This is a genomic window from Marmoricola sp. URHB0036 (assembly GCF_000426045.1).
In the GTDB taxonomy this organism is placed as follows: Bacteria; Actinomycetota; Actinomycetes; order Propionibacteriales; family Nocardioidaceae; genus Marmoricola.
In genome coordinates, this window is the sequence record NZ_AUEP01000016.1 from 1 (window position 1) to 112,864 (window position 112,864).

Here is a 112,864-nt window from a genome sequence, read left to right on the forward strand (position 1 = left end):
GCTGTTCTGTCCTTTGTCATTGCGGACAGTTCTGTCTTGGGTTGGTCCGGACACTCGAGCGGTTGTGAGCGCATGGTGCGTTCATGGCAGACAGGGTGGTTCCGGTGGACGTTCGGGCTGTCGTGGTGGCCTGGCCTGAAGATGCTCCTCGGGGGGCGGTGACGAGGTTCTGTCGGGAGGTGGGGATCTCCCGGTCACGCTTCTATGAGATCAAGGCGCTGGCGAGGCGGGCCGGTGCCGAGGAGGCGATGGTTCAACGTCAGCGTTCGGTGGCTCGTTCGCCGTTGGCGATTCCCATCGAGGTCGAGGAGCTCGCGGTCCGGCTCCGCAAGGAGCTGGCGGACGCGGGTTGGGACCACGGGCCGATTAGCGTGCGGTATCGGCTCCAGCAGATGGGTATCGCAGCGCCCGCGGCCTCGACGCTGGCGCGGGTTTTTGCCCGCCGGGGAATGGTGGTTCCTCAGCCGCAGAAGCGGCCCCGGTCCAGCTATCGAAGGTTCGAGGCCCCGCTGGCGCATGTGTGCTGGCAGCTGGACACCTTCCAGTGGCCACTGGCCGATGCGGTGGGGTCGATCGCCAACGTCTACCAGCTCCTCGACGACAAGTCGCGGTTCATCGTCGCCAGCCATGTCGAGATCGGCGAGACCACCAGTGGCGCACTCACCGTTCTGGGCAAAGGCATCGCAGCGTTCCAGGTGCCACACCGGCTGCTCAGCGACAACGGCACCGCGTTCAACCAGACCCGGATGGGTCGACGCTCCCAGTTGGTCGAACACCTCCAAGCGCTGGGATGCAGAGCGATCACGGGCAAGCCTGGACACCCCCAGACCCAGGGCAAGGACGAACGGGTCCATGCCACCACCCAACGCTGGCTGCGAGCCCAGCCAGGAGCGCAAAGCATCAGCGAGCTGCGCGCCCAGATCGACTACTTCGACCATGCCTACAACCACGAACGGCCCCATCAGGCACTCGCAATGCGCACCCCTGCCCAGGCACTCAGCGACGGGCCTACAGCGTTGGAGCCGATCCCACCATTGCCGCCCGCGACACCCAGATCGATGCCGGTCAGCGCGAAGACCTACAAGACCGACTTCGCCGGCCGCGTCCACTTCCACCGCATCTCAGTCAACCTCAGCCGCAAGCACGCCCGGACCAAGGTCACCGTCGTCCGAAACGGCGACACCGTCAGCATCTTCGACCCCCACGGCACCCTGATCCGAAGCCAGCACCTCACCCCCGGAAAGCACTACTACGGAGTCCTGGGGGACCAAGCCCCTCGACCCAACCCGAGCGAAGTGTCCACACTGACCTGAGACACCAACACTGTCCGGACGAACCCGAGACATCACACGGGCACCTTGAGCGCTCTGGCGTGACACGGGCACGACGCGCAACCAGAACGTGTGTCGTCCTGCCCCGATCACCACGCACGAGCACCCACCCTGCGTCGGATGCCCGAGAAGGACACGGGTCAGGGCCGGACCTGCGTCCCGGACGTGCCGGCGCAGATGGCCAGCGCCTCCTCGAGGGAACCGATGGCGGCCCGTGAGCCGCTCCTCCTCACGAACTCGCACACGGCCTCCACCTTGGGCCCCATCGAACCGGCCGGGAAGTCGAGCGACTCCAGGTCCGAGACCGAGACCTCTCCGAGTGCCCGTTGGTCCGCCGTCCCGAAGTCCGTCATCACGGCGGGGACGTCGGTGAGGACCAGGAACAGGTCGGCACCTAGTTCCTTGGCTGCCAGTGCGGCCGCGAGATCCTTGTCCACGACCGCCTCGACACCCTCCAGCCCGTCGCGAGTCTCGACGACGGGGATGCCGCCGCCGCCGGCGAGCACGACCGTGATGCCGCTGCGCAGCAGGTGGTCCGCGGTGCCGACCTCGACGATCCGGCGGGGAGCGGGTGACGCGACGACGCGTCGCCAGCTGTCGCCGTCACGCCCGAACGTCCAGTCGTGCACCCTGGCGAGCTCCTTCGCCTCCAGCTCGTCGTACACCGAGCCGACGAACTTTGTCGGATCGGCGAACGCGGGGTCGGCGGCGTCGACGACGGTCTGGGTCACCACGGTGATGACGGGCGTCCTCAGGTGGCGGCCCAGGGCCTGCTGCAACCAGTAGCCGATCAGCCCTTGCGTCTCCGCGACGAGCTCGTCGAGCGGATAGGGGTGCGTCAGGGACGGGTCCGCAGCGCTCTCGAGTGCCAGCAGCCCCACCTGCGGTCCGTTGCCGTGGACCAGGACGACCTCGTGGGCCGCGGCCAGCTCCGCCAGTGCGCCCGCCACCCGCGCGACCTGGTCGACCTGGGGTTGCCAGTCGGGGCGTTGCCCACGTGGGAGCAGGGCGTTGCCGCCGAGGGCGATGACGACGCGCACCTCAGGCTCCGAGCGTGGCGACCATGACCGCCTTGATGGTGTGCATCCGGTTCTCCGCCTGGTCGAAGACGATCGAGCTCTCCGACTCGAAGACCTCGTCGGTGACCTCGAGCTCGGCCAGCCCGGTCTTGGCGTACATCTCCTCGCCGACCACGGTCTCCCGGTTGTGGAACGCGGGCAGGCAGTGCATGAACCGCACGTCGGGATTCCCGGTCTTGTCGAGCAGGGCGCGGTTGACCTGGAAGGGCAGCAGCTGCTCGATCCGCGTGCTCCACACGGAGGCCTCCTCGCCCATGGAGACCCACACGTCGGTGTAGATGAAGTCGACCCCGTCGACACCGGAGGCGGGGTCGTCGGTCTGCGTGATCCGCGCACCCGTGGTGCGGGCAATGGTGCGTGCGGCGTCCATGGCAACCGGGGAGTTCTGCAGGCTCACCGGCCCGACCATCCGGACGTCCATGCCCATCATCGCTCCCGCGATGAGCAACGAGCTGCCGACGTTGTTTCCCGCGTCGCCGCAGTAGGCGAAGGCGATCTCACGGTCCGGCTTGTCGGTGTGTTCGCGCATCGTCAGCATGTCGCACAGCGACTGGGTGGGGTGCCACTCGTTGGTGAGGCCGTTCCAGACGGGGACGCCGGCGTATGCCGCGAGCAGCTCCACCGAGTCCTGGGAGAACCCGCGGTACTCGATGGCGTCGTACATGCGGCCCAGGACCCGAGCGGTGTCCTTGACCGACTCCTTGTGGCCCATGTGCGAACCGGAGGGGTCGAGGTAGGTGACGTGAGCGCCCTGGTGGTGGGCGGCCACCTCGAACGCGCAGCGCGTCCGGGTCGAGGCCTTCTCGAAGATGACCGCGATGTTCCGCTCGGCCAGCTGTTGCCGACGCGGCCCGGTCTGCCACTCGAGCTTCAGGTGCTGGGCGAGGGTGAGTAGCGAGCGCCACTCGTCGGGTGTGAAGTCGAGCTCCTTGAGGAAGCTCCTGCCCTTCAGGTCGGTCATGGTCATCTCAGCTCACTGCCTCTCGTTCGATCGGACATGTCATGCACCGCGGGCCTCCGCGGCCGCGCCCGAGCTCGGAACCGACCACGGGGATGATCTCGATGCCCTGGTCGGCGAGATAGCGGTTGGTGGTGGTGTTGCGTTCGTAACCGAGGATCACTCCTGGCGACACGGCCAGGAAGTTGTTGCCGTCGTCCCACTGCTCTCGTTGGGCACCCATCCTGTCGATCGGCGTGCGCAGCACGCGCACCTTCGCGAGACCGAGGGAGTCCGCCACCACCGCGAAGACGTCGTCGTTCTCCTCGATGGTGAAGTCCCCACCAGCGCCCTTGGAGTCGAGCGTGAAGGACCGGAGCTCCTCGGGGAGGTAGGGGAAGACGCTGAAGGCGTCGCGGTCGACCATCGTCATCGCCGTGTCCAGGTGCATGAAGGCGCGTTCGCGTGGGAGCTCGACGGCGATGACCCGGTCGACCGAACCGTGGGCGAACAAGGCCCGGGCGAGTGTCTCGACGCCCTGAGGAGTGGAGCGCTCGCCCATGCCGATCATCACGGTCCGGTTGCCGATGACGGTGACGTCGCCACCCTCGATCGTGGCGGGCTCGTGGGGCAGGGAGTCGTTGCCGTACAGGTAGGGGATCCGGGCGGCAGCGAACATGGGGTGGAAGCGGTAGACCACGCGTGAGTTGATCGTCTCCCGCCTGCGCGCCGACTTCGCCATCGGGTTGATCGACAGGCCGTCGTACACCCAGGCCGCGTTGTCCCGCTGGAACAGGTGGTTCGGGAGGGGACGCAGCAGGAAGTCGTCGTCGCGGAGGTAGTCCATCAACAAGCTGGGCTCGCGCAGCCGGTCGGCCACGTCCGACTTCAGCACGCCGCCGATCAGCAGGTCCGCCAACGTCCGTGCCGGTGTGGAGGCCACCAGGTCGTCCAGCGGCTTGTCCAGGGCCGGACCGAACCGGGTCGCGGTCGTCAGATGGTCCTGGACGAACTCGCGGGCGCCCGGCTGGTCGAGGGCGACGGTCAGGAGGTCCGCGAACCGGTGCACCGTCACACCCTGCTGCTGGAGCTGGTGGACGAAGGTGTCGTGCTCCTGCCGGGCTCTGGCCGCCCACATGACGTCGTCGAAGAGCAGGTCGTCGACGTTGCTCGGGGTCAGGCGGTCGAGCTCGAGCCCGGGCCGGTGCACGACCACCTGCTTGAGCTGGCCGACTTCGGAGTCCACGTGGAAGGTCATCTCGCGGCCCTCGTCACTTGTACTCGGGCACGGGGGCCGGCTCGGTCATCGAGTCGCGTTGGGCCAGGTAGACCGGGATGCCGAGCACGGCGGCTCCTCCGGCCATCAGGAACGGTCCCCAGACGACGTACCAGTTGTCGCCGCTGTTGCGGGAGTACCAGATGAAGGCGAGCGACATCACCAGCGCGACGATGGCGACCCCCATGTCGAGCGCGAAGTGCGGCGTGTGGCCGCGCTCGCGGTCCATGACCCGCCACTTGATCTGGGCGAGCGCCGAGGCGGCGTACGGGATGGCGGCGGTGATGCCCGTCATCAGGACCAGGGTGGTGAACACGGTGGCGCCGTGGGTGCCGAGGTAGCTGATCACGACGGCGACGGAGGCGAGGAAGGTCGAGGAGACGATGCCGAAGGCCGGGACTCCGCGGCCGGAGAGCTTGCCGAACCGGTGCGGGAAGAGCCCGTCCTTCGAGGCGGCGAGTGGCATCTCGGCACAGATCATGGTCCAGCCGTTGAGGGCGCCGATGCCGGACACGATCACTGCAGCCGCGACGACGTAGCCCAGCCAGCTGCCACCGGCGATGGAGTCCGCGGCAGCGGAGTACGACGCCTGGTTGCTGTCCTGCGCCAGTGCAGAGGACGGGAGGATCCCGAAGACTGCGATGAGGGAGAGCATGTAGACGACGGCGCTGCCGAGCGTGCCGTAGATCGTGGACTTGGGAACGTTGCGCTCGGGGTTGCGCACCTTTCCGGCGGCGACGGCAGCGCATTCCACTCCGAGGTAGCTGAACAGGCAGATCGCCATGGCGCCCCCGATGGCGGACAGGTTGGTGTCGCCACTGGTGTTCCACGGGGTGAAGTTGCCGGCCTTGATGAAGAGGAGTCCCACGGTCGCCATCAACGCCAACGGGACGAACTTCAGGACGGTCGTCCAGAGCTGGAAGACCCCGGTGTTCCGGACGCCGGAGAGGTTCACCGCCGCGGGGATCCACAGGCCCACGAGTGCGATCACGATCGCGCCGAAGGTGCTCCCGCCCTTGTTGACGAACTTCTCGACGTAGAAGACCCAGCCCACGGCGATGGCGGCATTGCCCGCCCACGCGGTGATCCAGTACAGCCAGGCCTGGCTGAAGCCGAAGCCGTTGCCGAACGCGGCACGGGCGTAGGCGTACGGCCCACCCTCTGCCGGGATGCGGCGGGACAGCACGGCGAACATGAAGGCCAGCGCCACGGCGCCGACGGTGGCCAGTGCCATGGCGACCAGGCTGATCGGGCCGTACGACGCGATCGCGTACGGAAGGCTGAAGATGCCGACGCCGATGATGCTGCCCATGACGAGACTGGTCGACTGGGGCAGGTTCAGGCGCGATGTCTCGGCAGGGGTGTCGGTCGTCGGGGGACCGGTGAGCTCGGTGGTCATGACTCCTCCTCGGTGTCGCACCCATCGGACCGGAGGGGGGTGGCTGCCGGACAGGGACTGCGGTCCCACAAGGGAGTGACGCAGGGCCCTGACTCGTGGGTCGTCCGCGGCGGATCGTGAGGGGCGACGGCGCGACCAGGAGGCGACATGAAGGAATCGTGGGTTCGACGAGCTGCGTGGTCACCAGGTCGCGGACTGAGCACGGCCTATCGCTGGACGTGGGCTGCACTGGCCCTGTGCACTGCCATGGCCAGCGCGGTCGCGAGCCTGCAGGCTCTCACCCCCCTCGTGACCCTGCTGACGCTGGCGACCTTCCTCGGCGTCCTGGTCAGCGGGGGTGTCCTCGTGGCGTGGTCATGTGAGCAGTCGGCGTGGGCTGCCGTCGTACCGACAGCCGTTGCCTCGGTTCTCCTGACCGCGTGGGTCGCCCTCCTGGTGAGCAGCGTTGGCTGGGCCTGCCTCCTGCTGGTGCTGGTCGGGGCTTCACCTCTGGTCCTCTCGACCGCCCTTGCCCAGGTCAGTCGCCATGACGCAACCTCGGAGTACCCGACGGTCGAGCAGCTGGTGCGCGACCACGCCTGGCAGGATGCGGTCCCCGAGGACGCCAGCCGGCCAGGGACAGCGCCGGACCCGCGCGAGGGATAGGGCATGCAACATCCACTGTCGTGGCGGCGCTGGCTCGTGGTGGTGGCCGTCGGTGAGCTCGTGGGCTTCGCCGTGCCGGCTGCTGCGGGAATGCTGGCGAGCGAGCTCGTCGCGAGCGCGCAGCTGGTGGTGATGCCTGTCGCAGGGCTCTTCGAGGGTGCGGCGCTCGGGTACGCCCAAGTGGTCGTGCTCCGGCGTTCGTGGCCCACTCTCCGCGGAGACGCCTGGGTGCGGGCCACAAGTCTGGCGGCCGCCGTGGCCTGGTTCCTCGGCATGCTGCCGTCGACCACGCACGACTGGTGGGCTACGTGGCCGGCTGCGTGGGTCGCCGTGACGGCCACGATCCTGGGCACCGCCCTCCTCGCGACGATCGGGACCGCGCAGGCGCTCGCCATGCCACCGGGGACGCCGGGCCGGCTTGCGTGGGTGGGCTGGACGGCTCTGGGCTGGTGTGCGGGCCTCACAGCGTTCAGCCTCGTCGCACCACCGCTGTGGCAGCCCGGCCAGGCAGCGTGGCTGCTGGTTCTCATCGGCGTGGCCGGTGGTCTCGTGATGGCACTGGCGATGGCCGCCGTCACCGGCGTCGGCGCCGTTCGTCTGGTCGAGCGCGCCAGCCGCACAGACGCGGGCCGGTCCTTCATGCCGGGGCCACACCTGCTCTCGGCGATGCTCGGCACCCCCGTGTACGACGCGTCCGATGACGAGCTCGGACGTGTCCGCGACCTGGTGGCGGACCTGGCCACTGACACCGACCACCCGGCCATCACGCATGTGGTGATCGGTACCGGCGACGGGCGCCGAGCCGTGCTCCCGTACGGAGAGCTGAAGCCGAGGAGCGGGGGAGGGCTCGGCCTCGAACGCGGCCCCGGGAAGGCCCCGGTGTCGACCCCTGGACGTCCGGCGTTGTTCCTGCGTCGTGACGTGCTCGACGCACCCGTCGTCCTCGCCGCACCGCCGGGCCGAACACGCGTGAGCGACGTCATCGTCGAGATCGGCACCGCGGGCGCCCGTGTCATCGGAGTGGACCTCACCCCGTCGGGAATCGCGCGACGCTTCACCGGGCGCACCCCGACGGCACCACCCCGCGCGCTGCCGCTCTCGCAGGTGCACCTGGTCTCAGCGCACGGCCACGCCGCCCAGCTGGCCGCACCCGACCCGGCTGTGCTCGAGCTGCCGGCCGACGGGATGGCCGAGGTGCTGACCCGACTTCCGGTTGCGCACGCCCGTGAGATCCTCCGAGCCGCAGACGGGCGGGTGCGCGAGGACGCCGTACGGCTGCTGCACCCGCGCGTGCGCGCCCGAGTGACGGGCACGGCCGGGCCGCCCCGCCGGATGCGTCGCCTCAGCGGCTGGCGCCTCCACCGACCTGGCACGCATCCTCCCGTCGGTGGCAGGAGATGACCGAGGTCGTCGCCCCGCGACGGTCGGGGTCGAGATCTACTCGGCGCTACCTGCCGCTCCTGGCCGTGCTCGGCCCCGGGTTGCTGGCCGGCCTCTCCGACGATGATCCTGCCGGCATCACGACGTACTCGGTGCTGGGTGCGGACCACGGCTACGGGTTGTTGTGGGTGTTGTTGCTCTCGACCGTCGCGCTGATCGTCTTCCACGACCTCGGAGCGCGTCTGGGTGTGGTCACCGGTCAGGGCCTGATCGGTCTCATCCGGCACCGCTACGGCCTGGGTGTGGCATCGGGTGCCCTGCTCGCCCTGGTGATTGCGAACCTGGGGACAGCGACGGCCGAGTTCGCCGGCATCGCGGCCGGGGGCGAGCTCCTGGGGATCAGCCGCTACCTCGCGGTGCCAGTGGCGGCCGCGGCCGTCTCGACGCTGGTCCTCGCCGGCAGCTTCCATCGCGTCGAGCACGTGCTGATGGCACTGGCGTCGGTGTTCCTGGCGTACGTCGCCGCGGCCGTGCTCGCACATCCGGATTGGTCCGCGGCTTTCAACGGACTGGTCACGCCCCGGATGTCCTTCGGGCACGAGGAGACGTTGATCGTGGCCGCCACCGTCGGCACCACCTTGGCGCCCTGGGGCCTGAGCTTCATCCAGTCCTACGCCGTGGACAAGAAGCTCACGGTGAAGGACCTGGGCTACGAGCGCACCGACGTCGTCATGGGGGCCCTCCTCACCGGGATCATCGGGTTCTTCGTCGTGGTCGCCTGTGCGGCAACGCTGCACGAGACGCACACGAGCATCGTCAGTGCCGGTGATGCTGCGGCAGCGCTGGCACCCGTGGCCGGGGACCTCGCCGGCCTCTGCTTCGCCGTCGGCCTGATCGGCGCCGCTCTTCTCGCGGCAGCGATCCTGCCGCTCTCCACGGCGTACTCGATCTGCGACTTCACCGGTTCGGAGGCGGCGCTCGACTGCACGTTCTCCGAGGCCCGGCTGTTCTACCTGAGCAACGTCGTGATCACGACGGTGGCTGCGAGCGTCGTGCTGATCCCTGCCGTGCCCCTGGTGCCACTCCTCGTCTCCACACAGATGCTCAACGCGGTGCTGCTGATCCCGTTGCTGGTGCTCATGACGCGCCTCTCGCGTGACACCAGCATCGTGGGTGATCACGCGGTCTCGCGGCCGCTGGCCGCCGTACAGGCGCTCGTCGTCGTGGCCGTGGTGGCCTGCGTGGTCCTGCTGCTGGTCTGACGGCGTTGTCCCGGACAGGCACAAGGTCCCTCGCGCGGGTGACGGCCGACCCTGCGGAGGTGTGCTGTCTGCGCGGCAGCATGAGGTCAGGTTCCGCGACGCCACCGCGAGAACCCCCAAGACGAGGCAGGAGGTCACCGATGCTGCGTCTCGAACCGGCCAAGGTCCTCATGTGCGTCAGCCCCGGGGAGGACTTCGAGGCGGCGCTCGACCTCACCGTCGCGGAGGCCACGCGTCGTGGTTGCGGCATCCACGTTGCCCTCGCCGTTCGGCCTGTGTTGTTGGGCCCGACCGGCGTCGCGGACCTCAGCCTGGTCGAGGGGGAGTGGCGCAGGTACGGCACCGACTTCCTCGTCGACTGCGAACGTAGGGTCAGCAAGGAGATCGGGGTCGACACACCCGTGAGCAGCGAGATCATCCACGGTTCGGTCGTGCCGGCGCTGGTCGAGGTGAGCCAGAACGCCGCGATCGTCGTGATGCAGCACCACCGGATGGACCGTGCCCGACACGTACCCACGCTGTCGGTCACCAACGGCGTTGCCGCCCGTGCGCATGCGCCGGTCGTGGCGGTGCCCGACTCCTGGCGCGAGGTCGGCCAACGCAGCGACGTGATCGTCGTGGGGGTGGAGGACGCCGTCAGCTCGTCCCACGTGACGCGGTGGGGGTTCGAGGAGGCGCAACGGCTGGGCGGCAGCGTTCGTCTGGTCCGCGCCTGGTTCTTCTCCGCGGCGTTCGACGGCGACGTGTTCGAGGGGCAGGCCGGACTCGTGCACGCGGCCTACGTCCGCGAGGAGGTACGCCGTGAGTTCGCGGATCTGGTGCAGAGCTTTCCCGACGTTCCCTGCGAGGTCGTGGCAGTGCACGGCCCGGCGGCGGACGCGCTCGTGGCGCAGTCCAGGTCTCACGACGTACGCCGCATCGTGGTCGGCCGCCACGAACCGACGCTGCCGCTGGGTTCGCACCTCGGTCCGGTGACGAGGGCTGTGCTGAACCACTCGTCCTGTCCCGTCGTGGTCGTCGACCCGCGAGAAACGCCCGCCACGACCGCCGCCTCGAGGCGGACGCCCGAGTCCGCATCGCCACCCAGGAGCTGATGTTCGTGCTGTCTGACCAAGGCCAGACCCCCCGGGCCGCCGACGTCCTGCTGGCTGACGGCAGCGTGGCCGTCATCCGACCGATCACGGCCCAGGACGCTGACGAGCTCCACGCGCTGCATCGAGACGTCTCCGACGACTCCGTCCGGCTCCGGTTCTTCACCGTGGGGCGGCACGCCGCGCACGAGTACGTCGACCACCTCGTGCGCGACCATCCCCTGGCTCTCGTCGCGGAGAGAGGCGGGAAGATCCTCGCCGTCGCGACGGCCGAGGGAGTGGATGCCCGCACCGCCGAGGTGGCCTTCCTCGTGGAGGACGGCAGTCACGGGCTCGGCATCGGCAGCTTGCTGCTGGAGCACCTGGCGGCCGCCGCACGAGCAAGCGGCATCGGCACCTTCGTCGCCGAGGTCCTGATCGAGAACCGCGCCATGCTCGACGTGTTCACCGACGCGGGCTTCACCTTGACCAAGCGCATCGACGACGACGTGGTCGACGTCCGGCTCGAAACGGCCAGCACCGCCCGCGGCCAGGCGGTCGCGGATGCCAAGGACCGCCGGGCCGAAGCACGCTCCTTGAATCCGCTCCTGTATCCCCACAGCGTGGCGCTGGCGGGGGTACGCAGCGACGGGCAGGGGATCGGGCGTGCGGTCCTCGACAACATCCGCGCCGGTGGGTTCACGGGCGAGCTCTTCGTCGTGCACCCGCGCGTCCCGGTGATCGACGGGATCACTGCGGTCGCGACCTTCGCCGATCTCCCCGGCCCGGTCGACCTGGCCATCATCGCGGTTCCGGCACCCCACGTGCTCTCCGCCGTGACCGATGCTGCCGCGATCGGCGTGCCGACGGCCGTGGTGATCAGCTCCGGGTTCCAGGAGCTCGGAGCCGAGGGTGCCCGGCTCCAGGGTGAGCTGGCAGCGTTCGCGCGCGCCCACAGCATCCGGGTGGTGGGACCCAACTGCCTGGGCCTCATGAGCAACCACCCGGAGATCCAGCTCAATGCCACGTTCACCCGCGTGCTTCCGCCGGACGGCGGGGTGGCCGTGGCGACCCAGTCCGGTGGCGTGGGGATCGTGCTGGCCGACCTCGCGCGTGAGCTCGGGCTCGGTATCGGCTCACTGGTCTCGCTCGGCAACAAGGTGGACGTGTCCGGCAACGACCTGCTCGCCGCCTGGACCGACGATCCCCGAGTCACCGCAGCAGCGCTCTACCTGGAGTCCTTCGGGAACGCACCCAAGTTCGCACGCATCGCGCGCCGCTTCTCCGAGCGCAAGCCGCTGCTGGCCGTCGTCGGTGGACGTTCCGACGGGGGACGCCGTGCCGGTGCCTCGCACACCGCGGCCGCGGCCACTCCCGCGATCGGCGTTGCGGCGCTGTTCGCCCAGGCCGGCGTGATCGGTTGTGACGGCGCCGAGGACCTCGCGGAGGCCGCACTCCTGCTGACGCGCGAACCCCTCACGGCCGGTCCTCGTGTGGGCATCGTGAGCAACGCCGGCGGCATGGGTGTGTTGGCCGCGGACGCAGCGACCACCTGCGGCCTCGTCGTTCCCGAGCTGTCAGGGGCGACGCGTGCCCAGCTCGCCGCACACGTCCTGGGCACCTCGGGAACGTCCAACCCTGTGGATGCTGGTGCCACCGTGTCCCCGGACGACCTGGCCACCATGGTGGAGGTCGTCCTCGAGTCCGGGGAGGTCGACGCCGTGCTCGTCGAGATCGTGGCGACCAGCCTGACCGATGTGGATGCTGCCGCGGCGGCGGTGGCACTGGCCCGGGCACGGAACCCGCGCCTGCCGGTGCTCGTCGTCGCCCAAGGACTGGGGGGCAGCCCCCTCGACCCCTGCGGCTTGACCGTCTTCGGCTCGTCCGTCGCCGCGCTGCGTGCGCTCGGTCGGGCGGCCCGGTATGCCGCCTGGCTGGCCGAGCGCGCAACGGACGTCGAGGTCGACGGCGTGGGTGCCCAGCCGGGGGGTCTGGGCGCCCTCCTGCGGCATCGGGCCGATGCCGCGGCGTTGCTGACCGGCGGGGCGGCCGCACACGACGGTTGGATCGGTGCCGAACCCGCCGCGGGGCTGCTGGCGGACTCCGGGTTGCAGCCTGCCGGCGCCCTCGCGTGCGGCCCGGACGCCGCGGCGGCCCTGGCAGAGTCGGTCGGTTTCCCGGTGGTGATCAAGGTGGCCGACGGCGACGTCGTGCACCGCACCGAACGCGGTCTGGTGCGCGTCGGCCTCGCCTCTTCCGACGCGGTGGCCAAGGCGGTCACGTCCTTCGAGCGAGAGCTCGGCCGATCGAACGTGCCGGTTCTCGTGCAGCCCGTCGCCTCCGGTGTGGAGATCGCGGTCGGCATGGTCCGCGACCCCTCAGTCGGACCGTTGGTGATGGTGGGTGCCGGTGGCGTGACTACCGACCTCCTCGGCGATCGGGTCTACCTGGTGCCACCCGTGCTGCCGAGCGACGTCCGGCGTGCCTTGCGGGGACTTCGGTGCTGGCCGTTGCTCGACGGCTTCCGGGGGAGCGATCCGGTCGACGTCGACGCGCTCGTCGAGGTCGTGGTTGCCAGCGCCCGACTGGCCCAGGAGGTCCCCCTCGTGGCGGAGCTGGACATCAACCCCTTGATGGTGTCCGGCTCGGGGTGCGCACTCGTCGACGTGAAGCTGCGTCTGGCCAGCCCGACGGCGCCCACGTCGGACGAGCCGCGGCAGCTGCGCCGTACGATCTGATCCCTCGCCCGACGAACGGTTCTCGCTAGAGGCGCGGGAAGAGCCGGGTCGAGTCCTCACCGACCTCGTGTAGTGCCCTGGCCCTGCCCACGATCAGCTTGTCCGGACGCCCCACGATCCGCTTGTTCTTCTCGGGGTAGTCGAACTGGGCGAGCACGAAACGGATCGCTTCGAGTCGTGCGCGCTTCTTGTCGTTGCTCTTGATCACCGTCCACGGGGCATGGCGTGTGTCGGTGTAGAAGAACATCGCTTCCTTGGCCTCGGTGTAGGCGTCCCACTTGTCCACGCTCGCCCGGTCCGTGGGGGAGAGCTTCCACTGCTTGATGGCGTGCATGGAACGCGCAGCGAACCTGGCCGCCTGCTCCGCCTGGCTCACCGAGAACCACAGCTTGATCAGGTGGGTTCCGGAGTCCACGAGCATCCGCTCGAACTCGGGGCAGGAGCGCATGAACTCGAGGTACTGCTCGGGTGTGCAGAAGTCCAGGACGCGTTCGACACCTACGCGGTTGTACCAGGAGCGGTCGAACAGGACGATCTCGCCACCGCTCGGCAGGTGGGCGACGTAGCGCTGGAAGTACCACTGGCTCTTCTCCACCTCGGTCGGCACCGGTAGCGCGACCACGCGGGCGCCGCGCGGGTTGACATGTTCGGTGAAACGCTTGATCGAGCCGCCCTTGCCGGCAGCGTCGCGCCCCTCGAAGAGGATCGCGACCTTCTGGCCGGTGTCCTTGATCCAGACCTGGAGCTTCAGCAGCTCGATCTGGAGCTCGCGCTTGTGGTGCTCATAGGTCCGGCGGCCGATCTTGGTGTCGTAGGGATAGCCCTCGCGCCACGCGGACCGCGCCTCCTCGCTCGCGGGCACGGCCGGGCCGCCGACCTCCTGACGCAGGTCGACCAGCTCGTCGAGCTCGTGCTTGTGCAGCGCTGTGTAGTCGATGGCGGCTTCGGTGCTCTTCCCCATGGTTCCTCTCCCAGGTCCTCGGCGACGATCGGCGGCCGAGGACACCACGGTGGCTGCCGGGGGGGAAGCCCGGACAGGGCCGCAGGTCCTTTGCTGGAGGGACGCTCGTCCCGGCCGGGCTAGAGCTCGGGCGCCGGAGCCCGCGTCGGCTGGGCCTTCGGCTCGAGCACCACCACGTCGTCGACGAGGTCGAGACCGACCCGGTCGTGGGTGATCCAGACGATGGTGTGGCGTCGAGGCCCGGTGAGGAGCTCGGTGGCCAGCTCGGTGGCGGTCGCGTGGTCGAGGTGTGCCGTCGGTTCGTCGAGGACGAGGACCGGTTGCTCCGCGAGCAGCGACCTCGCCAGGGCGAGGCGCGCCCGCTCGCCCCCGGAGATCTGCTGGTGGCCGTCGCCGAGCCAGGTGTGCAGGCCATCGGGCAGGCCGTCGAGCCAGGCGCCCAACCTGGCGTCGCGCAGGGCCGAGTCCACCTCGTCGTCCGTGGCCCGCGGCCGAGCGAGGCGGACGTTCTCGACCAGCGTCGAGGCGAAGACGTGCGGGTCGTCATCGACCAGACCGACGACACGTCGTACCTGTTCCAGAGGCAGGTCACGCAGGTCCGACCCACCGAGCCGGACGTGACCGCACACCGGATCGAGGAAGCGCAGCAGCAACGCGGCGAGGGTGCTCTTGCCGGAGCCCGAGCGACCCACGACAGCTGTCCGCGCGCCCGGCTCCAGGGAGATCGAGACGTCGTCGAGAGCGGTCGCGCCGCCCCAGCCGGCCCGCACGTGCTCGAGCTCGACCTGGTTCGAGACCGGCACGTCGAGACCGGGACCGTCCTGCACCGCGGGGCGCATCTGCCCGAGGGCGTCCAGGCGGCCCGCAGCCCCGGTACGTGAGGACAAGGACCCGGCATCGGCGAGCGGGAGGGCTACGTCGAGGAGGGCCAGCGGCAACAGCACCAGCAGGGCCGCCATGGGTGCACCGATGTCGCCGGCCCGCACCGCCGCACTGGCCACGCCCGCGGTGGCCGCCATCGCACCACCGGTGGCCAGGATCAGCACGGCACGTGCGCTCGCCACCCACCGACCGGTCCGGCGCACCGCAGCTCCGAGTCGTTCACTGGCGGCCTCGACCACGGCCACGGCACGGTCGACGCGTTGCCACATGACGAGCTCGGTCCGGATCTGGAGGAGGTCCACCACGGCGTCCGAGAGCTGTGCGCGCTGCTCGACCGACTCCCGCTCGGCGTGGGCCGACCCGGTCCGGGCGAGGAGGAACGCGGCCACGGCGCAGCTGCCGCTGACGACCGCGATGACCAGCGCAGCAGCGGGCAGTGCCCAGGCCGCGAACAGCGCGGCGGCCAGGCAGACCAGGCCGAAGGACCGGACCGGCAACCGGACACGCAGCTGGTCGTCGACCACACTGTCGACGTCGTCCACCACGGAGGCCAGCACGTCGCCACGATGCTTCCCGAGGGCTCCCGGCACCAGCGGCACGAGCGCGTCGTACGCCGCCACGCGTCTCTGGGCCAACAGGCGCAGCGCGGCGTCGTGGGACGTCAGGCGCTCGACGTAGCGCAGCGCGGGTCGAGCAAGGCCGAAGGCGCGCACGGCGACGATCGCGACCAGCAGCGTGAGTACGGCGGGCTGGGTGGAGGCCTGCACGATGAGCCACCCCGCGGTGGCCGTCAGCGCAACCCCCGAGGCCGAGGCGAGCGATCCGAGGAGGGTGGCGGGCCAGAAGCGTGCTCGCACCTCCTCCGCCCCACCCTCCGCCTCACCGGCGACGTCGGCGTCGTGCGTCGGTGCTCCTGCCGACCCCCGATCGCTGACGACCCAGGTCGTGGCGGGGGTCTCCAGGCGCAAGCGGTGGTCGGCCAGCTCGAGCATCGCAGGATCGTGGGCCACGAGGACCACACCCCGGTGGCGGCCGAGCTCCACGATGGTGTCGGCGATGACCTGTTCGGTGAGCTCGTCGAGGTGGGCCGTCGGTTCGTCCATGAGCACCCAGGGACGGTCGGACAGCACCACCCGAGCCAGGGCGAGTCGAGCCCGCTCCCCGGCCGAGAGCCGGCCGCCGTCCTCGCCGACCATGGCGTCGAGGGCGCCGGGCAGGGTCCGGACTCTCTCCTCGAGGGCCACCTCACGCAGTGCCTGCCACAGCTGGTCGGCGGTGGCGTCGGGACAGGCCAGCCTGAGGTTCTGGGCGACCGAGCCGGCGACGAAGAGTGGTCGCTGCGGCAGCCAGGCCACCTGTCGCTGCCAGGCGGGACCCAGGGCCGCTGCACCGCCGACGGTCACCCGACCCTCACGGACCGTTACCAGGCCGGCGAGGGCGCCGAGCAGGGTCGACTTCCCGCTGCCCGAGGCACCGGTCACGAGGGTGACTCCACGCGATGGAATGCGTGCCGACAGGTGCTCGACCGCGGGCGTGGTCCGGCCGGGGTAGTGGAGACTCAGGTCCTCGATGACCAGGTCCCCACTCGTCGGCGCTCCGGCAACCGGATGGGGGGCCGTCGAGTCGACCAGGCTGGAGACCTGCTCGAAGGCGGCCACCCCCTCTGCGGCGGCGTGGAACTCCGCCCCCACCCGTCGCAGCGGCCAGTACGCCTCCGGCGCGAGGAGGAGTACGACGAGCGCGGTGTGCAGGTCGAGCCCGCCACTCGCCAGCCGTACGCCGACCGTGACGGCCACCAGCGCGACCGACAAGGTGGCCACCAGCTCGAGCACGGCGGACGAGGCGAAGGCGAGGCGGAGGGTGCGCATGCTGGCTCGCCGATAGCGGTCGGTGATGCGAGCGATGGTCGCTGACTGGGCGCCGGCCCGTCGGAACGCGACGAGGGTCGGCAGACCGCGCATGACGTCGAGGAAGTGGCCGGAGAGCGACTCCATCGCTCGCCACTGCTCGTTCGCCCGATCGCGGGTGGCCAGACCGACCAGTGCCCCGAACACGGGCACGAGGGGGAGGGTCGCCAGCACGATCACGGCGCTCGCGACGTCCTGGGTGGCGATCGCGACCACGGTCAGCGGTGGCAGCACGCACGCCAGGGCGAGGGCCGGGAGATAGCGGGTCAGATAGGGCTCGGCAGAGCTGACGCCTCGCGTGAGCAGCGCCGCGACCGCCCCCGACGAGGAGCTGGGTCCTTGCTCGATCACGGCTCTGGTCGTCACGGCCCTGAGGTGGCTGCCCACGCGAGCCGCCGCGCGCGTCGCACAGACGTCGCCGACCCACTGCACTCCAGCCCGGAGCGCCAGCGTCGCCACGACGGCCCAGCCCCAGGACGCGACCTGATCACCCTCGACGACCGCGACCAGGAGTCCGGTCACGACCCAGGCCTGGACGACGATCAGGAGACTGGACAGGAGGCCCGACACCAGCACGCCCGCGACCGGTGCGCGGGCCGGTGCCAGGAACCGACGCACGCGTGGGTCGGACGGTCTCATCGGGTCGAGACCGGGACGATCGGGCTCGGGATGTGGTCGACCGTGATGCGCTTGCTGAAGACCCAGTACGTCCAGGCCTGGTAACCCAGCACCACCGGCGTGAAGATCAGCGCCACGATCGTCATCACCTTCAAGGTGTACGCCGTGGCCGACGCGTTGGTCGTCGTGAGGCTCAGGCCGGTGGCGAGCGACGTCGGCATCACGTCCGGGAACAGTGCGGGGAACAGACCGGCGACACCGAGGGCGATGGCGACGAAGGTGCCCAGGAAGGCCCACCCCTCGGAGGCCCGCGTGAGTGCACCCAGCCCGGCGACCAGCGCGGCCGCCGCCAGCACGAAGGCCACGGCCGAGGCCGGCGTACCCGTGCGCGCCTGGGTCCAGGCCAGGAAGATCACCGTGACGACCGCTCCCGCGAGGCCCAGCTTGAGGCCGAGCGCGCGGGCGGCGTGGCGGATCCGGCCGTCGGTCTTGAGGGAGATGAAGACCGCGCCGTGGGTGAGGAACAGCATCAGCGTCGTGGCTCCGCCGAGCAGCGAATAGGGGTTGAGCAGGTTGAAGAACCCACCGACGTACTCTCCGTGTCGGTCGATGGGCACGCCGCGCAGGATGTTGGCGAAGGCGACGCCCCAGAGCACCGCGGGGACGAAGGACCCGACGATGATCGCCAGGTCCCAGCGGGCCCGCCACCTGTCGTCGTCACGCTTGGCCCGGTACTCGAAGGCCAGGCCGCGGACGATGAGCGCGACCAGGATCAGCAGCAGGGGAAGGTAGAACCCGCTGAACAGGGTGGCGTACCACTCCGGGAACGCTGCGAAGGTCGCGCCGCCGGCGACCAGCACCCACACCTCGTTGCCGTCCCAGACGGGCCCGATCGTGTTGATCAGCACCCGGCGCTCGCGGTCGTCCTCGGCCAGCACGGGCAGCAGCATGCCGACCCCGAAGTCGAACCCCTCCAGGGTGAAGTAGCCGATCCAGAGGACGGCGATCAGGGTGAACCAGATGGTGGTCAGTTCCATGGCGGTGTCCTCGGGTTCAGTAGGCGAAGGCCAGCGGCCGGTCGGGGTCGTCGGTGTCGTCGTGATCGGTCGACGGCAGCTCGTCGGCACCGGCGCGGATGTAGGTCAGCATCAGGCGGACCTCGACGACGGCCAGGCCGGCGTACAGCAGGGTCAGCACGATCAGAGAGATCAGCGCCTCGGTGACGCTGACCGTGGGGGAGACGCCGTGAGCCGTGGTCATCAGGCCGAACACGGCCCACGGTTGGCGACCCATCTCGGTGAAGATCCAGCCGAAGGAGTTGGCGAACAGAGGCAGGAACGGCAACGCCATCGCCAGCCAGAGCAGCAGCCGGCTCGAGGGGGACCGGCCTCGGCGCGTCGCCCACAGGATCCAGGCGGCGATGCCGGCGGCAGCCAGGCCCAGACCGATCATCAGTCGGAAGCTCCAGTAGGTGAGCGCGATGATCGGTGTGTAGTCCCGGGGGGAGTAGTACGCCGCTCCCGGATCCTGGCCGTACTTCTTCTCGTACTGCGCACGCAGCTGGTTTATGCCCTGCACCTTGCCGTCGGTGTGGCCCGTGGCGAGGAAGGACAGCAGCCCGGGGATCTTGATGGCGAAGGTCTCCTTGCTGCCGTCCAGGGTCCCGATGGTGAGCAGGGAGAACCCCGCAGAGCTCTCGGTGTCGTAGAGACCCTCCGCAGCGGCCATCTTCATCGGCTGCACCTCGGTCATCACCTTGCCCTGGAGGTCGCCGGTGAACGCCACCCCCAGACCCGAGACGAGCACCACGACGGCGCCCGTGCGCAGGGCCGTGCGGTACATGCCGTGGTCCTCGGTCGTGCGCGCCCGACGAACCAGCTGCCAGAACGCGACGCCGACCACGAACGCAGCCCCGGTCATGTACGCCGAGAGCACCACGTGCGGGAAGGTGACGAGCTGCACCTTGTTGAGCAGCACCGCGAAGAAGTCGTTGAGCTCCGCACGACCGGTGCGTGGGTTGTAGGAGTACCCGACCGGGTGCTGCATCCAGGAGTTGGCCGCCAGGATGAAGTACGCCGAGAACAGGGTCCCGATGTGCACCAACCAGATGCAGGTCGCGTGCAGCTTCGGGGAGAGGCGGTCCCAGCCGAAGATCCACAGGCCCAGGAACGTCGACTCGAGGAAGAACGCCAGCAGGCCCTCGACGGCCAACGGCGCCCCGAAGATGTCGCCCACGAACCGCGAGTAGTCACTCCAGTTCATCCCGAACTGGAACTCCTGGACGATGCCGGTGACCACGCCGATGGCGAAGTTGATCAGGAACAGCTTGCCGAAGAACTTCGTCAGCCGCAGCCACTGCTGGTTCCCCGTGCGCACCCAGGCCACCTCGTAGGAAGCCACCATGGCCGAGAGCCCGATCGTGATCGGCACTAACAGGAAGTGGTACAGCGTGATGATGGCGAACTGCCAGCGCGCGATGTCGAGAGTGTCCACTGGGGCTCCTGGGGGCAGGTCCGGTCGTTGAGGTGACGCTAGGGAGCAAGGTGCGGGTGTGGTTACGGGCCGGGGTCATCGAACGCCGGGACGAAGGTCCTGTGGCCCGAGGATCGCCAGGCCCGCGTGTCAGGTCAGCAGGACGTCCTCCAGCTGGCGCCGTGGTGTGCGGGGGAGGGTGGTGCGGGCGATCTCCTGCCACCCGACCCGGAGCAGCAGCTGCGGGTGTGCCATGCCGGCGAACACGTCCTCGTGCAAGCCACGGCGGGTCTCGGGGACCTCGATCACCTGGCTGAGCGGCACGATCGACAGGCCGTCGCGGGCGGCGTGCAGCCACAGGTCGCCGAGGGCCTGCCCGGCTCGGAGCCAGGAGCTCTGGTCGTCGTGACCCGTGCAGATCGCCATCAGTCCGTCCGAGCCCTCCAACGCGCGCGAGCCGCGGTTGTCAGTGTTCTCGTGGCTGAACCGGTTGGGACGTTCACCGCCACGCTCGGAGGTGGCCGGTGCTGCGTTGGAGGCGGGGACACCGTCGACCCGGCTGTGGGCGACCCAGCTGGCCTGCTCGGCGGTCAATCCCGGGTCGGCGGCCTGCACGGTCATGGCCCGCTCCAGGAGCAGCTCGGCCCGGAAGCGAGCGGTCACGTCGGTGACGGGGATGGCGTAGGCGCCCCATCCGGAGGCCGCCTCGGCGAGCTTGGTCAAGCGCGCTTCAGGCACCGGCCACGAGGTGAATCGTCGTCGGTCGGTGCAGCGCTGCTCGATGGCCTGGAGTCGCTCTGCGGCGTCGGCCGGGGCGCGAGCGGGACCGAGCTGGATCCGCGCAAGCAGGTCGTGCCCCGGAGCTGACGTCGTGAGGTCGACCCTCGTCGACATGCCGAGTGCCCTGGCCACCTCCTGTGCGTGCTGGAGCGCGGCACCGCAGCTGATCGCGAGGTTGCGTCCTTCGGGATCGGCGATCGGGAGCTGACGAGTGCGGTCGGCGTACAGCTCCACGGTCGCCTCGCCGGCGATGCGCCAGAGCCACGGTTGGCTGTTGTGCACGCTCGGTGCTCGACATGCCAGCTCGACCATCCGGACGAGTCGTTCACGCGTCGGCATGGTCATGACCGCTCCTCTCGTAGGCGTCGATGGGGTCGGAACCCGACCAGCTGGTCGAGGTGTCCCGTCGGGCCAGGTGGACCAGGAGGGCGAGCGCCGGCAGGCACCAGAGCCAGACACCGAACCCGAAGAGCATGAGGAGGAGGTGGAAGGTGATCACCCCGGCCCATCCGACCGTCGCGCAACGCCCACCGAGCAGGAGCAGGATGCCCAGGGCGGTCTCGCCTGCCGCGAGCAGGAGCCCAAAGGTCGTGGGATGGGCCATGAAGACCGCCTGCCATCCGTCACGGACGAACGCGAACAACCCGGCATCGGCGAAGTGTCGATAGGTCTCGGTGTCGGCAGCGACGAGGCCGAGATGGACACCTCCCATCGACAGGTAGAAGCCGCCCACGACGGGACCGCCCCAGTGCGGCCGGGCGGTGGTGCGGGCGGGCATCCGGTCGGTACGGGTCGACGTGGGCGAGACCATGGCTCAGCGCACCCGGACCTTGAGGACCCCGGGGATGGTGCTGGCGATGACCTGGGCCATCGACCGATCGTTGACCGTGGTCGGTCCCTCGATCTCGACATCTCCCTCGGAGACCTCCACGAGCCAGTCCCGGTATCCCATCGACGCGAACCGCGCGCCGACCTCCCGCTCGATCACGTCGTCGGCCCGGGCGCGGACCTTGACCAGGTCGCTGCGGCTGATCACCCCGACGAGACCTTGGTCGTCGTCGATGACAGGCAAGCACTTGACCCCGGTCGTGGTCATCAGCTCGGCGGCATCAGCGATGTCGGTGCCCTCGTGGACGGTGATGGCGTGCGGCGTCATCACGTCCTCGACCGTCTTCGGCGCCGATTGCTCTCCGTGGTCCACCGCGAACATGTGACTTCTCGGGTCGGGGACGAACGCCTCACGGATCAGGTCAGCCTCGCTCACCACCCCGCACAGGCGGCCGTGGTCGTCGAGCACCGGCAGTGAGGAGATGTGCAGCTCCGCGAGGATCTCGGCCGCACGCTTGATGGTCGTCTCGCCGGTTGCCGTGGTGGGCTCTCGAGTCATGACTTCCTGGACCAGCATGGTCGGCCACCGCCTTCGTCGTGAGGAAGGAGTCCAGCCTGACCTGCGCTTGCGGTGCAGATCAGGGGAGAAGGTCCCAACTCTTCGGGCCGATGACCCTTCGACGCTCCCATGTGCACGGACTAGATTCAGGCCATGGCAGACGAGCCCATCGACAGCGCACCAGACCGCATCCGGGTCTTCCTGCTCGACGACCACGAGATCGTCCGCCGCGGCATCAAGGACCTCCTCGAGAGTGCCGGCGACATCGTGGTGGTGGGTGAGGCAGGATCCGCCGCCGAGGCGATCCGTCGAATCCCCCCGCTGCGTCCCGACGTCGCCATCCTCGACGGTCGTCTCCCAGATGGTTCCGGCATCGACGTCTGTCGGGAGGTCCGATCCCGAAATCCCGACATCAAGGCACTCATCCTCACGTCGTACGACGATGACGAGGCGCTGTTCGCGGCGATCATGGCCGGTGCGGCCGGCTACATCCTCAAGCAGGTCGGCGGCAACGACTTCGTCGAGACCGTACGCCGGGTCGCGGCCGGGCAGTCGATGCTGGACCCCGCCGTCACGGCGCAGGTCCTCGAGCGAGTGCGGCAGGGGCCGAAGGCCGATCCCGCTCTCGAGCACCTGACCGACCAGGAGCTGCGCATCCTCGAGCTCATCGGAGAAGGCATGACCAACCGCCAGATGGCTGAGGCGATGTTCCTCGCGGAGAAGACGGTGAAGAACTACGTGTCCTCGATGCTGGCCAAGCTCGGTCTGGACAGTCGGACGCAGGCGGCGATCTTCTCCCTCAAGCACCCGCAGGACTGAATCGATCGCGCTCGGGCCGGCCAAGCCAGTGTGCGGCACGCTCCGACGCACTAGCGTGGCATCATCCGAACGTCTGGACCTCGCGTTCCTGGTGCGGGACGCGACGCCCACGGAGGAGATCGGCGATGCCGGAGCAGGACCGTACGACACTCGCGGAGGCTGACTTCGAGGACCTGCTCCGAGAGGTCCTGGCGCGTGTCAACGGCGCGCTCGACGAACAGGCCCGGTTGCGGCTGCTCCTCGATGCGGTGGTGACGATGGCGGCCGATCTCACGCTGGACGGTGTGCTGGCCCGCATCGTGGAGATCTCGCGACACCTCACCGGGGCGCAGTACGCCGCGCTCGGCGTACTCAACTCCGGCCCGAGGAAGGGTCTGCGGACGTTCGTCCACCACGGCATGACTCCGGTCCAGGTCGAGGAGATCGGTGAACTGCCGACCGGCCACGGCATCCTGGGCCTGCTCATCGACCGGCCCGAGCCGTTGCGCCTGCACGACATCTCGGCCCACCCGGAGTCCTACGGGTTCCCCCCGCACCATCCGCCGATGAGCTCCTTCCTCGGGGTGCCGGTGCGCATCCGTGACCAGGTCTTCGGCAACCTCTACCTGACCGAGAAACCGGGTGGCGACTTCACCCCGGAGGACGAAGAGATCGTGGTGGCGCTCGCTGCTGCGGCCGGCGTCGCGATCGAGAACGCTCGCCTCTACGAGGAGGCCGGCCGCCGTGAGGAGTGGCTGGAGGCCACGGCGGAGATCAGCGGCCTGCTCTCCGGGTCGGGTGTCGTCGAGGATGCCTTGCAGGTGGTGGCGGATCGAGCCCGGCAGGTCTCCGGGGCCGACGTGGCCTGGCTGGCCACTGGGACGCCCGACGATGTCGAGCTCCGGGCGCTCTCGGGCCCGGCGGTCACCTTGGCGGACATGCGCGACCTGTCGATGGACAAGTCCCTGTCGCGCGAGGTGATGGTGACCGGCGAGCCGATCTCGAGCGACGACATGACGCAGGACCGTCGGGCGATGACGATGGACCACATCGCCGGGTGGCCCACGATCGGTCCGGCCATCGTCGTGCCGCTGCGCGCTGCGTCCGAGGTGGTGGGCGCTCTGGCCCTCGGCTGGACGCCCGAGCACTCCTACGAGTACCACCGCGTCGACCCCCGGCTCCCGGCCAGCTTTGCGGAGCAGGCGGCACTCGCGCTCCAGCTCGTGCGATCCAGGGAGAACGAGCGGCGGCTGGCGCTCTTCGAGGACCGCGACCGGATCGGTCGGGACCTCCACGACCTGGTGATCCAGCGGTTGTTCGCGGTCGGGCTCAGCCTGCAGAGCATCAGCAGGGTCAGCGACGTGCCCCAGGTGAACGAGCGGATCGAGGCCGCGGTCGACGATCTGGACGCCACCATCAAGGACATCAGGCGCTCGATCTTCGCGCTCGGGTCCTCCGAGGCGGCCGCGGACATCCAGACCGAGATCACGCACCTCGTCGAGCGGGCCGCCTCCACCCTGAAGTTCCGGCCCACGCTCGAGATCGACGGCCCGGTGCGCTCGACGGTGAGTGAGGAGGTGGCGCCCCACCTGCTCGCCGTGCTCGGCGAGACGCTCTCCAACGCGATCCGGCATTCCGGTGCCACGACCATCGATGTGCGCGTCCGGGCAGGTGATCGACTCGACCTGACTGTCTGTGACAACGGGGGCGGGCTGCCCGGCGACGTCCACGAAAGCGGGCTGAAGAACGTGCGAGACCGAGCCACCAGGCTCGGGGGGACCTGTGAGGTGGTGTCGTCCCCGGACGGCACCACGGTCACCTGGTCGGTGCCGTTCGGCTGAGGATCAGGACGACCAGAACGCCGCCGAGACCGCGACGGTCACGACGTACACCAGGAAGCTGCGGCGGTGACGAGCCGCACGTCAGGGCGCAAGGACCGGGGAACCATGGGACCAAAGACCCTGAGGGAGCACGATGGGGCGTGATGGCCTTTCGTTCTACCGACGGCCGATGGAGGCACCACATGACCAGGCGAGACGACGCGACTCGGAGCACGATCAAGGGACGACCGTTGAGCCCGGCCGACCTTCGGCGGATCGACGCCTGGTGGAGGGCTGCGAACTACCTCTCGGTGGGCCAGATCTACCTGATGGACAACCCGCTGCTGCGCGAACCGCTCCTGCCCGAGCACGTCAAACCACGCTTGCTCGGGCACTGGGGCACCACCCCCGGCCTCAACTTCGTCTACGCCCACCTCAACCGGGCCATCACCGCACGCGACCTGGACATGATGTACGTCATCGGGCCGGGACACGGTGGGCCGGGCCTGGTGGCCTCGGCGTGGCTGGAGGGGACCTACGGCGAGGTCTACCCAGACATGAGCAACGACGCCGAGGGCATGCGCAAGCTGTTCCGCCAGTTCAGCTTCCCCGGCGGCATCCCGAGCCACGTCGCACCGGAGACACCCGGCTCGATCCACGAAGGTGGGGAGCTCGGCTACTCGCTGTCCCACGCGTACGGCGCAGCCTTCGACAACCCCGGTCTCGTGGTGGCCGCGATCGTCGGTGACGGAGAGGCCGAGACGGGTCCGCTCGCGACGAGCTGGCACTCCACCAAGTTCGTCGACCCGCGTCGCGACGGGGCGGTGCTGCCGATCCTGCACCTCAACGGCTACAAGATCGCCAACCCGACCATCCTCGCGCGCATCCCCGCTGAGGAGCTGGAGAGCCTCTTGCGCGGGTACGGCCATGCGCCGTACGTCGTCGAGGGCTCCGATCCCACGGAGATGCACCAGGCGTTCGCGGCGACGCTGGACCACTGCCTCGACCAGATCAGGGAGATCCAGGACGAGGCACGGACCTCGAGGAAGCAACCCGTCGTACGCCGATCGTGGCCGATGATCGTGCTGCGCTCGCCGAAGGGATGGACCGGTCCGAAGGAGGTCGACGGACAGCGCGTCGAGGGCTACTGGCGCTCCCACCAGGTCCCGTTCGCCAACGCACGCGGAGACGCCTCGCACCGTGCGGTGCTGGAGGAGTGGATGCGCAGCTACCGCCCCGACGAGCTCTTCGATGCAGACGGGGGACCCGTGGCGGAGATCGCCGACCTGCATCCCGTCGGGGAGCGTCGGATGAGTGCCAGCCCGCACGCCAACGGCGGCGTACTGCTCCGCGACCTGAAGATGCCCGACTTCCGCGAGTACGCCGTCGAGGTGGCCCACCCCGGCACGGGCGCTGTCGAGGCGACCCGGGTGCTGGGGCGCTTCCTGCGCGACGTGATGGCGCGCAACATGGACAACTTTCGGATGTTCTCGCCGGACGAGAACAACTCCAACCGGCTCCAGGACGTGCTGGAGGTCACCGACCGCGCCTGGAACGCCGAGACCCTGTCGTACGACGACCACCTCGCCGTCGATGGTCGGGTGATGGAGATCCTCTCCGAGCACACCTGTGAGGGCTGGCTCGAGGGCTACCTGCTGACCGGGCGCCACGGGCTGTTCTCCTGCTACGAGGCGTTCATCCACCTCGTCGACTCGATGTTCAACCAGCACGCGAAGTGGCTGAAGGTCACCGACGACATCCCGTGGCGCCGTCCGATCGCGTCGCTGAACTACCTGCTGACCTCTCACGTCTGGCGGCAGGACCACAACGGCTTCTCCCACCAGGACCCCGGCTTCATCGACCACGTCATCAACAAGAAGGCCGAGGTGGTGCGCGTGTACCTGCCGCCGGACGCCAACACCTTGTTGTCGGTGGCCGACCACTGCCTGCGCAGCCGCCAGTACGTCAACGTCGTGGTGGCCGGCAAGCAGCCCGCCATCCAGTACCTCACGATGGACGAGGCGATCGTGCACACCACGAAGGGCATCGGCATCTGGGACTGGGCCAGCACCGACGACGGCGCGGAGCCGGACGTGGTGATGGCCTGTGCCGGCGACGTACCGACCCAGGAGACCCTCGCGGCCGTCGACCTCCTGCGAGGATTCTTTCCGGACCTGAAGATCCGCGTTGTCAACGTCGTTGACCTGATGCGCCTGCAGGACGACCGTGAGCATCCGCACGGCCTGTCCCGGTCCGACTTCGACGCGCTGTTCACCCGCGACAGGCCCGTGATCTTCGCCTACCACGGCTATCCGACGCTGATCCATCGACTGACCTACCGGCGTACCAATCACGAGAACGTGCACGTGCGCGGCTACAAGGAGGAAGGCACCACGACCACACCCTTCGACATGTGCGTGATGAACCAGATCGATCGGTTCAACCTGGCCATGGACGTGATCGACCGGGTGGAGCGGCTCCAGGCCACCTCGGGATCGGCTCGCGAGGCGCTGAAGAACAAGCTGATCGAGCACCGGATCTACGTGCGGGCACACGGAGAGGACCTGCCGGAGATCCGGGACTGGCAGTGGACGCCGGCAGCTGGCCCGACCGTGGTCACCGAGGAGCCGGCTCGCACCACTCCCGAGGCCTAGCCGTGCGCGTCCTCGTGGTCAACGCCGGCTCCAGCAGCCTGAAGCTGGCCGTTGTCGACCACGAACGCACGGTTCTCGCGACCACCGTCGAGGCGTGGGAGGGCGAGGAGCACCTGGAGCCGCTGCGGGAGTTCATCGCGGAGGCCGGGACGGTCGACGCCGTCGGGCACCGCGTGGTCCATGGCGGCCCGCGCCACACCGAGTCGGTGGTCGTGGACGACGAACTCCTTGACTATCTCCTCGCCATCGCCGAGCTGGCTCCGCTGCACAACCCACGCGCGGTGGCCGGGATCCGCGCCGTACGCGCGCTCAGGGCGGACCTGCCCGAGGTCGCCTGCTTCGACACCAGCTTCCACACCGACCTGCCTCCGGCGGCGCACACCTACGCGCTGCCGCGCGAATGGAACGAGCGCTGGCAGCTGCGACGCTACGGCTTCCACGGCCTGAGCCACGCCTACGCCGTACGCCGGGCGGCGGAGATTCTCGACCGGGAGCTGGCCGATCTTCGTGTCGTGTCCTGCCATCTCGGAGCCGGGGCCTCGGTCACCGCTGTCCTGGGTGGGCGCTCGGTCGACACCAGCATGGGCTTCACTCCCGTCGAAGGACTGGTGATGGCGACGAGGTCCGGCTCGGTGGACCCCGGCCTGCTGCTGTGGTTGCTGGCGGAGGGCCGCGTCTCGCGCGAGGAGCTGGGGGAGGTGCTCGAGCACCGGGCCGGGCTGAGGGGCCTCTCGGGCACCGACGACCTGCGCGAGGTGCTGCACGGTCGCGCAGCCGGTGACAAGGACGCTGCCCTGGCCTTCGACGTCTTCGTGCACCGACTCTGTCGCGAGATCGGGGGAATGGCCGCGAGTGCCGGAGGCATCGACGTGCTGGTGATGACGGGCGGGATCGGGGAGAACTCAGCAGAAGTGCGCGCGGCGGCTGCCGACGGGCTCGGGTGGCTCGGCGTGGCCCTCGACGACCAGGCGAACGCAGCAGGCCGCCCCGACACCGACGTCAGCGCGGACGGAGCAAGGGTGCGCACCGTGGTCGTCGCCGCGTCGGAGGAGTCAGAGATCGCGCGCGAGACTCGCCGTCTGCTCACCTGAGTCCGTGGTGCGCGCCGGCTCGGTCTCGGGGACCGTCGACAGAGGCACGGCAGCCACCGGGCAGGATGCGTGCTCCACCAACCAGACCGCTGTTGCGCCGAAGGTGAGCTCGGCCGCGCGTCCGCGACGGTGGATCCCGACCACGAGGAGTCGTACCTCATCGGCGAGGTCGACCAGCAGTCCACCGGGTGTGCCGTGCCGGATGACGCTGCTCACGACGACGTCGGGGTACCGTCGCCGCCGGTCCTGGATGGCTGCCGGCACGTCGAGGTGGTCCCCGTCGGCCCAGCTCGGCTCGGCGTACGGATCATCGGTCGGAGACGTCGGTCGGAAGTGCTGGGCATGCACGACATTCAGCGGCTCGCCGTGCAGCTGTGCCTGGGCGAAGGCGAAGTCGAGCACCTGCCCGGCCTCGTGGCTGTCGTCCACACCGACCGCGATGCCGTGGCGCGGCAACGGGACGGGGTCTGCCCGATGAACGACCACGGGGCAGCGAGCATGCCGGACCAAGGCCACTGCCGTCGATCCGAGGAGGAGAGTGCGTATGGGGCCTCGGCCTCGCGAACCCACGACCACGAGCTCGGCAATGACCGACACCTCAGGCAACACGACACTGGGATCACCGATGCGGACCAGGTGGTGGATGGGCACGCCCGAGTGCGCGACGTTCGACTCCTGGAGGACGTGCTCGAGCAGCTCGGTGCCCTTGCGCAGCAAGGCTCGCCGGTGGGCGGTGCTCGGATCAGGTGCTCCCGGCTCCTGCCACGCCCGTGTGAGCGGGTGGATCGCGTGGAGCAGCGTGAGGGAGCGGCCCTCGATCCCGGCCTGCTCCAACGCCCAGTCCAGCGCGTTCCGCGAGGCGGGCGAGCCGTCGATCCCGACAACGATGGTCGCGGGTTCGACGTGTTGCTCGCCCTGGGGGGTCACGGCCTCGGGGCCGTCTCGCCCGCGGGGTGCACCTCGAGTGGGCAACGCGCCTCGTTGAGGAGGGCGCGCGCGACGTTGCCGAGGTGATGGAGCGCGAGGCCGTGCCGCGGACGGGAGATGAGGAGCCGGTCCGCGTCGGCGGAGGCGTTCACGAGCGCGTGTGCGGCCTGGGCGTGCACGACCTCGGTTCGCACCTTGACGTCCGGGTGCTCGTCGCGACCTGCCTGCACGAGTCCGTCCAGCAGGTCTCGCTGTCTGCGGGCGTACTCGTCGCCTTCCGTGCGGTTGACGATGATGTCGTCGTAGCCCGATGGCGCCTTCCAGGCGTGCAGCACGACGAGTTCCGCGCCCAGCTCGTCCGCCAGGGCCAAACCGGCGCCGACGAGGTCGCCTGCGTGCTCCGGGTCCTTCACCCCCACGACGATGCGGCCGTGCTCGTGCGTCGGCTCCCACTCGGGTGCGACCACGACCACCGGGCACGCTGCTCGGGCCGCGACCCCCGCCACGATGTCACCGGTCCAGACGCGGCCGGCGAAAGATCGCCGCTCGGCGCCGAGAACCAGGAGGCTCGCCTCGTCGGAGCTTCCGGCGAGGGCTTGCACGCTGGTGTTGCCGGTGACCAGGTTCGTCTCGACCTCCAGCTCGGGAACCACGGTCTGGGCATGCTTGCGGGCGTGTTCGAGCAGCTGGAAGCCGTAGGACCGCAGGACATCTTCCGGCACGGCTGGGAGGCCGGCTGCCGGGGTGTAGCCCGGCGTCACGTGCAGGACCGAGAGCCGCGTGCTGATCCTCCGAGCCTCGAGTGCGGCGTACTGCACGCCCTTCTGCGCGGCCGGGGTCTCATCGACCCCCACCGCCACGGGCGCGGTGTGCTGGTTGTTCGTCATGGCGATCTCCTCAGTGAGTTCTGGCAACGGGGACGACGGCGACCGGGACACCGGCGTTCTCGACCACCGCCACCGAGACCGAGCCGTAGAAGGCTTGGGCGAGGCGGCTGTCCTGGTGGGCCCCGACGACGATCAGGTTCATCCGTTCACCGAGCCGGACGAGAGCCTCCTGGGGGATCCCGCGGGCCATCGTGGTGGTGACGTGTACGTCGGGGTACTTCTCGGTCATGCCGGCCACGGCCTCGGAGAGGGCGATGCGCTCGTCCTGGAGGTCGGCGGGGCTGTCGGACACCACGTAGGCACCCATGGTCCCGGCGTGGATGTCCCACACGCAGTCGAGGATGGTGAGCGGCAGGCCGTGCAGCGAGGCCTGGCGGAACGCGAGCTCGAGCACGGGCTGCGACCCGGCGGAGGCGTCCACGCCGACCAGGATCCCGTTGCGGACCTTGCCGGCGTTCGTCGGGCGCACCACCACGACGGGGCAATGCGCGTGCCGCACGAGGAAGACACTCGCCGAGCCCAGGAGCAGGCTGCGCAGCTGTCCGCGACCGCGCGATCCGACGACGAGCATGGCGGCGTGCTCGGAGAGCTGCAGCAGCGCCTCTCGGGGGTCGACGAGGTCGAAGACCTCGTGGACCTCGAGGTCAGGGGCTGTTGCCTCGACCTTGGCGCGAGCCTCGCTGAGCACCTCGTGTCCCGCGGCGTCCAGGATCGAGCGCGAGTCCCGGGAGTCGACGATGGCGGCATCCAGGAACGCCGGGGTGACCGAGTTGACGGTGTGGACCAGCGTCAGGGGGCGGTGCTCGGCCACCGCCTGCCCGATGGCCCAGTGGAGGGCACGCATCGAGTGGGGGGAGCCGTCGACACCGACGACGATGCTTCCGGGTTTGCTGTGCATGACTCCTCCTGGCTTCGAGATCGGGCGCGACTCGGTCGCTGCCTCCACCTTGCTCGGGGACCAGCTGTCCTCGGCAGGGCTCAACGTCCCGGGTCTCGGGACCTCCGACCCTGACCTCTCGGGACGCCTGGAGTCGCCCCGCACATGCAGAAGGCCGGTCACCGCAGCTGCGATGACCGGCCTTCGCCCGGGGGTCCTACCGGAGGGCGGGGAAGCGTTCCACGGCCTCGGTCCTGGTCCACCAGCGGCCCAGGCCCCAGGTGTCGCCGGCGTTGGTCAGCGCCAGGGCGACGACCGTGATGGCGCCGAGGACGTGCTCGTCGATGATCGGGTTGTTGGCCGGCGGCAGGACCACACTCCACATCAGCACGTAGAGCAGTCCACCGGCGACCGCCGCGAACCGCATGCCCACCCCGAAGGTGAGTGCAGTTCCGATACCGAGCAGACCGAGCATGAACGCCCAGTCGGCCCAGGCTGCTCCCGCAATCGAGTGGTAGAAGTCCGTGAACGGACCATCGGCACCGAAGGCCAGGAAGCCCTTGGTGGGGCTGCCGCCATGGATCCAGGCCGCGTCGCCGAAGCGATCGACGGTCCCGTTCGGCGCGCGTCCGGTGGCGAACCCGAGGGCCAGGAGCTTGTCGAAGAACGCCCACAGGAACGTGAATCCGAAGGCGATGCGCAGGACCGCCAGTACGCGGCGTGCCGCAGTGGTCAGGGGGGCGGTGCCCGTGTTCTCGGCATCCGTCGTGGTGTGGGCCGCGTGGTGCGGGTGCGGCACGTCCAGGTGATCCATGGGGCTGTGACCGACGGGCATGACGTCCGCCTCCTTCGGTTGATCAGACAGTTGACCTTGTGACCTCAGGCTTTCGCGCGACGGGGACGGGTGGCAGAGCCGATGGTCACTGATGTCGGGGGACTAGGTCCCGGTCGTGCGGGGGAGGGAACCGACCGGCAGCCCCGGGTCAGGGGAGCAGCACGTCCTCGAGATCTCGGCGAGGCGTGGGGACCTGCGGTGGACGCGAGCTCTCCTGCCATCCGACGTGGACCAGGACCTGCGGATGCCCGAGGTCGTCGAGCAGGCTGTGGCGCAGCTGCTGCCGGGTGCGCGCGACCTCGATCACCTGGGTCTCCGGCGTCAGGGACAGGCCACCCTGCGCAGCGAGGATCCAGATGGCGCTCAGCGCCTGGCCAGTGGCGAGCCAGGCCGACTGGTCGTCAGCCGAGGTGAACAGGAGCAGCAAGGCGTCGCTCGATCCCGTCCGTGCTGAGGAGGCACCGGGGTTGAAACGGTCCGGCGAACGCTCGACACCGCCGCTGGGGCGAGGCGAAGCGTTGCTGACGGGGACGCCGTCCACCGGGCTGTGTGCGATCCAGTCCTCCTGCTCCGTGGCGATGTCGGTGTTCTCGCGCTCTTCGCGCCCGGCCTCCTCGACGAGCGTCCCGACCCGCACCGCGAGTCCTGGGTCGGTGACGGGCAGCGCGTGGGCGCCCCAGCCGGTTGCCGCGTCGGCCAGGTGGTGCAGACGCGTGCCCGGGACCTCCCAGTCGGTGAATCCGCGACGGTCGGTCATCCGGTTCTCCAGTGCGGCCATCGTCTGCACCGATGCGTCGGTGGTCTCACCGGGTTCGAGGTGGATGCGTGCCAGGAAGTCAGCGTTGTCGGGATCGGGTCGCAGGTGCGTCCCGGCCACGAGCCCGAACCCCTCGGCGGCCACGACCAGGTGATGCAGCGCGGCGCCACAGCTGATCGTGAGCGCGCGGCCCTCGGGGTCGATCTGGTCGAGCTGGCGCCCGCGGTCGGCGTACAGCTCGACGGTGTCCGCGGCGGTCAGGCGCCACGCCCACGGTTGGGTGTTGTGGATGCTCGGTGCGCGACAGGCCATCCGGACGAGCTCGCGGGTCACCTTCATGGTCGGGGCAGTCATGGTCTGATGGTGACGTGCACACGGTGGGCGCTGACAGAGACCGCAGACCCGTCACGTGTGGACCCAGGTCCCGGCACAGACATGGGAAAGTCTCCCGGGGCCGTGGCGCCCTGGGAGACCTTCGCACGAATCTCTGCACTCAGACGGGTTGGGGCACCTTCTCCTCGGCCACGGGCATGGGGGAGGACTCCTCAGCGCGGCGAGCGTGCCACAGGCCGAGCCCGGCGAGCAGGAGCAGGACCGCCGCACCGGCGAAGGCGGCGATGGCGGCGAAGCCGGCGATGGTCCCGATGGTGGCGAAGGCGTAGCCGTAGAGGAGCAGGCCTCGCAGGGTGTCGCCCATGAAGAGCGTCTGGCGCAGCTGACCCAGAGCCTGACCATCAGGACTGGCCTTCTGGGCGTCGCTGAGTGCGATGAACTTCCCGCTGACCTGCTCGTAGGTCTGGCCCTGGGACGCCTCGTTCATGTGGGCGAGGATGTAGTGGTCCGCGAACGCCTTGGCCTCGGGGCCGGTGTCCAACGCGCTGCCGCCGTACTGCTTGAGGGCTGCGGCATCGGCCTTCGGAAGGCCGCTGAGCGCCTCGCCCTCGGGCATCGTGATGCCCTGCATCGTGAGCTGGTTGTTCACCTGGTCGCCGATGAAGTTGTGTGCCCACAGGAGCAGGCCGCCGGCGACGAGCAGGACCCCGACGAGGACCAGTCCCGTCGCTGAGATGAGCTTGTCGAATGCTGATCGCATGAGTTCTCCAGGGTCGTGGCGGTGAACTGCTGTCTCCGCGGTGCTGCTGACCCTAGAAAGGGGAGAGCTCGACGAGCAGGGTCGGACGACCCGACTCGGAGGTGCAGAAAGTCCCGTGGAGAGCGGCCCGAGCATCCGTGACCTTCGGCCCTTCGGGTGCAGTTCCTCCACGCGCGAGGCTCGAACCGAGGGTCCCCGGTCCGGGATCCCGGACAGGAGCCCGTGATGGTGTCACCCATGCTGCAAGGTCGGACTGCACCCCCGCGAACCCGTCGTGGCACCAAGCTGCACGGGTGGCGCAAGCTGGCCGGGTCGTTCTGGGACCCGCCCGACGATCCGCAGTTCTACGGCGATCTCGAGCTCGATGCCGGCAACCTGATGGAGTACCTCCACGGGCTGCGTCAGCGAACGGGGACCCACGTCACCGTGACGCACGCCGTCGGGCGTGCTGTCGCGCACGGGCTCGACTGTGTGCCCGACCTGCGGGTGCGCCTTGCTCGGGGCCGTGAGTACGAGCGGGAGAGCACGGACGTCTTCTTCATCGTCGCTGCCGAAGGCGGAGAGCTCACCGGGTGCAAGGTGGAGCGGGCGAACGAGAAGTCCCTCGTCGAGATCGCCGACGAGCTGGGCTCCTCGCGACAGTCGATCTCGAGCGGGACCGACACCTCCTTCGGCAAGGCCAAGAAGATATTGGACCTGCTGCCTCCCCGGCTGCTGCGTTCGGCCATGAACCTCAGCGCCTGGCTCACCTCCGACCTGAATCTCGACCTGCCCGCCCTGGGCGTACGCCGACAGGCGTTCGGCGGCGCGATGATCACCTCGGTCGGGATGTGGGGGATCACGCGGGCGTACTCGCCCCTGGCGGGCTACTACCGGGTGCCCGTACTGGTCCTCGTCGGGGCGGTCACCCAGCGGCCGGTCGCCGCCGCGGGTGAGGTCGTGATCCGGCCGATGCTGACCCTGACCGCGACGTTCGACCATCGGTACGCCGATGGCTTCCAGGCAGCGAAGTTCGCCCAGGCCGTGCAGGCCTACTGCGCCGACCCCTCAGCCTTCGAGCCGTCCGACGGGCCGGTCCGCTAGCTTCCCGTCAGCGCCGGGCGTCGCCGCGCAGCACCGCTCGCGCGGCTTCGAGGCGAGCGACGGGGAGGCGGAAAGGTGAGCACGAGACGTAGTCGAGTCCTGCGCTCTCGAAGAACTGGATCGAGTCGGGGTCTCCTCCGTGCTCGCCGCAGACGCCGAGGGCGAGGTTGGGTCGCACCTGGCGACCCTTGGCCACCGCGGTGGTGATGAGCGAGCCGACGCCCTCGGTGTCGAGCGACTCGAAGGGCGAGACTGCCAGGACTCCCTCGGCGAGGTACGCCGGGAAGAACGCCGCCTCCACGTCGTCGCGGGAGAAGCCCCACGTCATCTGGGTCAGGTCGTTGGTCCCGAACGAGAAGAAGTCGGCTTCGCTCGCGATCTGGTCGGCGGTCAGGGCGGCGCGGGGCACTTCGATCATCGTGCCGACGCGGTGGGGAACGGCGAAGCCGCGCCTGGACTCCACCTCCTCGGCAACACCGGCCAGGACCTGACGCATGCGGGCCAGCTCTCCAACCGTCGAGACCAGGGGCACCATGATCTCCGGCCTCGGATCGCCGCCCACCGCCAGACGATCGGCCGCGGCCTCCAGGATCGCTCGCGCCTGCATGGCGACCAGACCGGGGATGACCAGTCCGAGGCGCACACCGCGTAGACCCAGCATCGGGTTCTGCTCGTGGGCGGCACGCACGGCGGCCAGGAGTCGGTGCCGGGTGGGGTTGCCGCGGCCCTGCTCGTCGTCGAGGGCCACCTCGACCGACAGCTGGGTCAGGTCCGGCAGGAACTCGTGCAGGGGCGGGTCGATCAACCGGATCGTGACCGGCAGGCCATCCATCTCGGCGAGGATCCGGGTGAAGTCCTCGCGCTGAAGCGGAAGCATCTCGGCCAGCGCCGCGTCCCGCTCCGAGTCGTTGGTGGCCAGCACCAGCCTCTCGACCAGCACCCGGCGCGGGCCGAGGAACATATGCTCGGTACGGCACAACCCGATGCCCTGTGCACCGAACCGGCGGGCCCGTGCGGCGTCCTCGGGGGTGTCGGCGTTCGCGTGCACCTCCATCCGGCGTACACCGTCGGCATGGGTCAGCAAGGCCGCCACTGCATCGACCACGGGATCCTCGACCGCCTTGCCGTCGAAGTACCTGACGACGGCCGAGTCGACGACCGGAACCGCGCCGGCGTAGACCTCTCCCGTCGTCCCGTCGAGAGAGACGACGTCCCCCTCGTGGAGGACCGGCCCCCCACGCACCTGGACCTGCCTCTGCACGAGATCGACGAGCAGGGCCTCCGCTCCGCAGACGCACGGTCGTCCCATCCCACGCGCCACCACGGCGGCATGCGAGGTCTTGCCGCCTCGACTGGTCAGGGTGCCGCACGCTGCGACCATGCCTTGGAGGTCGTCCGGGTTCGTCTCCTCGCGGACCAGGATGACGTCTTCGCCCCGCTCGCTCCACGTCACGGCGGTCCCGGCGTCGAGCACGACCCGGCCGACGGCAGCGCCTGGGGACGCGCCGATCCCGACGGTGAGGCTCTGCTTGGCGACTGCATCGTCGAAGCGCGGGAACATGAGGCGCGCCAGCTGCGCTCCGGTCACTCGGAGGACCGCTTCGTCGAGATCCACGAGTCCTTCACCGGCCATGGCGTGCGCGATCCGGAACGCGGCCTCCGGCGTGCGTTTGCCGACCCGGGTCTGGAGCATCCAGAGCTTGCCTGCCTCGATGGTGAACTCGATGTCGCACATGTCCCGGTAGTGGCGCTCGAGAGCGGCCATGTTCCTCAGCAGCTCTTCGTACGACGGCTTGTCCAGCTCGATGAGGTCACTGAGAGGCACCGTGTTGCGGATGCCCGAGACGACGTCCTCGCCCTGTGCGTGCTGCAGGTAGTCGCCGTACACCCCGCTCGCGCCCGTGGCAGGGTCGCGGGTGAACGCCACGCCGGAGCCGGAGGATGCGCCGCGGTTGCCGAAGACCATGGCCTGCACGTTGACTGCCGTGCCCAGGTCCTCGGAGATGTGCTCGCGCTGCCGGTAGAAGGTGGCGCGCGGCGTGTGCCAGGAGTCGAAGACAGCCCGGACGGCGAGGTCGAGCTGCTCCCGGGGATCCTGGGGAAACCCGCGCCCGGCGTGCTGCAGCACCAAACCCTGGTAGGTGCTCACCAGCTCGCGCAGGTCGTCAACGGCGAGGCCGGCATCGTCGACGCTCGATCGGTCGTCCTTGAGCTCGGCGAGCGCGGTGGCGAACACCTTGGGCTCGATCCCGAGCACGGTGCTGCCGAACATCTGGATGAGACGCCGGTAGGAGTCGAGGGCGAAGCGCTCGCCACCGTGGCGCGCCAGTCCGTTCACGGAGTCGTCGTTCAGTCCTACGTCGAGGACGGTCTCCATCATGCCCGGCATCGAGAACTTGGAGCCTGACCGGACCGAGACGAGCAGGGGATCTGAGGGGTCACCGAGTCGGCGGTCCATCTGCCGTTCGAGCCGGGCGAGGTGCTCGCCCACCTCCGTGTCGAGGCCGTCTGGCACCACACCGTCGCGCAGGTACGCGCGGCAGGCCTCGGTGGTGATGGTGAATCCCGGCGGAACCGGTAGCCCGAGCCGGCACATCTCGGCAAGGTTGGCGCCCTTGCCTCCCAGCAGGTCCGCCTGGGATCGGTCGCCTTCTGCGAAGTCACGTACGAAGCCGGTCACGTCAGCGCTCTCAGTGTCGGGGCGAGCGCGTCGTCGGCGTGCCTGCCAGATGACGGCACAGGATCGCGCGGGACCTGGTCAGCGAGGTCGGTCGCGCGGCGAGACGGGGCGAGGTGGATGTGCTCATGGTGGAGTGCCTCCTTGATTGGTCTGAGCCTCGCGGCCAGGCGCGGAGGTCGGCAGGGTCGTAGGTCCCGATCGGACAGGCAGATGAGGCACCCCGCCACGTCGCAGACGGTGGCGAACCCGTAGCGGCACGGGATGATCCGACACAGCTACGCGGCACGGGCGACCAGTCGCGAACTGCGGGTGCTTGAGGGCCGGTGGACGTCACCCGTCAGCACACGTTCCGCGGTTGACTGAAGAATCGGCAGCGGATCTTTCTCACCGCCGGCCACAGCAATGATCAACACCGTGGCTGCGGCCTCGACAGGGGAGACACCCAGCCGGCGCGATGTGCTGGCCGATTGCGTGCTCGTGTACAGCGGCGGATTCACCGAGTCTTCACGTGGACCGGACCGAAGTGCGCGTCAGAGGTGTCCACGGGCCCGACGGACTGACCGGTCGGCGGGTAGCCATCCACTAGGCGCCGCGGCGGGGGAATCCTGGGAAAGAGAGGACCGGCGGGGTGCGCCTGTGCAAACCCGCTGGCACGAGCGGAACCCCAGTTGACGCGGTGTCGGCCTCTCGGGTGCATAGTCTGAGCACGCGGTGGCCCGCTGGGCGGGTTTCGGTGACGGTCCCGCCCGCGCGGGGTGGGGGAGAGGGACGGGCGCCGCGTCGAGGCGCCGATGAGCACTGGAGCGTCATCACGGGAGGACAGATGGACGTCGGGCGCGACGTGACGCTGCTCGAGGCCACGCGCCGGGCGTTGGTCGACGCCATGGAGGCCAGCGAACGAGTGGTCCTCCTGGGGCAGGACGTGGGACGGCTCGGTGGGGTCTTCCGGGCCACCGAGGGCCTGCTCGAGCGCTTCCCCGGCCGCGTCTTCGACACCCCTCTCGCGGAGGGCGGCATCGTCGGCGCCTCGGTCGGGCTCGCCATCGGCGGGTTGGTGCCGGTCGCGGAGATCCAGTTCGCGGGCTTCCTCCACCAGGCCTTCCACCAGATCACGCAGCAGCTGGCGCGCTACCGGTTCCGGTCCCGTGGTCGGTTCCACCTGCCTGTCACCATCCGCGCGCCGTACGGCGGCGGCCTGCGGATGCCTGAGTTCCACCCGGACTCCCTGGAGGCCCAGCTCGCCAACGTCCCGGGGCTCAAGGTGTTCGCACCGGCCTTTCCCGACGATGCCTACGCGCTGCTGCGCGAAGCCGTTCGGGACCCTGACCCGGTGCTGTTCCTGGAACCGCAACGGCTCTACCGTTCCGTGCGCGGCCCCCTGCACCTCGACGACACGGGTTCCTCTGCCGCCCGGCTTCGCCGCGAAGGGGACGACGTCCTGCTCGTGAGCTGGGGGCCGGCCGTGCACACCTGCCTGACCGCAGCCCAGGAGCTCGAGACCGGTCACGGCGTCCAGGCTGCGGTGCTCGACCTGCGACGCCTGAGCCCGATCGACGACCGAGGCCTGTGCGAGGCGGCCGCGGCGCGGAGGCGAGTCGTCGTGGTGCACGAGGGCGTACGGACGGCGGGTCTGGGGGCCGAGGTGGTGGCGCGTCTCCAGGAGGCGTTGGCCGACACGATCTCGCTGCCGATCCTGCGCGTCGCGGCGCCGGACACGCCGTACCCGCCCGGGCGCCTCGAGGACCATTTCCTGCCCTCGACCGGCAAGGTCGTGGCAGCTGCCCTCAGGGCGGTGCACGGACGATGACCGCGACACGAGACTGGGCTCGCGAGTGGGCGGAGGGCGACGGCCAGCCCCTGCAGCTCCTGGGCCACGACGGACGGATCCTTCGCCCGGAGGTCGCACGTCCGCCGGACGACCTGGTGCGCGAGGGGCTGCGACTCATGCTGCTGTCGCGTGCGATCGACGAGCGGTGCACCAACCTCCAACGGCAAGGGCGGCTCGGGCTGTACGCGCCCGTGCTCGGCCAGGAGGCCGCCGTGGTCGGCTCGCACCTGGCGATCGACCCAGCGGTGGACTGGCTGGTGCCGGCCTCGCGGGAGCAACCCGCGATGCTGCGGCACGGCTGGCCCCTCGACCGGATGCTGGCGTTGATGCTCGGCAGGTTCGAGGCCGCCCGGATCCCTGACGACGTCCGGATGCTGCCGCGACAGCAGTCGATCGGCAGCCAGCTGCCGCACGCCGTGGGCATCGCGTGGTCGGCGTCCATCGAAAGACGCGACGACGTCACCCTCGCCTACTGCGGGGACGGCGCCACCTCGGAGGGCGACTTCCATGAGGCCTGCAACCTCGCCGGCGTGATGCAGGTGCCCCTCGTCCTGGTCGTCATCAACAACCAGTACGCGATCTCGACCCCGATCGCGAAGCAGACCCGTGCTGCTCGCCTGGCCGACCGGGCTCGTGGCTACGGGTTCCCCGGGGTGGCCGTCGACGGCAACGACCTCCTGGCGGTGCACGAGGTCACCAGCCAGGCTGTGGAGCGCGCCCGCAGCGGTCAGGGACCGACCATGATCGAGGCGGTGACCTACCGGCTCGGTTTCCACAACACCTCTGACAACCCGTCGCTGTACCGGGAGCCGGCCGAGGTGGCCCGGGCCGAGGAGCTCGATCCAGTGGCCCGCGTCGTGGCGTACGCCGAGACCCAGGGGCTCGTGGACGCGGCCGCCGTCGAGGCGCAGGTGCTCGAGGCGCGGGCCGAGGTCGCGACCGCGCTCGAGCGCGCCCTGACCTACCCGACACCCGGTCCCGATGACGTCTTCCGGCACGTCTCCGCCGAGGAGGACCAGCGCGCGTCAGAGTGAGCGTTCGCGCGCCGTCTGGCGGATCGCGGCCAGCATCGGCTCGGCCAGCGGCAGGTGCTTCACGTTCTGCGCGGTGACGGCGTACAGGAGCCGCGTGGGCTCGCCCGTGATGCGGTAGTGGCGTACGCCGGACAACGTCAGGCGCGCGGTCGCCGGCACGATCGCGACTGCCACGCCCGCCGACACCAGGGCCTGGGCGACCTGGAACGACTCGGTCTCGAACGTGACGCGGGGGACGAAGCCGAAGCCGGCGGCCAGCACATCGAGCTGCACCCGGTGCCGGCGACCCGGAGCTCCACTCACCCAGGCGTCGTCCTCCAGCTCACGGAGGTCGACCGTGGCGCGCGCGTGCGCGGCGAGCGCGTGGTCGTCGGGTACGGCGAGCAGCAGCTCGTCGACCGACAGCTCGTGGAGCGCGAGCCCTTCGTGGGCGGGGACGGTGCCGTAGCCCGCGACCACGGCCAGGTCGAGGCTTCCGTCGGCGACCAGCTCGACGCCGGTGTCGGAGCCGACCTCGACGACGGAGAGCTCGCTGTCCGGGTAGCGCAGCCGGATCGTCGCCAGCGCGTCCGCGAGGATCGGCTGCACGGTCGACGCGACGGCGCCGACTCGGAGGCGTCGGGCGTGCCGGCCGAGCAGCCGGTCGGAGTCCTCGGCGGCGGCCTCCACGTGGTCGGTGATGGCGCGCCCGTGCTCCGCGAGCGCGACCCCCAGCTCGGTCAGGGAGGCGCCGCGCGAGCCGCGGCTGACCACCGCGACGCCGAGCTCGTCCTCGACCCGGGCGACCTGCTGGGAGACGGCCGGCGGGCTGACGCCCAGGGCCCGCGCCGCGCCGGCCAGGCTGCCGGCCCGCTGCACCTCACCGAGAAGCTGGAGGTGGAAGGCGCTGAGGGGCATGAAGCGGACCTTATCGCTCCGCTCGCCAACGGTTCGTTCCCTATCGACCGGGGATTGGGGATCCTGTGACCACCGAGCGACGAGGACGTGGGATGAGCACAGCGGTGGCAGCGACGACGTGGCAGGAGTCCGTCTTCCGGGGTCTGAAGAAGGCGGGGGTCCGGCAGGTCGCCTACGTCCCCGACGCGGGGCACGCGCACGCGATCCAGCAGGCCAAGGACGACCCCGAGATCCGCGACGTCGTGCTGACCACCGAGGAGGAGGGCGTCGCGCTGGTGTGCGGCGCCTGGCTCGGCGGCGACCGGGCCGTGCTCCTGATGCAGAGCAGCGGTGTCGGCAACTGCGTCAACATGTTCTCGCTGCTCGAGTCGTGCCGGTTCCCGTTCCTGACGATCGTGACGATGCGGGGGGAGTACGCCGAGTTCAACCCGTGGCAGGGGCCGATGGGACGGGCCACTCAACGCGCGCTGGAGCTGATGGGCGTCACGGTGATGCGGGTCGAGGACCCCGACGAGGTCGAGGCCACGATCAGCGCCGCCGCCGACTCGGTGTTCCTCGCAGGCGAGCGGGTCGCCGTACTCCTCGGGCAGAAGATGATCGGCCGCAAGAAGTGGGAGCAGGACTGATGACGGACCTGCTCGAACGCCGCAGTGCCGTCTCCACGTTGCTCGACCGGCTGCCCGACGCGCTCGTCGTCACCGGGCTCGGATCGCCGACGTACGACGTGTACGCCGCCGGCCAGCGCGACACGAACTTCTACCTCTGGGGTGCCATGGGTGGTGCCGTGCCGCTGGCGCTCGGCCTCGCCCTCGCACAGTCGGACCGGTCGGTGCTGGCCGTCACCGGCGACGGCGAGCAGCTGATGGGCATCGGTTCGCTGGCCAGCGTGGCCGCGTGCGCCCCGCCCAACCTGACGATCGTCGTGCTCGACAACGGCCACTTCGGCGAGACCGGGATGCAGGCCAGCCACACCAGCCTCGGGACCGACCTGGCGGCGGTGGCCCGCGGCTTCGGGATCGCGCGTGCGCGCACCGTCGAGACCACCGAGCAGCTGGTCGAGCTGACAGACGTGGCTGCTCAACGCTCGGGGACGACGTTCGCCTGCGTGCGGGTCGGGCTGCATGAGAACGCCCGGGCGATGCCGCCTCGTGACGGGGTCGCGAACAAGCACAGCTTCCGGGCCGCGCTCGGGCTCACCACGTTCTAGATCCCATCTTGGAAGGAGCCAGGAGATGCAGAGCTTCCCGATGCACATCGGCGGGGCGGCGCACGAGCCGCTGGGAAAGGACTGGTTCGAGACCGAGGATCCCTTCCTCGGCGAGGCCTGGGCCCAGGTGGCCAGGGGCAATGCGGACGACGTCGACGCCGCCGTGACCGCGGCGCACACCGCGTTCACGAGCGGACCGTGGCCCGAGATGACGGCCACCCAACGCGGTGCGCTGATGCGCACGCTCGGCGACGCCGTTGCCGACCACGCCGCCGAGCTCGCCGAGACCGAGGTGCGCGACAACGGCAAGCTCTGGGTGGAGATGTTCGGGCAGCTGAGCTACCTGCCGCAGTGGTTCCACTACTACGGCGGGCTCGCCGACAAGCTCGACGGGTCGGTGCTGCCCTTGGACAAGAAGGGCTTCTTCGCCTACACCCGCAGGGAGCCGGTCGGCGTCACGGCGATCATCACCCCCTGGAACTCGCCGCTGCTGCTGCTCGCGTGGAAGCTGGCCCCGGCCCTTGCCGCCGGCTGCACCGTGGTCATCAAGCCGTCGGAGTTCACCTCGGTGAGCACGCTGCAGCTGGTCACGGTGCTCGAGGAGGCCGGCCTGCCACCCGGTGTGGTCAACGTGGTCACCGGTTTCGGCGCCGAGGTGGGCAGCGCGCTGGTGACCCACCCGCTCGTGCGCAAGATCAGCTTCACCGGCTCCGACGTCACCGGGCGCCGGATCAACGAGCTCGCGGCACCACTGCTCAAGCACGTGAGTCTCGAGCTCGGCGGCAAGTCGCCCAACATCGTGTTCGAGGACGCCGACCTCGAGTCCGCGGTCAACGGTGTCGTCTCGGGGATCTTCGCCGCGACGGGGCAGACCTGTCTGGCCGGTTCGCGACTGCTCGTCCAGGAGACGGTCCACGACGACGTCGTACGACGGGTGGTCGAGCTCGCGGGCACGGCCAAGATGGGCAACCCGCGCGAGGAGACGACCCAGGTCGGGCCGATCGCGACGCGTCCCCAGCTCGCCAAGGTGCTGGAGTACATCGACATCGCCCAGCATGAGGGCGCGCACCCCGTGCTCGGAGGCGGGCGCGCCGACCGGCCCGAATGTGGCGACGGCTGGTTCGTCGAGCCGACGATCTTCACCGGCGTGGACAACTCGATGCGCATTGCGCAGGAGGAGGTCTTCGGCCCGGTGCTGGCGGTGATCCCGTTCGAGGACGAGGACGACGCGGTCAGGATCGCGAACGACTCCCGGTTCGGCCTCGGCGCCGGCGTGTGGACCAGCGACATCGGTCGTGCGTTCCGGATGTCGGAGCGGATCCAGTCCGGCACCGTGTGGGTGAACACCTACCGGGCGGTGAGCTTCATGGCTCCGTTCGGCGGGGTGAAGGACTCAGGGCTCGGACGCGAGAACGGCGCCGAGGCGATCGAGGCCTACCTCGAGACGAAGACGGTCTGGGTGAACACCGGCGCTCCGTCGGGCAACCCGTTCGTGATGCGCTGAGCCGTCAGATCACCATGTCGAGCCCGTGGATCCCATCGACGAAGCGTTCGGGCCCCAGGGAGCTGACGTCGAGGCTGGTGATGGCGCCGCCGGTGACCTGCTCGGCAACCAGGCGGCCGACCTCCGGGGCCTGCATGACGCCGTGGCCCGAGAACCCGCAAGCGTGGATCCAACCGGGTCGCGAGGGCTCCGGTCCGATGAGCGGCTTGGCGTCGGGCGTGTTCTCGTAGGTGCCGGCCCAGCAGGCACGCGAGTCGAGGGGCAGGTCGGCGAGCCACGGGAAGCGCTCGCTGCCGATCGTGAGCAGGTTCTCCAGCCAGTCCCAGTCGACCTCGGTGTCGTAGCCGTCGGTCTGGCGCGGGTTGGACAGACCGAACAGCAGGCGGTCGCCGTCGGAACGCATGTAGACGCCCGTCGCCATGTCGCACGTCATCGGGATGTCGCGGTCGATCGCCCCGGACGCGCTGGCGTAGACGTTGCGCTTGCTGTGCACGACCGGAGCGCTGATCCCGGCGAGGGCCGCGGTCTCCGCACTCCATCCGCCGGCAGCGTTCACGACGTGCGGGGCGTGCACCGTGCCCTTCGCGGTGTGCACCAACCACGCGCCGTCGGGGTCGTTGTCGATCGCGATCACCGGCGAGCCGAAGTGCACCGAGGCGCCGTGTCCGCGCGCCAGCTCGAGGAAGGCGCCGGTCGCGATGTGCGGGTCGATGCGGCCGTCCTGCGGGCCGAACGTCGTACCCGCGACACCGTGGGTCTCGAAGGCGACGAACCGCTGGGCAGCCGCCGGGTCGAGCACGTCCACGGGTACGCCGTGCCGCCGCTGGAGGGCGACCGCCTCCAGCTGACGCGCCCAGACGCTCTCGTCCCAGAGGAGCAGGTAGCCGGTCGGGCGGTAGCCGACGTCGATGCCGTGCTTCTCCTCGAACCTCTGGTAGGTGCGGATGCTGTTCCACGACAGGTCGATGGACAGGTCGTCGGCCCACTGCGAACGCACCGAGGCGAAGGACCGGCCACTGCTGCCCTCGGCGTACCCGGACCGCGCCTCGAGCACGGTGACGGTGTGCCCGGCAGCGGCCAGGTGGTAGGCGCTGCTCGCACCGATGATGCCCGCGCCGATGACGACGGCATCGACGCGCGTATCGACGTTCGGGGGGTGATCCATGGGCGGTCGACCTTCTCGCTGCAGGGTGGTGGAAACCGTGACACGTCGAGGGCGGCGCAGCCAAGCCACCGTGCCGTGCGCCAGCGGCAGCGCTAAGCCAGACTTCACTCGAGCGATCGGGGCGGCGCGACCGGGCCGGGCTGCGTAACGTGGGGTCGGCAGGGTGCGGACCAGGAAAGGGGCAGCTGTGACCACCATCGACCTCAGTGCCGACGTCGGCGAGAGCTTCGGCTCCCACCAGATGGGTGACGACGAGCGGTTGCTCGGCGCGCTGAGCTCGGCCAACATCGCGTGCGGCTTCCACTCCGGCGACCCGCTGACCATGGAGCGCACGGTGCGGCTCTGCCTCGAGCAGGACGTCGCCATGGGTGCCCATCCGGGGTTCCGCGACCTCGTCGGCTTCGGCCGCCGCGCGATCGAGATGTCACGCGCCGAGGTGCGCGCCGACGTGCTCTACCAGCTCGGCGCACTGCACGCGTTCGTGGTTGCCCAGGGCGGCCGTCTCGCGCACGTGTCCCCGCACGGACGGCTCGGCAACCTGACCACCACTGACGAGGTGTACGCCGCCGGCGTGCTCGACGCCGTCGAGGCCTTCGACCCCTCGCTCGTGGTCGTCGGGCAGTCCGGGCTCATCCACGACCTGGCCGACGAGCGGGGACTGCGCACCGGCCGGCTGGGCTTCCCCGACCGCGCCTACCAGCCCGACGGAGCGCTGGTCTCCCGGCGCGAACCCCACGCGGTGCTGCACGACATCGACGTGATCACCGAGCGGGCCGTGACGATGGCGCTCAAGGGCGTCGTGCTCGCGACCGACGGCGTGGAGATACCGGTGCAGTGCGACTCCATCCTGCTGCACGGCGACAACGCCGCGTCCGTCGACGCAGCGCTCCAGGTGCGCCAGGCGCTCGAGGAGGCCGGCCTGGAGATCGCTGCTCGCCTCTAGGAGAGGAGTCCGCTCGCACCGAGGGCCGTGCGGGCGCGCTCCGCGACCTCGGCCAGCTCCCGGCGTACGCCGAGCAGCTGCTTGACCGCACTCGGCTCGTCGGTCACCCGGAGCACGAGCTCGTCGCCGGGTCGCACCTGACCGAGCGTGTCCAACGAGACGGTGGTCGCGACGTACGGCACCGGATAGCCGGCAGTGAGCAGCCGGCCATAGAGCAGCACCAGGAGTCCTCCGCTCGGCGGCACCTGCACGGCACCGACTGGAACCCCGCGAGACAGGATCTCCGTGGCCGCACTGCGCTTCGGGGTCGGTCCCTCCGCCCTGAGCCCGACCTGGTCGGACTGGGGCGACACCTGCCAGGGTCCGCGCAGCGCCGACGCATCGAACTCGTCGAGCTCCGGTCCGGGCGTGACGTCCACGACGGCGGTCGACGGCCACGACGGTCGTCGCGCACCGAGCCGCCAGAGCGGCTGACCGAAGTGGGGGTGCCGGAACCCGCACACGCAGGAGCTCAGCTCGAGCTGGTCGCCACGGCTGAGGCGTCGGCCCACCTCGAGCATCGAGTCGGGTGCGACGCTGCCGAGCAGGGGTTCGCCGGGCAGACCGCCGGCCACCGCCAGGTAGGTCCGCCAGCCGCGTTCGGGCGTCGGCAGCTCGAGGGTGGCACCGGCCTCGACGATGAACGGGTCGTACGTCGGCACGGCACGTCCCGCCACGGTCGGCTGTGCCGAAGCTCCGGTGATGGCGACGAGCGTGTCCGCGTCGAAGCGCAGCGTCGTGGCCGATCCGGCCGTCTCCAGGAGGGGAGCGCCCACGTCGTTGCCGACGAGGGCGTTGGCCAGCCGCGCCGACCCGCGGTCGCTCGCCCCGTTGATGGAGATGCCCTGCTCACCGTGGCCGGGTCGGCCGAGGTCCTGCACGACGGCCAGCCCGGCCGACTCGACAGTGATCCGTGGGGGCTCGTGCTCGTGGCCGGGATGGTGCGCCGTCACGACTCGGCGTCCAGTCGCGCACCTTGCTGCTCGAGCTCGGCGAACCGGTCCTCGTCGATGGGCACGTACTCGAGCAGGTCACCGGCGCGGTAGGCGACGAATTCGTCGGCGACAGGATCGACGAGCCGCAGCGGCGTACGACCGAGGAGGCGCCAGCCGCCGGGTGACTTGACCGGGTAGATGATGCTCTGGCTCCCACTGACCGCGATCGAGCCTGGAGGCACCGCCACGCGCGGCTCCTTCATCCGCGGGATGCTGACGTCCCAGTCAGTTCGGTCGGTGAACGGCGTGCCCACCGGCGAGGCGACGAAGCGCACTCGCCACGGCCCGGCCGTGAGCCGCTCGACCAGGGCGTCCGCGGACAGGTCGAGCTCGTCGGCCACGTCGTCCAGGTCGGGTCCGGACTCGCCACCGAACAGGACCGGTACCCGGAACGTGCGGGCCTCCGGCATCGCGGCCGCCTCGTCCAGGGACTCGCCCACCTGCTCCAGCCAGCTCTGGACACCGGCGTGGTCGGACCCTCCCGGGTCGAAGGTGACGAACACGTGGTCGTAGGTCGCGACCAGGTCGACCAGCCAGGACGGCCGTGCCTCGCGTACGGCGACGGCGAGCGCCTGCGTGGTGCGCCACCGCGACTCGTAGTCGTCCCCGAGCACACCCGCCAGCAGACCGGTGTCGCCGTAGGGCCGCAGCTCGAGCCGTGCACTCACCGTCGGCTCAGATGCTGTCGCGTGCGGGGTAGTCCTCGGGACGCAGCGTGTCGACCTGGGGACTGCGCTGCTGCGCGAGCACGCCGCCGTCGACGAGCAGCTTGGCGCCGGTGACGTAGGCCGCGTCGTCGGAGACCAGGAACAGGGCCGGACCGGCGAGGTCCTCGGCGACGCCGCCGCGTCCCATCGGGACGGTGGCGTCACGCCGGTCGAGCGACCACTGCGGCTCGTCGGGGCTGGTGGCGATCAGGCCGGGCACGAGGGTGTTGACCCGGATGCCGTACGGCGCGAGCTCGACGGCCGTCGTACGTGTGAGGGCCTCGGTGCCGCCCTTGGACGCGTCGTACGCCACCATGCCGCGGTGGGCTCGGGTGGCGCCGCCACTCGAGACGTTGACGATGGAGCCGCCGTTGTTGCGGGCCATGATGCGAGCAGCCCGGTCGATGCAGAGGTACTGGCTCTTCAGGTTGGTGCGGAGGAACAGGTCCCACCACTCCTCGTTGCCGTCGAAGAAATGGCGTTGGTCGGTGACCAGCCCGGCGTTGTTGACCAGGATGTCGACGGGTCCGAACTCGCTGCTCGTCCGCTCGAAGAGGGCGTCGACGTTCGCGGCGATGCCGATGTCGCCGGTGACGGCGATGGCCCGGCCACCCGCGTCGGCAATGGACCGGGCTGCTGCCTCGACGGTCTCTTTGTCGATGTCGGCCAGTACGACGCGGGCACCCTCGCGCGCGAAGCGCTCGGCGATGGCGAACCCGATGCCGCGTCCTGCCCCGGTGATCACGGCGATCTTGCCGTCGAGCCTGCCTGCCATGGTGTGTCGCCTCCAGAAGTGGTGTGCGGTCGTAGGACGTATTGGTGAGTCAGAACGATGTCACGAGATCGCGCGCCGACGGGCCGGACATGTAGGTGTCGTTAAGGCCCTGTGCAGCGGGGTCGACTTCTGCGGCCCCCGTTTACGCGTTTGGGTGGCACCGACGAGCATGTCAGGGTGCGCGCGACCGGAGGGTGACCATGCTGGACCTCAAGGAGCTCGAGCTCGACGCCGAGGAGACGGCGATCGTCGAGGTCGTCCGCGACTTCGTCGACCGGGAGGTCCGTCCCCAGGCGCGGGAGCTCGACCACGGCAACACCTATCCCGAGCGGCTGATCGAGCAGATGAAGGAGCTCGGTGTCTTCGGCCTGGCGATCCCCGAGCCGTGGGGTGCGGTCGGCGTCTCGGCACCCTGCTACGCCGCGGTCACCGAGGAGCTGGCCCGCGGCTGGATGAGCCTCGCCGGCGCCATGGGCGGCCACAGCGTCGTGTCCAAGCTGCTCGTCGCCTACGGCAGCAAGGCGCAGCAGGACCGCTACCTGCCACGGCTGGCGACGGGCGAGCTCCGCGCCACGATGGCGCTCACCGAGCCCGGCGGCGGCTCGGACCTCCAGGCCCTCCGCACCACGGCCCGGCGCGACGGCGACGACTACGTCGTCAACGGATCGAAGACGTGGATCACCAACGCACGCAGGTCGGACCTCGTCGCGCTGCTGTGCCGAACCGACCCTGACGCCGAGCCGGCCCATCGCGGCATCAGCATCCTGCTCGCGGAGAAGGGGCCGGGTTTCGAGATCTCGCGCGACCTGCCCAAGCTCGGCTACAAGGGAGTGGAGAGCTGTGAGCTCTCCTTCGACGACTTCCGCACCCCCTCCACGAGCCTGCTCGGCGACGAGGAGGGCCACGGGTTCGCCCAGATGATGCGGGGTCTCGAGATCGGCCGTATCCAGGTGGCTGCCCGTGCGCTCGGCGTCGGACGGGCCGCCCTCGAGGACTCGCTCGCCTACGCCCAGGAGCGGGAGAGCTTCGGCCGGCCGATCTGGCAGCACCAGTCGATCGGCAACTACCTCGCCGACATGGCGACCTCGCTGACGGCTGCCCGGCAGCTGGTCATGTACGCCGCCCGGCGCTACGAGTCGGGACAACGGGCCGATCTCGAAGCCGGGATGGCCAAGCTGTTCGCCTCGGAGACTGCCATGAAGATCGCGCTGGACGCCGTCCGTATCCACGGCGGCTACGGCTACTCCACCGAGTTCGACGTCGAGCGCTACTTCCGCGACGCACCGCTGATGATCGTGGGGGAGGGCACCAACGAGATCCAACGCAACGTGATCGCCCGACAGCTCGTCAAGCGCCACCCGGTGCGACCGTGACGCGCACCCAGCGCGGCGCCGAGTCGGTGACCTGGCTGTTCGTCCCAGGCAGCCGCGGGGACCGCTTCGACCGAGCCGCCGGGTCCGGAGCCGACGAGGTGATCCTCGACCTCGAGGACGCCGTCTCACCCGCCGACAAGGGCGGTGCTCGTGAGCAGGTCGCGACGTGGCTCGACGCGAACGGCTCCGGCTGGGTCCGCATCAACGGCTCCGGGACGGACTGGCACGACGAGGACCTCGCGACGCTCGGCGGCCGCACGGGCCTGAGAGGAGTCGTGGTGCCCAAGTCCGAGGACCCGGCGGCACTCTCCGCCGTACGCGATCGACTGCCGGACGAGGTCGGGCTGGTCGCCCTGGTCGAGTCGGCGCTCGGCGTCGACCGGTCCCGTGAGCTGGCGACGTGCGACGCGGTGAGCCGGCTCGCGTTCGGCTCGATCGACTACGCGCTGGACATCGGTGCCGAGGAGACCGATGAGGCGCTGCTGCTCGCCCGCAGCTCCCTCGTCATGGCGTCACGGCTCGGTGAGCTGCCGGCACCGTTGGACGGCGTCACGGTCTCGACCTCCGACAGCGACACGACGCGAGAGGCCGCGGTCCGTGCGCGCAGGCTCGGCTTCGGCGGCAAGCTCTGCATCCATCCCCACCAGGTCGCGCCCGTGGCGGAGGGCTTCCGGCCGACCGCCGAGCAGCTCGACTGGGCCACGCGCGTGGTGGAGGCGGGCGTCGGGGTCGGCGTCCTCGACGGGCAGATGGTCGACCGTCCGGTGGTGGCGAGGGCCCGGTCGATCCTGGCCCGGGGCGGCGTACGCCCATGACGACGCAGCAGGCACTCCCGCTCGACGGCATCACCGTCGTCGCGCTCGAGCACGCAGTGGCGGCGCCGTTCACCACGCGCCACCTCGCCGACCTCGGCGCGCGGGTCCTCAAGGTCGAGCGGCCGGGAAAGGGCGACTTCGCCCGCGAGTACGACCGCAGCGTGCACGGCGAGGCGAGCTACTTCGTCTGGCTCAACCGCGGGAAGGAGAGCATCGAGCTCGACCTGAAGTCCGCGTCCGACCTGGCGCTCCTGCACGCGATGCTCGACCAGGCCGACGTGCTCGTGCAGAACCTGCTCCCCGGCGCGGTCGACCGGCTGGGCCTCGATGCAGGCACGCTGCGTGCCCGGCGCCCGGAGCTGATCCACTGCTCGATCTCGGGGTACGGCGCCGAGGGGCCGTACGCCGGCAAGAAGGCCTACGACCTGCTGGTGCAGTGCGAGTCGGGCCTGCTCAGCACGACGGGCAGCCCGCAGGAACCGGCGAAGGTGGGCATCTCCGTCGTGGACATCGCGACAGGGATGTACGCCTTCTCCGGCATCCTCGCGGCTCTCTACGAGCGCGAGCGGACCGGTGTCGGGGCGACCCTGAGCGTCGCCATGCTCGATGCCATCGGGGAGTGGATGATGCAACCCACGTACCTCAGCGTGTACGGCGGCAAGCCCTTCGAGCGCACCGAGGCGAGGCACGCCTCCATCGCTCCCTACGGTCCCTACCGGTGTGCCGACGGCACGGTCTTCATCGGGGTGCAGAGCGACCGTGAGTGGGCGCTGCTGTGCAGCGACATCCTTGGCCGCTCGGATCTGGTCGAGGACGAGCGCTGTGCCCGCAACACCGAGCGGGTGGCGCACAACGAGATGATCACCGGCGTCATCGAGGCGGTGCTGGTGCGCCAACAGGTCGACGACGTGGTGCACGACCTCGAGCGCTGCGGCATCGCCTGTGCGCGGATGCGCACGCCGCACGAGTTCTACGACCACCCGCAACTGGCCGCTCGCGACCGCTGGCGCGAGGTCGACTCGCCCGGAGGCCCGGTGCAGGCCCTGCTGCCGCCCGTCGTGATGGAAGGTCGCGAGGCGGCCATGGGCGACGTACCGGCGCTGGGAGAGCACTCGGACTCACTCCGCCAGGAGTTCGGGGTGGGGGAGCTGACCTGATGGCCGACGTCGTCGAGCGAACCGAGCTGATCGGTCCCGAGCCGGCCATTGCGCTGGCCGACCTGCTCGACGTACCGCTGCCCGACCTGGCTGGAGGGGAGGGGCTGCCGCTGACCTGGCACTGGGTCTACTTGCTGGACCGACCTCGGCAGCAGGACCTGGCGGAGGACGGACACCCGGTACGCAACGCCGTACTCGCCCCGCCCCGTCCGGGACTCCGACGCATGTGGGCCGGCGGGAGCGTGCGGACGGTGGCGCCCCTGCGCGTCGGCGCGGAGGCCACCAGACGCACCGCGGTGGTGGACACCAGCGAGAAGGATGGCCGCAGCGGTCGCCTCACCTTCGTGACCGTCGGCCACACGATCCTCCAGCACGGCGAGGTCGCGATCGAGGAACGCCAGCACATCGTCTACCGCGAGTCGGCCGGCGCTCCTTCCGGGGAGACCGACGAGATGCGTCCGCTCCCTCGGTGGGAGGTCGGTCGAGACGAGTGGTCGATCCGGGTCACTCCCACCCTGTTGTTCCGCTTCTCCGCGCTGACCTGCAACGCCCACCGCATCCACTACGACCGCGACTACGCCCGCCACCACGAGGGCTACCCGGGCCTCGTGGTCCACGGCCCCCTCCAGGCCGTGGCCATGGCCGAGGCTGCCCGCCGCAGCGGCGTCACCAACTCCCCTGGAACTCTCTTCGAGTACCGCCTGGTGGCGCCGCTGTTCGAGCGCCAGGGACTCGTCGCGCGACCAGACGTGGAGGCCGCGGGAGTGCGTACGACGGTGCGCGACGACTGGGGTCGGATGACCGCTGAAGGTCGTGTCGTGGGCAGGCCGGCGGCCACCTGATCCGCTCGGGGCTCGTCACGAGGAGCACGGCGCCGGAGAAATCCCAGGCAGGGCTGGCTTTACCTGCACGTCGGAGGCCCCGGCTCGAGACCTCACCTGCTGCGCAGCACCCGTGAAAGACGCTCGGAATAGATCCGGATCCCCCGTTGCCAATGTCGGCGACGAGGAGCACTGTGAACTGTCTCGGGAAAGAGGTCGCACCATGGCATCTGTACGCCGCATCGCAACGACCACCGCGCTGGTCCTCCTCACCAGCCTCGGCCTCACGGCGTACGTCGGCCCCTCGGCGTCCGCGTCGTCGAAGCCACCGCCGACCGACCCCGGGCGACACCAGTCGAACAGGTCGAAGCTCGCCCCCGCCCCCGACCATCGTCGTAACCCAGGACTCAAGGCGATCCTGTCCGAGAAGGACGCCGATCGGGGTGTCGAGGACCCGTCCCTTTCCGCCCTGTGCCAGGCCGGCGTCGGCAAACCCAACCCGTACCGCAACCCGTTCCCCAACGTGGACCAGATCGTCGGCGACACGACCGTCACCGTCGGGAGCCAGACCGGCTGCAGCTCGGCGCAGAACGAGAACACGATTGCCGTCAACCCGGAAAATCCGCGCAACCTCGTCGCCGGCACCAATGACTACCGCGTGTTCAACACGCGCGAGCAGCGCAACGACTCCTCGGGATGGGCCTACACCTCCTTCGACGGCGGCAAGACGTGGAGGAACGTGCAGCTGCCGCACCTGACTTTCCAGACCGGCGGCACCGGTGCGTTCGCGCAGATGGACTCGGCCGGTGACCCGGTCGTGGCGTTCGGCCCGCACAACACCGTCTACTACGGCAACATCGTCTTCAGCCGAGGGGTGCCGACCGGGGACGGCACCGAGGCCGCCAACGGCATCGCCCTCAACGTCTCCCACGACGGGGGACTGCACTGGAGCGAACCGCTCCTCATCCAGGCAGACGGAGTGACCCGGTCCGGCACGCTGACCCCCAGCACGATCTTCAACGACAAGATCTGGCTGGCGGCGGACAAGCACAGTGGGCGGGTCTACGTCACGTGGACCCGGTTCGCGGACACCCCCGACGGGGGCTACCTCGAGTCGCCGATCGTGGTCGCTGCGAGCACCGACTACGGCCGTTCGTTCGGTCCCGTACGCCGGGTCGACTCCACCTTGGCCCAGTTCAAGCCGAGAGGGCTCACGCCGTACTCGCAGGGCTCGAACCCACAGGTCGGCCGCGACGGCACGCTCTACATCGCCTACGAGGGGGAGCAGTGCGACACCTTGGCCTGCGACCAGGTCGGCACGACGGACCGCGACGTGACGGTCGTGGCGACGTCGAAGGACCACGGCCACACCTTTACCAAGGACATCGTGGACACCAACTACGACTTCCCGTTCAACGAGCCGCTCGGAACCCCGACCCTCACCGGCGAGAACTTCCGGATCAACAGCTACCCCCAGCTCGCCTACGACGAGCCCAGCGACCGGCTGGCCGTGACGTGGGACGACGACCGCAACGGCAGTTACGACCGCCAGACCGGGGAGTCGCTCCGGTCGAACGGCGACAACATCCTGGCGCTGACCAACGGCGGCGGGCGATGGATGAAGCCACGCGTGCTCGGAACGCCGCAGGACGAGGTGTTCGGCGCGGTGGCGATGCGGGACGGAGCAGTCGCGGTGTCGTCGTACACCCGCCACTACGCCGGTTCGAGCAGCGTCGACCTCGACTACGCGCTCTGGTCCTCGACGAAGGGGCACGGATCCGGCCCCTTCCAGTTGCGGCGCGTGACGACGCAGTCCTCCGACCCGCAGGTCCAGTTCGTCGGGGCTGACGACGAGGGCAACGAGGTGCAGGGGTTGTTCATCGGCGACTACACCGCGCTGGCGCTCGGCAACGACGGATTGCTGCACCCCAACTGGACCGACTTCCGAGGCAACCCGGGCAAGACCACGCCGAACCAGGATGCCTACAGCCAGTCGCTCGGAATCGGCTGAGCAGGAGCTTGCCGGTCGGCGGGCCCGACGAGAACGGCCCCTGCCACGGGTTCGCGGGTCAGGGGCGGTTCGGGTCCTACGACGTGCTCAGATGCCGTAGTAGAGCTCGAACTGCTCCCGTGTTGGTGACAGTCCTGCGGACTGGCTGCGGACTAGAGCCGCCCGTCCCCGCGTGCCCACCCCGCATTCACACGGGTACTTTTGTAGAGCCGCGCGTAAGCCCAGACCCCGCTTGCGGCTTCGGAGTGAGTCCCATGTCCAGAACCCCTCAAGATGGTGCTCAGCAGGCCGTTGACCTGATGAATGCGTGGCTCGATAAACCCGACGGTCCACCGGACCACTTCGTCGCGTGTCTCCAGCGACATCTCGACGCGGGGCGGCCAGAGGATCGCCTCCCAGCCGCAGTAGAACTCGTCATGGGTATGACACACCTGAGCGGCGCGCTACTGGTGCTAGTCGAAGAAGCCACGGGCTCAGATGCACGCGACACCTTGCAGGCGTTCGCCCACCTCTACAACCCAGTCTGACCCGGAGGTCATCGTCATCCCTGCGCGGGCTACGTTCGCCTGACCGTCGCGGACATGATTCGATCCGGGCGATGGTGGGTGCGGCGGGGTCGGCTCGAGCAGCTGCCGGACACGTGGTGGTGGCGGGTGAACAGGCGGGGTCTCGGCCCAGGACACCTACCGACTAGGACCCGCTGCTGGAGCCCAGGACAGTTATCGCGCGGGCGCCCCCCGATTCGAGCCCGACCCGATGCGATCGCCTGGCGAGCGTATCGCAGGTATCTCGGCGGTTCCATCAAGAGATCAGGCAGCGGGATGCGGTCTAGGACGCAACTCCCCAACCCGTTACAGCCGCCCTACCATGGGTGAACCGCTCCAGACCTCGGCGGCACCTGACACGGCACACACTTTGGTGGTGCCGCCGAGGGCACAGCGGCGGATACCTGTCGCCCAGGCCCCCGGCTGGCGTCCCCCGGTCCGGCACGTGAGGGCGTGGGCGACAGGTATCGCACACCAACCCTCGCCGTCACCGGATCTGCCAGACAGAATTATCCGTGGACAGCGCCCTCGGAGCCGCTGACCCGTCCTGACCTCGCTGCATGGAATCGCGATTCCTCACCAAGGCGCAGGTCGCCGAGGAACTCAACATCAACGGCGACGCCCAGCTCTACGCGCTGATTCGCCGCGGCGAAATCCGACACATCAAGGTCGGCGGCCGCGGTGTCCAGCGCATCGAACGGACCGAGCTAGAGAAGTACATCCTGCTGGCATACGAGGAAACGGCGCGGTGGATCGAGCCGCGACCCACCACCTGAGCATGGTGCTGGTGGAGGGCAACAGGCACTGGCTCGACGTCGCGCTGCGCAACCTTGTCTCCAACGCTCTGCGGTACGGCGAGGGCACCGTGTCCATCACCGCCACGCAGTTCGGCGAGCGCGTCCTGCTCACCGTCAGCGACGAGGGCCCCGGTTTCCCGCCCGAGTTCATCGAGAAGGCCTTCGACCGTTTCTCCCGCGCGGAGTCCAGCCGGACCAGCCCAGGAACAGGTCTGGGCCTGTCCCTGGTCCAGGCAGTGGTCGAGGCCCACGCAGGCACCGCAGCCATCGTCGGCAGCAGCGTGACCCTCGACCTCCCTGCGCGCCCGTCACGGGCAGGGCAGGATCCCGGCCGCTGATCCACCGGGTTCGCGGAGGCGCGTCTACGTCACCAGATGTTCACCCAAACATCGTTCACATTTCCCTCATGTTGGCTCCCTAAGGTCTGCCCGGACCGCCGAACACCTCGGCACCAAGGGAGCGACAGCAGTGACCGCATCGACACTCACCGGACTCGGCATCGACGTGCTGGCCCTGTTCACCCTCGTGGGCTGGCTCTACCGCCGACGCGCCGCCGCACCCGAGATGACGATGGTCTTCGTCACTCTCAACATCGGCCTGGTCGCCGCATTGACGGCGATCACGGCCGGGCACTTCCCCGCCGGCGTCGGGTTCGGGCTCTTCGGCCTGCTCAGCCTGGTCCGGTTGCGCAGCGCTGCCTTCAGCATCAAGGACGTCGCCTACACGTTCTCCGCGCTCGTCCTGGGCCTGGTCAACGGGCTCCCCGACCGCCACCTGGCACTCATCGTCGCGCTGAACGTCCTCGTGCTGGCTGCCGTCTGGCTCGTCGACGACTCCAAGACCCGGGTGCCGACCAGGGTGCTGCGCCTGACCCTCGACCAGGCCCTGGTCGCGCCCGACGAGGTGCGGGCCGAGGTCGCCAGACGCCTGGGACACCAGCCGATCGCCGTGGTGGTCGAGCAGGTCGACTTCGTCAGGGAGACCACCGTGGTCGCCGTACGCCACCAGGTCGAGGAGGGGTGGGCCAGCCTGTCCACCCTGCGCGACACCACTGACCTCGAGCCGGACGTGACGAACGAGGTGACAGCCCGTGCCTGACTTGCCCGGACTGGAGTCACTGCCCCTGATCACACTTCCCGAGGTGCTCGCCACAGCGCCCGCGACCACGCGCGTTGACCGCAAGTACCTCGTGCCGACCGGACGTGGCGAGAGGTTCCTCGACCAGCTGCCCGGATCGATGCGGTTGCTCAGCATCGACGGACGACTCACCACGTCCTACCGCAGCACCTACTTCGACACCGCCGACCTGCTCACCTGCCGGGCACACATCCAGGGCCGACGGCGCCGATGGAAGGCACGCAGCCGCCTCTACGTCGAGGACCGCCTGTGCCGGCTCGAGCTCAAGGTGCGCGACGGCAGCGGGCTGACCCGCAAGTTCTTCCACCTGACCGAACCTGATGCCTACGGCCACATGACCGGCGATGCCGCGGAGTTCTTCGGCACCCAGTTGCGGGCACACGGGCTGCTGCTCGCACCGCGCCTCGCACCGGCCGTCGAGGTGAGCTACACGCGCGCCACGTTGGCTGACCCGGCGACCGGTGCCCGCGTGACCATCGACCTCGGGGTCCGCGCCACCCGCGGAGACCACGCGGTCGAGCTCGACCCGGGCCACCTCGTCGTCGAGACCAAGGGCACCCGGACACCCGGGACCGCCGACAAGCTCCTCAAGGAGCTCGGCGCCCGCCCGGTCTCCTTCAGCAAGTACGCCGCCTCGGCCTCCCTGATGGACGCACGTATCGCCGACAACGACGTACGCCACCTGCTGGGCCGCCAGCTCCGGCTCACCACCCCGGCCGCTGCACCAGGCGAAACCACGCCCAGCACCCAGCTTGCCCACCCAAGCCTCCGGAGAAGCGCATGAGCACCCCCGACACACGACCCGACACACGACCCGACACACGGCCCGAGACACGCCCCGCCGCGACTCCAGGCGGTCCGAGCGGCCGAACGCGTCCGAGGCAGAGCACACGCACCCCGAACCGCCGCTTCGTCGCCGTCGCGCTGCTCGCCGTCGTGGCCATCCTGGCCGGTCTTGTCGGCCCCACTGTCTGGGCCAAGGTCACCGGAACAACGTCGGGCAACACCTCCGCGAAGGACAGGATCGCCGCCGCCCCACCTCCGCTGCTGTTCGCCGCCAGCCAGGTGGCCACCACAGCCACCGACGTCGCAGCTCAGCACCAGCAGGCCTCCGAGCTCATCGCGAGCTGGGCCTCGGCACACGGCACCCGGACCGACGACAAAGCGTTCGTGGCCTGGCTCGAGCAGGTCTTCCCGGCACCGCCACCCTCCCTGGCCTCCGAGATGCCCACCGTGGTCGCGCTGGACCGGGCCCGCACGGCCCCTGGGGTTGCGGCCGCGACCTGGCTGGAGACCTACGGCAAGAAGGACATCTGGAAGCTCTACGCCCACGACCAGAAGGAAGTCCTCGACCCCTCGACCGGCAAGGACCGCAAGGCCGAGGAGAAGGCGGTGCTGAAGATGTCCAAGCAGGTGGCCGACGACCTCGGCACCCGGTACGGCTCCTCCGCCCCCTACGTTCGGATGCCGTCGCTCCGCAAGGACCACACCGTCACCTCCGGCCAGAAGTGCCCGTGCTCCTACCCCTCCCGCCACGCAGCAGCCGCGGCAGCATCACGCACCGTGCTCGGCACACTGATGCCGGACCGCGTCGCGCAGTATCGCGCCATGGAGTCACAGGTCGACTACTCCCGCGTCTACATGGCCGGCCACTTCCCCGGTGACATCCGCGCCGGCGCACTGCTCGGCGACGTCATCGGCGACTACTTCCTGATCACCCGTAACGACGTGGCCCCGAGCAGACTGGGTTGAGTCTCCGTCTCCATGACGAGCCGAGCGGAGACCTCGGCGAGTAGGGCGCGGCAAGCCCATCTCGCCGAGGTCGAAGGTGTCCGTCTCAGTGCATGTGCATGTTTCCGCCGCCGCCGATCACCTTGGTGGCCGGCATCCGAAGCATCGCGAAGACCGCACCGATCGCTGCGGCGCCGATGAACCCAGCTGAGAACGCATCGGCTGCACCAGTCGTGGTGGCCAGCGACCCGGCGCTGGACGCGACCGCGGACAGGATGGCGACACCCAGCGCAGCCCCGATTTCGTGGCCGGTCATCAGGAACCCGGAGGCGACTCCGGCGTGGGAGGCCCGCACCCGACACGGCCTGGTGCTGCTCACCACCAGCTACGCCCACGCTCAGACCGAGGAGGGTCAGCGCGAGGTCATTCGGCCCCCGCCGGGGGAATCTGGGGGAAACCCTGGCGGGGGCCGTGCGTTCTCGCAGGTCAGGGCCGCAATTGGCCCTGTCTGTCAGATGTCGTAGTAGAGCTCGAACTCGTGCGGGTGCGGGCGCAGCTGCACGGGCAGGATCTCCTGGGTGCGCTTGAAGTCGATCCAGGTCTCGATCAGGTCGGGCGTGAACACGTTGCCCTCGGTGAGGAAGTCGTGGTCGCGCTCGAGGTTGTCGAGTACGGCGTTGAGCGAGGTCGGCACCTGGTCGATCTCGGCCATCTCGTCCGGCGGGAGCTCGTAGATGTCCTTGTCGATCGGCTCCGAGGGCTCGATCTTGTTCTTGATGCCGTCGAGGCCGGCGAGCAGCAGCGCCGAGAAGGCTAGGTAGGGGTTCGCCGACGGGTCGGGGCAGCGGAACTCGATGCGCTTGGCCTTCGGGTTCGAGCCGGTGATCGGGATGCGGACGCAGGCCGAGCGGTTGCGCTGGGAGTACACCAGCGAGATCGGCGCCTCGAAGCCCGGCACCAGGCGGTGGTAGGAGTTCACCGTCGGGTTGGTGAACGCCAGCAGCGACGGCGCGTGCTTGAGGATGCCGCCGATGTAGTGGCGGGCCATGTCGGAGAGGCCGGCGTAGCCGGTCTCGTCGTAGAAGAGCGGCTCACCCTCGTTCCAGATGGACTGGTGGCAGTGCATGCCGGACCCGTTGTCGCCGAAGATCGGCTTGGGCATGAAGGTCGCGGTCTTGTCGTTGCGCCACGCGACGTTCTTGATGATGTACTTGAACTTCATCACGTCGTCGGCTGCCTTGAGCAGCTCGTCGAACTTGTAGTTGATCTCGGCCTGGCCGGCGGTGCCGACCTCGTGGTGGGCCCGCTCGACGACCAGCCCGGACTTCTCCAGCTCGATGACCATCTCGTCGCGCAACTCGCCGAAGTGGTCGTACGGCGCGACGGGGAAGTAGCCGCCCTTGTACTTCACCTTGTAGCCGCGGTTGTTGTCCTCGGAACCGGAGTTCCAGGCGCCGGCCTCGGAGTCGATCTCGTAGAAGCCGGTGTTGGCCTTGGTCTCGAAGCGCACGTTGTCGAAGACGTAGAACTCAGCCTCGGGGGCGAAGTACGCCTTGTCGCCGATGCCGGTGCTCGCGAGGTAGGCCATCGCCTTGCGCGCGATGTTGCGCGGGTCGCGCGAGTAGGCCTCGCCGGTGATCGGGTCGTGGATGAAGAAGTTGACGACCAGGGTCTTGGCGACGCGGAAGGGGTCGAGGTACGCCGTGGTCGGGTCGGGGAACAGCGACATGTCCGACTCGTGGATGGCCTGGAAGCCGCGGATAGAGGACCCGTCGAAGTTCAGACCGTCGTCGAAGACCGACTGGTCGAAGGAGGACACCGGCACCGTGAAGTGCTGCATCACACCCGGCAGGTCACAGAAACGGACGTCGACCATCTCGACGCCCTCGTCCTTGACGTACTTCAGCAGCTCTTCGCTGTTCTGGAACATTCGTCCTCCTTGGCCGCTCGGGGCGACCGCTGACATCGGTGAGTTGTCGCGTGCCCGACGTGTGCGCCCGCGACGATGCGAACCTACGGATGGGCCGTTGCACGACCGTATCCACTTTGTTTCACCGATGTTACGGGCGTCCGATGGCTGGCGTCGGGGCCCGGAGTCGGCCCAGCGGCGCCCGGATAGGGTCCCTTTGTGCTCGAGTACGCCTCCTGGCCGCGACGGATCGCCGCCCTGGTCATCGACTGGTTCGTCTCGAGCCTGGTCACCATCGGCATCGTCGGCCTCGGTGACTACGGCCGTCAGGGCAGCAGCTCCAGCTGGGTGGTGCTCGGTGTCTTCGCCCTCGAGGTCGCGGTGCTGACCACCCTGGCCGGCGGCTCGTTCGGCCAGCTCATCGTGCGGATCCGGGTGCTCACCACCGAGGGCCGTCCGCTCAGTCTGTTGGTGGCGATCGCGCGCACGCTGCTGATCTGCGTGGTCGTCCCGCCGCTGATCTTCGAGAACGCCACCGGACGTGGGCTGCACGACCGCTGGACCCGTTCAGCGGCGTACGTCCGGTGACTGGCGCAATCCTCGGCGGACGGGCCGCGCTCGCCGTACTCTGATCCCAGAATCGGGACAAACGGGGGAACCATGACATCGCGCACGTGCCTGCTCACACGCACGCTGGCCGCCACACTGACGCTCGGAGTGGCGCTGACCGTCGCCGGCTGCGGCAACGAGAACACCGGGCCGGGCTACGACAACTCCACGTCGAACTCCGGGGGAGTGGCCTACGCCGACCCGGAACTCGACAAGACCGACATCATGCGCGTGGCCTACGACGCGGCCAAGAAGGCCGGCACCGCCCACATCGCGATGACCATGACCGGGAAGTCCTCGTTCTCGGCCAAGGGCGACGTGGCCTACGGCCAGGCGCAGCCCCGCATGAGCATGTCGATGTCGATGCCCCAGCTGGGCAAGGGCCGGATCGAGATGCGCTACGTCGGCAAGGTGCTCTACATGCAGATCCCCGGCGTCACCCCGGCCGGGAAGTACGTCGCCATCGACCCGTCCGACAAGAACTCCCCGCTCGCCAAGAGCTTTGCCGGCACCACCGACCAGATGGACCCGCTGCAGAGCATCAAGGCGATGGAGTCGGCCGTGCGCAGCTCGGAGCGGGTGGGCAAGCAGACGATGGACGGGGTGACCGTCGAGCACTACAAGCTCACCGTCGACACCGCGGCCCTGGTCAAGGGCCTCTCGACGGCCCAGCTTGCACAGGCCAAGGTGCCGAAGAGCATCACCTACGACCTCTGGCTCGACGAGCAGCACCGTCTCCACCGGACGAGCTTCGACATGTCCGGTGAGCACTTCGAGGCGACGATGTCGAAGTGGGGCCAGCCTGTGAAGGTCGACGCTCCGCCCCACGCCCAGATCATGGCGATGCCGGGCGCCTGACGAGGTCAGCGGCCGAGGTGGCTCATCTCGGCAGCTGGAAGTAGGCGAAGACCAGGTTGTGGTCGCTCGGCGGCACGCGGGTCCCGGGCATGAAGAAGTTCGCGACGTTCACGTAGCGCGTGGTGCCGTGGATGTGCCGCAGGAAGATCCCGTCCGCCCGGCTGGCGACCGTCGAGGTGGGCCGCTGCACGCGTCGCCCGTTGGTGGTCGAGTAGCGCACCCCGAGCCGGGACATCGAGGCCATGGCGTCCCACCAGCCGGCGCGGACGAACGTCGGCTGCGGCGGGTTCGGGTCACCCCACACGCCGTAGCCGGCCGCGAAGTCACCGGCGATCGCCGCCGGTTCGGAGGTGCTGGTCAGCCGGTTCAGCGCCGCCAGCACCGCACGTGCCGTCGCGCCGGTCTGCTTGTTGCCGGTGCGGTTGGGTCCCAGCTGCGGCTTGGCGGGGCCGAAGTGGACCGAGACCACGGTGAAGGTCCTGCTCGAACCAGCGGGGCGGAGGCGGGCGTACGGCGTGGGGATGACCTTGCCGGTACGGTAGCTGTGGATCGACTGGCCCGAGGGGCTGTAGCTGTTGAGCAGTCCGCTGCTACGCAGGCTGAACCGGCCGGCGTCGTACAGGATGCGACCCTCGGACACCCCGGTCGGGGCGACCTTCCAGGTGCGGTGGGTCAGGCTGGTCAACCGGGCGGCGATGCCACCGCCATTGGTGTTCATCGTCTCCTGGAGAGCGACGACGTTGAGGTTGCGAGCCGCGATGTTGCGCGCGATGCGAGGCATCCGCCTGGCCCAGTTGGTGGTGCCGGCGAGCATCACGTTGTAGGTGCCGAGACGAACGCCGTCACCCGAGTCGGGTTGGGAGACCCGCGGCCAGATGGCACGGGTGGCTGACCACGGCCCGAGCCGGGAGCCGTAGGCCGTCTGGACCCGTGCGAAGACCGGGTTGCCGTAGGGCACCGCGGTCATGGTCGTGTCGTGCGCGGCGTCGGTGGACACGGCACGGGTGCTCGAGCGGGTCGAGGCAGGCAACCAAGCGGTGTACCTCGTGGTGCTCGGCCACTTGTCCCACGGGGCGTAGGCCCACTTGACGCGGTACCGGTTCGCGCCGGCCGCCGGGCGCCAGGAGATCCGTACCGCGTTGTCGAGGCCGGACACGCCGGTCACGGCGCGGGCGGGCGCGGCCTTGCGGGCAGGTGCGGCGCCCTCGGCCGGCAAGGTGGCCACGGAGAGCGCGAGCAGCGCGGAGAGCGGCAGGGAGCACAGGACCAACGGACGACGGCGCATGGTGGAAACACCTCGGGGGAGGAGGGGCGGGGGATTTCCACTTTACGACATTTGTTGGTAAATGTCGCTATTACCGATTGTGGGAGAATCAGCGCCCGCGCAGATTACCGCGCATTCCCTTCATCGACGTCGGCACGGGTCCCTTCGGCATCGGGATGGCGGATCTGTTGGCGTCCAGCGCCTTGATCCGCTGCAGCACGTCGGTCATCTGGGCCGGCTTGATCTCGCGGCCGAGCTTGGTGACGTGCTTGGTCAGCTTGCGCAGCGGGACCTGACCGGGGTCGTTGCCGACCAGCACCTCGTGGATCGGTGTCTCGCTGGCGACCCGCTCGTGCTTGCGGCGTTCGGAGGTGAGCAGCGGACGCAGCCGGTTGGGGTTGCCCTCGCCGATCAGCACGATGCCGGGCGGACCCACGACCCGCGTGACGACGTCCTGCTGCTTGGTGACGGCGATGGCCGGCTCGGTCTTCCACCCACGCTTGAGCATGCCGAGGGCGGCAGCGGCAGCGCCGGGCTTGCCCTCGATCTGGCGCAGGGCCGAGCTCTGGGCTCGACGGCCGAAGATGATCAGCACCGCCAGCGTGCCGGTCAGCACGCCGAACACGATCGGGAAGACGAGGCTGCCGCCGCGGAAGACCAGCAGCATCAGCGCGAAGCCGGCCAGGGCCGCGAGCACGAAGGTGCCCAGCAGGATCAGCCCGATCTTCGGATCGGACTGCTTGGTCATGGTGTAGCTCTGGCGGATCTGCTTGATCCGACCCACCTTGTTGGGGTCCTTCGGAGCCTTGGGCTTTCTCGCCATGGATGTGGTGCCTTCGTGGTTCGAGGGGTGAGGCTGCGTTCTTCAGGTGGTCGAGCAGCGAGCGCAGCGAGCGATCAGTCGAGACCCAGTCTAGGCGGGTGTCTCAGGAGGCCTGGGACGCGTCGGCGCTCTCGCGGGCCTCGATCGCCTGCTTGTACAGCCGCCCCGCGCGGTACGACGAACGCACGAGCGGCCCGCTGAGCACACCGGCGAACCCGACCTCCTCGGCCTCGGCCGCCAGCTCGACGAACTCCTCGGGCTTGACCCAGCGCTCGACGGGGTGGTGCCGTACCGACGGGCGGAGGTACTGGGTGATCGTGATCAGCTCGGTGCCGGCCGCGTGCAGGTCGACCAGGGCCTGGTGGACCTCCTCGCGGGTCTCACCCATGCCGAGGATCAGGTTGGACTTGGTGACCAGCCCGAAGTCACGGGCCTGGGTGATCACGTCGAGCGAGCGGTCGTAGCGGAAGGCCGGCCGGATCCGCTTGAAGATCCGCGGCACCGTCTCGACGTTGTGGGCCAGCACCTCCGGACGGCTCTCGAAGACCTCGCGCAGCAGGTCGGGGTCGCCGTTGAAGTCGGGGATGAGGTTCTCCACGCCGGTGCCCGGGTTCAGCTGGTGGATCGCGCGCACCGTCTCGGCGTACAGCCAGGCGCCACCGTCGGGCAGGTCGTCACGGGCGACGCCGGTGATGGTCGCGTAGCGCAGCTCCATCTTCTGCACCGACTCCGCCACGCGCCGCGGCTCGTCGCGGTCCAGCGGCTGCGGCTTGCCGGTGTCGATCTGGCAGAAGTCGCAGCGTCGGGTGCACTGGTCGCCGCCGATGAGGAAGGTCGCCTCGCGGTCCTCCCAGCACTCGAAGATGTTCGGGCAGCCGGCCTCCTGGCACACGGTGTGCAGGCCCTCGGACTTCACCAGGCTCTGCAGGTGCTGGTACTCCGGGCCCATCCGGGCGCGCGTCTTGATCCATTCGGGCTTGCGCTCGATCGGGGTCTCGGCGTTGCGGGCCTCGAGGCGCAGCAGCTTGCGTCCCTCGGGTGCTGCCGAGTGTGCTGCTGGCCCCGCGGTGGAGGGTGCGGCGGCTTGTTCAGGCGCTTGAGTCACGCGTGCCACTGTACGTCGCAGCACCATCCGATCCCGAACCGGCAGCCTCGCCCGCGATTGCCAACTGGTAACCGACTGGTTACCATTTTCGGGTGGACGTCTTCGCCGCCCTGGCCGACCCGGTGCGCCGCTCCCTGCTCAGGTCGATGGCCGCCGGTCCGGCCCGGGTGGTCGACCTGGCTGCGATGCTGCCCATCTCGCGGCCGGCGGTGAGCAAGCACCTGCGACTGCTGGCCGAGGCCGGGCTCGTGACCGCTGCCGATCACGGCCGCGAACGGCACTACCGTCTCGCCCCCCGGGCCCTCGCACCCGTGACCCGCCTGGTCGCGGAGCTGACGCCCCCGGCCGAGGGCCCGCGACTCTCCACCCCCACGCTGGACGCCCTCGACACCGAGGTCCGTCGTACGACGCGCGAGCGGCGTCGCGCCGTCCGCAGCCCCGCAGTCCCGGACGAGCACGAGGAGACCGCATGAGCACCGAGCCCACGGGCCGGATCAGCACGGACGGCGACGGCAGCATCCTGACCATCACTCGGGAGTTCCGGGCACCGATCGAGGACGTCTGGGCGTCGGTGACCGAGTCCGAGCGTCTCGCGCGCTGGATCGGCACCTTCACGGGCGACCCGGCGTCCGGTCGGGTTGCCTTCCTGATGACCGCCGAGGGTGCGACCGAGCCGGGGGAGATGGAGATCCGCGAGTGCGATCCGCCCCGCGTGCTGCGGGTGACCTCGCACGTCGGGGAGGAGCGGTGGCTCCTCGACCTCGTGCTCGAGGAGCACGACGGAGTCACGACCCTGACCTTCAGCCAGCCGGGCATCGACCCGTCGGCGGCGGAGAGCATCGGGCCGGGGTGGGAGTACTACCTCGACCGGCTGGCCGCGGCCGAGTCAGGCCGTGATGTCGCAGAGATCGACTGGGACCGCGACTACTACCCGGCGATGGTCGAGCACTACCGCAACCAGGCCCGCTGAGGCTCACACGTCGCGACGGTTGAACCAGAGCAGCGAGACGGCGACCGCGATCACCAGCAGGATGCCCAGGAAGGTGCCTGACTCGAGGTGGGTCATCATCTGGGTCGAGCTGCAGCGCTCGCCCGGCGTGCACTGGATGCTGGCGTCGAAGTAGTGGTAGCGCGGGGCCAGCCAGCCGAGCGCGTTGTTGCCGACCGACCAGCGACCGGCTCCGTCGAACGGCAACAGGTTGACGATGATCTCGCCGCCGATGCTGTAGACGAACAACAGCGCCAGCGTGGCGACGGTGTGCCGGAAGATCATGGTCAGCGCGAAGCCCCCGAGGGCTGCACCCATCGCCAGCACGGTGGCGCGCAGCACGTGCCACACCACGTGGGTCACGTCGCTGGACGGGACCGAGATGCCGCGCGCCTGGGCGACCAGCCCCAGGATCAGCCAGAAGGCCGAGATCGTCACCAGTGCCACCACTCCGGCGCTCAACGTCACGGCCCCGGCCTTGGCCAGCCAGACGCGCGCGCGACGCGGCACGAACAGCAGCTGGTTGGTCAGCGAGCCGGACGTCCAGTCGGCACCGACGAAGGTGCAGCCCGCGATCAGCATCAGGCTGATCACGACAACGGCCAGTGACAGGCCGAGCCCGGAGGTGGACAGTGCCTGCCGCAAGCTGAGCGCGTCACGCGGGTAGTACGCCTCGGGACCGGGCACGAGCGCGTCCTGGCACTGGTCGGCCGTGGCGGTCGGTCCGAGGAAGTCCCGCGGAGCTGCCTTGCAGGCGAGCACCTCCTGCAGGAGCTCCGGCTTCTCTCCCTCGAGCGCGGCCTGGGCCTGGGCGTCGGTGCGGTCCTCCTGGCTGAGCGGGCGGGTGTTCCAGGCGGTCACTCCCGCGAGGACCACGGCCAGCAGGGCCGCGGCGAGCACGAGCAGCGCGATCGCCCGTCGTGAGCGGAACCGGTTGAGCTCGACGGCGAGCAGGCGCATCAGGACGCCTCCTCGTCGGCCGGGTCGCTCGGGGGCGTCGGTTCGGGACGCGCGCGACCGGTGAGCTTGAGGAAGAACGTCTCCAGCGTGGGCCGGATGGCCGAGAGCTCAGAGACGTAGACGCCCTTGCCGGCCAGCAGCTTGGTGATCTCCGCGGGGTTCTCGTGTCCCTCGACGACGAGCACGTCACCCTCCCGCGAGACGGTGTAGCCGGCCGCTTCCAGGAAGTGGCGCGCGCCCTGCGGGTCCGTCACGCCGACGCGGGTGCGCGAGACGCTCTCGCCGAGGAGGTCCTCGACCCGTCCGCTCGCCAGCAGCCGTCCCTCGCCCACGATGGAGACCGAGTGGCACACCTGCTGGACCTCCGCGAGGATGTGCGAGCTGAGCAGCACCGTGACTCCGGACTCGCCGAGGTCACGGATGAGGTCGCGGATCCCACGGATGCCGGCCGGGTCGAGGCCGTTGGTCGGCTCGTCGAGGATCAGCAGGTCGGGGTTCTTGAGCAGGGCGGCGGCGATGGCGAGCCGCTGCTTCATGCCGAGCGAGTAGGCGCCGTACCTCTCCTTGGCGCGGTCGGCCAGTCCGGCCTGCTGGAGCACCTCGTCGACCGTGCTGCGGGGTACGCCGATGGAGCGCGCGAGCAGGCTGAGGTTCTTGCGGCCCGAGAACGTGGGAGTGAACCGCGGCTCCTCGACGATGGCGCCGACGCGGTCGATGACCTGGGGGAGCTGGGCCGGGACCTGCAGTCCGAAGAGCCGCATCTCGCCGCGGCTGGGCCGGGTCAGCCCGAGCAGCATCTTGATGGTGGTCGTCTTCCCGGAGCCGTTGGGACCGAGGAAGCCGTGCACCCCGCCGGCGGGGACGCTGAGGTCGAGACCGTCGACCGCCACCGTGCGTCGGCCGCCCGATCGGTAGACCTTGCGGAGACCCTTCGTCTCGATCACGAGGTCGTTCATGGCTTGGTCGACACACCCTTCCGGCTGACCGGTCTCGGCCGGTCTCCAGCATGGCGCAAGCGGGGGTCAGGCCCGCGGATTGAGCACGGGGACACGCAGGTCCCCAGCAGCCCCGGCGGCGCGACGTCCAGGTTCTGGACGCGGCTCGTAGTCAGGGGTCGGTTCGTACGGCGCCCACGCCAGCAGGTCGGCCAGGTGCTGCTCGACCAGGGGGAGCACCTCGGCCACCGTCACGTCGCGACCGAGCTCCTCGGAGAGGGTGGTCACACCGGCATCGGCGATCCCGCAGGGCACGAAGCGCTCGTACCAGGAGAGGTCGACGTCGCAGTTCAGCGCGAAGCCGTGCATGGTCACCCCACGGCTCACCCGGATGCCGATCGCCGCGATCTTGCGCTCGGGTCGCCCGGTGACCGGGTCGGCCTGCAGCCAGACCCCGCTGCGACCCGGGACGCGCGCGGTGCTGACGCCGAGGTCGCGGCACACGGCGATCAACGCCTCCTCGAGACGGCGTACGTAGTCGACCACGAGCACGTGGTCGGGCAGCCGCACGATCGGGTAGCCGACCAGCTGGCCGGGCCCGTGGAAGGTGATCTTGCCGCCGCGGTCGACCTCGATCACCGGGGTGCCGTCGCTCGGACGCTCGTGCGGCTCGGTGCGCTTGCCGGCGGTGTAGACGGGAGAGTGCTCGAGCAGCAGGACCCGGCCCGGCCCGCCGTCGACGACCCCGGCGTGGACCGCACGTTGGCGCTCCCAGGCCGCGAGATAGTCGGTGGGGCCGTCGGAGAGCACCTCGAAGACCAGTCCGTTCACGTCTCGAGGCTAACCCGTCACAGGTTGCCTGTGGACAACGACGTGACCCGGCCCGATCGACGGCAGGGTGGGGGGATGCGCCTGTTCGCCGTGCTGGTGGCCGTGAGCCTCGTGGTGCTGCCTGTCTCGGCAGCAGTGGCCGACCCGTCGCGTGAGCACGGTGGCCAGGTGCGGCACGCCCTCGCCGTGCTGCACGCGTGGGACGAGCGCCGGTCGCGGGCCTGGGCCGGCTCCGACGAACGCGCACTCGCAGCGCTCTACGTCCGGCAGTCGAGTGCCGCGCGGACCGACGTGCGGCTGCTCCGCTCCTACACGGCGCGCGGGTTCGTCGTACGACGCATCGTGACGCAGGTGTTCGGCCTGCGGGTGCTGCGGGCCACGCCCGACCGGCTGGTCGTCCGCATCCTCGACCGGGTCGCGGGAGGCGAGGTGGTGACCCCGGACAGCACGGTGCCGCTGCCCACCACCCGTCCCGTCGTACGCCGCATCGTGCTCGCCCGGGTCGCGGGAGAGTGGCGGGTCGTCGGCGTCAGCGGCTCGGGCTGAGCCCCTCGCGCAGCACGGCTGACACGTCGGGGTCGCTGAACGTGAACCCGCTGTCGAGCAGGACCTGCGGCACCACCCTGACCGACCCCAGTGCCTCCGGGGCCATCGGCCCGGCGGCGACTCGGATCGCCGGCGCCGGAACGTGCAGGAACGCCGGCCGGTGCACCTGACGGGCGAGCTCGGAGGTGAGCTGGGCGTTGGTCGGCACCCGCTCACAGGAGAGGTTGACAGGGCCCGACACCGAGTCGGTCTCGGCGACGTGGATCACGGCGTCGACCCAGTCGCGGGTCGACATCATCGGGACGTACTGCCGACCGTTGCCGAGGCGGCCACCGAGCCCGGCCGTGAACTGGAGCCGGAGCGCGCCGAGCGGTTGTCCGCGGCGGTCGTAGACCGGCGAGGTGCGCAGGATGCACACCCGGCCACCGGCGTGGCGGGCCGGCTGGGTGGCGGCCTGCCAGGCCCGGGTGACCCCGGCCAGCAGCGTGTCGGAGCGGGGATGGGTGGCCTCGGTGATCGGCTCGTCCCCGTGGTCGCCGTAGATCGCCACCGCATTACCGGCCAGGAACACCGGCTTGCTGCTGCTCTGGGCGATGGCCTCCGCCAGCACCCGGGTCGTGGTCACCCGGCTGTCCTTGAGGGTCTTGGCCCACTTCTTCGAGTGCGGGTTGCCCAGGGTCGGGCTGCCGGCCAGGTTGACCACGACGTCGTGGTCCTCGACGACTTCGTGGCCCAGGGGAGCGGTGTACGGGTCCCACCTCACCTCGCCCGATCCCGGTGGTCGGCGTACCAGCCGGGTGACGTCGTGGCCGAGGACGGTGAGCCGCTCGGTCAGCCGGGTCCCGAGGAAGCCGGTCGACCCGGCGATGAGGTAGCGCATGCCCCCACCGTCGCACGCGTCCGGGAACGGCCGCACCCGTTGCCCCGGGGCTGGTGCCGAGGAATAGGCTCGTTCCCGTGAGTGATTTCGATGTCGTCGTCCTCGGTGCGGGCCCCGGTGGGTACGTCGCCGCCATCCGCGCCTCGCAGCTCGGCCTCAAGGTGGGCGTGATCGAGAAGCAGTACTGGGGTGGGGTCTGCCTCAACGTGGGCTGCATCCCGTCCAAGGCACTGCTGCGCAACGCCGAGCTCGCGCACATCCTCGAGCACGAGAAGGACAAGTTCGGGATCACCGGCGACGCCACCATGGACTTCAAGCCGACCCACGCCCGCAGCCGCGAGGTGTCGGACTCCATCGTCAAGGGCGTCCACTTCCTGATGAAGAAGAACAAGATCGAGGAGATCGACGGCTGGGGCACCTTCACCGATGCCAAGACCATCGAGGTGAAGCTCAACGACGGCAAGACCCGCACCGTCACCGGCGACCACATCATCATCAGCACCGGTGCAACGACCCGACTGGTGCCCGGCACCGAGCTGTCCGACAACGTGGTGACCTACGAGGAGCAGATCCTCAGCGACCAGCTGCCCGGCTCGATCGTGATCGCCGGCTCGGGCGCGATCGGGGTCGAGTTCGCCTACGTGATGGCCAACTTCGGCGTCGACGTGACCATCGTGGAGTTCCTCGACCGGATGGTGCCGACCGAGGACGCCGAGGTCTCCAAGGAGCTGGCCAAGCACTACAAGAACCTCGGCGTGAAGGTGCTGCTCAAGACCAAGGTCGAGAAGATCGAGGACACGGGCGACAAGGTCAAGGTGACCGTCAGCAAGGACGGCAAGGAAGAGGTCATCGAGACCGACAAGGTGCTCCAGGCGATCGGGTTCGCGCCGCGCCTCGAGGGCTACGGGCTCGACAAGACCGGCGTGAAGACCACCGACCGCGGCGCCATCGCGGTCGACGAGCGCGGCCGTACCAACGTCGACGGCGTCTGGGCGATCGGCGACGTCACCGGCAAGCTGATGCTGGCCCACACGGCCGAGGCGATGGGCATCGTTTGCGCCGAGACGATTGCCGACCACGACACCATCGAGATCGACTTCGACATGATCCCGCGGGCGACGTACTGCCAGCCCCAGATCGCCTCCTTCGGCTACTCCGAGGCCCAGGCCAAGGAAAAGGGCTACGACGTCAAGGTGGCCAAGTTCCCGTTCTCGGCCAACGGCAAGGCCAAGGGACTCGGCGAGACGGCCGGCTTCGTGAAGATCGTGGCCGACGCGAAGTACAACGAGATCATCGGCGCCCACCTCATCGGCCCCGACGTGACCGAGCTGCTGCCGGCCCTGACGCTGGCGCAGAAGTGGGACCTCACTGCCGACGAGGTCGCACGCAACGTCTTCGCGCACCCGACGCTCTCCGAGGCCGTCAAGGAAGCCATCGAGGGCATCGCCGGTCACATGATCCACATGTGACACCCCTGGCGAGCTGCGCAGAGGCTGCTTGCGTCATACGAATGGTGGTCTCGAGCGCACGGTTCGTATGACTCGTCTGCGGCTCGCGCACTGACGCTAGGTCCGGGGAGGCGGTGCCCAATAGGGGTCGCGGCCCAGGAACGCGACCAGTCGCGACTCGGCGTCGGCGTCCTCCGGTACCTCGACGCGAGGTCCGTACTGCCCGCTGTCCCGCAGCAGCTGATCGATGGGCTCCATCCCGGCGAGCATCGACTCGCATCGCTGTGGGTCGAGTGCCGGCACTTGTCCGGTGGCCGTGGCCAGGTCCCAGGTGTGGTGGAACACGTCGGCGGTGAAGAACCGAGAAACCGCCTGGTCGAGCGGGATTCCACCGAAGTTCGGGTTGGTGGGCACGAGCGCAGCGGCGGTGGGGTCCTCGAGCAGCGAGATCACACCTTCGGCAAAGGTCCGCCAGGCCTCAGCCGGGTCCGTCTCGGTCGGAGGGCCGACCGTGAATGCCACATCCAGGTCGTGCGTCAGGGCGGGGAACCACGCGATCAGGTGGTCGACGACGTCGCGCGCCCTCCACTCAGGTACTGGCGTGGGGTCATCCCACTGGTCGGGTCGCACCGCGTCCACGACCTCGCCGAAACGGCCACCGATCTCACGGAACTCTTCAGCTGGCGTCATGCAAGGGAGACTGCCGTACGGCCGTCGACTGATCGGCCCCGGGTCGAGCAGGTCGCCAGGTGCGGGCCCGGCCGCTGTCAGGTGCAGCAAGGGGGTCGCCGCCGACCTAGCCCGTCAGGAACCGGTCCAGGTTGAGGACCCAGAAGACGGCGCACACCGCCAGCACGAACGGCAGGTACATCCAGCCGGCGCGAGGCGGCTTGGTCAGGATGGTGTGCCACATCCGGGCGAGCACGAGCAGCAGGCCGGCGGCGTACACCGCCCAGAGCAGGGGTCCGAAGGTGTGCCAGACCTCCGACCAGCCGGTGTAGGGGCGACCGAGATCGTCGTACTGCTGCCGGGTGACCGCACCCGGGCCTGCGAAGACCTCGGCGTACGCCGTGAGGGAGGCGAACAGGATGGTGAACAGTCCCCACAGGGAGACGAGCGAGCCGAGAACCACCTGGGGAATCGACGCGTTCGGTCGGCGCACGTAGCGTGCCGATTGCATCAGCGACATGGTGCGCATTCTGCCCCGACAGACCGCCCGAAATTGGGCCTTTGCGGACAGAGAGTCGCGCGGGACCAGACCAGGGGCAGGCGGGCGACGACGTCAGTCACCGGCGCGGTTATGCAGCTCCAGCATCGCCTGGAACCCTCCGGCGAGGTCCGTCGCGTCGGGGTGGCCCAGCTGCTGCAGGGTGGCCGCGGCCAGGCTGGAGGCGTAGCCCTCGTCGCAGACCACGACCACGCGCCGTCCGGACGTCGCTTCCGGCAGCCGGTGCGGCGAGGTCGGGTCCAGCCGCCACTCGAGCACGTTGCGGGGTACGACGAGCGCACCCGCCAGCTCGCCGTCGCGGCTGCGCTGCTCGACCGGCCTGATGTCGACGACCAGCGCCCCCGCCGCCTGCTCGCGCTCGAGGTCCTCGGCGGCCACCCGCTCGAGGCATGCACGCGCCTCGGCGAGCAGCCGATCGATGGCAGGGGCTGGGTCGGCGTCGGACATCACACGTCGAAGTTGCCGGCCTCCAACCGAGCCTTCACGTCGGAGAGGAACCGGCCGGCGTCGGCGCCGTCCACCAGCTGGTGGTCGTAGGTCAGTGCGAGGTAGACCATGTGGCGTACGGCGATGGTCTCGCCGAGGTTGGCGTCGTCGATGACCACCGCGCGCTTCACCACCGTGCCCGGTCCCAGGATCGCGACCTGCGGCTTGTTGATGATCGGGGTGTCCCAGAGGGCGCCGACGCTGCCGAGGTTGGTGATCGTGAAGGTGCCGCCCGACAGGTCGTCCGGCCCGATCTTGTTGGTGCGGGTGCGCTCGGCGACGTCGGCGATCTTCTTGGCGAGCCCGGCGATCGAGAGGTCTCCGGCCTCCTTCACCACCGGGGTCAGCAGGCCCTTCTCGGTGTCGACGGCGAAGGCGATGTTCTCGCTGTCGTGGTAGGTGACCTCGCCCGCCTCGAGGTCGAGGGTCGCGTTCAGCGCCGGGTGGGTCTTCAGGGCGTCGATCGTGGCCTTCGCGAAGAACGGCAGGTAGGAGAGCTTGACGCCCTCCCGGGCCAGGAAGTCGGCCTTCACGCTGTCGCGCAGGCGAGCGATCTTCGTGACGTCGACCTCGACGACCTGGGTCAGCTGGGCCGAGGTCTGCAGCGACTCGACCATCCGCTTGGCGATCACCTTGCGCAACCGGCTCAACGGCTCGGTCTTGCCCCGCAACGGGCTCGCGGCGGCAGCCGGTGCCGACGGCTTCTCCGCGGCCGCAGGAGCGGCCGGCTCGCTGGCGGACTTGGCGGACTCAGCGGCCGCGAGGACGTCCTGCTTGCGAATCCGGCCACCGACACCGGTGCCCTCGATGCTGGACAGGTCGACGCCGTGCTCGGCCGCCATCTTGCGGACCAGGGGGGTGACGTAGCTGCCGCCCTCTCCGGACGACCCCGACGTGCTGGCGGACTCGGACGGGGTCGACTTCTCGGCCGGCTTCTCCTCGGCTGGCTTCTCCTCGGCCTTCTCGGGCTCCGGCTCCTCCTCGGCCTCCGGCTCGGGCTCCTCCTTGGCCTCGGGCTCCTCCTTGGCCTCGGGCTCGTCCTTCTCCTCCGGCTCGTCGTCCGAGGAGTCCGAGGAGTCCGAGGAGTCCGAGGAGTCCGAGGAGTCCGAGGAACCGGAGCCGTCGCCGATGATCGCGAGCTCGGCGCCGACCTCGACGGTCTCGTCCTCCTCGACCTTGATCTCCTGGAGGGTGCCGGCCACCGGCGAGGGGATCTCGGTGTCGACCTTGTCGGTGGAGACCTCGAGCAGGGGCTCGTCGACCTCGACGGTGTCACCGACCGACTTCAGCCAGCGGGTGATGGTGCCCTCGGTGACCGACTCGCCGAGCGCGGGCAGGGTGACGGGCGTACCGCCACCGCCTCCGCCGCTCTTCTTGGGCTCGGCCGGCTTCTGCTCCTCCTCCTCGTCCGCCATCGACTCGTCGCCCTCGTCGGAGGAGTCGGAGTCTTCGGAGTCGTCGGACTCATCCGAGTCATCGGAGTCGTCGGTCGCGTCCTCGGAGTCGTCCGACTCCTCGGCCTCGTCGGCTTCGTCGGTCGCTTCCTCGTCTGAGGGGTCGTCGGAGGAGTCGTCCTCGGCCGAGTCGGAGCCGGAGTCAGAACCGCCGCCCTCGCCCTCGTCGCCGATGATCGCGAGCTCGGCGCCGACCTCGACGGTCTCGTCCTCCTCGGCCTTGATCTCCAGCAGGGTGCCGGCGACCGGCGAGGGGATCTCGGTGTCGACCTTGTCGGTGGAGACCTCGAGCAGGGGTTCGTCGACCTCGACGGTGTCGCCCACGGACTTCAGCCAGCGGGTGATGGTGCCTTCGGTGACGGACTCGCCCAGTGCGGGGAGGTTCACGGGTGTCGACATCGGCTTCCTTCGCTCGTCGTTCTCGGTTCGATCTCGGATCAGTCCCTGGGGTCCGCTTCGAGGCTACCCAGAGTCCAGCAGGTCATGAGTGGGCGTGCAACGGCTTCCCGGCCAGTGCGAGGTGCGCCTCGCCGAGGGCTTCGTTCTGGGTGGGGTGCGCGTGCACCAGGGAGGCGACGTCCTCGGGGTAGGCGTCCCAGTTGCAGATCAGCTGGGCCTCGCCGATGAGCTCCCCGACGCGCGCGCCGACCATGTGTACGCCGACCACGGGACCGTCGGTGACGCGCACCAGCTTCACGAAGCCCGCAGTGGCCAGGATCTGGCTCTTGCCGTTGCCGGCGAGGTCGTAGGTGAGCGTCTCGACGGAGTCGCCATGGAGCTCCCGCGCCTGGGCCTCGGTGAGCCCGACGGAGGCGACCTCCGGGTCGCTGTAGGTCACGCGCGGGATGCCGGTCTCGTCGATGGGAGCGGGGGAGAGCCCGGCGATCTCCTCGGCCACGAAGACGCCCTGCTGGAACCCGCGGTGCGCGAGCTGGAGCCCCGGCACGATGTCGCCGACCGCGTAGACCCCCTCGACGCTGGTGCGGCAGCGTTCGTCCGCGGTGACGAAGCCCCGCTCCATGGCCACGCCCTGCTCCTCGTAGCCGAGCCCGTCGGTGGTCGGTCCCCGCCCGACGGCCACCAGGAGCAGGTCGGCCTCGAACGTCTTGCCGCCCTCGACGGTCACGGTGACCCCGTCGTCGGTGCTCTTGACCGCCTCGAAGCGGGTGCCGGTGGCGAAGGCGATCTTGCGCTTGCGGAAGGCACGCTCGAGCGTCTTGGAGGAGTGCTCGTCCTCGGCCGGGACCAGGTGGGGGAGAGCCTCGATGATGGTGACCTCGGCCCCGAACGAGCGCCACACACTCGCGAACTCGCAGCCGATGACACCGCCGCCGAGGACGATCACCGACCGTGGCACCGAGTCGAGGCGCAGCGCCTGCTCGGAGGTGAGCACCCGCGTGCCGTCGATCTCGAGTCCGGGGAGGGTGCGCGAGTAGGACCCCGACGCGAGCACGACCGCCTTGCCGACGTACGACGTGCCGTCGACCTCGACCGTGCGAGGTCCGGTGAGCTTGCCACTGCCCTCGACCACGGTGATCCCGCGTCCTTTGACGAGCCCGGTGAGCCCCTTGTAGAGGCGGCTCACCACGCCGTCCTTGTAGGAGTTCACGCCCGCCATGTCGATGCCGTCGAGGGTCGCCTGCACCCCGAACTTCTCGGACTCACGGGCAGCGTCGGCGACCTCGGCGGCGTGCAGCAGCGCCTTGGTCGGGATGCAGCCGACGTGCAGGCAGGTGCCGCCGACCTTGTCCTTCTCGACCAGCGCAACGCTGAGCCCCAGCTGGGCCGCACGCAGCGCACAGGCATAGCCCCCGGACCCTGCTCCCAGGATCACGACGTCGAACTGGTTGTCTCCGCCTGAGCCCTCCGGCACGTCTGCCTCCACTCCCTCGAACTGACGACCTTCATCCAATCACCCCGCCCGACGCGGCCCGACAAGACGTCGCGTTCGCATGAGACTCGACCCCCGATGCAGCACACTGGTGGCCATGGGATTGCTGGACCGGTTCCGCCGACGTGGCCACGGCACGGGGTCCACGGGCGCGATCGTGCGTGGTTCGGACAACGCCGACCAGCAGCACCTGCTCGAGTTCATCCGCTCCCGCCGCGGGGTCGAGGGATTCGTCGAGCCGCGAACGACGATCACCGATGTCACCTTGCTGCTCGTCGCCCACGACGGTGAGTGGACCCGGCGTCGGGTGCCCTCGGAGAAGTGGGCCCACGACTTCGCCAACCGCAACGGCGTGCCGTCGTACGACGCAGGGCTGGTCGGCATCCCCGACCGGATGCGCGCCTGGAACCGCGCGCAGAAGGAACGGCTCAAGCAGCAGCTCGACCGCGACCTCGACGGCGGCTCGGGCTCCTAGCTCTCGACGTCCTCAGCAGGCTCGTCGTCGCCGGCTGCGAGCGCGGCGACGTACTCCACCAGCGTGGAGATGCTGTAGCCGGTCGCCCCGGACGGCACGTGTCCCCACGGTCCACCGGTGTTCCACGCCGGGCCGGCGATGTCGAGGTGCGCCCAGGGCCGACCCCCGATGAACTCCTCGAGGAAGGCGGCAGCGAAGAGCGCGGAGCCCCAGCGCACCCAGTTGTGCTGGAGCACGTCGGCGACCTTGCTCTCGGTGCGTACGGCCTCCCGGGTCTCGTCGGGGATCGGCAGCCGCCACAGCATCTCGCCGCTGGTCTCGGCGGCCGCGGCGACGGCGGCCGTGGTCTCGTCGTCCCCGAAGATCCCCGCGACCTTCTCGCCCAGGGCGACGATGCAGGGGCCGGTCAGGGTCGCCACGTCGATGATCGCGTCGGGGGAGTCCTCGGCCGCCATCGCGATCGCGTCGGCCAGGATCAGCCGGCCCTCGGCGTCGGTGTTGGTGACCTCGACCGTCTTGCCGTTGAACATGGTGAGCACGTCGCCCGGTCGCATCGCGGAGCCCGAGACCATGTTCTCGGCCATCGGCGCGTAGGTCGTGACCGAGACCGGGAGCTCCAAGGCGGCGATCGCGAAGGTCGCGGCGATCACGGCGGCGGCACCGCCCATGTCGTACTTCATCGTCGCCATGGAGCTGCCGGGCTTGATGGTGAGCCCGCCGGAGTCGTAGGTGATGCCCTTGCCGACGAAGGCCACCTTGGCGCGCGCGTCCTCCGGGGCCCAGGTCAGCTTCACCAGGCGTGGCGGGTTGGCCGAGCCGAGGCCGACGCCCAGGATGCCGCCGCAGCCGAGCTCGGCCAGCTCGTCGGGGCCGAGCACCTCGATCTCGACCTTGGGCTTCGAGCGCCCCGCACGCTTCTTGGCGAAGGCCAGCACGCCGTCGGCGAACAGCTCGGGAGTCAGGTCGTTGGGCGGAGTGTTCACCCAGTCGCGAGCCTGACGGACGACGTCGGCGACCGCCTGCGCCGCGTCCAGGGCCGCGATGGCGTCCTGCCGACGGGCGGCGTCGCTGAGGATCGAGACATCGGCGACAGCGGTCTCGTCCGAGCGCGACTTGTAGCGCTTGAAGGAGTAGCTGCCGAGCAGGAACCCGTCGGCGACCGCACGCACGTGCTCGGCGTCCTGGGCGGGGAGGGCGAGCGCCACCGAGGCGGCGTTGCCGACGTTGCGCGCGGCCACACCAGCGGCGCGGCGTACCCGCTCGACGGTGAGGGATTCGCGTTGGCCGAGGCCGACGACGAGCAGCTGTCCGGCCTTGATCGCACCGCCGGTCGGCACCCGCAGCACCTCACCGGTGTCGCCCTTGAAGCCCATCGAGCTGAGCATCGGCTTGAACTTGCGGCCGTACTCCGAGGCGACGTCCTCGGCTCCCGGGCAGGCGACCAGATCTCCCTTGGAGGTCTTGGCGACACCGATCACGACGAGGTCGGTGCGGGTCTTCGCGGGGCTGCCCTTGCGGAGGGTGTACGTCGTCACGGTGGGCCATGCTAGATCGTTGAACCCCAGCCGAACGGGCGGTGTCGCTGCGGTAACTTGCGGTGCATGTCCCCGAAGCAGTCGCCCCTCCACGACCGGCACGCTGCCCTGGGGGCGAAGTTCGCCGAGTTCGGCGGCTGGGAGATGCCGCTGGAGTACCCCACCGGCGTACTCAAGGAGCACGCGGCCGTCCGCAATGCCGTCGGCATCTTCGACGTCAGCCACCTCGGCAAGCTCGACGTGCGCGGACCCGGTGCCGCGGCGTACCTGAACGGGTGCCTGAGCAACGACCTCGGGCGCATCGGCCCCGGTCGGGCGCAATACACGCTGGCCTGCGACGCCACCACCGGTGGTGTGGTCGACGACCTGATCGCCTACCTGCACGACGACGACCACGTCCTGCTCGTGCCCAACGCCGCCAACACCGCCGAGGTCCGTCGACGCCTCGAGGCGGGGGCGCCCGAGGGCGTCACGATCACCGACCAGCACGAGTCCCACGCCGTCCTCGCCGTGCAGGGGCCCAGGTCCGACGAGGTGCTCGCGGCGCTCGACCTCCCGACCGGCCACGGCTACATGTCCTTCGAGGTGACGCCCTTCGACGGGGAGGACGTCGTGGTGTGCCGTACCGGCTACACCGGCGAGCGCGGCTACGAGCTGGTCGCCGCCAACACGGTGGCGCCGCAGCTGTGGGACGCGCTGCTCGCGGCTGGGGAGCAGCACGACATGCTCCCGTGCGGGCTCGGGGCCCGGGACACCCTGCGCACCGAGATGGGGTACCCGCTGCACGGCCAGGACATCAGCCTCGACGTCACGCCCAACCAGGCCCGGCTCGGCTGGGCCGTCGGCTGGTCGAAGCCCGACTTCTGGGGCAAGGAGGCGCTGGTCGCCGAGAAGGAGGCCGGGGTCCGCGTGACGTTGCGTGGCCTGGTGGCCCAGGGCCGCGGGATCGCCCGTCCCCAGATGACGGTCAAGCTCGCCGACGATCTCCCCGTCGGTCACGTCACCTCGGGTACGTTCTCGCCAACCCTGCGCAAGGGTGTCGCCCTGGCCCTGGTCAACTCCCAGATCCAGGTGGGCGCGGAGGTGCTGGTCGACGTCCGGGGGCGGCCCGAGGTCTTCGTCGTCACCCCGCCACCGTTCGTCGACACCGACGTGCGCGAGTCCTGACCCGATCTTCGACGAGAGGCAGCACGATGACCAACACTCCCGAGCCGGCCTTCGGCGCCTCCCCCCGCAGGCCGGACCAGGTCCCGTGGTGGTGGCAGCTGCTCGACGCCGACGGCCGGGTGGTCACCGGGGAGCGCACCGAGTTCCCGACGCGCAGCGACGCCGAGTCCTGGCTGGGGGAGGCCTACCCGGACCTCGCCGACGGCGGCGTCTCGGCGGTCACCCTGTTCGAGGGCGACCGCGAGGTCTACGGCCCGATGTCGCTCGAGGCCGGCTGAGCGACGCGCCAGCTCAGCGCGGTGCGCCGCCGATCTTCACCTGGGGCTTCGGCATCCGCATGAACCGCAGCTGCAGGACTCGCATCACCGTGTAGAAGTTGACGCCCTTGAGCGACTCGTCGGGGAACTTGGCCCGGAGCGCGCGCTTCATGCGGAAGAGCAGCCAGACCGTGTCGACCGCGACCACCAGGATCGTCGTGGTCATCACCGCGCTCCCGAGCTGGATCAGCTTGGCGTTCCCGGAGTACTGCATGGCCATGATCACGACCAGCAGGGGGAGCAGGAACTCCGCGATCGACAGGCGGGCGTCGACGAAGTTGCGGATGAACCGCTTCACCGGACCCTTGTCGCGGGCGGGCAGGTAGCGCTCGTCACCGGTCTTCATGCCCTCGCGCACCTTGGCGTTGGTCTCGGTGCGGCGCTCGCGGAGCACCTTCTGCGCCGTCTTCTTGTCCATCCCCGCCTTGGCCCGCTGGCGGGCTGCGGCCTCCGCCTCCTTGCGGGTCGGCGTCGGCCGGCCCTTGGCGCCGGGCCCCTTCTCGGAGGTGTCGGGCGATGGGCTCTCGGTCTTGGTACGGCGGAACACGGGTCCTTCTGGGGGGCGAGGCGGATGTGTCGGGGATGGTCACCCTACCTGTGGGAGATGACCTCCCCGAGCCCGTTCGCCTCTCGTTCGACTGGGCCTCGTTGGGTAGGTTGTGGGCCATGAGCATGATGAAGCGGATCAGCCTGATCTTCCGGGCGAAGGCCAACAAGGCTCTCGACAAGGCCGAGGACCCGCGCGAGACCCTCGACTACAGCTACCAGCGTCAGATGGAGATGCTGACGAAGGTCCGTCGAGGGGTCGCCGACGTGGCCACCAGCCGCAAGCGCGTCGAGCTCCAGGTCAACCAGCTCAAGACCCAGTCCCAGAAGCTCACCGACCAGGCCCAGAAGGCGATCTCGATGGGCCGCGAGGACCTCGCTCGCGAGGCGCTGACCCGCAAGTCGGGGGTCACCAGCCAGATCAGCGACCTCGAGGCCCAGCACGCCCAGCTGCAGGGCGAGGAGGAGAAGCTCACCCTCGCCTCCCAACGGCTCCAGGCCAAGGTCGACGCGTTCCGGACGCGCAAGGAGACCATCAAGGCGACCTACACCGCCGCCGAGGCGCAGACCCGCATCAACGAGGCCTTCTCCGGGATCTCCGAGGAGATGGGCGACGTCGGCATGGCGGTGCAGCGTGCCGAGGACAAGACCGCGCAGATGCAGGCCCGGGCCGGTGCCATCGACGAGCTGATCGCCTCCGGCGCTCTCGACGACGCCAGCTCGATCAACCAGGGCGACGACATCACCCGCGAGCTGGAGTCGATGAGCTCCCAGGCCGATGTCGAGGCCGAGCTCGCCGCCCTCAAGGGCAGCGCACCCGCAGCCATCGACTCGGCCGAGGAAGGCGCCGCCGCCCCGGCCGCGCCCACGGAGCTCGAGTCCAAGCGGGAGCAGCAGTCGTGATCGTCCGCATCCTCGGCGAGGGTCAGCTGGAGCTGGCCGACGACCAGCTCGACGCCCTCAACGCGCTCGACGCCAAGGTCGAGGACGCTGTCGCGGCCGGCGACGAGGAGGCATTCGGCACTGCGCTGGCAGCACTTCTCGACGGCGTACGCCGCAGCGGCCAGCCGCTCGCCGCGGACTCCCTCGAGGACTCCGACCTGATCCTGCCGCCGGCCGACGCCACCATCGCCGAGGTGCGCGACCTCCTCAGTGACGACGGCCTCATCCCCGGCTGAAACTCCCGGACGCCCCCGAGCGTTCTCCAGTCATGGCACGTACTCGCTTCCTCCCCGACACGGGACTCACCGTCCGGATGACCACGGTGATGTTCCTCCTCGGCGCTGCCTTTGTGGCAGTCGTCGTCGGCCTGATGTACGTCGCGCCCCCCGGTTGGGCGGTCATCATCGGTCTGGCCGGCATCGGCATCGCGTTCTACCAGTGGTGGAACTCCGATCGCGCCGCGCTGCGCGCCATGAACGCCCGCGAGGTCACCCCCGAGCAGGCCCCGGAGCTGCACGGCATGATCGACCGGCTCTGCGCGATGGCCGACATGCCCAAGCCGCGGGTCGCCATCGCCGACACGCCACTGCCCAACGCCTTCGCCACCGGCCGGTCGCCGAGCCACTCCGCGGTCTGCGTGACCACCGGCATCCTGCAGACCCTCACCGCAGAGGAGCTCGAGGGCGTGCTGGCCCACGAGCTCTCCCACGTCGCCCATCGCGACGTGCTCGTGATGACCGTCGCCGCCTCAGCCGGCATCGTCGCGGGGATGGTCACGCGGGGTGCCCAGTTCGGGATGCTCGGCATGGGGCGCTCGCGCAACAACGACAACAACGGCGGCGGCGCGATCGGCGTCGTGGCCGTGCTCGTGATCAGCCTGGTCGTCTACGCCATCAGCTTCCTGCTGCTGCGCCTGCTGTCCCGCTACCGCGAGCTCGCCGCCGACCGCGCGGGCGCCTACCTCACCCAGAAGCCCAACGCGCTGGCGAACGCCCTGACCAAGGTGAGCGGCCAGATGAACGCCGTGCCCGAGCGCGACCTGCGCGCCGCCCAGCCGATGAACGCCCTGTTCATCGCGCCCGCCATCCGCGGCCTGACGCTCGGCACCCTCAGCGCCACCCACCCCCCGCTCGAGCAGCGCCTCGACCAGCTGGCCAAGATCGCCGCCAACCTCGGCCAGACGCGCTGATCGTGGGTCTCTGGGACGTGCTCCGGGGCCATTCGGCGCCTCGCCCGGCCAAGCTCGACGCCCTCTTCGCCGTCCCGTCCGCGGCACTGACCCTCGAGGCCTCCCTCGGGCTGCACCCCGTCGGGAGCGGCGCCGTGTGCTTCCGGGCCGCGGAAGGTCGTGCCGCCACCCTCACCCAGCAGGAGGCCTCCGACCTCGTGTCGGTCGACGGCGGCCCGCACACCGAGAGCCGGGTCGACGAGTACGGCTACACCTGGCTCACCATCCGCACCGACCCGCCCGACGTCGGTGCCCTGGTCACCGACCTGCACGCCGTGAACTCCTCGCTCGAGGTGCAGGGCTTCGGCTCGGGACTGCTCTGCTCGACGGTCGGCTTCCGCGCCGACGCCGGCCCCCCGGTGTTCGTGGTCTACCTCTACAAGCAGGGCACCTTCTACCCGTTCTGCCCGACCGGCCCGACCAGCCGGGACACGCTGATGGAGCGTCAGGTCCGCGACTCGCTCGGTGGTGACCTGCCGATCGAGGAGGACACCTCGCGCTGGATGCCGATCTGGGGCATCCAGGACAGCTGAGCGCTCAGTCGCGGTGTGAGCGCCCCGGCAGGTCGAGCATCCGTTGGAGCGCGACCTTGGCCCAGTGCTCGGTGTCCTCGTCGACCTCGATCACGTTCACGACCTGCCCGTCGGCGAGCGACTCGAGCGCCCACACCAGGTGGGGGAGGTCGATCCGGTTCATCGTCGAGCAGTAGCAGACGGTCCGGTCGAGGAACACGATCTCCTGCTCGGGGTGGGCGTCAGCCAGGCGCTTGACGAGGTTGAGCTCGGTACCGATGGCCCACTTCGAGCCCGCAGGTGCCGCCTCGACGGTCTTCATGATGAACTCCGTCGATCCCACCAGGTCGGCCTTGGTGACCACCTCGTGACGGCACTCCGGGTGCACCAGGATCTGTACGCCGGGGATGGTGGCCCGCAGCTCGTCGACCACCGTCTCGGAGAACCGTCCGTGCACCGAGCAGTGTCCCTTCCACAGGATCATCCGGGCCTCCCCGAGGCGCTCGGGCGCGAGCCCACCGCCCCTGAGCAGCGGGTTCCAGACCACGCAGTCGTCCAGCCCGAGGCCGAGGTCGAGGACTGCGGTGTTGCGACCGAGGTGCTGGTCGGGCAGGAAGAGCACCTTGGTGCCCGGGCCCTTCTGCTCGAAGGCCCACTCGAGGGCCGCCTGGGCGTTGGAGGACGTGCACACCGCGCCGCCGTGCTTGCCGCAGAACGCCTTGATGTCGGCCGAGGAGTTCATGTAGGTGATCGGCACGACGTCGTCGGCCACACCCGCGTCGACGAGTGCGTCCCAGGCGTCCTCGACCTGGGCGAGCCGGGCCATGTCGGCCATCGAGCAACCCGCTGCGAGGTCGGGGAGCACCACCTTCTGCTGGGGTGAGGTGAGGATGTCAGCCGACTCGGCCATGAAGTGCACGCCGCAGAAGACGATGTACTCCGCGTCGGGGCGGGCGGCCGCGTCGCGCGCGAGCTTGAAGGAGTCACCGGTGACGTCGGCGAAGGCGATCACCTCGTCGCGCTGGTAGTGGTGACCGAGCACGAAGACCCGCTCTCCGAGTCTGGCCTTGGCGACTCGCGCCCGCTCGACCAGGTCGGGGTCGGAGGCGGCCGGCAGGTCTCCCGGGCACTCCACGCCGCGCTCGGAGGATCGGTCGGTGCCGAGTCCCAACGGCAGAAGGGGAAGGTCGACTGTCGTCATGCTCGAAAGTCTTTCACGCGTGCGGAGGAGCGCTCACAGGAGCGAGCTGTGGGGGAGGTACGGCGTCGGTGGCTGCATACCGCGCAGCGCCAGGTAGCCGCGGGTCGACACTGACAGACGCGCCTCGAGCCCGATGTCGACGGCCCACTCGTTGGCCGGCGTGACGTGGGCGATCTCGAGCGGTTCACCGGCCGGGGCCGAGGCGATCGCCTCCCAGAGCAGTCGGGCCGCCGTACGCCGGTTGGACGCCGCTAGCAGCTGCGGTGCCCCGGACTCGTGCAGGTAGACGTAGCCCGACCCGGTGGGACGGTCGATGACCAGCAACCGGTGGAGCGAGGCCAGTAGGGGATGGTCGGGTCCGTGGGCGGCGTCGCGCCGTTGCCGGTCGAGTGAGTCCATCAGGTCGAAGTCGGCGGGTGTTCCCTCGCGGACGTGCTCGACCACGGGGATGACGCTGCGGTCGGGCACGCCGGCCAGGTGCAGCTCGGGGTGCAGGCTGAAGCCGGCCCGGCGGTAGACGCGGTAGGCCTTCGGATCCGAGCTCGACGCGAACATGCCGCGCAGGCAGCCCCTCGAGTAGGACAGTGCCGCCTCGAGCAGCGGTCGCCCGATGCCCTGTCCCTGCAGCCCGGATCGGACGGCGTACGACGCGAGCACCCACAGCAGGTCGCGCCGGAACGAGACCGCGAAACCGACGACCTGCCCGTCGACCTCGGCGACCCAGCAGCCGCCGGGGTCGGTGTCGAGCAAGTGGTTGGTGCGCGTGATCCATCTGCTGGCACGGGTCGGGCTGTGGCGGGGTGAGGCGGGAACCAGGCTCGGCGGCTCGAACCTCTCGGCGTCGGTGTAGGCCGCGAGCGAGAGCTCCTCCGCGACGGGCACGTCCTCTGGTCGCATCGGCCGGATCACGACGTCGGTCACGGTCCCCGACCCTAGCGAGGTATCCCGACACGGCAGGATGGCCCGCATGCGCGTCGTCTTCGCTCCTGACAAGTTCGCCGGCACCCTCACCGCTGTCGAGGCCGCGGCCGCGATGGCTCGAGGGTGGGCCCGACGCTCGCCCGATGACGAGCTCGTGCAGGTGCCGATGTCGGACGGTGGTCCGGGGTTCGTGGACGTGCTGCACACTGCGCTGGGCGGTGACCTGCTCGCCGCGACGGTCTCCGGGCCGTACGGCGAGCCCACACCTGCGGCCGTGCTGGTCGTCGACCGGACGGCGTACGTCGAGAGCGCGCAGGCCGTCGGCCTGCACCTCACCCCGGAGGACGACCGCGCTCCCGAGCGGGCGACGACGCGGGGGCTAGGGGAGCTGCTCCGCAAGGCGCTGGACACCGATGTCGACCGGATCGTCGTCGGTCTCGGTGGCTCGGCGACCAACGACGGCGGTGCCGGCCTGCTGGCAGCCCTCGGCGCGACCGCCCGGGGCGGTGACCTCGACGCGGGTCCGGCCGCCCTGGCCGACCTCACCTCGGTCGATCTCGACCGCGTGGGTGAGCAGTTCGTCGGGGTCGACCTGGTGATGGGTACCGACGTCGACAACCCCCTGCTCGGCATCAACGGCGCCACCAAGGTCTACGGACCCCAGAAGGGACTCCCGGACGAGCGCCTCGTGGTCGTCGACGGCTGGTTGCAGCACTTCGCCGAGCTGACCGACCGCAAGCTGGCCGCGCAGAAGGGTGCTGGTGCTGCCGGCGGGCTCGGGTTCGCACTGATGCTCCTCGGCGGACGTCGTACGCCGGGCGTGGGACTCGTCTCCGACGCGGTCGGGCTGGCGGACCACCTCGCGAAGGCGGACCTCGTGGTGACCGGCGAGGGTGCCTTCGACTTCTCCTCCCGCTCGGGGAAGGTGCCCTACGGGGTGGCCGAGGTGGCCGGTCAGTCGCTGGTGCCGTGCATCGCCCTGGCCGGGCAGGTGCTGATCGGGTCGCGGGAGATGCGAGCCCTCGGCGTGGAGTCGGCGTACTCGATGGTCGACCTGGTGGGGGAGGAGCGCGCCCTCGGCGCACCCGCGGACGCCCTGGCCGACCTCGCGGAGCGCACCGCCCGCACCTGGTCCCGCTGACCCCCGCACCCGCACCGGAACCGGGAAAGGCGAGTGTGATGGTTCGCCTCCGTGGGTGCGTCATACGAACCGCGCGCTCAAGACCACCATTCGTATGACGCAACGCACGTTCGTTCACTCACCAGCCCGGCGGCTGGGCGACTACCTGTGCATCGGTGGGGGCAGTGGTTCTCGCGTCCGGCGCACGCCGGAATGACGGGGAATAACCGCCGGTGTGCGACCATTGGACCTGTTGTCACGCGTACCCGATCAGCACTGGAGAGCCACATGACCGAGCAGGTCGACACCGCTCAGGAGATCCGCACCGACGGCATCAACCTCAGCGCCACCGCGGCGTCGAAGGTGAAGAGCCTGTTGGAGCAGGAAGGTCGCGACGACCTCCAGCTGCGCATCGCTGTGCAGCCCGGCGGCTGCTCGGGACTCCGCTACCAGCTCTTCTTCGACGAGCGGAACCTCGACGGTGACGTGGTCACCGACTTCGACGGCGTGGCCGTGGTCGTCGACCGGATGAGCGTTCCCTACCTCAACGGCGCGAGCATCGACTTCGTGGACTCGATCGAGAAGCAGGGCTTCACGATCGACAACCCCAACGCGACCGGCTCGTGCGCCTGCGGAGACTCCTTCCACTGAGCGAGGACGCGTCAGCGGACTCGCTGACGGTGGTCGAGCGAGCGCTCTGACTGAGCTTGCGAAGTCAGAAGGCGCGTGTCGAGACCCGCTGAGTCGACAGACAACCCAGACATACGAGAGGCGGCACCCATCGGGTGCCGCCTCTCGTCATGTCTGCGTCAGGTCAGTCCAGGTGCAGGTGCAGCCGTGACGCCAGGTGGGCGGCCGCCTCGCTGACCTCGATCTGGGGCTTCGCGAGGTCGCGCGGGTAGGCGTCGTAGGTCAAGGAAGGTGCGCGCTCGGCCAGCGCTGCTTCGTCGATCCGCTGGCGGGGGAGGGGCAGGTGAGATCCGCAGGCGGCGCAGTCGTCGTGCATCTGGCCGGCGGTGTCGGCGTCGTCGTAGGCGAGGCGCTCGTAGCTCATGGGCACGACGTTAGGGGCTACCAGCGGGTACTCCTACGCGGACGCCTCGGTAGGGTGCAGAAGGCACGAAGATCTCACCCGCCCGAAACATCCGAGACATTCAAGGACCTACATGTCGCTGCTGATCGCGGGCTCCATCGCGACCGACCACCTGATGAGCTTCGGAGGGAAGTTCGCCGACTCGCTCGTCGTCGAACAGCTCGACAAGCTGTCGGTCTCCTTCCTCGTCGAGGACCTCGACATCCGGCGCGGAGGCTGCGCCGGCAACATCTGCTTCGGCCTGGCCCAGCTCGGCCTGCGGCCCGTCCTGGTCGGCTCGGCCGGCGAGGACTTCGGCGACTACCGCAGCTGGCTGGAGAAGCACGGCGTGGACTGCGACTCGGTGCGCATCTCCGAGGACCTGCACACGGCCCGCTTCGTGTGCACCACCGACGCCACCATGGCGCAGTTCGCCAGCTTCTACCCCGGGGCGATGAGCGAGGCCCGGCTGATCGAGCTGGCCCCCATCGCCGAGCGTGTGGGGGAGCCGACGTTCGTGCTGGTCGGGCCTGACGACCCGCAGGGGATGGTGAGCCACACCCAGGAGTGCCGCCAGCGTGGCTACGACTTCATCGCCGACCCCAGCCAGCAGCTGGCCTTCGGCGAGGGCGAGATGATCCGCGAGCTGGTCGACGGCGCGGCCTACCTGTTCTCCAACGAGTACGAGTCGCACCTCATCGAGTCCAAGACCGGTTGGACGGCCGACGAGATCCTCGAGCGCGTCGGCACCCAGGTGATCACGCTCGGTCCCGACGGCGTCCGGATCGTGGGGCGCGACCAGGAGAAGATCGAGGTGCCGGCCGTGCCGAACGTGGCGGCGGTGGAGCCGACCGGAGTCGGCGACGCGTTCCGTTCCGGCTTCCTGGCGGCGCTGGAGTGGCAGCTCTCGCACGAGCGCGCCGCACAGGTCGGCTGCGTGCTGGCGGCGTACGTCGTCGAGCAGGTCGGCACGCAGGAGTACACCTTCACCCACGAGCAGTTCGTGGCGCGCCTGACCGATGCCTACGGCGAGGCAGCGGCCGCCGACGTGCGCCCGCACCTCCTGGCTAGCTGACCCGCCGGACGACGTACGTCGGGACGCCGTCGGGGTCGGTCTGCTCGCCGACGTACTCCTGCTGACGCATCCGGCACCACGCCTCGACGTCGACCCGTGCGGCGGGATCGTCGGCCGTGACCGCGACCGTGTCCCCGACGCCGATCCCGGCGACGGCCTTGGCCAGCTCGATGATCGGCCGGGGGCAGGGCACGCCGCGGCAGTCGAGGTCCACCCGGCTCATCGCGGTGCTCCGGCCTGGGCCCGCAGGCGCTCGACGACTCCGGGAAGCTCGCCGGCCAGCCGGTGCACGACTGCCGAATCGGTCGCGCGCCCGAGCGAGACCCGCACGTTGCCATGCGTGAGCGCCCCCATCGCGGCCAGCACGTGGCTCGGCTCGAGGCTGCTGGCCGTGCACGCCGAACCGCTCGCGACAGAGAAGCCGAGCCGGTCGAGCTCGGTCACCAGGGCCTCGCCGTCGACGTAGAGGCACGAGAACGCGATCAGGTGGGGGAGCCGCGGCCCGTCGTCGAGGAACACCTCGGTGTCGGGGATGGCGCGCACCGCCTGAGCGAGGTGCTCGATCAGCCGGGCGTGTTCCTCGGCCAGGCGCTGGCGCTCGTCGAGGGCGGCTCGCAGCGCGGCCGCGGCCGCCAGCGCTGCCGGCACGTTCTCGAAACCGGTCGACCGGTCGTCGACACGCTCGTCGCCGGGGAACGGGTTGCGCCACCGAGCCCCCTTGCGCACGAGCAGCACCCCGACGCCGGCCGGTCCGCCCCACTTGTGCGCCGAAGCTGCCGCGGCGGCCCAGCCGTCGGTGAGCGGCAGCAGGCCCGTCGAGGCGCAGGCGTCGACGAACAGCGGCGCGTCAGTGCCGCCCGCAACCTCGTCGAGCGGTTGGCAGACCCCCACCTCCGGGTTGGCGGACTGGACGGCGAGCACGGCCGGTTCGCCGTGTGCGGCCAGCGAGTCGAGGTCGATGCGACCGGCCCGGTCCACGGGGACTGTCTCGAAGCGTCCACCGCGCTGTTCGTGCCACTGGCCGGCGTGGAGCACCGCCGAGTGCTCGACCTGCGTGGCCAGCAAGAGGTTGCCCTGCCGGACCCGCCCGGCCAGCAGGCCGAGCACGCCGAGGTGGCAGGCGTGGGTGCCGCTGGGGGTGAAGGTGACCTCGTCGGGGCGGACGCCGAGGCAGTCGGCCACCACGGCCCGGGCGTTGTCGAGCAGCAGTCGGGCGTCGCGGGCCGGTCGGTGCAGGCGTCGCGGGTCGGCGTACCCCCGCTCGAGAGCCTGCCTCAGCACCTCGCTCGCAGCGGGGTGGAGCGGCGTACCGGAGACGTGATCGAGGTATGCCGGAACCGGGGTGTCCGGAGGGCCGCCCGTCGTACCCGAAACGCCTTCGCTCACACGCCGAAACCTACCGGCGACCTGCCCGGTGGGAGGGGGGTCACCAGTAGTAGGGTTTCGGTGATCGAAGAAGGCCTGGCTGTTCAGAAGTTGACGTCGTCTGCCTAAGAAAGGGCTCGTCTGTGAGTCTGGAGCTCCCCAAGCGCTTCCGCCGCGTGGCGTTCGGCGGCCTGATGGTCACCGCGCTGTTCGTGCTCAGCGGTTGCTCGCAGGAACAGAAGGACCAGATCAAGCGGCTCGCGATGCCGGTTTCCGCGACCGAGGAAGGTCCGCACACCTTCGACCTGTGGATGTGGTCCTGGCTCGCGGCGATCGTGACCGGAGTCGTGGTCTGGGGGCTGATTTTCTACGCCGCTTTCCGCTACCGCCGCCGCAGCGAGGCCGACATCCCGGTGCAGACGCGCTACAACCTGCCGATCGAGATCTTCTACACGATCGCCCCGGTCATGATGGTGATCGTCTTCTTCTACTTCACCGTCGACACCCAGAACAAGGTGCTGCACACCTCGGCCCACCCTGACCAGAACGTCACGGTCGTCGGGCAGCAGTGGTCCTGGACGTTCAACTACAACCTCAAGCACTCCGACAAGAGCGACGGCGGCTACGTCGAGGACGGTGACGGCCAGGTCGTCCACGAGGGCGGCACCACCGCCGACCGGCCCACGCTGTGGCTGGTCAAGGACAAGAGCGTCACGTTCTTCCTCGACTCACCCGACGTCATCCACTCGTTCTGGGTCCCCGGCTTCCTGTTCAAGATGGACGTCGTCCCCGGACGCAACAACCACTTCACCCTGACCCCCAACCGCTCGGGCACCTTCGAGGGTCGCTGCGCCGAGCTGTGCGGGGTCTACCACTCGCGGATGCTGTTCAACGTCAAGGTCGTCGACCAGGCGGCGTACGACGCACACCTGCAGCAGCTCGCCGACCAGGGCAACACCGGTCCTGCGCTGGGAGCCTCCCAGACTGACCGAACGCCCGGCCTGGAGTCCGACGAAAGCACTGGAGGAGAGTAGTGACTGCCGTCTCCGACGCCCCGTCAAGCGCACGCGTCGCGCCGCCCAACCCCCGGCTGGGCACCCAGCTCGCGCGCATCCTGAGCACCACCGACCACAAGCTGATCGGCAAGCTCTACCTCGCCACGTCGTTCGCCTGGTTCCTGGTCGGCGGCGTGATGGCCCTGATCATGCGCTCCGAGCTGGCCTTCCCCGGTCAACAGGTCGTCAACGACGAGCTCTACAACCAGCTGTTCACCATGCACGGCACGATCATGCTGCTGCTGTTCGCGACGCCGCTGTTCTTCGGCTTCGCCAACGTCGTGATGCCGCTGCAGATCGGCTCGCCCGACGTCGCGTTCCCCCGGCTGAACATGCTCAGCTACTGGTTCTTCCTGTTCGGCGGGCTCATCGCGGCCTCTGGCTTCTTCAGCCCCGAGGGTGCTGCCGACTTCGGCTGGACGGCCTACACGCCGCTCTCGAACGCCGTGCGTTCGCCCGGTGTCGGCGGTGACCTGTGGGTGATGGGCCTGTGGCTGGCCGGTCTGGGCACGATCCTCGGCGCGGTCAACTTCGTCACCACGATCATCTGCATGCGCGCGCCCGGCATGACGATGTTCCGGATGCCGATCTTCACCTGGAACACGCTGGTCACCAGCCTGCTCGTGCTGATCGCGTTCCCGATCCTGGCCGCCTCGCTGCTCGCCCTCGAGGCCGACCGCAAGTTCGGGGCCCACATGTTCGACGCCAACCACGGCGGCGCGATCCTGTGGCAACACCTGTTCTGGTTCTTCGGCCACCCCGAGGTCTACATCATCGCGTTGCCGTTCTTCGGCATCATCACCGAGATCCTGCCGGTGTTCAGCCGCAAGCCGATCTTCGGCTACATCGGCCTGGTCGGCGCCACGCTCGGCATCGCGATCCTCTCGGTGGCGGTGTGGGCGCACCACATGTTCGTCACCGGCGCGGTCGACCTGCCCTTCTTCGCGGGCATGACGTTCCTGATCGCAGTGCCGACCGGCGTCAAGTTCTTCAACTGGATAGGCACGATGTGGGGCGGGTCGATCAGCTTCGACACGCCCATGCTCTGGTCGATCGGCTTCCTGACCACGTTCCTGTTCGGCGGCCTGACCGGTGTCATCCTCGCCTCGCCGCCGCTGGACTTCCACGTCTCCGACTCCTACTTCGTGGTCGCGCACTTCCACTACGTCGTCTTCGGCACGGTCGTGTTCTCGATGTTCGCGGGCTTCTACTTCTGGTGGCCCAAGATGACCGGGAAGATGCTCGACGAGCGCCTGGGCAAGATCCACTTCTGGCTGCTGTTCGTGGGCTTCCACACGACGTTCCTCGTGCAGCACTGGCTGGGCGTCGAGGGCATGCCGCGTCGCTACGCCGACTACTCCGCCTCCGACGGCTTCACCACGCTCAACCAGGTCTCCACCGTGGGCGCGTTCCTGCTCGCCTTCTCGACGCTGCCGTTCCTGCTGAACGTCTACAAGACGAGCAGGTCGCCGCAGGTCACCGTCGACGACCCGTGGGGCTGGGGCCGCTCGCTCGAGTGGGCGACCAGCTGCCCGCCGCCGCGGCACAACTTCGTGATGATCCCGCGGATCCGCTCGGAGTCGCCGGCCTTCGACCTGCACCACCCCGAGATCGCGGCCTTGGAGTACGCCGACAACGACGGGCTGGGGGACGACGACAGTCCCTCCGACGCCCCTGACATGGAAGGACGCCGGGAAGCTCTCGGCGGGGAGGGCGATCGCCGATGAAGATCGAGGCCTGGATCTTCGCCGTGTGCAGCATCTTCCTGCTGGTCGTGACGCCGGCGTACTGGCTCATCGCCGGTGACTGGACGGGCACGAGCGCGCTGACGATGACGTTCCTGCTGACCACGCTGATCACCTTCTACCTCGGGTTCCACGCTCGTCGGATGGAGCCGCGTCCCGAGGACCGCAAGGACGGCGAGATCGCGGACGGTGCGGGGGAGCTCGGCTTCTTCCCGCCGTACAGCTGGTGGCCGATGTGGTGCGCCATGTGCCTGGCCGCGATCGCGCTGGGCGTCGCGATCGGCTGGTGGCTGTTCATCATCGGTCTGGTGCTGGGCTCGGTCGCCCTCTCCGGTCTGATCTTCGAGTACTACAGGGGCGAACACGCGCACTGAGCGCCCCAGCGCTCACTCTGGGTGGACTCGGCCCGGCGTGCCCCATTCGTACCCGGCGACACGGTGACCAGTGCCACGCGGCACCTAGGCGTGTCGGCGTGGACCCGTTGTTACGCTGAAGAGGTCTGTGCCCCTTGCCTGCCTTGCCTCGGATGATTGCGGAGTCCCCATGTCCACCCGGACCCTTTCCACACGCCTCTCCCTCGTCGGGGGTGCCTGCGCCCTGGCCCTGGTGAGCGCCTGCTCCGCCTCGGTGACCGGCAACGACGACAAGAGCGCCGACTCCCCGCACAGCGACACCTCCCAGGCCGCCCAGCAGTCCCAGGCCAGGGTCACCAGCAACGTCCGCCCCGGAGCGCGTGGCATCGACCTCGGCAAGAAGGTCCGGCTGCGCGTCGCCTCCGGCACCCTGCAGGAGGTCCAGGTCACCGGACCCGAGGGCGGGATCGTCCAGGGTCGACTCTCACCTGACAAGACCCGCTGGGTCTCCACGACGCCTCTCCAGGCGGCCTCGCGCTACCGCGTGACCAGCACCGCGGTCGACAGCGCGGGCCTGAAGAAGGGCTACGAGGCCGGCTTCAAGACCCGGTCGCTGACGCTCGACGAGCAGACCTACCCCAGCTTCGTGCCGGTGGAGGGCCAGACCGTCGGGGTCGGCATGCCGGTGATCATCCGGTTCGACGTGCCCGTGACGGACAAGGCGTCCATCGAGAAGCACCTCAAGGTCACCAGCCAGCCGGCCCAGGCCGGCTCGTTCTACTGGGTCAGCAGCCAGGAGGTCCACTGGCGACCCCGCACCTACTGGCGTCCCGGCACCAACGTGACGGTCAACGCCGACATCGCCGGAGTCCCTGCCGGCAACGGGATCTACGGCCAGACCAACCGCTCGCTGAAGTTCCATGTCGGTGACGCGATGGTCAGCAAGGTCAACACGGTCACCGACGACATGAAGGTGTTCCGCAACGGCAAGCTGATCCGGACGATCCCGATCACCACCGGTCAGCAGCCCAAGTTCACGACCCGTTCCGGCATCAAGGTCATCGTGGAGAAGTTCCGCCACAAGCGGATGAACTCCGAGACGATCGGCATCGACCCCAACAGCGCCGACGGCTACGACCTCGACGACGTCGAGTACGCCATGCGCGTCACCTACTCCGGTGAGTTCGTGCACGCTGCGCCGTGGTCGGTCGGGTCCCAGGGCAGCTCCAACGTCAGCCACGGCTGCACCGGCATGAGCACCGACAACGCCGCCTGGTACTACAACCTGTCCAAGGTCGGCGACGTGGTCGAGTACACCGGCACCAGCAAGCCGATGACCCTGACCAACGGCTTCGGCGACTGGAACGAGTCCTTCGCGGAGTACCGCAAGGGTTCCGCGCTCAGCTGACCGCGCGCCCGTCCTCGAGTGCGTGCAGCTGGCGGACGGTCTCTGAGGTGCGCACCTCGCCGCTGTCGGGGTAGGTGCCGAACAGCCGGTCGGCGGTGCCGGACGTGGTGACCGTGAACCAGTAGTGCTCGTTCTTGTAGTGGTGCAGCCGGTGGTTGCGCCACACCGCGCGGAACGCCCTGGTCTTGGGCCGGTAGTCGCTGTGCACGAGGTAGTGCACCCACTCGTAGTTGAACATCAGTGCACCCACGGCGACCATGAACGTCGCTCCGGCGGTCTGTCCCGGGAAGGCGAACAACCCGATCACGACGTACGACGGGAGCAGCCAGACCTCGACCTGCCAGGGGATGAACACCAGGGGCAGCACCCGCGGGTCGGCGTGGTGGGCACGGTGCTTGCGCGCGAGGAGGGAGTCCACCGGCACACCGCCGACCTTGCGCGGGCGCCAGTGCAGGATCACCACGTGGATGACCCACTCGATCACCGGGAAGAACACGACCAGCGCCACCGGCATGATCAGCTCGGTCCAGGTGAACGAGTGCAGCGTCGCGCGGTAGATCACCGATCCGAGCAGGAAGGCCCCGATCAGGAAGGGCGAGGGGTGGCTCCAGAAGGCACGCCAGGCCTCGCCGAGGCTCTGGGAGGTACGTCGGGAGCCGGTGATCCGGGCGGCCGGTTCCTGCGTGGACGCCGCGCGCTCAGCGGCGAACCGCTCCTCGTCGGCCGCGAGGCGCTCGCGTGCCTTGGCCTCGATCTCCGGGCTGGGCTTGGTCATGGTGGTCCTTCCGTGGGAGGTGGGCGGTCAGGGGTGGGTCAGGAGTCGAGGAGGCCGAGGAGGTGCCCCAGCGCCTCGGTGGTCGGGCGGAGCAGGTCGTCGGCGGCCCGGTGGGCCGCCTCCCGGTCGCCGGAGGCGATGGCCTCGGTGAGGGCGCGGTAGCCGGCGACGTTGTCGACCTCGCCCTCCATCACCGGGCTCAGCGCCGTGATGGCCGGCTCGTAGGCCAACCGCAGGCTGTTGAACAGCAACCGGAAGACGATCGAGTCGGCGGCGTCGACCACGGTGTCCCAGAAGCGCAGCGCGGCGTGCTGGCGGGCCTCGGAGTCCTCGGCGTGCTCGAGGGTCTCCACCGCGGCCCGCATCGGCTCTGCGAGCCGATCCCCCGAGGTCTCGGCCGCCAGCGCCGCCACGGCCGGGGCGATCGCCTGGCGAGCCTGCAGGATGCTGCGGCCGACGCCGGGGTCGAGGTTGCCGTCACGCACCAGCAGCCGGGGGAGGAGGTCGAGCCCGGCGGAGGTGCGATAGTCGCGCACGGTCGTGCTGCCGCCGTGGCGGACCTCGACGAGCCCCGCCTGGGAGAGTCGCTGGAGGGCCTCGCGTACGGCGGGCCGGGAGACGCCGAGGACCTCGGCGAGCCGACGCTCGCTGGGCAGCGAGTCGCCTGCGGACAGCTCGCCGTCGACGACCTCGCCGAGCAGCTGGTCGAAGACGTCTTCGGGAACGAGGCGTCTCGCCACGGGTTTCAGGGCCACGCCACCACGGTCGCCGGTCACTGCTCAGGTGGTCAAGTGGTCAGACCAGTATCCGGGACACAGAGAGAGGGCCCGGGCAGACCGGGCCCTCTCTCGTGCTGGGCGCGTTGCTAGTCGTGCTGTCGGCTGAGGTGCTCGTCCTCGATGTCGTGCCGACCGTCGAACTGGTGACCGTCGGCCGCGTGGCCCTCGAGCGGGGCGTCGTGCGCCTCCTCGAGCTCCGCGTGGTGGTGGCCCTCCTCGAGCTCCGCCTTGGTCGGCTTCTGGATGTTGTCGCCGTACCAGAGCCGGGAGAAGCGCGAGCGCAGCTTGTTGAGCCGGGCTCCGGGTGCGTTGACACCGTTCTCGTCGGCCTCGGAGTCGGGGACGTAGACCTCGTCACGCGCACGAGCGGTGAGCGTGTAGGCCTTGTCGACCGGGAGCGGGATGTGCTTCTCGGTGTAGCCACCCTGGGCGTCGCGCATGATCACGCCACTCTCCAGGCCGTGCAACAGCTTGTCGTTGTCGGCCCGTTGCAGCGAGATGCACCACCGTCTGGTGATGAAGAACGCGATCACCGGTCCGATGAAGACCGCCGCTCGGTTGAAGTAGGTGATCTGGTTGATGCTGAGCTTCAGCTTGATGGCCAGGATGTCGTTGCCGCCGGCCATCCACAGGATGGCGTAGAAGGTCATCAGCGCGACCATCAGACCAGTGCGGCTGGGGGCGTTGCGCGGGCGCTCGAGCAGGTGGTGCTCGCGCTTGTCACCGGTGATCCACTGCTCGAGGAACGGCAGCATCATCACGATGGTGAACATCAGCCCGGGCAGCACGATGATCGGCAGGAAGACGTTCCAGGACAGGGTCCAGTTGTTCCAGAGGTGCGTCTCCCAGTTGGGCATGATGCGCAGCGCCCCGTCGGGCCAGCCCATGTACCAGTCCGGCTGCGAACCGGCCGTGACTTCTGCCGGGTTGTAGGGGCCGAACCGCCAGACCGGGTTGATGGTCAACAGCGCCCCCATCAGCCCGAGCACGCCGAAGACCACGAAGAAGAACCCGCCGGCCTTGGCCATGTAGACGGGCAGCATCGGGTAGCCGACGACGTTCTGCTCGGTGCGGCCGGGCCCGGGCCACTGCGTGTGCTTGTGGTAGACGAGCAGCAGCATGTGGGCACCGATGAGGGCCAGCAGGATGCCGGGGATCAGCAGCACGTGGATGGTGTAAAGGCGTGGAATGATCGAGTCACCCGGGAACTCGCCACCGAAGAGGAAGAACGACATGTAGGTGCCGACCACCGGCATCGACTTCATGAAGCCGTCGGCGGCTCGGATGCCGGTGCCGGAGAGCAGGTCGTCGGGCAGCGAGTAGCCGGTGAAGCCCTCGAGCGTGCCCAGGAGCAGCAGCAGGCTGCCGATCACCCAGTTGAGCTCACGGGGCTTGCGGAAAGCGCCGGTGAAGAACACGCGCAGGAGGTGCACCATCATCGCGGCGATGAAGACCATGGCGGCCCAGTGGTGCATCTGCCGCATCAGCAGGCCACCGCGTACGTCGAAGGAGAGGTGCAGGCTCGAGGCGTAGGCCTCGGACATCTTGATGCCGCGCAGCTGGCTGTAGGAGCCGTCGTAGACGACCTCGACCATGCTGGGCCGGAACCACAGGGTCAGGAAGACGCCGGTGAGCAGCAGGACGATGAAGCTCCACAGCGCGATCTCGCCGAGCATGAAGGACCAGTGGTCCGGGAAGACCTTGCGGAGGTTCTTCTTGGCCAGGGTGGCGAGGCCGAGGCGGTCGTCGGCCCACTCGGCGGCGGCGCCGACCTTGTTGGGCTTGGCAGCCTTGCTGGCCTTGGTGCCGTTGGTCCGGGCGACTGACTCAGTGCGACTCATGGCACTCACTCTCCAGTCTTGATGGTGTCGCGCTCCCAGAAGCTGGGGCCCACGGCTTCGGTGAAGTCGCTGGTCGCGATCAGGTAGCCCTCGTCGTCCAGGGCCAGCGGCAGCTGGGGGAGGTGCCGGGCAGCCGGACCGAAGATGACCTTGCCGTTGTCGGCGAGGTCGAAGGTCGACTGGTGGCACGGGCACAGCAGATGGTGGGTCTGCTGCTCCCACAGCGAGATCGGGCACCCGACGTGGGTGCAGATCTTGGAGTAGCACAGGATGCCGTCGACACCCCAGTTCTCGCGGCCCGGCCAGGGGGTGATGTCGTCGGGCTGCATCTTCACGATGACGACCGCGGCCTTGGCCTTCTGCACCTGGAGGGCGACCCCGTCGTAGATGGGCTCGCCGTCCTTCTCCTCGAAGAAGACGGCAGGCTCGCCGTTGACGAGCTGACCGATCTCCATGTCGGCCGGCTTGATCGGGTTGCCGCCGACGTCCTGCACGACGCGCATCCCCTTCTTCCATACCGTGTGGTTGAGCTTGTCGCCCGGCAGGGGTCCGAGGTCGCGCAACGGCAGGATGGCGACGATGCCGAGGGCACCCATCGCGCCGAGGAGCGAGTTGCGGATCAGCGGTCGACGGCCGATGCCGGACTCCTCGAGCCCGGTCTGGAGGATCGCGACGGTCTCGGTGCGGTCCTCGTCGGAGGACGAGCCGGGGTGCCGGAACTCGACGATCTCGTGGTCGCTCATCAGCTTGCGGGCCCACTGGATCATGCCGACGCCGATGCACAGCAGGGCCAGTCCGAGGCAGCCACCGAGGGCCACGTTGGAGGCGCCGAAGCCGAGGATCTCGGTGGGGTCGTCGCCGATCTTGAAGACGAAGTAGGAGACGCAGAACAGGATCACGAAGAGGGTCGAGAGCCCGAACAGGGTGGCGACCTGCCGCTCGGCCCGCTTCTCGAGGTACTCGTCGGTGTCGGTGGGACGCGGCTGGTGTGCCGGGAGCCCCGGGTCTGCGATGGGGTCGGCCTCGATCGCGGAGACCTCGCGCTTGTCGATGCTCATGCGGTGGGCTTCTTCCTCGTCGAACGGGCTGGGTTGGCCGCGATCCACACTGCGAAGCCGACGAGCACGCCGATGCCGACCAGCCAGGCGAACAAGCCCTCGGACACCGGTCCGAGCGAGCCGAGCGTGAACCCGCCGTACGCCGGCGTGGCCTCGTTCTTCTTCAGGTAGGAGATGATCTGCAGCTTGTCCTCGGGGGTGAGCACCTGGTCGGAGAAGACCGGCATCTGCTGCGGACCGGTCAGCATGGCCTCGTACATGTGCTTGGCCGAGACGCCGTTGAGCGAGGGGGCGAACCGGCCACGGGGCAGGGCACCGCCTGCACCCGCGAAGTTGTGACAGGCCGTGCAGTTGGTGCGGAAGAACTCGCCGCCGCGGACCATCTCCTCGTTGGAGACCTTGGAGTAGTCGTACTCGGACTTCTCGGGGATCGCCGGACCGGGACCGAGCGAGGCGACGAACGCCGAGAGCGCCTCGATCTCGTCCTGGTCGTAGACCGGGGCCTTGCGCAGCGCCTGGTCGCCGGGCTGGGCCAGCGGCATCCGGCCGGTGCCGACCTGGAAGTCGACGGCTGCAGCGCCGACTCCGACCAGTGGGGGACCGTACTGGCCGCCCTTGACGGTAGTGATGCCCTCGGCGTTCTTGCCGTGGCAGGAGGCGCAGCCGACCAGGAACAGCGCACGACCCTTGGCCACCTGGTCCTCGTCGGCCGCCTTGGTCGCGGAGGCGGGGGAGAGGGCGGCGTACATCCCACCGGTGATCAGCAGCCCGAGGAGCAGCACGAGGGGCGCTGCGAGGCGGCTCCGGCGGCCGGCCGAGAGGCGGCCGACGGTCCGGCGAATGAGGCTCGTGATGAGTCGCACCAGGCAGTCCTTAGGTCAGTGCTACTTGATCAGGTACACGGTCGCGAACAGGCCGATCCAGACCACGTCGACGAAGTGCCAGTAGTAGGACACGACGATCGCGGTCACTGCCTGTTCGTGGGTGAACTTGCGCGCGGCGAAGGTGCGGCCGAGCACGAAGATGAACGCCACGAGTCCGCCGGTGACGTGGAGGCCGTGGAAGCCGGTGGCGAGGTAGAACACCGTGCCGTACGCCGACGACGGGATCGTGACTCCCTCGTGGACCAGCTTGGCGTACTCGAAGGCCTGGCCCGCGACGAAGGTCGCACCCATCAGGTAGGTGAGCACGAACCACTCGCGCAGGCCCCACAGCTTGAACTGGAAGAGCTTGCCGGTGCGGCCCACGATGCCGTCCTCGGCCTTGAACACGCCGAGCTGGCAGGTCACCGAGGAGAGCACCAGGATCGTGGTGTTCACCGTCGAGAACGGCACGTTGAGCTTGGCGGTGTTCTGGGCCCACAGCTCGGGGCTCACCGCCCGGATCGTGAAGTAGCCGGCGAACAGCGCCGCGAAGAACATCAGCTCGCTCGCGAGCCAGACGATGGTGCCTACGCTGACCATGCTGGGACGGTCGTGATGCCCATGGAGCCGGGATGCCGGGATAGCCGCTGTGGTCGCCACGTCGCCATTATTGCCTCCCCGCTCCGGGACGGCATCCCTACCCCCGGTGTTTCGTCGAACAACCCCGCCTAACCTTGATTCGTGCCCCCCTTCACGCCGTCGTCGGTCTTCACGCAGTGGGAGCTCTCGCCCCTTCTGTTCGTGCTGCTGGTGTGGGCGGCCGGGCTCTACCTGTACGGCGTCTGGCGGCTGCACGACCGCGGTGACAAGTGGCCCGCCGGCCGCACGCTGTCGTTCGTGGTGGGCGGAATGGGCTCTTTCTTCTTCGCCACCTGCTCGGGCCTGGGGGCCTACGACGACACCCTGCTGAGCGTGCACATGGTCCAGCACATGGTGCTCTCGATGGCGGTCCCGGTCTTCTGCGCGCTCGGTGCCCCGGTGACGCTCGCGCTCCGCACCCTGCACCGGCGGCCGCGGGCCGTGCTGCTGTCGGTCCTGCACTCCCGCGTGGCGCGGGTGCTGACCTTCCCGCCGCTGACCTTCGCGCTCTTCGTGATCAGCCCGTGGGCGCTCTACTTCACGGGGTGGTACGACGCGACCCTGCACTCGAACCTCCTGCACGAGCTGATGCACCTGCACCTGGTCGTCGTGGGCGCACTCTTCTTCACCCCGATCGTCGGCATCGACCCGGTCCCGGGCCGGGTGGGCTACCCGTTCCGGCTGCTCCTCCTGGTGCTGACGCTGCCCTTCCACGCCTTCCTGGGCGTCACGATCATGAGCCAGGACACGCTCATCGGGCACGACTGGTACCCGGCGCTGCACGCGAGCATGCCGTGGCTGCCCAACGCCTACGACGACCAGCACCTCGCGGGCGGGATCCTGTGGGCCTCCGGGGACCTGGTCGGGATCTCGGTCTTCGGCGTCCTCTTCTTCCAGTGGGTGCGCTCGTCGATGGCCGAGGCACGCCGTGAGGACCGTCGTCTCGACCGGCTCGAACGGGCGGCTGCCAACACCGCGGCGGGGGAACCGACCACGAGCGAGGACGGCGCGCCCAACCGGTAGCATCTGCGGCGTGAGCAGCCAGACCGAATCCCTCCAGGTGCTCGTCTACAGCGACGACGTCGACACCCGTCAGCAGGTCATCCTGGCGCTAGGTCGCAGGCCGCACCCCGACCTGCCCGAGCTGGAGTACGTCGAGGTGGCCACCGAGCCGGTCGTCATCCAGCAGATGGACTCCGGGAAGATCGCGCTGGCGATCCTCGACGGAGAGGCGGTCCCGGCCGGCGGGATGGGCATCGCCCGCCAGCTCAAGGACGAGATCTACCGCTGCCCGCCCCTCCTGGTGCTCACCGGGCGCGTCCAGGACAACTGGCTGGCGACGTGGTCGCGCGCCGACGGCGTCGTCTCGCACCCGCTGGACCCGATCGAGCTGGCCGAGACCGTGATCCGGCTGCTGCGCTCGCGGGTCCCCGCCAAGGCGTAGGCCCGTGGCGACCTGGCCCGAGGTGCTCGGGTCCCTGATCAGCCGCGCCGACCTCAGCTCGGAGCAGACCGCCTGGGCGATGGGGCAGATCCTCGCCGGTGAGGCGAGCCCAGCCCAGATCGCCGGCTTCGCGGTGGCATTGCGGGCCAAGGGCGAGACCATCGACGAGATGGAGGGGCTGGTCGAGGCGATGTACGCCGCGGCCACCCCGCTCGTGGTCGAGGGACGGGTCCTCGACGTGGTCGGCACCGGAGGAGACCGGTCGTTCTCGGTGAACATCTCCACCATGGCCGCGATCGTGGCGGCCGGTGCCGGTGTCACCGTGGTCAAGCACGGCAACCGCTCGGCCTCGTCGAAGGCGGGCAGCGCGGACGTGCTCGAGCAGCTCGGGATCCGGCTCGACCTGCCGGCCCCCGACGTACGCCGGGTGGCCGAGGAGGCCGGCATCACCTTCTGCTTCGCCGCCGCCTTCCATCCGGCCCTGCGCCACGCTGCCAGCGCGCGCCGTGACCTCGGGGTGGGGACCAGCTTCAACTTCCTCGGACCCATCGCCAACCCGGCCAAGCCGGCCGCGCAGGCGATCGGGTGCGCCGACAGGCGGATGGCGCCGGTGATGGCCGGTGTCTTCGCCCGGCGCGGCGTGGACGCCTGGGTGTTCCGCGGCGACGACGGCCTCGACGAGCTGACCACGACCACCACGTCGAGCGTGTGGACGGTCAGCGGGGGTGAGGTCTCCGAGCACACTCTCGACCCGAGCGCTCTCGGCATCCCGCAGGGGACTGCGGAGGGCTTGCGCGGTCGCGACGCGGCGTACAACGCCGAGGTGGTGCGCCGCCTCCTCTCCGGCGACCACGGCCCGGTGCGCGACGCCGTACTCCTCAACGCCGGCGCCGCCCTGGCCGTGCACGCCGCCAGTGCCGGTTCGCTCGAGGACCAGCTGGCCGCCGGGATCGCCCGCGCCACCGAGGCCGTCGACTCGGGAGCGGCCCACGCCATCCTGGAGCGCTGGGTCGCCGCCTCGCGCTGAGCCGGGTGACGTAGGCGGGCGCTCAGAGGTCGAGGGACCAGGCGTCGGTGTCGGGGTCGTGGTCGAAGCCGAGGCGTCCGTAGTACGCGCCGACCATGTGCGCGGGCGTGACGACGCGGTGGAAGCCGTGCTCGCGCAGGACCGTGCTGCGTCGCCAGACGAACTCGCCGGGGGAGAAGTCGCGGTAGCGGGGAGTGACGTAGTCGAGCTGGACCCTGGCCACGCCGTCACCGTCGTCGCGGACGAGCACGACGCCGACGGTCTCGTCGCCGCGCTGCACCAGGAACGCCAGCCGGTCCGGGGCGGCGCCGTCCCAGACGAGGTCGGGCTGGTACTTGAGGATGTCGGCCTCGTGGACGCGGAGCACGTGACGCAGGTACTCGTCGTCCGGCCCGACCTCCAGGACGTCGAAGACGGCATCGTCGTGGCGGGTCACCACCAGCTTGCGGATGTGCCAGAGGTTGATCAGCGTCAGCACGATGTTCATCGCCACCATCGGCCAGATCTCGAGGGCGGCGTTGAACCCGGTCAGTACGACGCAGGCGATCGTGTTGAGGACGCGGAAGCGCAGCACCCGCGCCTGCATCAGGGAGATCACCAGCAGTGCAGAACCGCACCAACCGACTGCATCGAGCCAGGACATCCCCGCAGGCTAGTCGCGCGAAGGGGTCAGCCCGGGACCTGGGTCTCGCCCGTGTCGGCGGCGCGGAGCATGGCTTCGGCGACTTCCACGGTGTGGGTCGCGTCCTCGATCGTGACGATGCGGCGGTCCTCGCCGAGCACAGCGTCCCGGAAGGCCTCGAGCTCGACCAGCAGGGGCTCGCGCTTGGCGATCGCGTAGCGGATGACGTCGCCCTGGACGACCCCGCGGAACGACGCCATCGTGTCCCAGGAGACCGGCGCCAGGCCGTTGGAGAAGAAGGTCAGGTCGGCGTTGATGGTGTCGGCCACCAGGGTGCCGCGCTCACCGGTGACGACGGTGACGCGCTCCTTGAGGGGCGAGAGCCAGTTCACGAGGTGGTTGACCACGGTGCCGTCGGACAAGGTGCCGACCGCCGCGACGAGGTCCTCGTGCTGCAGTCCCGAGCGGTGGGCGGTGCGGGCGGAGAGCGTGGTGTACTGCCGCTTGGCGACCCAGGCGGTCAGGTCGACGTCGTGGGTGGCCAGGTCGAGCACGACGCCGACGTCATTGATCCGCTCCGGGAAGGGACCCTGGCGGCGGGTGGCGATCTGGTAGAGCGCGCCGAGCTCGCCGTTGGCCAGCCGCCGGCGCATCTCCTGCAGCGCGGGGTTGTAGCGCTCGATGTGACCCACGCACGAGACCAGCCCACGGGAGCTGAAGGCCTCCGCGATCCGGCGTGCGGCCGCGGCGTCGGGGGCGATCGGCTTCTCGATGAGCACGTGCACGCCGGCCTCGGCCAGATGCACCGCGACCTCCTCGTGAGTGGTGGTCGGCACGCAGACGACAGCCAGGTCGAGACCGGCGGCCACCAGCTTCTCGACCGACGGGAAGAAGGTGAAGTGCTGGTTGGAGCGGTCGGTGCGGGGCGCCGGATCGGCGATGCCGACCAGCTCGACCCCGGCCAGGGAGCTCAGGACCCGGGCGTGGTGGCGGCCCATCTGGCCGAAGCCGACGAGTCCGGCGCGCAGGTCAGCCACGGTCGCTCCCTTCGTTGACGGCCGCGACGACGCGGGCGACCTCGTCGTCGGTGAGCCCGGGCCGGATCGGCAGCGAGAGCACCTCGCGGGCCGCCCGTTCGGTCTCGGGGAGCTCCACGTCCAGGTCGTACGCCGGGAGCCGGTGTGTCGGCACCGGGTAGTAGACCGCGCTGTCGATGCCACGGGCGTCGAGCCGGGTGGCGAGCGCGTCGCGATCGGTGGAGCGGACGGTGTACTGGTGCCAGACCGGCTCGGCCTTCGGCGCGACGACCGGGGTGACGACGCCGGTCAGCTGCTCGTCGTACGACGCGGCGATGGCTCTGCGCTCCTCGTTCCAGCTGGCCAGCCGGCGCAGCTGGACGCGGCCCATCGCGGCTGCCAGGTCGGTCATCCGGTTGTTCAGGCCGGCGATCTCGTTCTTGTAGCGCTGCTCCATGCCCTGGTTGCGCAGCAGCCGGACCGTCCGGGCGGTGGCGTCGTCGCGACAGACGACCATGCCGCCCTCGCCGGTGGTCATGTTCTTGGTCGCGTAGAAGCTGAAGGCGGCGAGGTCGCCCAGCGCGCCCACCGGGATCCCGTCGTACGACGCCCCGTGTGCCTGCGCGGCGTCCTCGAGGAGGAGCAAGCCGTGCCGCTCGGCGATCCCGGCCAGCCCGTCCCACCGGACAGGGTGGCCGTAGAGGTGCACGGGCAGCACGGCGGCCGTGCGCGAGGTGACGGCGGCAGCGACTGCGTCGGGGTCGAGGCAGAAGGTGTCCGCCTCGATGTCCGCGAACACCGGGATCGCCCCGGCCATCGCGACGGCGTTCGCGGTCGCGGCGAAGGTGAAGGACGGGACGATGACCTCGTCGCCGGGTCCGATCCCGGCGGCCAGCAGGCCGAGGTGGAGGGCGCTGGTGCCGGAGTTGACCGCTACACAGGTCCGTCCGCCGACGATGGCCGCGAACTCGTCCTCGAACGCCGCAACCTCCTGGCCCTGGACGAGCCGCCCGCTGCGCAGCACCGCGGTCACCGCCGCGGTCTCCTCGTCGCCGACGTGGACCCGCACGGCGCTGACGCGCGGAGTCGCGTGCTCAGTCATGGTCACCAGACTCGCGCAGGTGCCCCTCGGACTCGGTGAACAACGCGCCCGTGACGGGGCAGCGCCACTGGCCGTCCCCCTCGTCGAGCAGGCGGCGACCGGCGGGACCGACCCAGCCGATGCGGCGGGCCGGCGTACCGGCCACGAGAGCGAAGTCGGGCACGTCGTGCACCACGACCGCCCCTGCGGCGACCATCGCCCAGCGGCCGACCTCGACCGGGGCGACGCACACGGCGCGAGCCCCGACCGAGCAACCCTGCCGCAGGGTCACCCCGACCGGCTCCCAGTGGGAGGCATCCACGCGGGACCCGTCGGGGCGGATCGCCCGGGGGTACTCGTCGTTGGTCAGCACGGCGGCCGGTCCGATGAACACGCCGTCCTCGACTGCGGCGGGCTCGTAGACCTGGGCGAGGTTCTGCACCTTCACGCGGTCGCCGAGGCGGACGCCGGCACCGACGTACGCCCCGCGGCCGATCACGCACTCGACGCCCAGGACGGCGCCTTCCCTGACCTGGGCCAGGCCCCAGACCACGGTGCCCTCCCCGATCTCCGCGTCGGCGGCGACCTCGGAGGTCGGGTCAAGCTTCGGCACGCGCGCGTTCCTTCACGCTCAGGACCGGCCCGAAGGCGCCCCAGCACATCAGCGCGGCGCTCGCGGCCGCGACGACGACGGTGAGGACCATCGAGGGCTGCAGCCAGGCGCTGGAGTCGACCTGGGGACTGTGCCTGACCTCGTAGAACAGGCCGTACGCCGGTGCCACGGCCTGGGCGACCACGAAGAGCAGCGCCAGCAGCAGGCACATCGGCCCGCGCAGGTGGTGGCCGCGGCGGTCGAGTGCGTACGCCGCGAGCAGGACCATGCCCATGGCCACCGGGAGACCGTAGCGCCCCTGCCAGGCGGCGCCGAACTGGTCGAGCGACTTCACGGTCGTCAGGTAGGGGAACGCCAGTGCGAAGCCCGCCACGAGCAGGATGCCGAGCCGGGACCGCGCACTCGCGAAGCGCAGGCCGAGGGCCATCACCAACCCGAAGAGGCACAGGTAGCAGGCGTAGACGACGGGAAGGGTCGGCTGGTCACGCAACGGGAACGCTGCGATGGCCTGGAACGTCCAGGCCGGGAGCTGGGTCGCGGACACCGAGATCCGGTGGGCGAGGGACGAGTGGCCGTCCCCTTCCACCCCGATCCTGGTGGCGTCCATGGCGACGATCCAGGCCGTGGCCTGGAGTGCACTGGCGAGCACGAGCAGCGCACCGAGGAGCACGGCGGGTCGGCGGAGGAGCGACCTGATCCGGTCCGGCTCGGCGCGGACCGCGACGAGAACGACCGCGAGGATCATCAGGCACCACAGGGGTCCGAGCGGGCGCAGGGTCGCCAGCACGGCGCCCGAGACGGCAGCGTAGGCCGCCAGCCGGCGGATGTGCTCGGCCGGCGCGACGAGCAGTCCGACCAGCGACAGCCACAGGGCCAATGCCGACATCATCTCGGCCCCGTTGGGCGAGGCGACGGCGCAGCTGTACACGGCCACCGGCGTGCAGGCGACCACGATGCCGACGTACGGCCACCGGGTCCGTGCCCAGGTCGAGGCGGCGCGAGCTGCGACCCAGACGAAGGCTGCGGCCAGGAGTGCGGTGGCGATCCGCATCAGGTAGAGGGCGGTGGCGCCGTGGAACGGCTTCGCGACGGTGCCGATCACGGCGTAGAACAGGGGGTGGTAGCGGCCGGCACCGCTGGCGACGCGGGTGGTGCCCTCGCCCGCGGGCGTGCCGACACAGTCGCGGTCCTTGGTGTAGGAGAGGTTCTTGCACTCGGCCCGGGCCGCGTCGACGATGTCTGAGGGCACCTCGAGCCAGGCACCGGTGCCACGCGTCGCGTTCACCGGGTCGATGGCCCACTGCCCGCGCGCAGCTGCCGCCGCGCGGTAGGCGTGGTCGTGCTCGTCGATCCCGCCGAACGGCGGGACCACCAGCACCCAGACCGCGAACAGACCGCACAGCCCGAGGAGCAGTCTCCGGCTGGGCGACACGGACGGGGGGTCGGCCGCGGGCGAAGGTGCAGCATCGTGGCCCACCTCGAGCTGCTGGCTCATCGACTTCCCTCCTGGATGTCGAGCTGCATGGCGGAGACCAGGAAGTGCAGCCCGCTGAGGAGCGGGGCGACGGCGAGGAGGACGGTGCCGGGGCTGGCGACGGGCGGTCCGAGGGTGTTCACGACGGTGAAGACGCTGAACCCGAGTCCGATCGCGACCAGGAACAGTCCGGTGAAGAACATCAGGGCCACGGCGGAGAACGACTGGAGGACGTACTTCCACCACATGCGGTGCCAGAAGCCTCGCCACAGCATCGACAGCAGCCGAGGGGCCACCCGGCCGACCTTGAGGCCGGACACCTCGGTGCCGTAGACAGCGGGGATCGGCACGTCGCGCGCGGGCACGCGCAGCACGTTGAGCTTGATCAGCAGGTCGTTCTCGAACTCGTAGCGCTTGGCCAGCCGGTCCAGCTGCAACCGCTCCAGTGCGCTGCGATGGATCGCGGTGTAGCCGTTCTGGGGGTCGAAGAGTCCCCAGTAGCCGGACGCGGCCTTGGTCAGGAAGGACATCCCGATGTTGCCGACCACCCGGTGGCGCGGCATGCCCTCGAACGAGCCCTCGCCGTAGAACCGGTTGGCCTTGGTGAACTGGGCCTCGCCCTCGGCGATCGGGTCGAGCAGCGCCGGGAGGTACGCCGGATCCATCTGGGCGTCGCCGGCCATCACCACCGACACGTCACAACCGAGCTCGAGGGCACGTTTGTGGCCGGCCACGATGGCACCGCCCACGCCCTGGTTCTCCGGGAGCCGGTGCACCTCGAGCCGCGGGTCGTCGACCGCCTTGGCCGCCTCGGAGGTGGCGTCGGTGCTGGCGTCGTCCACCACGATCACGTGGTCGACGAGCTCAGGCGCCGTGCGGATGACCGTGCCCACGAGGAGCTCCTCGTTGTGGGCAGGCACCACGACGGCGACGCGCAGGTCCCTGTACACGCGGCCTCCTCCTGTCGCTTCGAGGATAGGGAACGATTTGCGACTTTGGGTCCGAATTGCGAGGTCGGCAGCTCCCGATGGCACCGTCCGGTGCGTACGCCTGCGACGGGAGTGTCCGGCGGCTAGCCTCGCGCCATGACGTCGGGATCCCCGGAGGTTCCTCGCTGGGGTACCGGGAGCCGGGGGGTCTGGCCGTGGGTCGCGGCGGCGGCGCTGCTCGCGACGGCCGTCTGGGTGATCGCGGCCCTGATGATGGCCGACCGCGGGTTCGACCTCAGCGACGAGGGCTTCTACGTCCTGTCCTACCGGTGGTGGGACTCCACGCCGCGGGTGTTCACGGGGGTCCAGTACCTCTACGGGCCCGTCTTCCAGCTGCTCGGGTGGAGCATCCCCGGCCTTCGCGTCGTACGACTCGTCAGCATCGTGCTGGTGCACCTGGCCTTCGGCTGGGCGTTCATGGCGTGGCTGCGGACCCGCCGGCCGCAGGCACCGTCCAGCCGCGGCTGGGAGCTGGCGGGCACGCTAACGATCCTCGCCTCGGCCGGCGTCACCTATGGCTGGCTTCCGCTGAGTCCCGGCTACAACGACGTCGTCGCGCTCACCTCCCTGCTGCTGGTCTCCCTGCTGCTGTGGTCCCTGACCGTCGTCTCGCGCGGCGAGCGACTGCCCGTGCTGGCGGCTGCCTGCGCCGGTCCGCCCGTGGTCGCGCTCGTCCTGGCGAAGTGGGCCTCGGCCGGCCTGATCCTGCTCTTCCTGCTGGTCGTGGGCGTGCTGGCGTTGCGTGCGCTGGGAGCGCGTGGCTGGCTGAGGTACGTCGTCGCTGCCGTCGCGAGCGTCGCGGTCTGCGTGCTGCTCGTTCACCTGTTCGTGCAGCCGTTGGGCCCGCTCGCCTCGCAGATGACCGAGGTGAACCGGCTGGTCGCGAGGGACACCAACTCGCCGATGACGCTGCTCGGCATGTACGTCCGCACCACGCTCTCGATGGGGTGGGAGGCGGTCGTCGTCGCGATCATCTCCCTGCTCGTGGCCGGGCTCGGCCTCCTGCTCCGGCGCACCAGGTTCGCGGCGCTGGGGCTGCCCTTGGTGGCGCTCGGCCCGGTGGTGGGGCTGGTCACGGCGAACCCCAGGCACGGGGGAGTCCCGGGAGGGGGCAGCGGGGTGATCCGCAGCTATGTCGTGCCGCTGATCGGGATGGCGCTGGTCGTGGTCGTGGCCCGCTGGGTCCTCGGGCGTCGTAGGGCCCGGGCGAGTGAGGGACGCGGACCCGACGTCGCGGTGGTCGTGATGCTGCTCCTCCTGCCGGCCGTCCAGGCTGCCGGCACCGGGAACCCGCTCGCCTACCTCGCGGTGAACCAGTTCCCGTGCTGGACCGCGCTGATGGTGGCAGCGTGCACGGCGCTGACGCACACGCGCGCAGCGGCCACTCTCGCGATCTCGGCCACGGCGTGCGCCGTCCTCGTGGCGGCAACCACGGGGGCCGACGGGTTGCTGCAACACCCCTACCGGACCGCGGCATGGTCCGACGCCTCTGTGCGCATCGGTGGCGGCGGTCCGCTCGCGGACATGCACGTCGACGCAGCGACGGCCGATCGGCTCCGCGCCATCCGCGAGGCAGTGGGGCACCGTCGTGCGGGCGACCCGGTGATGGGCTTCGACGAGATGGCCGGCGTGGTACTGCTGGTGGACGGCCGCTCCGTCGGGGAGGCGTGGTACTCGCGCATCGACCACAGTCGCAGCGCCGCGGGCATCCGCAGCGTCTGCACGCGCGCGCGGCCCTGGGGTGACACGCTCCCGGTCGTCGTCTACGACCGTGCTCCGAGCTCCATCGACCAGGACGCCCTGCGTGCCTGCGGACTCTCGCTGTCCGCCGACTACACACTGGTGACGGTCGACCAGGGAGACCCACGCCTGCGGGTCTACGTGCCGCTGGGCACCGAGGAGAGGACGCGACGTTGACGGAACCAGCCGTGTCGCCCGGGTCACGACGTCTCGTCTCGATCGTCATCCCGGCACTGAACGAGGTCGAGAACGTGCCGGCGGTCCTGGACCGGATGGTCGACTTCGGCTCCGCCTTCCCGGCGTACGACTTCGAGCTGGTGCTGGTGGACGACGGCTCGTCTGACGGCACTGCCGAGCGTGCCCTCGCCGAGGCGCCCGCAGGGGTCCTTGTCACGGTCGTCCAGCTCTCCCGCAGCTTCGGCTCGCACCAGGCGATCACGGCCGGGCTACGTCGTACCGCCGGTGACTGCGCCATCGTGCTCGGCGCCGACATCCAGGAGCCACCTGAGCTGATCGCGGACTTCCTCCAGAACTGGGAGCAGGGAGCCGACGTCGTCTGGGGCGTACGACGCACGAGGGTCCGGTCCTGGCGCTCGGAGCTGCCCTCGAAGGTGTTCTCCTACCTGTTCACGCGGTACGCCGATCTCGCCGACTACCCACCCGAGGGGCCGTCGGGGATGCTGATCGACCGCGCGGTGCTCGACGAGCTCAACCGGCTCGAGGAGAGCAACCGCAACGTGATGGCGCTGGTAGCGTGGCTCGGCTTCCATCAGACCCGCGTGCTCTACGACCAGCTGCCGCGACAGCACGGTGAGTCGCGCTGGACCCGTCGCAAGATGGTGAAGCTGGCCGTCGACTCGCTCGTGCAGTTCTCCTCGATGCCGCTGCGTGCGTGCACCTTCACCGGCCTCGGGGTGGCTGTCCTCGGGCTGGTCTACGCGGTCGCGCTGGTGGTCCGGTCGCTGCTCGGTGTGGACACTCCGTCGGGCTGGCCGACCATCCTGGTGGTGGTCCTCGTTCTCGGCGGAATCCAGCTCACGGTGATCGGCGTCATGGGAGAGTACGTATGGCGCGCAGTCGAGGAGACGCGCCGCCGACCGCTCTACGTCGTGCGTGGGGTGACACACAGCCGGCGGGTGGCCGGCACGGGGGATCAGGGGTAATCCATGAGGACACGTCGAAGCACGGTGCTCGTCACCGGCGGTCTCGGCTACATCGGCTCCTACGTGGTGCGTGACCTGCGTGAGCGCGGCTGGCAGGTGCGGGTGCTCGACAACCGCTACCGGTGCGACCCCACCACCGCCACGGAGCTCGCGGCCCTCGACGGCGTCGAGGTGGTCGAGGGCGACATCCGCTACGCGCACATGGTCGAGAGCGCGACCCAGGGAGTCGAGGCCGTCGTGCACCTGGCCGCGGTGTGCATGAACAAGAGCATCGCGGATCCGACCGAGAGCCTGGACGTCAACCTGATGGGCACCCAGAACGTGCTCGACGCAGCCTCGCGGGCATCCGTTCGCCGCATCGTCTACGCGTCGTCCGCCTCG

Annotated in this window: 108 protein-coding genes and 2 pseudogenes (1 of these 110 cut by a window edge); 54 read left to right on the forward strand and 56 right to left on the reverse strand. The window is 69.7% G+C overall.

Annotated elements, in window-relative coordinates; translation table 11 throughout:
• The first annotated feature begins 179 nt into the window (after nt 1-179).
• Nucleotides 180-1,313: an integrase core domain-containing protein gene (locus tag H976_RS29660; RefSeq protein ID WP_196804097.1), complete on the forward strand. Its 1,134-nt coding sequence runs from the start codon at nt 180-182 to the stop codon at nt 1,311-1,313.
• A 158-nt stretch (nt 1,314-1,471) separates the two neighbouring features.
• Here the strand turns inward: H976_RS29660 and H976_RS0117625 are convergent, their stop codons facing one another.
• From H976_RS0117625 to H976_RS0117640, 4 genes are read right to left on the reverse strand one after another with little or no spacing between them, the layout of a single operon-like run.
• A complete protein-coding gene (locus tag H976_RS0117625) occupies nt 1,472-2,371 on the reverse strand; it encodes a carbamate kinase (RefSeq protein ID WP_027862610.1) in 900 nt (299 codons plus the stop codon).
• 1 nt (nt 2,372) lies between these two features.
• The gene (gene argF / locus H976_RS0117630) at nt 2,373-3,377 is read right to left on the reverse strand and encodes an ornithine carbamoyltransferase (protein ID WP_027862611.1); all 1,005 of its coding nucleotides are present in this window, start codon (nt 3,375-3,377) and stop codon (nt 2,373-2,375) included.
• Between the two features lies 1 nt (nt 3,378).
• Nucleotides 3,379-4,605: an arginine deiminase gene (locus H976_RS0117635; protein ID WP_027862612.1), complete on the reverse strand. Its 1,227-nt coding sequence runs from the start codon at nt 4,603-4,605 to the stop codon at nt 3,379-3,381.
• 13 nt (nt 4,606-4,618) lie between these two features.
• Nucleotides 4,619-6,022, reverse strand: a complete 1,404-nt coding sequence (locus H976_RS0117640; RefSeq protein WP_081683003.1) for an amino acid permease — start codon at nt 6,020-6,022, stop codon at nt 4,619-4,621.
• Between the two features lie 246 nt (nt 6,023-6,268).
• Between H976_RS0117640 and H976_RS0117645 the strand changes: the two genes are divergently transcribed.
• The 6 genes and pseudogenes from H976_RS0117645 to H976_RS0117665 all read left to right on the forward strand — a co-directional run bounded on the left by H976_RS0117645 (nt 6,269) and on the right by H976_RS0117665 (nt 13,117).
• Nucleotides 6,269-6,667 carry a hypothetical protein gene (locus H976_RS0117645; protein WP_027862614.1) on the forward strand — a complete coding sequence of 133 codons (399 nt, stop codon included), beginning with the start codon at nt 6,269-6,271 and terminating at the stop codon, nt 6,665-6,667.
• 3 nt (nt 6,668-6,670) lie between these two features.
• A complete protein-coding gene (locus tag H976_RS29040; RefSeq protein WP_051276979.1) occupies nt 6,671-8,068 on the forward strand; it encodes a PRC-barrel domain-containing protein in 1,398 nt (465 codons plus the stop codon).
• The gene (locus tag H976_RS0117655; RefSeq protein WP_027862615.1) at nt 8,065-9,309 is read left to right on the forward strand and encodes an NRAMP family divalent metal transporter; all 1,245 of its coding nucleotides are present in this window, start codon (nt 8,065-8,067) and stop codon (nt 9,307-9,309) included. Before H976_RS29040 ends, H976_RS0117655 begins: the two co-directional genes overlap by 4 nt.
• A 170-nt stretch (nt 9,310-9,479) precedes the next feature.
• A pseudogene (locus H976_RS31175) lies at nt 9,480-9,824 on the forward strand (universal stress protein); the annotation flags it as partial.
• Between the two features lie 105 nt (nt 9,825-9,929).
• Nucleotides 9,930-10,403, forward strand: a pseudogene (locus H976_RS31180) (universal stress protein); the annotation flags it as partial.
• A gap of 5 nt (nt 10,404-10,408) precedes the next feature.
• Entirely contained in the window at nt 10,409-13,117 is a 2,709-nt protein-coding gene (locus H976_RS0117665) for an acetate--CoA ligase (RefSeq protein ID WP_196804135.1), read from the forward strand.
• A gap of 25 nt (nt 13,118-13,142) precedes the next feature.
• On the opposite strand, the gene ppk2 is transcribed toward H976_RS0117665, so the two are convergent.
• From ppk2 to H976_RS0117700, 7 genes are all read right to left on the reverse strand, one after another.
• Nucleotides 13,143-14,078 carry a polyphosphate kinase 2 gene (ppk2, locus tag H976_RS0117670; RefSeq protein WP_027862618.1) on the reverse strand — a complete coding sequence of 312 codons (936 nt, stop codon included), beginning with the start codon at nt 14,076-14,078 and terminating at the stop codon, nt 13,143-13,145.
• A gap of 119 nt (nt 14,079-14,197) precedes the next feature.
• Entirely contained in the window at nt 14,198-17,506 is a 3,309-nt protein-coding gene (cydD, locus tag H976_RS27075; protein ID WP_051276981.1) for a thiol reductant ABC exporter subunit CydD, read from the reverse strand.
• Nucleotides 17,503-18,522, reverse strand: a complete 1,020-nt coding sequence (gene cydB / locus H976_RS0117680; RefSeq protein WP_027862619.1) for a cytochrome d ubiquinol oxidase subunit II — start codon at nt 18,520-18,522, stop codon at nt 17,503-17,505. The genes cydD and cydB overlap by 4 nt, the downstream gene beginning before the upstream one ends.
• 16 nt (nt 18,523-18,538) lie before the next feature.
• A complete protein-coding gene (locus H976_RS0117685; RefSeq protein ID WP_027862620.1) occupies nt 18,539-19,978 on the reverse strand; it encodes a cytochrome ubiquinol oxidase subunit I in 1,440 nt (479 codons plus the stop codon).
• A gap of 129 nt (nt 19,979-20,107) precedes the next feature.
• A complete protein-coding gene (locus tag H976_RS0117690) occupies nt 20,108-21,082 on the reverse strand; it encodes a hypothetical protein (RefSeq protein WP_051276982.1) in 975 nt (324 codons plus the stop codon).
• The gene (locus tag H976_RS27080; protein WP_051276983.1) at nt 21,063-21,548 is read right to left on the reverse strand and encodes a hypothetical protein; all 486 of its coding nucleotides are present in this window, start codon (nt 21,546-21,548) and stop codon (nt 21,063-21,065) included. Before H976_RS27080 ends, H976_RS0117690 begins: the two co-directional genes overlap by 20 nt.
• A 3-nt stretch (nt 21,549-21,551) precedes the next feature.
• Nucleotides 21,552-22,124, reverse strand: coding sequence for a CBS domain-containing protein (locus H976_RS0117700; RefSeq protein ID WP_196804136.1), 573 nt, complete (start codon nt 22,122-22,124; stop codon nt 21,552-21,554).
• Nucleotides 22,125-22,277: 153 nt separating this feature from the next.
• Here H976_RS0117700 and H976_RS0117705 point away from each other — a divergent pair, with 153 nt between their 5' ends.
• The 4 genes from H976_RS0117705 (at nt 22,278) to H976_RS0117720 (ending at nt 28,487) form a co-directional block, all read left to right on the forward strand.
• A complete protein-coding gene (locus tag H976_RS0117705; protein ID WP_051276984.1) occupies nt 22,278-22,943 on the forward strand; it encodes a response regulator transcription factor in 666 nt (221 codons plus the stop codon).
• A 125-nt stretch (nt 22,944-23,068) separates the two neighbouring features.
• Complete coding sequence (locus tag H976_RS0117710; RefSeq protein WP_036227188.1) at nt 23,069-24,763, forward strand: GAF domain-containing protein; 1,695 nt, start codon at nt 23,069-23,071, stop codon at nt 24,761-24,763.
• A gap of 182 nt (nt 24,764-24,945) precedes the next feature.
• The gene (locus H976_RS0117715) at nt 24,946-27,396 is read left to right on the forward strand and encodes a phosphoketolase (protein WP_051276985.1); all 2,451 of its coding nucleotides are present in this window, start codon (nt 24,946-24,948) and stop codon (nt 27,394-27,396) included.
• A 2-nt stretch (nt 27,397-27,398) separates the two neighbouring features.
• Entirely contained in the window at nt 27,399-28,487 is a 1,089-nt protein-coding gene (locus H976_RS0117720) for an acetate/propionate family kinase (RefSeq protein ID WP_027862626.1), read from the forward strand.
• Here the strand turns inward: H976_RS0117720 and H976_RS29045 are convergent.
• The 6 genes from H976_RS29045 to H976_RS0117750 form a co-directional block, all read right to left on the reverse strand.
• Nucleotides 28,449-29,414, reverse strand: a complete 966-nt coding sequence (locus H976_RS29045; RefSeq protein ID WP_051276986.1) for a universal stress protein — start codon at nt 29,412-29,414, stop codon at nt 28,449-28,451. The two genes, H976_RS0117720 and H976_RS29045, sit on opposite strands and share 39 nt — an antisense overlap.
• The gene (locus H976_RS27085) at nt 29,411-30,301 is read right to left on the reverse strand and encodes a universal stress protein (protein WP_036227190.1); all 891 of its coding nucleotides are present in this window, start codon (nt 30,299-30,301) and stop codon (nt 29,411-29,413) included. The genes H976_RS29045 and H976_RS27085 overlap by 4 nt, the downstream gene beginning before the upstream one ends.
• 10 nt (nt 30,302-30,311) lie before the next feature.
• Entirely contained in the window at nt 30,312-31,199 is an 888-nt protein-coding gene (locus H976_RS0117735) for a universal stress protein (protein WP_027862628.1), read from the reverse strand.
• A 196-nt stretch (nt 31,200-31,395) separates the two neighbouring features.
• On the reverse strand, nt 31,396-32,013 hold the full coding sequence (locus H976_RS27090) for a hypothetical protein (protein WP_155918468.1): 618 nt from the start codon (nt 32,011-32,013) through the stop codon (nt 31,396-31,398).
• 148 nt (nt 32,014-32,161) lie between these two features.
• Nucleotides 32,162-33,124: a hypothetical protein gene (locus H976_RS0117745; RefSeq protein WP_155918472.1), complete on the reverse strand. Its 963-nt coding sequence runs from the start codon at nt 33,122-33,124 to the stop codon at nt 32,162-32,164.
• 139 nt (nt 33,125-33,263) lie between these two features.
• The gene (locus H976_RS0117750; protein ID WP_027862630.1) at nt 33,264-33,863 is read right to left on the reverse strand and encodes a hypothetical protein; all 600 of its coding nucleotides are present in this window, start codon (nt 33,861-33,863) and stop codon (nt 33,264-33,266) included.
• 225 nt (nt 33,864-34,088) lie between these two features.
• On the opposite strand from H976_RS0117750, the gene H976_RS27095 reads away from it, so the two are divergent.
• Complete coding sequence (locus H976_RS27095; protein WP_196804137.1) at nt 34,089-34,946, forward strand: 2-oxo acid dehydrogenase subunit E2; 858 nt, start codon at nt 34,089-34,091, stop codon at nt 34,944-34,946.
• 7 nt (nt 34,947-34,953) lie between these two features.
• Here H976_RS27095 and ppdK read toward each other — a convergent pair whose 3' ends face one another.
• On the reverse strand, nt 34,954-37,626 hold the full coding sequence (gene ppdK / locus H976_RS0117760) for a pyruvate, phosphate dikinase (RefSeq protein ID WP_027862631.1): 2,673 nt from the start codon (nt 37,624-37,626) through the stop codon (nt 34,954-34,956).
• Between the two features lie 823 nt (nt 37,627-38,449).
• Between ppdK and H976_RS0117765 the strand changes: the two genes are divergently transcribed.
• Complete coding sequence (locus H976_RS0117765; RefSeq protein WP_036227194.1) at nt 38,450-39,433, forward strand: alpha-ketoacid dehydrogenase subunit beta; 984 nt, start codon at nt 38,450-38,452, stop codon at nt 39,431-39,433.
• Nucleotides 39,430-40,488, forward strand: coding sequence for a thiamine pyrophosphate-dependent enzyme (locus H976_RS27100; protein WP_051276988.1), 1,059 nt, complete (start codon nt 39,430-39,432; stop codon nt 40,486-40,488). The genes H976_RS0117765 and H976_RS27100 overlap by 4 nt, the downstream gene beginning before the upstream one ends.
• Here the strand turns inward: H976_RS27100 and H976_RS27105 are convergent.
• Nucleotides 40,480-41,385 carry a LysR family transcriptional regulator gene (locus H976_RS27105; protein WP_051276989.1) on the reverse strand — a complete coding sequence of 302 codons (906 nt, stop codon included), beginning with the start codon at nt 41,383-41,385 and terminating at the stop codon, nt 40,480-40,482. The two genes, H976_RS27100 and H976_RS27105, sit on opposite strands and share 9 nt — an antisense overlap.
• A gap of 92 nt (nt 41,386-41,477) precedes the next feature.
• On the opposite strand from H976_RS27105, the gene H976_RS0117780 reads away from it, so the two are divergent.
• The 3 genes from H976_RS0117780 to H976_RS0117790 are packed head-to-tail and all read left to right on the forward strand — an operon-like array spanning nt 41,478 to nt 44,096.
• Complete coding sequence (locus tag H976_RS0117780; RefSeq protein WP_027862633.1) at nt 41,478-42,011, forward strand: thiamine pyrophosphate-binding protein; 534 nt, start codon at nt 41,478-41,480, stop codon at nt 42,009-42,011.
• The gene (locus tag H976_RS0117785) at nt 42,011-42,592 is read left to right on the forward strand and encodes a thiamine pyrophosphate-dependent enzyme (protein WP_027862634.1); all 582 of its coding nucleotides are present in this window, start codon (nt 42,011-42,013) and stop codon (nt 42,590-42,592) included. The genes H976_RS0117780 and H976_RS0117785 overlap by 1 nt, the downstream gene beginning before the upstream one ends.
• Nucleotides 42,593-42,617: 25 nt before the next feature.
• Entirely contained in the window at nt 42,618-44,096 is a 1,479-nt protein-coding gene (locus tag H976_RS0117790; RefSeq protein ID WP_027862635.1) for an aldehyde dehydrogenase, read from the forward strand.
• 4 nt (nt 44,097-44,100) lie between these two features.
• Here the strand turns inward: H976_RS0117790 and H976_RS0117795 are convergent, their stop codons facing one another.
• A complete protein-coding gene (locus H976_RS0117795; protein ID WP_036227200.1) occupies nt 44,101-45,261 on the reverse strand; it encodes an FAD-binding oxidoreductase in 1,161 nt (386 codons plus the stop codon).
• A gap of 187 nt (nt 45,262-45,448) precedes the next feature.
• Between H976_RS0117795 and H976_RS0117800 the strand changes: the two genes are divergently transcribed.
• Nucleotides 45,449-46,204, forward strand: coding sequence for a LamB/YcsF family protein (locus H976_RS0117800; protein ID WP_027862637.1), 756 nt, complete (start codon nt 45,449-45,451; stop codon nt 46,202-46,204).
• Here the strand turns inward: H976_RS0117800 and H976_RS27110 are convergent.
• Genes H976_RS27110 through H976_RS0117815 form a run of 3 tightly spaced genes read right to left on the reverse strand, consistent with a single transcriptional unit; the run spans nt 46,201 to nt 48,720 of the window.
• Nucleotides 46,201-47,196 carry a biotin-dependent carboxyltransferase family protein gene (locus tag H976_RS27110; RefSeq protein WP_051276990.1) on the reverse strand — a complete coding sequence of 332 codons (996 nt, stop codon included), beginning with the start codon at nt 47,194-47,196 and terminating at the stop codon, nt 46,201-46,203. The two genes, H976_RS0117800 and H976_RS27110, sit on opposite strands and share 4 nt — an antisense overlap.
• Nucleotides 47,193-47,906 carry an allophanate hydrolase subunit 1 gene (locus H976_RS27115; RefSeq protein ID WP_051276991.1) on the reverse strand — a complete coding sequence of 238 codons (714 nt, stop codon included), beginning with the start codon at nt 47,904-47,906 and terminating at the stop codon, nt 47,193-47,195. The genes H976_RS27110 and H976_RS27115 overlap by 4 nt, the downstream gene beginning before the upstream one ends.
• 7 nt (nt 47,907-47,913) lie before the next feature.
• Nucleotides 47,914-48,720 (reverse strand): SDR family NAD(P)-dependent oxidoreductase, encoded by an 807-nt coding sequence (locus H976_RS0117815; protein WP_027862638.1) that lies wholly within the window; start codon nt 48,718-48,720, stop codon nt 47,914-47,916.
• 200 nt (nt 48,721-48,920) lie between these two features.
• Between H976_RS0117815 and H976_RS0117820 the strand changes: the two genes are divergently transcribed.
• From H976_RS0117820 to H976_RS29050, 10 genes are all read left to right on the forward strand, one after another.
• A complete protein-coding gene (locus H976_RS0117820; protein WP_027862639.1) occupies nt 48,921-50,093 on the forward strand; it encodes an acyl-CoA dehydrogenase family protein in 1,173 nt (390 codons plus the stop codon).
• Nucleotides 50,090-50,908 carry a CoA ester lyase gene (locus H976_RS0117825; RefSeq protein ID WP_081683007.1) on the forward strand — a complete coding sequence of 273 codons (819 nt, stop codon included), beginning with the start codon at nt 50,090-50,092 and terminating at the stop codon, nt 50,906-50,908. Before H976_RS0117820 ends, H976_RS0117825 begins: the two co-directional genes overlap by 4 nt.
• Nucleotides 50,905-52,065: a CaiB/BaiF CoA-transferase family protein gene (locus H976_RS0117830; protein ID WP_027862641.1), complete on the forward strand. Its 1,161-nt coding sequence runs from the start codon at nt 50,905-50,907 to the stop codon at nt 52,063-52,065. Before H976_RS0117825 ends, H976_RS0117830 begins: the two co-directional genes overlap by 4 nt.
• Nucleotides 52,065-52,907 carry a MaoC family dehydratase N-terminal domain-containing protein gene (locus H976_RS0117835; protein ID WP_027862642.1) on the forward strand — a complete coding sequence of 281 codons (843 nt, stop codon included), beginning with the start codon at nt 52,065-52,067 and terminating at the stop codon, nt 52,905-52,907. The genes H976_RS0117830 and H976_RS0117835 overlap by 1 nt, the downstream gene beginning before the upstream one ends.
• A 202-nt stretch (nt 52,908-53,109) precedes the next feature.
• Complete coding sequence (locus H976_RS0117840; RefSeq protein ID WP_027862643.1) at nt 53,110-54,897, forward strand: sialidase family protein; 1,788 nt, start codon at nt 53,110-53,112, stop codon at nt 54,895-54,897.
• A gap of 1,105 nt (nt 54,898-56,002) precedes the next feature.
• Nucleotides 56,003-56,218, forward strand: coding sequence for an AlpA family transcriptional regulator (locus H976_RS0117845; RefSeq protein WP_027862644.1), 216 nt, complete (start codon nt 56,003-56,005; stop codon nt 56,216-56,218).
• Nucleotides 56,191-56,577 (forward strand): sensor histidine kinase KdpD, encoded by a 387-nt coding sequence (locus H976_RS0117850; RefSeq protein WP_027862645.1) that lies wholly within the window; start codon nt 56,191-56,193, stop codon nt 56,575-56,577. Before H976_RS0117845 ends, H976_RS0117850 begins: the two co-directional genes overlap by 28 nt.
• A 130-nt stretch (nt 56,578-56,707) precedes the next feature.
• Nucleotides 56,708-57,337, forward strand: a complete 630-nt coding sequence (locus H976_RS27120) for a DUF4956 domain-containing protein (RefSeq protein ID WP_051276992.1) — start codon at nt 56,708-56,710, stop codon at nt 57,335-57,337.
• Nucleotides 57,330-58,160, forward strand: a complete 831-nt coding sequence (locus tag H976_RS27125; RefSeq protein WP_051276993.1) for a VTC domain-containing protein — start codon at nt 57,330-57,332, stop codon at nt 58,158-58,160. Before H976_RS27120 ends, H976_RS27125 begins: the two co-directional genes overlap by 8 nt.
• Nucleotides 58,161-58,312: 152 nt before the next feature.
• Nucleotides 58,313-59,128: a phosphatase PAP2 family protein gene (locus H976_RS29050; RefSeq protein WP_155918478.1), complete on the forward strand. Its 816-nt coding sequence runs from the start codon at nt 58,313-58,315 to the stop codon at nt 59,126-59,128.
• A gap of 85 nt (nt 59,129-59,213) precedes the next feature.
• On the opposite strand, the gene H976_RS0117870 is transcribed toward H976_RS29050, so the two are convergent.
• Nucleotides 59,214-59,486, reverse strand: coding sequence for a hypothetical protein (locus tag H976_RS0117870; RefSeq protein ID WP_231388977.1), 273 nt, complete (start codon nt 59,484-59,486; stop codon nt 59,214-59,216).
• Nucleotides 59,487-59,618: 132 nt separating this feature from the next.
• Entirely contained in the window at nt 59,619-61,037 is a 1,419-nt protein-coding gene (gene glnA, locus H976_RS0117875) for a type I glutamate--ammonia ligase (RefSeq protein WP_027862648.1), read from the reverse strand.
• A gap of 198 nt (nt 61,038-61,235) precedes the next feature.
• On the opposite strand from glnA, the gene H976_RS0117880 reads away from it, so the two are divergent.
• Nucleotides 61,236-61,604: an RDD family protein gene (locus H976_RS0117880; RefSeq protein WP_027862649.1), complete on the forward strand. Its 369-nt coding sequence runs from the start codon at nt 61,236-61,238 to the stop codon at nt 61,602-61,604.
• A gap of 72 nt (nt 61,605-61,676) precedes the next feature.
• Nucleotides 61,677-62,483 (forward strand): LppX_LprAFG lipoprotein, encoded by an 807-nt coding sequence (locus H976_RS0117885; protein ID WP_027862650.1) that lies wholly within the window; start codon nt 61,677-61,679, stop codon nt 62,481-62,483.
• 22 nt (nt 62,484-62,505) lie between these two features.
• On the opposite strand, the gene H976_RS0117890 is transcribed toward H976_RS0117885, so the two are convergent.
• The 3 genes from H976_RS0117890 to lipA all read right to left on the reverse strand — a co-directional run bounded on the left by H976_RS0117890 (nt 62,506) and on the right by lipA (nt 65,594).
• Entirely contained in the window at nt 62,506-63,768 is a 1,263-nt protein-coding gene (locus tag H976_RS0117890) for an endonuclease/exonuclease/phosphatase family protein (RefSeq protein ID WP_027862651.1), read from the reverse strand.
• Between the two features lie 88 nt (nt 63,769-63,856).
• The gene (locus H976_RS0117895; protein ID WP_027862652.1) at nt 63,857-64,570 is read right to left on the reverse strand and encodes a DUF4191 domain-containing protein; all 714 of its coding nucleotides are present in this window, start codon (nt 64,568-64,570) and stop codon (nt 63,857-63,859) included.
• A 103-nt stretch (nt 64,571-64,673) separates the two neighbouring features.
• Nucleotides 64,674-65,594, reverse strand: coding sequence for a lipoyl synthase (lipA, locus tag H976_RS0117900; protein WP_027862653.1), 921 nt, complete (start codon nt 65,592-65,594; stop codon nt 64,674-64,676).
• Between the two features lie 173 nt (nt 65,595-65,767).
• Here lipA and H976_RS0117905 point away from each other — a divergent pair, with 173 nt between their 5' ends.
• Nucleotides 65,768-66,148 carry a helix-turn-helix transcriptional regulator gene (locus H976_RS0117905; RefSeq protein ID WP_027862654.1) on the forward strand — a complete coding sequence of 127 codons (381 nt, stop codon included), beginning with the start codon at nt 65,768-65,770 and terminating at the stop codon, nt 66,146-66,148.
• Nucleotides 66,145-66,645, forward strand: a complete 501-nt coding sequence (locus tag H976_RS0117910) for an SRPBCC family protein (RefSeq protein WP_027862655.1) — start codon at nt 66,145-66,147, stop codon at nt 66,643-66,645. Before H976_RS0117905 ends, H976_RS0117910 begins: the two co-directional genes overlap by 4 nt.
• Before the next feature lie 3 nt (nt 66,646-66,648).
• Here the strand turns inward: H976_RS0117910 and H976_RS0117915 are convergent, their stop codons facing one another.
• The 3 genes from H976_RS0117915 to lipB all read right to left on the reverse strand — a co-directional run bounded on the left by H976_RS0117915 (nt 66,649) and on the right by lipB (nt 69,389).
• A complete protein-coding gene (locus H976_RS0117915) occupies nt 66,649-67,623 on the reverse strand; it encodes an ABC transporter permease subunit (protein WP_027862656.1) in 975 nt (324 codons plus the stop codon).
• A complete protein-coding gene (locus H976_RS27135) occupies nt 67,623-68,579 on the reverse strand; it encodes an ABC transporter ATP-binding protein (RefSeq protein ID WP_051276994.1) in 957 nt (318 codons plus the stop codon). The genes H976_RS0117915 and H976_RS27135 overlap by 1 nt, the downstream gene beginning before the upstream one ends.
• Nucleotides 68,580-68,645: 66 nt before the next feature.
• On the reverse strand, nt 68,646-69,389 hold the full coding sequence (lipB, locus tag H976_RS0117925; RefSeq protein ID WP_051276995.1) for a lipoyl(octanoyl) transferase LipB: 744 nt from the start codon (nt 69,387-69,389) through the stop codon (nt 68,646-68,648).
• A gap of 75 nt (nt 69,390-69,464) precedes the next feature.
• Between lipB and H976_RS0117930 the strand changes: the two genes are divergently transcribed.
• Nucleotides 69,465-69,935: a hypothetical protein gene (locus H976_RS0117930; protein ID WP_155918483.1), complete on the forward strand. Its 471-nt coding sequence runs from the start codon at nt 69,465-69,467 to the stop codon at nt 69,933-69,935.
• Here the strand turns inward: H976_RS0117930 and H976_RS0117935 are convergent.
• Nucleotides 69,919-70,815 carry a TIGR01777 family oxidoreductase gene (locus H976_RS0117935; protein WP_027862659.1) on the reverse strand — a complete coding sequence of 299 codons (897 nt, stop codon included), beginning with the start codon at nt 70,813-70,815 and terminating at the stop codon, nt 69,919-69,921. The two genes, H976_RS0117930 and H976_RS0117935, sit on opposite strands and share 17 nt — an antisense overlap.
• A 77-nt stretch (nt 70,816-70,892) precedes the next feature.
• Here H976_RS0117935 and lpdA (H976_RS0117940) point away from each other — a divergent pair, with 77 nt between their 5' ends.
• Nucleotides 70,893-72,284 (forward strand): dihydrolipoyl dehydrogenase, encoded by a 1,392-nt coding sequence (gene lpdA, locus H976_RS0117940; protein WP_027862660.1) that lies wholly within the window; start codon nt 70,893-70,895, stop codon nt 72,282-72,284.
• Nucleotides 72,285-72,380: 96 nt separating this feature from the next.
• On the opposite strand, the gene H976_RS0117945 is transcribed toward lpdA (H976_RS0117940), so the two are convergent.
• From H976_RS0117945 to lpdA (H976_RS0117965), 5 genes are all read right to left on the reverse strand, one after another.
• Nucleotides 72,381-72,953, reverse strand: coding sequence for a TIGR03086 family metal-binding protein (locus H976_RS0117945; protein WP_027862661.1), 573 nt, complete (start codon nt 72,951-72,953; stop codon nt 72,381-72,383).
• Nucleotides 72,954-73,059: 106 nt separating this feature from the next.
• Nucleotides 73,060-73,452 (reverse strand): hypothetical protein, encoded by a 393-nt coding sequence (locus H976_RS0117950; protein WP_155918485.1) that lies wholly within the window; start codon nt 73,450-73,452, stop codon nt 73,060-73,062.
• 93 nt (nt 73,453-73,545) lie between these two features.
• On the reverse strand, nt 73,546-73,938 hold the full coding sequence (locus H976_RS27140; RefSeq protein ID WP_036227204.1) for a rhodanese-like domain-containing protein: 393 nt from the start codon (nt 73,936-73,938) through the stop codon (nt 73,546-73,548).
• Nucleotides 73,938-75,830 (reverse strand): 2-oxoglutarate dehydrogenase, E2 component, dihydrolipoamide succinyltransferase, encoded by a 1,893-nt coding sequence (sucB, locus tag H976_RS0117960; protein WP_027862663.1) that lies wholly within the window; start codon nt 75,828-75,830, stop codon nt 73,938-73,940. The genes H976_RS27140 and sucB overlap by 1 nt, the downstream gene beginning before the upstream one ends.
• 82 nt (nt 75,831-75,912) lie before the next feature.
• The gene (lpdA, locus tag H976_RS0117965; protein ID WP_027862664.1) at nt 75,913-77,304 is read right to left on the reverse strand and encodes a dihydrolipoyl dehydrogenase; all 1,392 of its coding nucleotides are present in this window, start codon (nt 77,302-77,304) and stop codon (nt 75,913-75,915) included.
• A gap of 115 nt (nt 77,305-77,419) precedes the next feature.
• Here lpdA (H976_RS0117965) and H976_RS27145 point away from each other — a divergent pair, with 115 nt between their 5' ends.
• Entirely contained in the window at nt 77,420-77,797 is a 378-nt protein-coding gene (locus H976_RS27145) for a hypothetical protein (RefSeq protein WP_051276998.1), read from the forward strand.
• On the opposite strand, the gene H976_RS0117975 is transcribed toward H976_RS27145, so the two are convergent.
• A complete protein-coding gene (locus tag H976_RS0117975) occupies nt 77,794-79,332 on the reverse strand; it encodes a leucyl aminopeptidase (protein ID WP_027862665.1) in 1,539 nt (512 codons plus the stop codon). The genes H976_RS27145 and H976_RS0117975 overlap by 4 nt on opposite strands.
• A 66-nt stretch (nt 79,333-79,398) precedes the next feature.
• On the opposite strand from H976_RS0117975, the gene gcvT reads away from it, so the two are divergent.
• Nucleotides 79,399-80,499 carry a glycine cleavage system aminomethyltransferase GcvT gene (gene gcvT / locus H976_RS0117980; RefSeq protein ID WP_027862666.1) on the forward strand — a complete coding sequence of 367 codons (1,101 nt, stop codon included), beginning with the start codon at nt 79,399-79,401 and terminating at the stop codon, nt 80,497-80,499.
• A 26-nt stretch (nt 80,500-80,525) separates the two neighbouring features.
• Nucleotides 80,526-80,777, forward strand: coding sequence for a hypothetical protein (locus H976_RS0117985; protein WP_051276999.1), 252 nt, complete (start codon nt 80,526-80,528; stop codon nt 80,775-80,777).
• A 13-nt stretch (nt 80,778-80,790) separates the two neighbouring features.
• Here H976_RS0117985 and H976_RS0117990 read toward each other — a convergent pair whose 3' ends face one another.
• On the reverse strand, nt 80,791-81,363 hold the full coding sequence (locus H976_RS0117990) for a DUF3043 domain-containing protein (protein WP_027862668.1): 573 nt from the start codon (nt 81,361-81,363) through the stop codon (nt 80,791-80,793).
• 119 nt (nt 81,364-81,482) lie between these two features.
• Between H976_RS0117990 and H976_RS0117995 the strand changes: the two genes are divergently transcribed.
• From H976_RS0117995 to H976_RS0118010, 4 genes are read left to right on the forward strand one after another with little or no spacing between them, the layout of a single operon-like run.
• Complete coding sequence (locus H976_RS0117995) at nt 81,483-82,265, forward strand: PspA/IM30 family protein (RefSeq protein WP_027862669.1); 783 nt, start codon at nt 81,483-81,485, stop codon at nt 82,263-82,265.
• Nucleotides 82,262-82,540 carry a hypothetical protein gene (locus H976_RS0118000; RefSeq protein ID WP_027862670.1) on the forward strand — a complete coding sequence of 93 codons (279 nt, stop codon included), beginning with the start codon at nt 82,262-82,264 and terminating at the stop codon, nt 82,538-82,540. The genes H976_RS0117995 and H976_RS0118000 overlap by 4 nt, the downstream gene beginning before the upstream one ends.
• A 32-nt stretch (nt 82,541-82,572) precedes the next feature.
• Nucleotides 82,573-83,493 carry a zinc metalloprotease HtpX gene (gene htpX / locus H976_RS0118005; protein WP_027862671.1) on the forward strand — a complete coding sequence of 307 codons (921 nt, stop codon included), beginning with the start codon at nt 82,573-82,575 and terminating at the stop codon, nt 83,491-83,493.
• 2 nt (nt 83,494-83,495) lie between these two features.
• Nucleotides 83,496-84,065 carry a hypothetical protein gene (locus tag H976_RS0118010; RefSeq protein ID WP_027862672.1) on the forward strand — a complete coding sequence of 190 codons (570 nt, stop codon included), beginning with the start codon at nt 83,496-83,498 and terminating at the stop codon, nt 84,063-84,065.
• Between the two features lie 4 nt (nt 84,066-84,069).
• Here H976_RS0118010 and nadA read toward each other — a convergent pair whose 3' ends face one another.
• The gene (nadA, locus tag H976_RS0118015; protein ID WP_027862673.1) at nt 84,070-85,245 is read right to left on the reverse strand and encodes a quinolinate synthase NadA; all 1,176 of its coding nucleotides are present in this window, start codon (nt 85,243-85,245) and stop codon (nt 84,070-84,072) included.
• Nucleotides 85,246-85,278: 33 nt separating this feature from the next.
• Nucleotides 85,279-86,166, reverse strand: coding sequence for a GNAT family N-acetyltransferase (locus H976_RS0118020; RefSeq protein ID WP_027862674.1), 888 nt, complete (start codon nt 86,164-86,166; stop codon nt 85,279-85,281).
• Nucleotides 86,167-86,212: 46 nt separating this feature from the next.
• On the opposite strand from H976_RS0118020, the gene H976_RS0118025 reads away from it, so the two are divergent.
• Both H976_RS0118025 and erpA read left to right on the forward strand, forming a co-directional pair.
• Entirely contained in the window at nt 86,213-87,307 is a 1,095-nt protein-coding gene (locus tag H976_RS0118025) for a glycerate kinase (protein WP_027862675.1), read from the forward strand.
• A gap of 267 nt (nt 87,308-87,574) precedes the next feature.
• Nucleotides 87,575-87,937, forward strand: coding sequence for an iron-sulfur cluster insertion protein ErpA (gene erpA / locus H976_RS0118030; RefSeq protein WP_027862676.1), 363 nt, complete (start codon nt 87,575-87,577; stop codon nt 87,935-87,937).
• 163 nt (nt 87,938-88,100) lie between these two features.
• Here the strand turns inward: erpA and H976_RS0118035 are convergent, their stop codons facing one another.
• Entirely contained in the window at nt 88,101-88,340 is a 240-nt protein-coding gene (locus tag H976_RS0118035; protein WP_036227205.1) for a hypothetical protein, read from the reverse strand.
• 112 nt (nt 88,341-88,452) lie between these two features.
• Between H976_RS0118035 and H976_RS0118040 the strand changes: the two genes are divergently transcribed.
• Nucleotides 88,453-89,433 carry a carbohydrate kinase family protein gene (locus H976_RS0118040; protein WP_027862678.1) on the forward strand — a complete coding sequence of 327 codons (981 nt, stop codon included), beginning with the start codon at nt 88,453-88,455 and terminating at the stop codon, nt 89,431-89,433.
• Here the strand turns inward: H976_RS0118040 and H976_RS0118045 are convergent.
• Complete coding sequence (locus H976_RS0118045) at nt 89,426-89,656, reverse strand: sulfurtransferase TusA family protein (RefSeq protein ID WP_027862679.1); 231 nt, start codon at nt 89,654-89,656, stop codon at nt 89,426-89,428. The genes H976_RS0118040 and H976_RS0118045 overlap by 8 nt on opposite strands.
• Nucleotides 89,653-90,819, reverse strand: a complete 1,167-nt coding sequence (locus tag H976_RS27150) for a cysteine desulfurase family protein (RefSeq protein WP_051277000.1) — start codon at nt 90,817-90,819, stop codon at nt 89,653-89,655. The genes H976_RS0118045 and H976_RS27150 overlap by 4 nt, the downstream gene beginning before the upstream one ends.
• Before the next feature lie 122 nt (nt 90,820-90,941).
• On the opposite strand from H976_RS27150, the gene coxB reads away from it, so the two are divergent.
• The 4 genes from coxB (at nt 90,942) to H976_RS0118070 (ending at nt 95,359) form a co-directional block, all read left to right on the forward strand.
• Nucleotides 90,942-91,832, forward strand: coding sequence for a cytochrome c oxidase subunit II (gene coxB, locus H976_RS27155; RefSeq protein WP_051277001.1), 891 nt, complete (start codon nt 90,942-90,944; stop codon nt 91,830-91,832).
• A 56-nt stretch (nt 91,833-91,888) separates the two neighbouring features.
• Nucleotides 91,889-93,580, forward strand: a complete 1,692-nt coding sequence (gene ctaD, locus H976_RS0118060) for a cytochrome c oxidase subunit I (RefSeq protein ID WP_231388979.1) — start codon at nt 91,889-91,891, stop codon at nt 93,578-93,580.
• Nucleotides 93,577-93,972 (forward strand): cytochrome c oxidase subunit 4, encoded by a 396-nt coding sequence (locus H976_RS0118065; protein WP_027862681.1) that lies wholly within the window; start codon nt 93,577-93,579, stop codon nt 93,970-93,972. The genes ctaD and H976_RS0118065 overlap by 4 nt, the downstream gene beginning before the upstream one ends.
• A 169-nt stretch (nt 93,973-94,141) precedes the next feature.
• The gene (locus H976_RS0118070) at nt 94,142-95,359 is read left to right on the forward strand and encodes an Ig-like domain-containing protein (RefSeq protein WP_051277002.1); all 1,218 of its coding nucleotides are present in this window, start codon (nt 94,142-94,144) and stop codon (nt 95,357-95,359) included.
• On the opposite strand, the gene H976_RS0118075 is transcribed toward H976_RS0118070, so the two are convergent.
• The 6 genes from H976_RS0118075 to H976_RS0118100 form a co-directional block, all read right to left on the reverse strand.
• Nucleotides 95,352-96,134 carry a sterol desaturase family protein gene (locus H976_RS0118075; RefSeq protein WP_081683010.1) on the reverse strand — a complete coding sequence of 261 codons (783 nt, stop codon included), beginning with the start codon at nt 96,132-96,134 and terminating at the stop codon, nt 95,352-95,354. The genes H976_RS0118070 and H976_RS0118075 overlap by 8 nt on opposite strands.
• Nucleotides 96,135-96,172: 38 nt before the next feature.
• The gene (locus H976_RS0118080) at nt 96,173-96,889 is read right to left on the reverse strand and encodes a FadR/GntR family transcriptional regulator (protein ID WP_027862684.1); all 717 of its coding nucleotides are present in this window, start codon (nt 96,887-96,889) and stop codon (nt 96,173-96,175) included.
• 110 nt (nt 96,890-96,999) lie between these two features.
• Nucleotides 97,000-98,754, reverse strand: coding sequence for a ubiquinol-cytochrome c reductase cytochrome b subunit (locus H976_RS0118085; RefSeq protein ID WP_027862685.1), 1,755 nt, complete (start codon nt 98,752-98,754; stop codon nt 97,000-97,002).
• Between the two features lie 5 nt (nt 98,755-98,759).
• Complete coding sequence (locus H976_RS0118090) at nt 98,760-99,812, reverse strand: ubiquinol-cytochrome c reductase iron-sulfur subunit (protein ID WP_027862686.1); 1,053 nt, start codon at nt 99,810-99,812, stop codon at nt 98,760-98,762.
• Complete coding sequence (locus H976_RS0118095) at nt 99,809-100,675, reverse strand: c-type cytochrome (RefSeq protein ID WP_231388978.1); 867 nt, start codon at nt 100,673-100,675, stop codon at nt 99,809-99,811. Before H976_RS0118095 ends, H976_RS0118090 begins: the two co-directional genes overlap by 4 nt.
• A 21-nt stretch (nt 100,676-100,696) precedes the next feature.
• Nucleotides 100,697-101,317, reverse strand: coding sequence for a heme-copper oxidase subunit III (locus H976_RS0118100; protein ID WP_036227280.1), 621 nt, complete (start codon nt 101,315-101,317; stop codon nt 100,697-100,699).
• 99 nt (nt 101,318-101,416) lie between these two features.
• Between H976_RS0118100 and H976_RS27160 the strand changes: the two genes are divergently transcribed.
• The 3 genes from H976_RS27160 to trpD are packed head-to-tail and all read left to right on the forward strand — an operon-like array spanning nt 101,417 to nt 103,785.
• The gene (locus H976_RS27160) at nt 101,417-102,337 is read left to right on the forward strand and encodes a cytochrome c oxidase assembly protein (protein WP_051277003.1); all 921 of its coding nucleotides are present in this window, start codon (nt 101,417-101,419) and stop codon (nt 102,335-102,337) included.
• 10 nt (nt 102,338-102,347) lie between these two features.
• Nucleotides 102,348-102,758: a hypothetical protein gene (locus H976_RS0118110; protein ID WP_027862689.1), complete on the forward strand. Its 411-nt coding sequence runs from the start codon at nt 102,348-102,350 to the stop codon at nt 102,756-102,758.
• Nucleotides 102,759-102,762: 4 nt separating this feature from the next.
• A complete protein-coding gene (trpD, locus tag H976_RS0118115) occupies nt 102,763-103,785 on the forward strand; it encodes an anthranilate phosphoribosyltransferase (protein WP_027862690.1) in 1,023 nt (340 codons plus the stop codon).
• 22 nt (nt 103,786-103,807) lie between these two features.
• Here the strand turns inward: trpD and H976_RS0118120 are convergent, their stop codons facing one another.
• Genes H976_RS0118120 through H976_RS0118145 form a run of 6 tightly spaced genes read right to left on the reverse strand, consistent with a single transcriptional unit; the run spans nt 103,808 to nt 109,541 of the window.
• Nucleotides 103,808-104,428: a hypothetical protein gene (locus tag H976_RS0118120; protein ID WP_027862691.1), complete on the reverse strand. Its 621-nt coding sequence runs from the start codon at nt 104,426-104,428 to the stop codon at nt 103,808-103,810.
• A 26-nt stretch (nt 104,429-104,454) separates the two neighbouring features.
• Nucleotides 104,455-105,444, reverse strand: coding sequence for a Gfo/Idh/MocA family protein (locus H976_RS0118125; RefSeq protein WP_027862692.1), 990 nt, complete (start codon nt 105,442-105,444; stop codon nt 104,455-104,457).
• A complete protein-coding gene (locus H976_RS0118130; protein ID WP_027862693.1) occupies nt 105,437-106,525 on the reverse strand; it encodes a DegT/DnrJ/EryC1/StrS aminotransferase family protein in 1,089 nt (362 codons plus the stop codon). The genes H976_RS0118125 and H976_RS0118130 overlap by 8 nt, the downstream gene beginning before the upstream one ends.
• The gene (locus H976_RS0118135) at nt 106,518-107,117 is read right to left on the reverse strand and encodes an acyltransferase (RefSeq protein ID WP_027862694.1); all 600 of its coding nucleotides are present in this window, start codon (nt 107,115-107,117) and stop codon (nt 106,518-106,520) included. The genes H976_RS0118130 and H976_RS0118135 overlap by 8 nt, the downstream gene beginning before the upstream one ends.
• Nucleotides 107,104-108,612 (reverse strand): DUF2142 domain-containing protein, encoded by a 1,509-nt coding sequence (locus H976_RS0118140; protein WP_027862695.1) that lies wholly within the window; start codon nt 108,610-108,612, stop codon nt 107,104-107,106. The genes H976_RS0118135 and H976_RS0118140 overlap by 14 nt, the downstream gene beginning before the upstream one ends.
• Entirely contained in the window at nt 108,609-109,541 is a 933-nt protein-coding gene (locus tag H976_RS0118145; protein ID WP_027862696.1) for a glycosyltransferase family 2 protein, read from the reverse strand. Before H976_RS0118145 ends, H976_RS0118140 begins: the two co-directional genes overlap by 4 nt.
• 135 nt (nt 109,542-109,676) lie before the next feature.
• Between H976_RS0118145 and H976_RS30450 the strand changes: the two genes are divergently transcribed.
• The 3 genes in view from H976_RS30450 to H976_RS0118160 are tightly spaced (at most 3 nt apart) and all read left to right on the forward strand, a layout consistent with a single transcriptional unit that may run on beyond the window.
• Nucleotides 109,677-111,497: a hypothetical protein gene (locus H976_RS30450; protein WP_027862697.1), complete on the forward strand. Its 1,821-nt coding sequence runs from the start codon at nt 109,677-109,679 to the stop codon at nt 111,495-111,497.
• Nucleotides 111,494-112,483: a glycosyltransferase family 2 protein gene (locus H976_RS0118155; RefSeq protein WP_027862698.1), complete on the forward strand. Its 990-nt coding sequence runs from the start codon at nt 111,494-111,496 to the stop codon at nt 112,481-112,483. Before H976_RS30450 ends, H976_RS0118155 begins: the two co-directional genes overlap by 4 nt.
• 3 nt (nt 112,484-112,486) lie before the next feature.
• Nucleotides 112,487-112,864: the 5' end (the start) of an NAD-dependent epimerase/dehydratase family protein gene (locus H976_RS0118160; protein ID WP_027862699.1), read on the forward strand. It continues 576 nt past the right edge of the window; 378 of the gene's 954 nt are visible here — the first part of the coding sequence; its start codon is at nt 112,487-112,489; its stop codon lies beyond the right edge, outside the window.

Coding starts and splice junctions, on each gene's coding strand:
- argF (WP_027862611.1), bottom strand. CDS start 3,377: ATGACCATGACCGACCTGAAGGGCAGGAGCTTCCTCAAGGAGCTCGAC.
- H976_RS0117635 (WP_027862612.1), bottom strand. CDS start 4,605: ATGACCTTCCACGTGGACTCCGAAGTCGGCCAGCTCAAGCAGGTGGTC.
- H976_RS0117640 (WP_081683003.1), bottom strand. CDS start 6,022: ATGACCACCGAGCTCACCGGTCCCCCGACGACCGACACCCCTGCCGAG.
- H976_RS0117645 (WP_027862614.1), top strand. CDS start 6,269: ATGGCCAGCGCGGTCGCGAGCCTGCAGGCTCTCACCCCCCTCGTGACC.
- H976_RS29040 (WP_051276979.1), top strand. CDS start 6,671: ATGCAACATCCACTGTCGTGGCGGCGCTGGCTCGTGGTGGTGGCCGTC.
- H976_RS0117655 (WP_027862615.1), top strand. CDS start 8,065: ATGACCGAGGTCGTCGCCCCGCGACGGTCGGGGTCGAGATCTACTCGG.
- ppk2 (WP_027862618.1), bottom strand. CDS start 14,078: ATGGGGAAGAGCACCGAAGCCGCCATCGACTACACAGCGCTGCACAAG.
- cydD (WP_051276981.1), bottom strand. CDS start 17,506: ATGAGACCGTCCGACCCACGCGTGCGTCGGTTCCTGGCACCGGCCCGC.
- cydB (WP_027862619.1), bottom strand. CDS start 18,522: ATGGAACTGACCACCATCTGGTTCACCCTGATCGCCGTCCTCTGGATC.
- H976_RS0117690 (WP_051276982.1), bottom strand. CDS start 21,082: ATGACCATGCCGACGCGTGAACGACTCGTCCGGATGGTCGAGCTGGCA.
- H976_RS27080 (WP_051276983.1), bottom strand. CDS start 21,548: ATGGTCTCGCCCACGTCGACCCGTACCGACCGGATGCCCGCCCGCACC.
- H976_RS0117700 (WP_196804136.1), bottom strand. CDS start 22,124: ATGACTCGAGAGCCCACCACGGCAACCGGCGAGACGACCATCAAGCGT.
- H976_RS0117705 (WP_051276984.1), top strand. CDS start 22,278: ATGGCAGACGAGCCCATCGACAGCGCACCAGACCGCATCCGGGTCTTC.
- H976_RS0117710 (WP_036227188.1), top strand. CDS start 23,069: ATGCCGGAGCAGGACCGTACGACACTCGCGGAGGCTGACTTCGAGGAC.
- H976_RS0117715 (WP_051276985.1), top strand. CDS start 24,946: ATGACCAGGCGAGACGACGCGACTCGGAGCACGATCAAGGGACGACCG.
- H976_RS27085 (WP_036227190.1), bottom strand. CDS start 30,301: ATGACGAACAACCAGCACACCGCGCCCGTGGCGGTGGGGGTCGATGAG.
- H976_RS0117735 (WP_027862628.1), bottom strand. CDS start 31,199: ATGCACAGCAAACCCGGAAGCATCGTCGTCGGTGTCGACGGCTCCCCC.
- H976_RS27090 (WP_155918468.1), bottom strand. CDS start 32,013: ATGCCCGTCGGTCACAGCCCCATGGATCACCTGGACGTGCCGCACCCG.
- H976_RS0117745 (WP_155918472.1), bottom strand. CDS start 33,124: ATGACTGCCCCGACCATGAAGGTGACCCGCGAGCTCGTCCGGATGGCC.
- H976_RS0117750 (WP_027862630.1), bottom strand. CDS start 33,863: ATGCGATCAGCATTCGACAAGCTCATCTCAGCGACGGGACTGGTCCTC.
- H976_RS27095 (WP_196804137.1), top strand. CDS start 34,089: ATGGTGTCACCCATGCTGCAAGGTCGGACTGCACCCCCGCGAACCCGT.
- H976_RS0117765 (WP_036227194.1), top strand. CDS start 38,450: ATGGACGTCGGGCGCGACGTGACGCTGCTCGAGGCCACGCGCCGGGCG.
- H976_RS27100 (WP_051276988.1), top strand. CDS start 39,430: ATGACCGCGACACGAGACTGGGCTCGCGAGTGGGCGGAGGGCGACGGC.
- H976_RS27105 (WP_051276989.1), bottom strand. CDS start 41,385: ATGCCCCTCAGCGCCTTCCACCTCCAGCTTCTCGGTGAGGTGCAGCGG.
- H976_RS0117780 (WP_027862633.1), top strand. CDS start 41,478: ATGAGCACAGCGGTGGCAGCGACGACGTGGCAGGAGTCCGTCTTCCGG.
- H976_RS0117785 (WP_027862634.1), top strand. CDS start 42,011: ATGACGGACCTGCTCGAACGCCGCAGTGCCGTCTCCACGTTGCTCGAC.
- H976_RS0117790 (WP_027862635.1), top strand. CDS start 42,618: ATGCAGAGCTTCCCGATGCACATCGGCGGGGCGGCGCACGAGCCGCTG.
- H976_RS0117795 (WP_036227200.1), bottom strand. CDS start 45,261: ATGGATCACCCCCCGAACGTCGATACGCGCGTCGATGCCGTCGTCATC.
- H976_RS0117815 (WP_027862638.1), bottom strand. CDS start 48,720: ATGGCAGGCAGGCTCGACGGCAAGATCGCCGTGATCACCGGGGCAGGA.
- H976_RS0117820 (WP_027862639.1), top strand. CDS start 48,921: ATGCTGGACCTCAAGGAGCTCGAGCTCGACGCCGAGGAGACGGCGATC.
- H976_RS0117830 (WP_027862641.1), top strand. CDS start 50,905: ATGACGACGCAGCAGGCACTCCCGCTCGACGGCATCACCGTCGTCGCG.
- H976_RS0117835 (WP_027862642.1), top strand. CDS start 52,065: ATGGCCGACGTCGTCGAGCGAACCGAGCTGATCGGTCCCGAGCCGGCC.
- H976_RS0117840 (WP_027862643.1), top strand. CDS start 53,110: ATGGCATCTGTACGCCGCATCGCAACGACCACCGCGCTGGTCCTCCTC.
- H976_RS0117845 (WP_027862644.1), top strand. CDS start 56,003: ATGGAATCGCGATTCCTCACCAAGGCGCAGGTCGCCGAGGAACTCAAC.
- glnA (WP_027862648.1), bottom strand. CDS start 61,037: ATGTTCCAGAACAGCGAAGAGCTGCTGAAGTACGTCAAGGACGAGGGC.
- H976_RS0117885 (WP_027862650.1), top strand. CDS start 61,677: ATGACATCGCGCACGTGCCTGCTCACACGCACGCTGGCCGCCACACTG.
- H976_RS0117890 (WP_027862651.1), bottom strand. CDS start 63,768: ATGCGCCGTCGTCCGTTGGTCCTGTGCTCCCTGCCGCTCTCCGCGCTG.
- H976_RS0117895 (WP_027862652.1), bottom strand. CDS start 64,570: ATGGCGAGAAAGCCCAAGGCTCCGAAGGACCCCAACAAGGTGGGTCGG.
- H976_RS0117910 (WP_027862655.1), top strand. CDS start 66,145: ATGAGCACCGAGCCCACGGGCCGGATCAGCACGGACGGCGACGGCAGC.
- H976_RS0117915 (WP_027862656.1), bottom strand. CDS start 67,623: ATGCGCCTGCTCGCCGTCGAGCTCAACCGGTTCCGCTCACGACGGGCG.
- H976_RS27135 (WP_051276994.1), bottom strand. CDS start 68,579: ATGAACGACCTCGTGATCGAGACGAAGGGTCTCCGCAAGGTCTACCGA.
- H976_RS0117930 (WP_155918483.1), top strand. CDS start 69,465: ATGCGCCTGTTCGCCGTGCTGGTGGCCGTGAGCCTCGTGGTGCTGCCT.
- H976_RS0117935 (WP_027862659.1), bottom strand. CDS start 70,815: ATGCGCTACCTCATCGCCGGGTCGACCGGCTTCCTCGGGACCCGGCTG.
- H976_RS0117945 (WP_027862661.1), bottom strand. CDS start 72,953: ATGACGCCAGCTGAAGAGTTCCGTGAGATCGGTGGCCGTTTCGGCGAG.
- H976_RS0117950 (WP_155918485.1), bottom strand. CDS start 73,452: ATGTCGCTGATGCAATCGGCACGCTACGTGCGCCGACCGAACGCGTCG.
- H976_RS27140 (WP_036227204.1), bottom strand. CDS start 73,938: ATGTCCGACGCCGACCCAGCCCCTGCCATCGATCGGCTGCTCGCCGAG.
- sucB (WP_027862663.1), bottom strand. CDS start 75,830: ATGTCGACACCCGTGAACCTCCCCGCACTGGGCGAGTCCGTCACCGAA.
- H976_RS27145 (WP_051276998.1), top strand. CDS start 77,420: ATGGGATTGCTGGACCGGTTCCGCCGACGTGGCCACGGCACGGGGTCC.
- gcvT (WP_027862666.1), top strand. CDS start 79,399: ATGTCCCCGAAGCAGTCGCCCCTCCACGACCGGCACGCTGCCCTGGGG.
- H976_RS0117985 (WP_051276999.1), top strand. CDS start 80,526: ATGACCAACACTCCCGAGCCGGCCTTCGGCGCCTCCCCCCGCAGGCCG.
- H976_RS0117995 (WP_027862669.1), top strand. CDS start 81,483: ATGAGCATGATGAAGCGGATCAGCCTGATCTTCCGGGCGAAGGCCAAC.
- htpX (WP_027862671.1), top strand. CDS start 82,573: ATGGCACGTACTCGCTTCCTCCCCGACACGGGACTCACCGTCCGGATG.
- nadA (WP_027862673.1), bottom strand. CDS start 85,245: ATGACGACAGTCGACCTTCCCCTTCTGCCGTTGGGACTCGGCACCGAC.
- H976_RS0118025 (WP_027862675.1), top strand. CDS start 86,213: ATGCGCGTCGTCTTCGCTCCTGACAAGTTCGCCGGCACCCTCACCGCT.
- erpA (WP_027862676.1), top strand. CDS start 87,575: ATGACCGAGCAGGTCGACACCGCTCAGGAGATCCGCACCGACGGCATC.
- H976_RS0118035 (WP_036227205.1), bottom strand. CDS start 88,340: ATGAGCTACGAGCGCCTCGCCTACGACGACGCCGACACCGCCGGCCAG.
- H976_RS0118040 (WP_027862678.1), top strand. CDS start 88,453: ATGTCGCTGCTGATCGCGGGCTCCATCGCGACCGACCACCTGATGAGC.
- H976_RS0118045 (WP_027862679.1), bottom strand. CDS start 89,656: ATGAGCCGGGTGGACCTCGACTGCCGCGGCGTGCCCTGCCCCCGGCCG.
- H976_RS0118065 (WP_027862681.1), top strand. CDS start 93,577: ATGAAGATCGAGGCCTGGATCTTCGCCGTGTGCAGCATCTTCCTGCTG.
- H976_RS0118070 (WP_051277002.1), top strand. CDS start 94,142: ATGTCCACCCGGACCCTTTCCACACGCCTCTCCCTCGTCGGGGGTGCC.
- H976_RS0118075 (WP_081683010.1), bottom strand. CDS start 96,134: ATGACCAAGCCCAGCCCGGAGATCGAGGCCAAGGCACGCGAGCGCCTC.
- H976_RS0118085 (WP_027862685.1), bottom strand. CDS start 98,754: ATGAGTCGCACTGAGTCAGTCGCCCGGACCAACGGCACCAAGGCCAGC.
- H976_RS0118090 (WP_027862686.1), bottom strand. CDS start 99,812: ATGAGCATCGACAAGCGCGAGGTCTCCGCGATCGAGGCCGACCCCATC.
- H976_RS0118120 (WP_027862691.1), bottom strand. CDS start 104,428: ATGTCCTGGCTCGATGCAGTCGGTTGGTGCGGTTCTGCACTGCTGGTG.
- H976_RS0118130 (WP_027862693.1), bottom strand. CDS start 106,525: ATGACTGAGCACGCGACTCCGCGCGTCAGCGCCGTGCGGGTCCACGTC.
- H976_RS0118140 (WP_027862695.1), bottom strand. CDS start 108,612: ATGAGCCAGCAGCTCGAGGTGGGCCACGATGCTGCACCTTCGCCCGCG.
- H976_RS30450 (WP_027862697.1), top strand. CDS start 109,677: ATGACGTCGGGATCCCCGGAGGTTCCTCGCTGGGGTACCGGGAGCCGG.